This is a genomic window from Pseudoalteromonas sp. MB41 (assembly GCF_020966275.1).
Classification (GTDB): domain Bacteria; phylum Pseudomonadota; class Gammaproteobacteria; order Enterobacterales; family Alteromonadaceae; genus Pseudoalteromonas; species Pseudoalteromonas lipolytica.
The window spans coordinates 1-114,477 of the sequence record NZ_JAJJZF010000006.1 but is presented as its reverse complement, the minus strand read 5'-3'; the positions used below and the strand labels follow the sequence as shown (position 1 = coordinate 114,477).

General features: G+C 42.6%; 118 protein-coding genes, 1 rRNA gene and 1 riboswitch (1 of these 120 only partly in view). Of the genes, 75 read left to right on the top strand and 44 right to left on the bottom strand.

The annotated features are described in order from the left end of the window. Positions 1-1,208: the 5' portion of an EAL domain-containing protein gene (locus tag LPA49_RS08905; RefSeq protein WP_230236397.1), read on the bottom strand. 13 nt of this gene lie to the left of the window's left edge; 1,208 of the gene's 1,221 nt are visible here — the first part of the coding sequence; it begins with the start codon at positions 1,206-1,208; the stop codon falls past the left edge of the window. A 176-nt stretch (positions 1,209-1,384) separates the two neighbouring features. Between LPA49_RS08905 and LPA49_RS08900 the strand changes: the two genes are divergently transcribed. After that, complete coding sequence (locus tag LPA49_RS08900) at positions 1,385-2,401, top strand: metalloprotease (protein WP_036974236.1); 1,017 nt, start codon at positions 1,385-1,387, stop codon at positions 2,399-2,401. A gap of 78 nt (positions 2,402-2,479) precedes the next feature. On the opposite strand, the gene LPA49_RS08895 is transcribed toward LPA49_RS08900, so the two are convergent. Continuing rightward, positions 2,480-3,793, bottom strand: coding sequence for a short-chain fatty acid transporter (locus tag LPA49_RS08895; RefSeq protein WP_036974234.1), 1,314 nt, complete (start codon positions 3,791-3,793; stop codon positions 2,480-2,482). Between the two features lie 107 nt (positions 3,794-3,900). Beyond that, positions 3,901-4,851: a chemotaxis protein CheV gene (locus LPA49_RS08890; RefSeq protein WP_036974232.1), complete on the bottom strand. Its 951-nt coding sequence runs from the start codon at positions 4,849-4,851 to the stop codon at positions 3,901-3,903. Between the two features lie 146 nt (positions 4,852-4,997). Between LPA49_RS08890 and LPA49_RS08885 the strand changes: the two genes are divergently transcribed. Together LPA49_RS08885 and LPA49_RS08880 are read left to right on the top strand one after the other, a co-directional pair. Beyond that, entirely contained in the window at positions 4,998-6,065 is a 1,068-nt protein-coding gene (locus LPA49_RS08885) for a potassium channel family protein (RefSeq protein WP_036974230.1), read from the top strand. Continuing rightward, positions 6,065-6,271, top strand: a complete 207-nt coding sequence (locus LPA49_RS08880; protein WP_036974228.1) for a PLDc N-terminal domain-containing protein — start codon at positions 6,065-6,067, stop codon at positions 6,269-6,271. Before LPA49_RS08885 ends, LPA49_RS08880 begins: the two co-directional genes overlap by 1 nt. A 1-nt stretch (position 6,272) precedes the next feature. Here the strand turns inward: LPA49_RS08880 and LPA49_RS08875 are convergent, their stop codons facing one another. Together LPA49_RS08875 and LPA49_RS08870 are read right to left on the bottom strand one after the other, a co-directional pair. Beyond that, positions 6,273-7,304, bottom strand: coding sequence for a cytosolic protein (locus LPA49_RS08875; RefSeq protein WP_180311292.1), 1,032 nt, complete (start codon positions 7,302-7,304; stop codon positions 6,273-6,275). A gap of 85 nt (positions 7,305-7,389) precedes the next feature. Beyond that, on the bottom strand, positions 7,390-7,851 hold the full coding sequence (locus tag LPA49_RS08870) for an EVE domain-containing protein (RefSeq protein ID WP_036974223.1): 462 nt from the start codon (positions 7,849-7,851) through the stop codon (positions 7,390-7,392). Positions 7,852-7,930: 79 nt separating this feature from the next. Between LPA49_RS08870 and tesB the strand changes: the two genes are divergently transcribed. Beyond that, complete coding sequence (gene tesB, locus LPA49_RS08865) at positions 7,931-8,788, top strand: acyl-CoA thioesterase II (protein WP_036974222.1); 858 nt, start codon at positions 7,931-7,933, stop codon at positions 8,786-8,788. Here the strand turns inward: tesB and plsB are convergent. After that, positions 8,785-11,235, bottom strand: coding sequence for a glycerol-3-phosphate 1-O-acyltransferase PlsB (gene plsB, locus LPA49_RS08860; RefSeq protein ID WP_230236395.1), 2,451 nt, complete (start codon positions 11,233-11,235; stop codon positions 8,785-8,787). The two genes, tesB and plsB, sit on opposite strands and share 4 nt — an antisense overlap. 418 nt (positions 11,236-11,653) lie before the next feature. Between plsB and rpsJ the strand changes: the two genes are divergently transcribed. The 14 genes from rpsJ to LPA49_RS08790 all read left to right on the top strand — a co-directional run bounded on the left by rpsJ (position 11,654) and on the right by LPA49_RS08790 (position 18,930). Then, positions 11,654-11,965, top strand: a complete 312-nt coding sequence (gene rpsJ / locus LPA49_RS08855; protein ID WP_002957900.1) for a 30S ribosomal protein S10 — start codon at positions 11,654-11,656, stop codon at positions 11,963-11,965. A gap of 27 nt (positions 11,966-11,992) precedes the next feature. Then, positions 11,993-12,628, top strand: coding sequence for a 50S ribosomal protein L3 (rplC, locus tag LPA49_RS08850; protein WP_036974218.1), 636 nt, complete (start codon positions 11,993-11,995; stop codon positions 12,626-12,628). 17 nt (positions 12,629-12,645) lie between these two features. Next, positions 12,646-13,251: a 50S ribosomal protein L4 gene (rplD, locus tag LPA49_RS08845; protein WP_036974217.1), complete on the top strand. Its 606-nt coding sequence runs from the start codon at positions 12,646-12,648 to the stop codon at positions 13,249-13,251. After that, positions 13,248-13,550, top strand: a complete 303-nt coding sequence (gene rplW, locus LPA49_RS08840; protein WP_036974214.1) for a 50S ribosomal protein L23 — start codon at positions 13,248-13,250, stop codon at positions 13,548-13,550. The genes rplD and rplW overlap by 4 nt, the downstream gene beginning before the upstream one ends. Positions 13,551-13,567: 17 nt before the next feature. Continuing rightward, complete coding sequence (rplB, locus tag LPA49_RS08835; protein WP_036974212.1) at positions 13,568-14,392, top strand: 50S ribosomal protein L2; 825 nt, start codon at positions 13,568-13,570, stop codon at positions 14,390-14,392. Positions 14,393-14,408: 16 nt separating this feature from the next. After that, positions 14,409-14,687, top strand: coding sequence for a 30S ribosomal protein S19 (gene rpsS, locus LPA49_RS08830; RefSeq protein WP_010376377.1), 279 nt, complete (start codon positions 14,409-14,411; stop codon positions 14,685-14,687). Between the two features lie 14 nt (positions 14,688-14,701). Next, the gene (gene rplV, locus LPA49_RS08825; RefSeq protein WP_004588690.1) at positions 14,702-15,034 is read left to right on the top strand and encodes a 50S ribosomal protein L22; all 333 of its coding nucleotides are present in this window, start codon (positions 14,702-14,704) and stop codon (positions 15,032-15,034) included. 11 nt (positions 15,035-15,045) lie between these two features. Further along, positions 15,046-15,747, top strand: coding sequence for a 30S ribosomal protein S3 (gene rpsC, locus LPA49_RS08820; RefSeq protein WP_036974210.1), 702 nt, complete (start codon positions 15,046-15,048; stop codon positions 15,745-15,747). 12 nt (positions 15,748-15,759) lie between these two features. Then, a complete protein-coding gene (rplP, locus tag LPA49_RS08815; protein WP_036974208.1) occupies positions 15,760-16,173 on the top strand; it encodes a 50S ribosomal protein L16 in 414 nt (137 codons plus the stop codon). Beyond that, positions 16,173-16,364 carry a 50S ribosomal protein L29 gene (gene rpmC / locus LPA49_RS08810; RefSeq protein WP_004588692.1) on the top strand — a complete coding sequence of 64 codons (192 nt, stop codon included), beginning with the start codon at positions 16,173-16,175 and terminating at the stop codon, positions 16,362-16,364. The genes rplP and rpmC overlap by 1 nt, the downstream gene beginning before the upstream one ends. Continuing rightward, on the top strand, positions 16,364-16,621 hold the full coding sequence (gene rpsQ / locus LPA49_RS08805; protein ID WP_036974206.1) for a 30S ribosomal protein S17: 258 nt from the start codon (positions 16,364-16,366) through the stop codon (positions 16,619-16,621). The genes rpmC and rpsQ overlap by 1 nt, the downstream gene beginning before the upstream one ends. 531 nt (positions 16,622-17,152) lie before the next feature. Next, a complete protein-coding gene (locus tag LPA49_RS08800) occupies positions 17,153-17,908 on the top strand; it encodes a hypothetical protein (protein ID WP_036974204.1) in 756 nt (251 codons plus the stop codon). Positions 17,909-17,972: 64 nt separating this feature from the next. Beyond that, complete coding sequence (locus LPA49_RS08795) at positions 17,973-18,269, top strand: hypothetical protein (protein WP_036974202.1); 297 nt, start codon at positions 17,973-17,975, stop codon at positions 18,267-18,269. A gap of 73 nt (positions 18,270-18,342) precedes the next feature. Continuing rightward, complete coding sequence (locus tag LPA49_RS08790; protein WP_036974200.1) at positions 18,343-18,930, top strand: hypothetical protein; 588 nt, start codon at positions 18,343-18,345, stop codon at positions 18,928-18,930. A 42-nt stretch (positions 18,931-18,972) separates the two neighbouring features. Here the strand turns inward: LPA49_RS08790 and LPA49_RS08785 are convergent, their stop codons facing one another. Then, positions 18,973-20,613: an endonuclease gene (locus tag LPA49_RS08785; RefSeq protein ID WP_036974196.1), complete on the bottom strand. Its 1,641-nt coding sequence runs from the start codon at positions 20,611-20,613 to the stop codon at positions 18,973-18,975. Between the two features lie 340 nt (positions 20,614-20,953). Between LPA49_RS08785 and LPA49_RS08780 the strand changes: the two genes are divergently transcribed. The 5 genes from LPA49_RS08780 (at position 20,954) to LPA49_RS08760 (ending at position 26,648) form a co-directional block, all read left to right on the top strand. Next, positions 20,954-22,768, top strand: a complete 1,815-nt coding sequence (locus LPA49_RS08780; RefSeq protein ID WP_036974194.1) for an assimilatory sulfite reductase (NADPH) flavoprotein subunit — start codon at positions 20,954-20,956, stop codon at positions 22,766-22,768. Between the two features lie 49 nt (positions 22,769-22,817). Continuing rightward, a complete protein-coding gene (gene cysI / locus LPA49_RS08775; protein WP_036974192.1) occupies positions 22,818-24,515 on the top strand; it encodes an assimilatory sulfite reductase (NADPH) hemoprotein subunit in 1,698 nt (565 codons plus the stop codon). Positions 24,516-24,553: 38 nt separating this feature from the next. Beyond that, complete coding sequence (locus tag LPA49_RS08770) at positions 24,554-25,294, top strand: phosphoadenylyl-sulfate reductase (protein ID WP_036974190.1); 741 nt, start codon at positions 24,554-24,556, stop codon at positions 25,292-25,294. A 100-nt stretch (positions 25,295-25,394) separates the two neighbouring features. Further along, the gene (locus LPA49_RS08765) at positions 25,395-26,117 is read left to right on the top strand and encodes an ABC transporter substrate-binding protein (protein ID WP_081759807.1); all 723 of its coding nucleotides are present in this window, start codon (positions 25,395-25,397) and stop codon (positions 26,115-26,117) included. Positions 26,118-26,132: 15 nt separating this feature from the next. Further along, entirely contained in the window at positions 26,133-26,648 is a 516-nt protein-coding gene (locus tag LPA49_RS08760; protein WP_081759806.1) for a DUF4124 domain-containing protein, read from the top strand. Here the strand turns inward: LPA49_RS08760 and LPA49_RS08755 are convergent. From LPA49_RS08755 to LPA49_RS08735, 5 genes are all read right to left on the bottom strand, one after another. Continuing rightward, positions 26,645-26,890 carry a hypothetical protein gene (locus LPA49_RS08755; RefSeq protein ID WP_036974184.1) on the bottom strand — a complete coding sequence of 82 codons (246 nt, stop codon included), beginning with the start codon at positions 26,888-26,890 and terminating at the stop codon, positions 26,645-26,647. The genes LPA49_RS08760 and LPA49_RS08755 overlap by 4 nt on opposite strands. A gap of 84 nt (positions 26,891-26,974) precedes the next feature. Continuing rightward, on the bottom strand, positions 26,975-27,862 hold the full coding sequence (locus LPA49_RS08750) for a DUF4097 domain-containing protein (RefSeq protein ID WP_230236393.1): 888 nt from the start codon (positions 27,860-27,862) through the stop codon (positions 26,975-26,977). Positions 27,863-28,049: 187 nt separating this feature from the next. Then, on the bottom strand, positions 28,050-30,800 hold the full coding sequence (gene acnA, locus LPA49_RS08745) for an aconitate hydratase AcnA (RefSeq protein WP_230236391.1): 2,751 nt from the start codon (positions 30,798-30,800) through the stop codon (positions 28,050-28,052). Positions 30,801-31,008: 208 nt separating this feature from the next. Beyond that, entirely contained in the window at positions 31,009-31,428 is a 420-nt protein-coding gene (locus tag LPA49_RS08740; RefSeq protein WP_230236389.1) for a hypothetical protein, read from the bottom strand. Between the two features lie 63 nt (positions 31,429-31,491). Further along, positions 31,492-31,872 (bottom strand): RNA-binding S4 domain-containing protein, encoded by a 381-nt coding sequence (locus tag LPA49_RS08735; RefSeq protein ID WP_036974175.1) that lies wholly within the window; start codon positions 31,870-31,872, stop codon positions 31,492-31,494. Between the two features lie 236 nt (positions 31,873-32,108). On the opposite strand from LPA49_RS08735, the gene LPA49_RS08730 reads away from it, so the two are divergent. From LPA49_RS08730 to LPA49_RS08720, 3 genes are all read left to right on the top strand, one after another. Next, a complete protein-coding gene (locus LPA49_RS08730; RefSeq protein WP_065978927.1) occupies positions 32,109-32,396 on the top strand; it encodes a hypothetical protein in 288 nt (95 codons plus the stop codon). A gap of 57 nt (positions 32,397-32,453) precedes the next feature. Beyond that, positions 32,454-33,116 (top strand): hypothetical protein, encoded by a 663-nt coding sequence (locus LPA49_RS08725; RefSeq protein ID WP_036974172.1) that lies wholly within the window; start codon positions 32,454-32,456, stop codon positions 33,114-33,116. 67 nt (positions 33,117-33,183) lie between these two features. After that, positions 33,184-33,993, top strand: a complete 810-nt coding sequence (locus LPA49_RS08720; RefSeq protein ID WP_074989651.1) for an arylamine N-acetyltransferase — start codon at positions 33,184-33,186, stop codon at positions 33,991-33,993. Here LPA49_RS08720 and LPA49_RS08715 read toward each other — a convergent pair. From LPA49_RS08715 to glnA, 5 genes are all read right to left on the bottom strand, one after another. Further along, a complete protein-coding gene (locus tag LPA49_RS08715; protein ID WP_036974168.1) occupies positions 33,982-34,440 on the bottom strand; it encodes a cyclic nucleotide-binding domain-containing protein in 459 nt (152 codons plus the stop codon). The two genes, LPA49_RS08720 and LPA49_RS08715, sit on opposite strands and share 12 nt — an antisense overlap. Before the next feature lie 25 nt (positions 34,441-34,465). Continuing rightward, entirely contained in the window at positions 34,466-35,851 is a 1,386-nt protein-coding gene (gene ntrC / locus LPA49_RS08710) for a nitrogen regulation protein NR(I) (RefSeq protein ID WP_036974166.1), read from the bottom strand. Positions 35,852-35,871: 20 nt separating this feature from the next. Beyond that, positions 35,872-36,942 (bottom strand): nitrogen regulation protein NR(II), encoded by a 1,071-nt coding sequence (glnL, locus tag LPA49_RS08705; protein WP_036974163.1) that lies wholly within the window; start codon positions 36,940-36,942, stop codon positions 35,872-35,874. A gap of 78 nt (positions 36,943-37,020) precedes the next feature. After that, positions 37,021-37,557, bottom strand: coding sequence for a DUF4124 domain-containing protein (locus LPA49_RS08700; protein WP_036974161.1), 537 nt, complete (start codon positions 37,555-37,557; stop codon positions 37,021-37,023). A gap of 108 nt (positions 37,558-37,665) precedes the next feature. Then, complete coding sequence (gene glnA / locus LPA49_RS08695) at positions 37,666-39,072, bottom strand: glutamate--ammonia ligase (RefSeq protein ID WP_036974159.1); 1,407 nt, start codon at positions 39,070-39,072, stop codon at positions 37,666-37,668. A gap of 506 nt (positions 39,073-39,578) precedes the next feature. Between glnA and typA the strand changes: the two genes are divergently transcribed. Further along, a complete protein-coding gene (gene typA, locus LPA49_RS08690) occupies positions 39,579-41,402 on the top strand; it encodes a translational GTPase TypA (RefSeq protein ID WP_036974157.1) in 1,824 nt (607 codons plus the stop codon). A gap of 307 nt (positions 41,403-41,709) precedes the next feature. Then, positions 41,710-42,129 carry a BLUF domain-containing protein gene (locus LPA49_RS08685; RefSeq protein ID WP_230236387.1) on the top strand — a complete coding sequence of 140 codons (420 nt, stop codon included), beginning with the start codon at positions 41,710-41,712 and terminating at the stop codon, positions 42,127-42,129. A 69-nt stretch (positions 42,130-42,198) separates the two neighbouring features. Here the strand turns inward: LPA49_RS08685 and LPA49_RS08680 are convergent, their stop codons facing one another. After that, positions 42,199-42,639: an Rrf2 family transcriptional regulator gene (locus tag LPA49_RS08680; RefSeq protein ID WP_180311300.1), complete on the bottom strand. Its 441-nt coding sequence runs from the start codon at positions 42,637-42,639 to the stop codon at positions 42,199-42,201. Positions 42,640-42,745: 106 nt separating this feature from the next. Here LPA49_RS08680 and LPA49_RS08675 point away from each other — a divergent pair, with 106 nt between their 5' ends. Then, complete coding sequence (locus LPA49_RS08675) at positions 42,746-43,408, top strand: DUF542 domain-containing protein (RefSeq protein WP_036974150.1); 663 nt, start codon at positions 42,746-42,748, stop codon at positions 43,406-43,408. A 2-nt stretch (positions 43,409-43,410) separates the two neighbouring features. Next, complete coding sequence (locus LPA49_RS08670) at positions 43,411-45,693, top strand: nitric-oxide reductase large subunit (RefSeq protein ID WP_230236385.1); 2,283 nt, start codon at positions 43,411-43,413, stop codon at positions 45,691-45,693. Positions 45,694-45,739: 46 nt separating this feature from the next. Here LPA49_RS08670 and LPA49_RS08665 read toward each other — a convergent pair whose 3' ends face one another. Together LPA49_RS08665 and LPA49_RS08660 are read right to left on the bottom strand one after the other, a co-directional pair. Then, complete coding sequence (locus LPA49_RS08665; protein ID WP_230236384.1) at positions 45,740-46,828, bottom strand: MBL fold metallo-hydrolase; 1,089 nt, start codon at positions 46,826-46,828, stop codon at positions 45,740-45,742. A 181-nt stretch (positions 46,829-47,009) separates the two neighbouring features. Beyond that, positions 47,010-47,666 carry a DUF2959 domain-containing protein gene (locus LPA49_RS08660; RefSeq protein ID WP_036974143.1) on the bottom strand — a complete coding sequence of 219 codons (657 nt, stop codon included), beginning with the start codon at positions 47,664-47,666 and terminating at the stop codon, positions 47,010-47,012. A gap of 86 nt (positions 47,667-47,752) precedes the next feature. On the opposite strand from LPA49_RS08660, the gene LPA49_RS08655 reads away from it, so the two are divergent. The 3 genes from LPA49_RS08655 to dtd are packed head-to-tail and all read left to right on the top strand — an operon-like array spanning position 47,753 to position 50,029. After that, complete coding sequence (locus LPA49_RS08655; RefSeq protein ID WP_036974141.1) at positions 47,753-48,625, top strand: virulence factor BrkB family protein; 873 nt, start codon at positions 47,753-47,755, stop codon at positions 48,623-48,625. 25 nt (positions 48,626-48,650) lie between these two features. Beyond that, a complete protein-coding gene (locus LPA49_RS08650; protein WP_196857547.1) occupies positions 48,651-49,604 on the top strand; it encodes an alpha/beta fold hydrolase in 954 nt (317 codons plus the stop codon). Further along, positions 49,592-50,029, top strand: a complete 438-nt coding sequence (gene dtd, locus LPA49_RS08645; protein WP_036974137.1) for a D-aminoacyl-tRNA deacylase — start codon at positions 49,592-49,594, stop codon at positions 50,027-50,029. Before LPA49_RS08650 ends, dtd begins: the two co-directional genes overlap by 13 nt. Here the strand turns inward: dtd and LPA49_RS08640 are convergent, their stop codons facing one another. Next, positions 50,030-50,719, bottom strand: a complete 690-nt coding sequence (locus tag LPA49_RS08640; protein WP_036974135.1) for a spermidine synthase — start codon at positions 50,717-50,719, stop codon at positions 50,030-50,032. Between the two features lie 229 nt (positions 50,720-50,948). On the opposite strand from LPA49_RS08640, the gene LPA49_RS08635 reads away from it, so the two are divergent. Further along, positions 50,949-51,842: a bifunctional GNAT family N-acetyltransferase/hotdog fold thioesterase gene (locus LPA49_RS08635; RefSeq protein ID WP_036974132.1), complete on the top strand. Its 894-nt coding sequence runs from the start codon at positions 50,949-50,951 to the stop codon at positions 51,840-51,842. A gap of 64 nt (positions 51,843-51,906) precedes the next feature. Here the strand turns inward: LPA49_RS08635 and LPA49_RS08630 are convergent, their stop codons facing one another. From LPA49_RS08630 to dapA, 5 genes are all read right to left on the bottom strand, one after another. Beyond that, positions 51,907-52,944, bottom strand: coding sequence for a phospholipase A (locus LPA49_RS08630; protein WP_074989655.1), 1,038 nt, complete (start codon positions 52,942-52,944; stop codon positions 51,907-51,909). A 285-nt stretch (positions 52,945-53,229) separates the two neighbouring features. Then, positions 53,230-54,348 carry a succinylglutamate desuccinylase/aspartoacylase family protein gene (locus LPA49_RS08625; protein ID WP_074989656.1) on the bottom strand — a complete coding sequence of 373 codons (1,119 nt, stop codon included), beginning with the start codon at positions 54,346-54,348 and terminating at the stop codon, positions 53,230-53,232. 5 nt (positions 54,349-54,353) lie between these two features. Beyond that, positions 54,354-55,559, bottom strand: a complete 1,206-nt coding sequence (locus LPA49_RS08620) for a PLP-dependent decarboxylase (protein WP_075594173.1) — start codon at positions 55,557-55,559, stop codon at positions 54,354-54,356. Next, the gene (locus LPA49_RS08615) at positions 55,559-56,299 is read right to left on the bottom strand and encodes a 2,3,4,5-tetrahydropyridine-2,6-dicarboxylate N-succinyltransferase (protein WP_036974123.1); all 741 of its coding nucleotides are present in this window, start codon (positions 56,297-56,299) and stop codon (positions 55,559-55,561) included. Before LPA49_RS08615 ends, LPA49_RS08620 begins: the two co-directional genes overlap by 1 nt. Positions 56,300-56,313: 14 nt before the next feature. Further along, positions 56,314-57,198 carry a 4-hydroxy-tetrahydrodipicolinate synthase gene (dapA, locus tag LPA49_RS08610; RefSeq protein ID WP_074989658.1) on the bottom strand — a complete coding sequence of 295 codons (885 nt, stop codon included), beginning with the start codon at positions 57,196-57,198 and terminating at the stop codon, positions 56,314-56,316. 137 nt (positions 57,199-57,335) lie between these two features. Further along, positions 57,336-57,531: riboswitch (Lysine riboswitch) on the bottom strand. Between the two features lie 181 nt (positions 57,532-57,712). Here dapA and LPA49_RS08605 point away from each other — a divergent pair. The 7 genes from LPA49_RS08605 (at position 57,713) to LPA49_RS08575 (ending at position 67,945) form a co-directional block, all read left to right on the top strand. Next, positions 57,713-58,408 carry a DNA-3-methyladenine glycosylase I gene (locus LPA49_RS08605; protein ID WP_074989659.1) on the top strand — a complete coding sequence of 232 codons (696 nt, stop codon included), beginning with the start codon at positions 57,713-57,715 and terminating at the stop codon, positions 58,406-58,408. An 8-nt stretch (positions 58,409-58,416) separates the two neighbouring features. Then, positions 58,417-59,829, top strand: a complete 1,413-nt coding sequence (locus tag LPA49_RS08600) for a YdiU family protein (protein WP_075594172.1) — start codon at positions 58,417-58,419, stop codon at positions 59,827-59,829. 470 nt (positions 59,830-60,299) lie between these two features. Beyond that, positions 60,300-61,370 carry an OmpA family protein gene (locus LPA49_RS08595; protein WP_075594171.1) on the top strand — a complete coding sequence of 357 codons (1,071 nt, stop codon included), beginning with the start codon at positions 60,300-60,302 and terminating at the stop codon, positions 61,368-61,370. 570 nt (positions 61,371-61,940) lie between these two features. Beyond that, positions 61,941-64,538, top strand: coding sequence for a bifunctional aconitate hydratase 2/2-methylisocitrate dehydratase (acnB, locus tag LPA49_RS08590; RefSeq protein WP_065978931.1), 2,598 nt, complete (start codon positions 61,941-61,943; stop codon positions 64,536-64,538). A gap of 217 nt (positions 64,539-64,755) precedes the next feature. Further along, a complete protein-coding gene (locus tag LPA49_RS08585; protein ID WP_075594170.1) occupies positions 64,756-65,697 on the top strand; it encodes a hypothetical protein in 942 nt (313 codons plus the stop codon). A 363-nt stretch (positions 65,698-66,060) separates the two neighbouring features. After that, entirely contained in the window at positions 66,061-66,693 is a 633-nt protein-coding gene (locus LPA49_RS08580; RefSeq protein WP_118843926.1) for a 2OG-Fe dioxygenase family protein, read from the top strand. Positions 66,694-66,703: 10 nt separating this feature from the next. After that, positions 66,704-67,945 (top strand): cysteine desulfurase-like protein, encoded by a 1,242-nt coding sequence (locus LPA49_RS08575; RefSeq protein WP_180311308.1) that lies wholly within the window; start codon positions 66,704-66,706, stop codon positions 67,943-67,945. A gap of 57 nt (positions 67,946-68,002) precedes the next feature. On the opposite strand, the gene LPA49_RS08570 is transcribed toward LPA49_RS08575, so the two are convergent. Beyond that, positions 68,003-70,045, bottom strand: coding sequence for a glycoside hydrolase family 97 protein (locus LPA49_RS08570; protein WP_230236382.1), 2,043 nt, complete (start codon positions 70,043-70,045; stop codon positions 68,003-68,005). Positions 70,046-70,282: 237 nt separating this feature from the next. On the opposite strand from LPA49_RS08570, the gene LPA49_RS08565 reads away from it, so the two are divergent. After that, a complete protein-coding gene (locus LPA49_RS08565; protein ID WP_230236380.1) occupies positions 70,283-71,884 on the top strand; it encodes a methyl-accepting chemotaxis protein in 1,602 nt (533 codons plus the stop codon). Between the two features lie 78 nt (positions 71,885-71,962). On the opposite strand, the gene speE is transcribed toward LPA49_RS08565, so the two are convergent. Beyond that, positions 71,963-72,826, bottom strand: coding sequence for a polyamine aminopropyltransferase (gene speE, locus LPA49_RS08560; RefSeq protein ID WP_065978382.1), 864 nt, complete (start codon positions 72,824-72,826; stop codon positions 71,963-71,965). Positions 72,827-73,023: 197 nt separating this feature from the next. Here speE and speA point away from each other — a divergent pair, with 197 nt between their 5' ends. Genes speA through LPA49_RS08540 form a run of 4 tightly spaced genes read left to right on the top strand, consistent with a single transcriptional unit; the run spans position 73,024 to position 78,007 of the window. Continuing rightward, positions 73,024-74,904, top strand: a complete 1,881-nt coding sequence (speA, locus tag LPA49_RS08555) for a biosynthetic arginine decarboxylase (RefSeq protein ID WP_036974291.1) — start codon at positions 73,024-73,026, stop codon at positions 74,902-74,904. 21 nt (positions 74,905-74,925) lie between these two features. Next, entirely contained in the window at positions 74,926-75,804 is an 879-nt protein-coding gene (locus tag LPA49_RS08550; RefSeq protein WP_036974093.1) for an acyltransferase, read from the top strand. A gap of 29 nt (positions 75,805-75,833) precedes the next feature. Continuing rightward, positions 75,834-76,757: an acyltransferase gene (locus tag LPA49_RS08545; RefSeq protein WP_230236378.1), complete on the top strand. Its 924-nt coding sequence runs from the start codon at positions 75,834-75,836 to the stop codon at positions 76,755-76,757. Beyond that, a complete protein-coding gene (locus LPA49_RS08540; protein ID WP_036974091.1) occupies positions 76,754-78,007 on the top strand; it encodes a mechanosensitive ion channel family protein in 1,254 nt (417 codons plus the stop codon). Before LPA49_RS08545 ends, LPA49_RS08540 begins: the two co-directional genes overlap by 4 nt. On the opposite strand, the gene chrA is transcribed toward LPA49_RS08540, so the two are convergent. After that, positions 78,004-79,143 carry a chromate efflux transporter gene (chrA, locus tag LPA49_RS08535; RefSeq protein WP_196857551.1) on the bottom strand — a complete coding sequence of 380 codons (1,140 nt, stop codon included), beginning with the start codon at positions 79,141-79,143 and terminating at the stop codon, positions 78,004-78,006. The genes LPA49_RS08540 and chrA overlap by 4 nt on opposite strands. Before the next feature lie 98 nt (positions 79,144-79,241). Here chrA and LPA49_RS08530 point away from each other — a divergent pair, with 98 nt between their 5' ends. Then, on the top strand, positions 79,242-80,045 hold the full coding sequence (locus LPA49_RS08530) for an ABC transporter substrate-binding protein (RefSeq protein WP_051501976.1): 804 nt from the start codon (positions 79,242-79,244) through the stop codon (positions 80,043-80,045). Positions 80,046-80,114: 69 nt separating this feature from the next. Next, a complete protein-coding gene (locus tag LPA49_RS08525; protein ID WP_036974089.1) occupies positions 80,115-80,747 on the top strand; it encodes an OmpA family protein in 633 nt (210 codons plus the stop codon). Between the two features lie 69 nt (positions 80,748-80,816). Here LPA49_RS08525 and LPA49_RS08520 read toward each other — a convergent pair whose 3' ends face one another. After that, positions 80,817-82,589 (bottom strand): ABC transporter transmembrane domain-containing protein, encoded by a 1,773-nt coding sequence (locus LPA49_RS08520; protein WP_230236376.1) that lies wholly within the window; start codon positions 82,587-82,589, stop codon positions 80,817-80,819. A gap of 78 nt (positions 82,590-82,667) precedes the next feature. Here LPA49_RS08520 and LPA49_RS08515 point away from each other — a divergent pair, with 78 nt between their 5' ends. The 4 genes from LPA49_RS08515 to LPA49_RS08500 are packed head-to-tail and all read left to right on the top strand — an operon-like array spanning position 82,668 to position 84,421. Then, the gene (locus LPA49_RS08515) at positions 82,668-83,072 is read left to right on the top strand and encodes a DUF3224 domain-containing protein (RefSeq protein ID WP_036974086.1); all 405 of its coding nucleotides are present in this window, start codon (positions 82,668-82,670) and stop codon (positions 83,070-83,072) included. A gap of 1 nt (position 83,073) precedes the next feature. Continuing rightward, complete coding sequence (locus LPA49_RS08510) at positions 83,074-83,256, top strand: hypothetical protein (RefSeq protein WP_036974085.1); 183 nt, start codon at positions 83,074-83,076, stop codon at positions 83,254-83,256. Continuing rightward, entirely contained in the window at positions 83,253-83,870 is a 618-nt protein-coding gene (locus LPA49_RS08505; RefSeq protein ID WP_036974083.1) for a LysE family translocator, read from the top strand. Before LPA49_RS08510 ends, LPA49_RS08505 begins: the two co-directional genes overlap by 4 nt. 11 nt (positions 83,871-83,881) lie before the next feature. Next, the gene (locus LPA49_RS08500) at positions 83,882-84,421 is read left to right on the top strand and encodes a PH domain-containing protein (protein ID WP_036974075.1); all 540 of its coding nucleotides are present in this window, start codon (positions 83,882-83,884) and stop codon (positions 84,419-84,421) included. Here the strand turns inward: LPA49_RS08500 and LPA49_RS08495 are convergent. From LPA49_RS08495 to LPA49_RS08485, 3 genes are all read right to left on the bottom strand, one after another. Then, entirely contained in the window at positions 84,418-86,202 is a 1,785-nt protein-coding gene (locus LPA49_RS08495; protein ID WP_036974073.1) for an alkaline phosphatase, read from the bottom strand. The genes LPA49_RS08500 and LPA49_RS08495 overlap by 4 nt on opposite strands. Positions 86,203-86,264: 62 nt before the next feature. After that, positions 86,265-86,609, bottom strand: a complete 345-nt coding sequence (locus LPA49_RS08490) for a rhodanese-like domain-containing protein (protein WP_036974070.1) — start codon at positions 86,607-86,609, stop codon at positions 86,265-86,267. 1 nt (position 86,610) lies between these two features. Then, on the bottom strand, positions 86,611-86,799 hold the full coding sequence (locus tag LPA49_RS08485; protein WP_036974067.1) for a DUF2892 domain-containing protein: 189 nt from the start codon (positions 86,797-86,799) through the stop codon (positions 86,611-86,613). Between the two features lie 134 nt (positions 86,800-86,933). Here LPA49_RS08485 and LPA49_RS08480 point away from each other — a divergent pair, with 134 nt between their 5' ends. The 3 genes from LPA49_RS08480 to LPA49_RS08470 are packed head-to-tail and all read left to right on the top strand — an operon-like array spanning position 86,934 to position 91,581. After that, positions 86,934-87,239 (top strand): metalloregulator ArsR/SmtB family transcription factor, encoded by a 306-nt coding sequence (locus LPA49_RS08480; protein WP_036974065.1) that lies wholly within the window; start codon positions 86,934-86,936, stop codon positions 87,237-87,239. A gap of 3 nt (positions 87,240-87,242) precedes the next feature. Continuing rightward, positions 87,243-90,530: an efflux RND transporter permease subunit gene (locus LPA49_RS08475; protein ID WP_230236374.1), complete on the top strand. Its 3,288-nt coding sequence runs from the start codon at positions 87,243-87,245 to the stop codon at positions 90,528-90,530. Beyond that, positions 90,520-91,581: an efflux RND transporter periplasmic adaptor subunit gene (locus LPA49_RS08470; protein WP_074989824.1), complete on the top strand. Its 1,062-nt coding sequence runs from the start codon at positions 90,520-90,522 to the stop codon at positions 91,579-91,581. Before LPA49_RS08475 ends, LPA49_RS08470 begins: the two co-directional genes overlap by 11 nt. Here the strand turns inward: LPA49_RS08470 and LPA49_RS08465 are convergent. The 7 genes from LPA49_RS08465 to LPA49_RS08435 all read right to left on the bottom strand — a co-directional run bounded on the left by LPA49_RS08465 (position 91,574) and on the right by LPA49_RS08435 (position 97,485). Then, the gene (locus LPA49_RS08465; RefSeq protein ID WP_074989825.1) at positions 91,574-92,251 is read right to left on the bottom strand and encodes a nitroreductase family protein; all 678 of its coding nucleotides are present in this window, start codon (positions 92,249-92,251) and stop codon (positions 91,574-91,576) included. The genes LPA49_RS08470 and LPA49_RS08465 overlap by 8 nt on opposite strands. Positions 92,252-92,288: 37 nt before the next feature. Then, entirely contained in the window at positions 92,289-92,663 is a 375-nt protein-coding gene (locus tag LPA49_RS08460) for a DUF5329 domain-containing protein (RefSeq protein WP_036974056.1), read from the bottom strand. Further along, the gene (locus LPA49_RS08455) at positions 92,660-93,502 is read right to left on the bottom strand and encodes an endonuclease/exonuclease/phosphatase family protein (protein WP_230236372.1); all 843 of its coding nucleotides are present in this window, start codon (positions 93,500-93,502) and stop codon (positions 92,660-92,662) included. Before LPA49_RS08455 ends, LPA49_RS08460 begins: the two co-directional genes overlap by 4 nt. A 120-nt stretch (positions 93,503-93,622) precedes the next feature. Next, complete coding sequence (locus LPA49_RS08450; protein WP_036974052.1) at positions 93,623-94,861, bottom strand: ABC transporter permease; 1,239 nt, start codon at positions 94,859-94,861, stop codon at positions 93,623-93,625. Beyond that, positions 94,854-95,561: an ABC transporter ATP-binding protein gene (locus LPA49_RS08445; protein WP_036974050.1), complete on the bottom strand. Its 708-nt coding sequence runs from the start codon at positions 95,559-95,561 to the stop codon at positions 94,854-94,856. The genes LPA49_RS08450 and LPA49_RS08445 overlap by 8 nt, the downstream gene beginning before the upstream one ends. After that, positions 95,561-96,727 carry an efflux RND transporter periplasmic adaptor subunit gene (locus LPA49_RS08440; protein ID WP_230236369.1) on the bottom strand — a complete coding sequence of 389 codons (1,167 nt, stop codon included), beginning with the start codon at positions 96,725-96,727 and terminating at the stop codon, positions 95,561-95,563. Before LPA49_RS08440 ends, LPA49_RS08445 begins: the two co-directional genes overlap by 1 nt. A 47-nt stretch (positions 96,728-96,774) precedes the next feature. Further along, complete coding sequence (locus tag LPA49_RS08435) at positions 96,775-97,485, bottom strand: YIP1 family protein (RefSeq protein WP_230236367.1); 711 nt, start codon at positions 97,483-97,485, stop codon at positions 96,775-96,777. 169 nt (positions 97,486-97,654) lie between these two features. Between LPA49_RS08435 and LPA49_RS08430 the strand changes: the two genes are divergently transcribed. After that, a complete protein-coding gene (locus tag LPA49_RS08430) occupies positions 97,655-98,548 on the top strand; it encodes an aldo/keto reductase (protein ID WP_230236365.1) in 894 nt (297 codons plus the stop codon). A gap of 70 nt (positions 98,549-98,618) precedes the next feature. On the opposite strand, the gene LPA49_RS08425 is transcribed toward LPA49_RS08430, so the two are convergent. The 4 genes from LPA49_RS08425 to LPA49_RS08410 all read right to left on the bottom strand — a co-directional run bounded on the left by LPA49_RS08425 (position 98,619) and on the right by LPA49_RS08410 (position 101,528). Continuing rightward, positions 98,619-99,296 (bottom strand): TorF family putative porin, encoded by a 678-nt coding sequence (locus tag LPA49_RS08425; RefSeq protein WP_036974042.1) that lies wholly within the window; start codon positions 99,294-99,296, stop codon positions 98,619-98,621. Positions 99,297-99,583: 287 nt separating this feature from the next. Further along, positions 99,584-100,750, bottom strand: a complete 1,167-nt coding sequence (locus LPA49_RS08420; RefSeq protein WP_199525367.1) for a hypothetical protein — start codon at positions 100,748-100,750, stop codon at positions 99,584-99,586. A gap of 149 nt (positions 100,751-100,899) precedes the next feature. Further along, complete coding sequence (locus LPA49_RS08415; protein WP_036974038.1) at positions 100,900-101,100, bottom strand: helix-turn-helix transcriptional regulator; 201 nt, start codon at positions 101,098-101,100, stop codon at positions 100,900-100,902. A gap of 8 nt (positions 101,101-101,108) precedes the next feature. Next, positions 101,109-101,528, bottom strand: coding sequence for a hypothetical protein (locus tag LPA49_RS08410; RefSeq protein WP_199525368.1), 420 nt, complete (start codon positions 101,526-101,528; stop codon positions 101,109-101,111). A gap of 224 nt (positions 101,529-101,752) precedes the next feature. On the opposite strand from LPA49_RS08410, the gene LPA49_RS08405 reads away from it, so the two are divergent. The 19 genes from LPA49_RS08405 to LPA49_RS08315 form a co-directional block, all read left to right on the top strand. After that, a complete protein-coding gene (locus tag LPA49_RS08405) occupies positions 101,753-103,696 on the top strand; it encodes an AsmA family protein (protein ID WP_074989830.1) in 1,944 nt (647 codons plus the stop codon). Positions 103,697-103,972: 276 nt separating this feature from the next. Beyond that, entirely contained in the window at positions 103,973-104,341 is a 369-nt protein-coding gene (rplN, locus tag LPA49_RS08400; RefSeq protein WP_010378257.1) for a 50S ribosomal protein L14, read from the top strand. Between the two features lie 10 nt (positions 104,342-104,351). Further along, entirely contained in the window at positions 104,352-104,666 is a 315-nt protein-coding gene (rplX, locus tag LPA49_RS08395; RefSeq protein WP_036974032.1) for a 50S ribosomal protein L24, read from the top strand. A 16-nt stretch (positions 104,667-104,682) separates the two neighbouring features. Further along, positions 104,683-105,222, top strand: a complete 540-nt coding sequence (gene rplE, locus LPA49_RS08390; protein ID WP_036974030.1) for a 50S ribosomal protein L5 — start codon at positions 104,683-104,685, stop codon at positions 105,220-105,222. 10 nt (positions 105,223-105,232) lie between these two features. After that, on the top strand, positions 105,233-105,538 hold the full coding sequence (gene rpsN, locus LPA49_RS08385) for a 30S ribosomal protein S14 (RefSeq protein WP_036974028.1): 306 nt from the start codon (positions 105,233-105,235) through the stop codon (positions 105,536-105,538). Positions 105,539-105,559: 21 nt separating this feature from the next. Next, entirely contained in the window at positions 105,560-105,952 is a 393-nt protein-coding gene (gene rpsH, locus LPA49_RS08380) for a 30S ribosomal protein S8 (protein WP_036974026.1), read from the top strand. Positions 105,953-105,965: 13 nt separating this feature from the next. Next, complete coding sequence (gene rplF, locus LPA49_RS08375; protein WP_036974024.1) at positions 105,966-106,499, top strand: 50S ribosomal protein L6; 534 nt, start codon at positions 105,966-105,968, stop codon at positions 106,497-106,499. 9 nt (positions 106,500-106,508) lie between these two features. Continuing rightward, positions 106,509-106,859 carry a 50S ribosomal protein L18 gene (gene rplR / locus LPA49_RS08370; protein ID WP_036974021.1) on the top strand — a complete coding sequence of 117 codons (351 nt, stop codon included), beginning with the start codon at positions 106,509-106,511 and terminating at the stop codon, positions 106,857-106,859. Positions 106,860-106,868: 9 nt separating this feature from the next. Next, positions 106,869-107,375: a 30S ribosomal protein S5 gene (gene rpsE, locus LPA49_RS08365; RefSeq protein WP_036974018.1), complete on the top strand. Its 507-nt coding sequence runs from the start codon at positions 106,869-106,871 to the stop codon at positions 107,373-107,375. A 3-nt stretch (positions 107,376-107,378) separates the two neighbouring features. Beyond that, complete coding sequence (gene rpmD, locus LPA49_RS08360) at positions 107,379-107,561, top strand: 50S ribosomal protein L30 (protein ID WP_016710201.1); 183 nt, start codon at positions 107,379-107,381, stop codon at positions 107,559-107,561. Positions 107,562-107,565: 4 nt separating this feature from the next. Then, positions 107,566-108,000 carry a 50S ribosomal protein L15 gene (gene rplO, locus LPA49_RS08355; protein ID WP_036974015.1) on the top strand — a complete coding sequence of 145 codons (435 nt, stop codon included), beginning with the start codon at positions 107,566-107,568 and terminating at the stop codon, positions 107,998-108,000. Between the two features lie 10 nt (positions 108,001-108,010). After that, on the top strand, positions 108,011-109,339 hold the full coding sequence (gene secY / locus LPA49_RS08350) for a preprotein translocase subunit SecY (RefSeq protein ID WP_036974013.1): 1,329 nt from the start codon (positions 108,011-108,013) through the stop codon (positions 109,337-109,339). Positions 109,340-109,361: 22 nt separating this feature from the next. Next, on the top strand, positions 109,362-109,475 hold the full coding sequence (gene rpmJ / locus LPA49_RS08345) for a 50S ribosomal protein L36 (RefSeq protein ID WP_002959476.1): 114 nt from the start codon (positions 109,362-109,364) through the stop codon (positions 109,473-109,475). Positions 109,476-109,603: 128 nt separating this feature from the next. Continuing rightward, positions 109,604-109,960, top strand: coding sequence for a 30S ribosomal protein S13 (gene rpsM, locus LPA49_RS08340; protein WP_036974011.1), 357 nt, complete (start codon positions 109,604-109,606; stop codon positions 109,958-109,960). Between the two features lie 13 nt (positions 109,961-109,973). Then, positions 109,974-110,360, top strand: a complete 387-nt coding sequence (gene rpsK / locus LPA49_RS08335) for a 30S ribosomal protein S11 (RefSeq protein WP_036974009.1) — start codon at positions 109,974-109,976, stop codon at positions 110,358-110,360. A gap of 21 nt (positions 110,361-110,381) precedes the next feature. After that, positions 110,382-111,002, top strand: coding sequence for a 30S ribosomal protein S4 (gene rpsD, locus LPA49_RS08330; protein ID WP_036974007.1), 621 nt, complete (start codon positions 110,382-110,384; stop codon positions 111,000-111,002). A gap of 24 nt (positions 111,003-111,026) precedes the next feature. After that, positions 111,027-112,013, top strand: coding sequence for a DNA-directed RNA polymerase subunit alpha (rpoA, locus tag LPA49_RS08325; RefSeq protein WP_004589198.1), 987 nt, complete (start codon positions 111,027-111,029; stop codon positions 112,011-112,013). Between the two features lie 39 nt (positions 112,014-112,052). Continuing rightward, positions 112,053-112,454 carry a 50S ribosomal protein L17 gene (gene rplQ, locus LPA49_RS08320; protein WP_004589197.1) on the top strand — a complete coding sequence of 134 codons (402 nt, stop codon included), beginning with the start codon at positions 112,053-112,055 and terminating at the stop codon, positions 112,452-112,454. A gap of 1,806 nt (positions 112,455-114,260) precedes the next feature. Beyond that, positions 114,261-114,477, top strand: a 16S ribosomal RNA gene (locus tag LPA49_RS08315); the annotation flags it as partial.

Genomic DNA, 114,477 nt, shown 5'->3' with positions numbered 1-114,477 from the left:
CCCGCTGCGGTTTTAACCATTTGCCGCCATGAAAATGACCAATTTAAAAAGTCTTCTTTGGCTTTCGGGCGGCAAAGTAAAAAACCCTGCATTAAGATAAATTCTTTATAGCGGTCTAGGTAGTCAAGCTCTTCTACGCGCTCTATCCCCTCAGCCACAATGGCTAAGTCTTCTTGAATCGCAATATTTACTAAGCTACTGACGATAACTTGTGAAAACTGATCAGTTTCAATATTACTGATTAGTGTCCTGTCTATTTTTATCTCTGTAAAAGGCAGGGTTTTGAGTTGTTGCACGTTGGTGAAGCCGGTCCCAAAGTCATCGAGCGAAATACCAAAACCACGCATTCTAAGGCGGTTTAGGGTTTCGAGTTGTGCGGCACTACGAAGTGCATACTGCTCTGTAATTTCTAAAATCACTTCGCTTGGCGATAAATTGTTTAAGTGCAAAATGAGGGCTAGTTTATCTGGGCAGCTTAAGTCTTCAAGCTGTGAAGGCGATAAATTAAAAGCCAGTTTTAAATTTGGTTCAAAGTGCTCTTTAATTTCAGAAAAGTCGCTCGTCGCCTTTTCAAATAATTGAAAAGTAATAAGGTTAATAAGATCTAAATCTTCGGCAATACAGATAAAGCGTTCGGGTAAAACGATATCATCTTCTTTACTGGTGTTAATTCGTGCCAGCACTTCAATACTTTCAACCCGATTGTCATGGCGATTAATTTTTGGTTGATAAAATGGCACGACTTCATTGTGGCTAATAGCATGCAGTAAAAGTGACTCCGAAATCGGGGATTTTGTTCGTTCGACATGAATCGAAAAATGCTCAAGTTTTTGGAGTAGTAAGTAAACTTGATTCAGTTGCACGGGTTTTGAAATATTGCCAATAAGATGCGCGTTGTGTTTACGTGCAAGGTCAGCCGCTAAATCGATGACTTTAGGGTCCATTTCAGAAATGATTGCGATCGCACCATGGTATTTCATTGCGCCTAAATGACGCATAAGCTCCATACCATCCATATCAGGCATATTTAAATCAGTGAAGACGGCATCAAAATAATGCGGGGCTTTTTTTATTTTCTCTAAGGCTTCGCAAGCACTTAAGCAGGTTGTGAAATGAGGAACTTCAAGCTCATTTAAAATGGCCTGCATAACGATAAGAATCGCTTTAGAATCATCGACTACGAGTATATGCCGTGCTGACTTCACCATATTCACTCCATGAACAAGAAATGCTTTAGTTAAAAGTAGTAGAAAAATGCTATTTCGTCATGTTTTTTACTTGTGTATTGATGTAAATAATCACAACAAGGGCCGCAAGAGTTAATTCGTAATTTAGCGCCGCCTCAGTATAATAGCCACACTCCTTATTAGCCGTTAAATAGATTATGATCAGACTTCAGCTGAGCTTAGCAAATGAAACCTTTACATTGCATTTAAAGGGCGCGCAGTTAGTGCAATTATTTCATCAACAACAAGCGATTGCGTTCGAGAACCCAGAACAACAAATGTATGAGTTTGATTTTCAAGGGCAGCGTATCGGGTTAGATACCAGCACCGTGCTCGATAAAAGCTTGGGTGTTTATGTAAATCAACAGTGGGTGAGTCAACTTGCATTACCCGCTATGCAAGAGGCTGAGCCAAAACGTGGCATCATCGGTTTGCTCGCGTTAGGATTTAAACTCTTTAAAAGTGCAAAGGTCGTCAAAGCGGCACTCGCTGGTGCGTCAGTTGCCGGCTATGCATGGCTATTCTCAATCGAGTTTGCGCTAATGCTGATTGCTTGTTTAGTGGTGCATGAATATGGTCATGTTAGAGCCATGAAATACTTTGGTATTAAAACCAAGGGTATTTATCTTATCCCTTTTGTTGGAGGACTGGCTGTATCCGACGATAAAATAACAACGCGCTGGCAAGATGTGGTGATCTCACTCATGGGGCCTGCATTTGGTTTAATTACCTCAGTGCTCGGCGTGGTGCTTTATTACGCCACTGAAATGGAAATATTTGCCGGTGTTGCTGTACTGAGTGCTTTGCTTAATTTATTTAACCTATTACCAATTTTACCGCTAGATGGCGGCCATGTTTTAAAAAGTATTAGCTTTTCAATGCGATCTTGGATTGGTTTAAGCGTGTGTTTATTAGGGGTGTTATTTGGCTTATGGTTAAGTTACACCTTTGGCTTAATGCTGTTGGTGTTTTTCTTATTTGTTGGGGCGCTGGAAATTGTCTTCGAATGGCGCGGCCGTCATTACTCGCATTTAATCCCTCTGGACACCTATGGCCAAGGCTTTTCAGCGGTAATGTATGCACTTGTTGTTGCCGGACATGTGGCTGTTATGATGCACTTTGCCGACTCTGAAAGCGCAATTTTAAGCCTACCAATGAAAATTTTATCGAGTTAAGTTTACAAAAGCAGAGCGAATATTTTTGTGAATCTAATGACTAAGCAGGAAGTGTTTTTACACTTCCTGCTTTGCTTTTTAAGGATAAAAACTCAACATTAATGAAATAAACACACCCGTGATGATCAGTTGCACCAAGCAAAAGCCCATGATGTCTTTGGCTTTTAGGCCTGCAATGGCAAGCACAGGGAGTGCCCAAAAGGGTTGTATCAGGTTAGTCCACGCATCACCCCACGCAACGGCCATCGCTACACGAGGTATGTCGGCACCGAGTGCGTGTGCTGCCGGGATCACGATTGGTGCCTGAACGGCCCATTGACCTCCACCAGATGGCACAAAAATATTTACAAACCCCGCACTTAAAAAGCTCCAAAAGGGCAGTGATTCAGTGGTTGCAATGGCAATAAACCCTTCAGATATTTGCTGGGCAAGTCCTGTTTTGACCATGATGGCCATAATCCCTGCATAAAATGGAAATTGAATCACGATGCCTGCGCCACTCGGGATCGCCTGTTGTAAGCTTTGCAGTAAATTATGAGGTGTTTGATGCAGTAAAATAGCGCTGAACAGGAAAATAGCGATGACACTATTTAAGTTTAAGCCACCGCCACTGAGCACAAAGTAATAAAATAGATAGCCAAGACCAACAAGGCCAATACCGATACCTAATATACGACTATGCTCAATCACTTCGGCTGGGCGAGTGGGTTTTACTGATGCCGTGGGCTCATCGTTAAGTTTTGCTGGGTCAACATACACACTGTCTTTCTCGTTTGGCAACATGTAGCGATTAACCAATGGCATAATAATAAATAAACCCAGCACAATCGCAATATTAAAGCCTGCGAAGACGGTGTTTTCAGTGCCAATTACCCCAATACTTTGTTCCGAAAAGTGCCCGTCGGTGGCGATAGTTAGCGGTACTGAACCCGCTAAACCACCATGCCAGACAATAAAGCCTGAATAAGCGCTGGCAACCAGTAGTCGGTAATCTACCCGGGTTTGTTTGGCAATCGCTTTGGCAAATAAAGCCCCTATAACCAAGCCAAATCCCCAGTTTATCCAACTTGCCAATAAAGAAACTAACGTTACTAGTATGATTGCTTTAGCGGGGGTATTCGCGAGCGTCGCAAGCGTGGTTAACAGGTGTCGCATAACAGGGGTACTTGCCAGCATATAACCTGTTAGCAAGACCAGCAGCATTTGCATGGCAAATTGCAATAAGTTCCAAAAACCACCTCCCCACGCAGCTAATACTTGCACCGGGGACGAGGGGGTAAAAATACTGGCCACAATAAAGCTCAGCAAGGTTAATAAAATGACGAAAATAAATGGATCTGGTAGATAACGTTCAACCAGCTTGGTAAATGGTTTAGCAACGCGATTTAGCATAGTTTTTATTGTTGTCGTTGAATCGATAGTGCCAATTAATCATGAATGAAGCTAATTGGCAAATTGATACCGAGGAGACTGTATTCGGTGTATTAGAAAAAGCAGTGTTACGGTTGCTGTTCGAGTACCGCTTTTAGTCGTGCCTGCACTTCTTCAACCAGTAAAATGGGCTGAAACTTTGATAAAAAGGCATTACAGCCGACTTTTTCGACCATCGCCTGATTAAAGCTACCACTGAGTGAAGTGTTCAATACAATGTGTAAGTTTTTAAGACGATTATCGTTACGAATTTCGTGTGTAAGGCGGTAACCGTCCATCGCGGGCATTTCTGCATCGGTGATCACCATCAGCAGTTCTTTTTCAACATCTTTGCCTTCATCTGCCCACCTCTTCAGCATGTTAAGTGCTTCAAGTCCGTTACGTGCAGGGATAATTTCAATACCAAGTTGAGAGAGCGTGTCACTCACTTGTTTGCGGGCTGTGGGAGAGTCATCAGCATGCAGTATTTTACGACCAGCAAACTCATTAACGATGCTTTGATCTAAAATGTCGTCAGAAATATTGACTTCGTATTCGATGATTTCAGCGAGTACTTTTTCAACATCAATGATCTCCACTAAGTGTTCTTGGCCATCGCGTTTGATTTTAGTGAGTGCGGTTAAGTAGTGATTTTTACCAATCGCCGTTGGCGGTGGCATGATGTCAGACCATGTCATGTTGATGATTTGATCGACCTTCCCAATCAAAAAGCCTTGCACCGTTCGGTTGTATTCAGTAATTACAAGGTTGGTATCTTCGATATGCTGTGCATCAGGCATACAAATCGCCTTGCGTAAATCAATCACGGGGATGGATTCGCCACGAATATCGACCACGCCAGCAACCTTAGGGTGGGCGTGGGGGACTTTGCTTATATGTGGTATTTTTACCACTTCTTTGACTTTAAAAACATTGAGGGCAAATAGATGGCGGCTATGCAGGTAAAAAAGCAATAGCTCTAAACGGTTTTCACCGACCAGTTGCGTGCGTTTGTCGACTGAGGCTAAAACACCAGACATATATCACCCTAAATACTAAATACAGAGAAAGTATAGTCTACTATTAATTTTCATTGTTACGCATTAGTAATTTTCCATCAGTTGCCAAAGGCTAAGCATTAAAGTACCGTATCGGATAAATTCCTCTACGACTATTTGCAAGGATTATGCATCATCTATTTAATCGTTTAGTGGTGATTATTCGCAGCCATATTGACCAAGTGAGTTGGCAAGCTGTGGTAATAACAACCCTATTGCACATGCTACTTATTTGGTGGTTACTTGTGCTTGTTGGCGAGCAGGCCTTAACACCACTTAGCACCTATTTTTATTATTATGTTGTGACAACGTCAACGGTAGGGTATGGCGACTTTAGCGCCAGTACAGAATTGGGACGTTGGATTGTTGCAATATTACAAATACCATTTGGTTTAGCATTATTTGGCGTTCTGTTAGGAAAAACAGGGCAAACAGTAACTTACTTAATTAGGCGCGCTATGACGGGTGATAAAAGCTTCGCACATATTAACAATCACATCATTATTTTTGGCTGGCATGACACGCGGACTAAAAAGATGATTGACTATATTTTAGCAGATCAAAAACGTTTAGATCGTCGTATTCTGCTCGCTGTGACAGAGCAAATGGAGCATCCATTTTTAGCCAACCCGCACGTCGATTTTGCCCGTTTAAGCAGCTTTACCGACATTGACGAGCTAAAACGAGTGGCGATTGAACGCGCAGATAAAATTATTATAGATGGTCAAGATGACGACCAAACGTTTACTACAGCGTTACGTATCAGCAAATTAGTGAATGAACACTGCCATATCAGCGCGCATTTTGATGATGAAACAAAAATCGAAATGTTGCTAGAGCATTGCCATAATGTCGAGTGCAGCAGTGCAAAATCGGCTGAAATACTTGTACGCTCTATGCAAGATCCTGGCTCAAGCCGTGTTCAGGAAGAGCTATTATCAACCTTACATGGTGATACACAGTTCAGTTTGCCAATTCCTAAGGGAGTGCAAGCAATGACATTTGGTAATTTATTTCATCATTTTAAGCAAAGTCATGACGCTATTTTATTGGGCGTTGCCCATAATCTTAGTGCGCAAGATATGGATTTAAATCCGCCGCTTGACTATGTCGTTAGTGAAGGCGATATTTTACATTATATTGCTGTTGAGCGTGTGTTAAGCAACGAAGTTGATTGGCCGGCCTTGGTGAAATAATGAATGAAGTCGCGTTTTTAATTATTGTTCTCAGTGCCTACATTTTACCTGTGGTCATTGTACTCAATAGTAAGCGCACGCAAGGTCACGAAAAGAATGCCTGGTTGATCGGTATCATCTTTTTCTCGTGGCTTGGTTTGATTATGTATCTGACCATTGTGCCCAAGCATGGGCACGTCAAAAAGCACCGTAAAGGTAAAAGCTAGATTACTTGAGTTGCTTTAATTTATGTTCAATCAATGGATCATCTGGCGACAGTTGCTGAGCGACTTCGAGTAACTTTATCGCGTCTTTAGGGTGCGCCTCTTGGTGCTTAATGGCTATATCAATCAGAGGCTGTACATCAACAGCTTCCTTTTGCTCTTGGAGATGCTCAGCCTTTTCATCAATCAAAATATTATGTGCGGTACTGAGCAAGGCTAAACGGTGTGCAGAGCCTTTATTCGCTTTATTTAAGCGTCGGTAGTAATCTTCTTTAAAGCGCAAGGTTTTTGTTTGTTGGCGAAACTGGGCAATATCAACCTGTTGATGGCGAATAAAATCCACCGCCACATCCTTATAAAAACCAAACTTATTTAAATAGGTTGCATGAACACTGTGACCCATGCCAAACACCCGTAAATGGGTTAATTGTGAATACCGTTTAGCGTGAGCGCGGTCAATTCGATTGGTCGGGTCATAAATAATGTAACCTTTAGCCTGCCCTAAATCTACGTCGTGGTAATCACCTGCCCAATCAAATTTTTGTGCGATATCAGTACTTGAACGGTCATCCCATGGCGCTTTTTCTTTATTTTTTGTACTGACAGGGTGAAATAGCAGCACCTTATCGAGCTTCAACAAATTCGCAAATGCACCTACTGCAAAGCCTCCTCGGCTTAAACCATAGCCTAAGCGTTCTTTAAAGCTGCCAATAAGAGGGGCTAACTGCTCAATAAAAAATAATAAATTACGGTGTCTAAACCAGTTACTGATACCTAAATGTTGAAAGGCAATGATATTAACATCTTGCTTTTTTGCGAGCTTGTAGGCCCATGGTGAGAAATCATCAGTAAGGTCATGTTCTTGATAATTTGTCCCCGCAGGAGAAAAGGTAAATAGCAGAGGTTTGCTGGCGTCGATGATATGATATTTCACATACACATCACCGAGTAAGTCGCCGCCTGTGAACGGCACTTGTTTTTGCTGTTCTGCATGGGGGAGCTGGGTCCATTCATCTAGCCAATACAATAATTTCATATATCCCCCACGGTACCTCTAAAATAAAGGGGACACATTATAGCAAAAATAGCCATTTAATAAAAATGGCTGCGACTTTAATATGTTAGCTTTCACTCATGGCGATTATTTGTTGCCAATCATGCTCCGTGACGGGCATGACTGATAAACGCCCGCCTTTTTTTAGGGCTATGTCAGTGATGGCGTCATTTGCTTTTATCGCTTGTAAGCTCACTAGTTTGTTAAGGTGCGCTTTATAAGTAACATCAACGACAAACCAACGTGGGTTTTCTGCTGTGGCCTTCGCATCATAGTAGTCACTGCTTAAATCAAATTGCGTTGGATCGGCATAGGCTTCACGTGTTATTTCGCCAATGCCCGCAACACCTACATGTTTACAGCTTGAGTGATAAATCATCACTAAATCCCCTGCTTTTATACCATCACGCATAAAGTTACGGGCTTGATAATTACGTACACCATCCCACATTGAGGTTTGCTTTGGCGCGTTTTTTAAATCATTGATTGAAAACGCATCAGGTTCGGTTTTAAAAAGCCAATAAGCCATAATTAGGTGCCCTTACAAAGATTTACTTCCAATTAGTCTATAGTATCATTAAACGCTTGTCGGGATTGAGGATAAATAAATGAGCCAAGTATTAGATGATTTACTGTCGTTGCTATCGTTAGAAGAAATTGAGCAAGGCTTGTATCGAGGGCAAAGCCAAGATTTAGGGTTTCGTGCTGTATTCGGTGGTCAAGTTATGGGGCAAGCGTTGTCGGCTGCCAAAGAAACGTTACCAGAAGGGCGTATTGTCCATTCTTTGCATTCCTATTTTTTACGCCCTGGTGATGCCGAAAAACCAATCATTTATGACGTCGAAAATATTCGTGATGGTAAAAGTTTTAGTACGCGTCGCGTGAAAGCGATTCAATATGGCAAACCAATTTTTTATATGACAGCGTCATTTCAAGGGGAAGAAGAGGGGCTGTCGCATCAAGCCCATATGCCAGATGTACCCCAGCCTGAAGAACTTAAGTCATCGCTTGAATTTTACCAAGCGAATGCTGAGCATATACCCGAGGTGATCCGCAATAAATTTATTCGTGAGGTGCCGATTGAAATGCGCCCAGTCACGTTTCATAACCCATTTAAACCTCAGGTAATGGAACCTGTTAAGCACATTTGGTTTAAAGCCAATGGCGAGATGCCAGATGACCAACGCATTCATAATTATTTATTGGCGTATGCATCGGACTTTGAGTTTTTACCTACGGCTTTACAACCGCACGGTGTGTCGTTTATGCAACCTAATATGCAAGTGGCGACAATTGACCATGCGATGTGGTTTCATCGTCCGTTTAGGCTTGATGATTGGATTTTATATTCGATTGATAGCCCAAGTGCGAGCTCGGGAAGGGGTTTGGTGAGAGGGCAGTTCTTTGACCGTCAAGGCAACTTAGTTGCCTCAACGATCCAAGAAGGGGTGATGCGCCAGCGCTAATCCTTTGAGTGTGTAGCTTGGCTTTGCACTATGTCATCAATTGACTGCCAGACACGTGCTGGCAGCAATGCTTTTAGATACATATATACTTCACAAAGTGCATTACTACCGGTAAAACCGTGCTCTGTTTCGGTAATTAACTTTTGCTCACGTAAGCTTGAAATAAACCCGATAAGTACTTTTTTATCAAAAAACTCAGGGGTTTTAATGCCATGCAGCGTGCCTAAACGCTCTGCTAATACTTGGCTTTCGTGCTCAAGCTCTTCTCGCTCAATCCCCTTGCTGGTTTGAATAAAGCCAACCACGATTGCATAACGCTGCAAGGTTAAGCTCAAGGCTCGCCCTAGCATTTCGAGTTTTGCTAAGCAGTCGTTGCTGTTTGTCACTTTGATATTATTGCCATCGATTTCAATTAAGTCTTGATCAACAAAGCTGGCAAGAACGCGAGTAATGTAGTTTTCATCTAACTCATGTAAGAACCACTCTTTGGCAAATAGCGGGTAAAAGCGTGTAATCACGGCTTGGCAATCAGCCAGAGTCGTTTTGTGTGTTTTAAATAAATGCAGTGCCAGTAAGCTGGGAACAGCGAACAAGTGCAACACATTATTACGATAATAGTTAAACAGCGTTTTTTCTTTATCGCTAATTGCAATGATTTCGCCAAATTCGTCGCTGATCACATCAAATTTATTCAGTTTCAATGCATGCTCTAACAGCTGCTCTGCGCTTTCATTGGGGGTGGTCACTTTGTCGCTATAGCTTGCACTACGTTGCAGGTGCAAGTAGAACTCAAGTTGGGCAATCAGTTTGGGTTTACTCAGCGCATGTTTATCGTTAACCAGTAAGATCATCGCTAACAAATTCACCGCATTAAGCGCCGCAGCGCTATTGATATTAACCATCACTTTGTCTGCAAGATTAGCGACTTGTGGGCCCAACCAGTGTGGTTTTTGTACATCTGTTGGGTGAATCGATTCACGCCAATCAGGTTGCTGCTCATTAAGGTATTGGTTTATCGAAATGGGGTCGCCAAAGTTTAAGTAGCCACGGCCATAGTTTTTAAGGTTTTTAATAGCCTTAAAAATCCCTAATACGGATTCGCCTTTTTTGTCGTTACCTGCCAGCTCTTTTAAATACGTATTAATCTCCATTACGTGCTCATAACCAATGTAAACGGGCACAATCGAAATAGGGCGATCGATACCGCGCAGCATCGCTTGCAATGTCATTGCTAACATACCCGTTTTAGGTGGTAATAAACGACCTGTACGACTGCGGCCACCTTCTGTATAAAACTTTACTGAGTAGCCTTTAATGAATAACTGGCTTAGGTACTCTTTAAATACAGAGGAGTACAATTTATTGCCCGCGAATGAGCGACGAATGAAAAATGCACCACTGCGGCGGAATACGCCACCTGCAGGGAAGAAGTTTAAGTTGATGCCCGCTGCAATGTGCGGCGGTACTAAGCCTAAATGGTAAATCGAATAGGTCAGTAATAAGTAATCCATATGCGAGCGGTGACAAGGCATATAGATAATCTCGTGGCCTTTGTCGGTTAGCTCATGGACTTGCTCAGAAAATTTAATATCGATGCCGTTATACAACTTATTCCACAGCCACGTCAAAATACGATCGGCAACACGAATAGTCGCGTCACTGTAGTTAGCAGCGATCTCGTCTAATAATTTAAGCGCATTTTGACGCGCTTCATTTTGGCTAATGTTTTTTTCTTTCGCCTCAACTTGAATTGCTTTTTTGATGGTTGGCGAGGCAAGCAGCGAATTAAACAACTGCTCACGTGAGGGCATTTTTGGCCCGGTAGCTGCCAGTTTCTGACGACGGAAGTGCACGCGAGCAACACGTAGCAATTTATGTGGCAGTTCATCAACATCGGCTTTTTCGTTTACCAAGAGCGATAAGTCGAGTGGTTGGCTAAAGCGAATAAAGTTGTCACGACCTGAAAACAAAATGACAAAGAACTTACGAAACCAGCTTGGCGTAAGTGAGTGTGATACCAATGTACCTAAACCTGGCTTTTCTTTACCTGGGTTACGACCCCATAAAATAGTAACTGGGATAACCTGTACGTTTTTCTCACCTGAGTACATTAGGTGGTCAATAATGTGTTTGCCTTGGTGAAGTGCATTACTGGGTTTACTTTTATTACCAAACAGAGGCGGCGGGTTTTGAATACCAATAAAACGATCAAGTTCTTTATTTCCCAAAAGCTGCTCTTCTGTTGGACTTGGTAAGCCGTATTTTTTACACACGCGCGCGAGTGCCGCTAAATCAGAGCGCGCATTGAGTCTAACAATATAAAAGGTCGGGTTGGCGGGGTTTAGGTTATATTGCTCAATCGGGTTTTCTGGCAAGACCTTACTTTTAACAAATAAGCGGTTCATACCGGCAGAAATGATATTTAAACAACGATTAATGATACGCATTAACTCACCAAAGTAATTAAGAGTAATAATAGAAACAAAAAAGCGCCATAGAATAGCAATTATTAACTGGACTGACCATTGCCATAGTGTGGCTTTTGGGTTTATTCAAATTAACTATAGTAAAGCAAAGACATAGCTTAACTGAATTTAACTGAAATATTATACAAAGCAGACTTTATTCGTTTTAATCCTAAAAAGTTGTTGCATTTATCACCAATCTCACTATAATACGCAGGCTTTCAAAATTCCCTCGGGAACTTGGAAGGAACATTAAGCTTGGATTTCAAGCTAATAAAACAGGAACTCCGATTTGGAGTTCAACGTAGATATAAGAGAACAGCCGACATCTTAGTTAGTAAGATTGTTTCGGTCGTTTTTTTATGCTCTTTTTAAATGCTCTTTATATTGAGGTTTAAGAATGTCAAATCAACGCATTCGTATTCGCCTAAAAGCTTTTGACCACCGTTTGATTGACCAATCAACGGCGGAAATCGTGGAAACTGCGAAACGCACTGGCGCACAAGTACGTGGTCCAATCCCACTACCTACACGCTTTGAACGTTTTACTGTACTAACTTCACCGCACGTTAACAAAGACGCGCGTGATCAGTACGAAATCCGCACCCATAAACGTCTGATCGACATCGTAGAACCAACTGACAAGACTGTTGACGCGCTTATGCGTTTAGATCTTGCTGCTGGTGTTGATGTTCAAATCAGCCTGGGTTAATCGGAAGATTAGAGAGGTTTTAGGAAAATGGCATTAGGTCTAGTCGGTCGTAAAGTGGGTATGACACGTATCTTCACTGAAGATGGTGTATCTATCCCTGTGACAGTTATCGAAGCGACTCCTAACCGTATTGCTCAGATCAAATCTGAAGCAACAGACGGTTATAACGCGCTTCAAGTAACCGCAGGCACTAAAAAAGCAAGCCGTGTAAACAAAGCTGCAGCGGGTCACTTCGCTAAAGCAGGTGTTGAAGCGGGTCGCGGTCTGTGGGAATTCCGCCTAAATGGTGGTGAAGGCGATTTTGAAGTAGGCGCTGAGCTTACTGTTGAATTATTCAACGAAATCAACAAAGTTGACGTAACCGGTACTTCTAAAGGTAAAGGTTTCCAAGGTGGTGTTAAGCGCTGGAATTTCAGCATGCAAGACGCGACTCACGGTAACTCTCTATCTCACCGTGCTCCTGGTTCAATCGGTCAAAACCAATCACCTGGTAAGGTGTTTAAAGGTAAGAAAATGGCCGGTCACATGGGTGCTGAGCGTGTAACGACTCAAAACTTAGAACTAGTTCGCGTTGACGCTGAGCGTAACTTGCTTTTAGTTAAAGGTGCAGTACCTGGCGCTATCGGCGGTGACGTTATCGTTAAACCAGCTGTTAAAGCATAAGTCCTGGAGATTTAGTGATGGAATTAGCAATTAAAGACGCTTCTGGCGCTCTTGAAGTTTCTGAAGCTACTTTTGGACGTGAGTTTAACGAAGCATTAGTACACCAAGTAGTTGTTGCTTACGCAGCAGGTGCTCGTCAAGGTACTCGTGCTCAGAAGACACGTTCTGAAGTAAGCGGTGGTGGTAAAAAACCATGGGCTCAAAAAGGTACTGGCCGTGCACGTGCTGGTACAATCCGTAGCCCAATTTGGCGTTCAGGTGGCGTTAGCTTCGCAGCTAAACCACAAGATCATAGCCAAAAAGTAAACCGTAAAATGTACCGCGGTGCGATCAAAAGCATCTTATCTGAATTAGTTCGTCAAGAGCGTTTAATCGTTGTTGAGCAGTTTGGTCTTGAAGCACCAAAAACTAAAGAACTAGTTGCTAAGCTTAAAGAACTTGAGCTTAAAGATGTTCTTATCGTGACTGAAGAAGTAGATGAGAATCTATTCTTATCGGCACGTAACCTGTACAAGGTTGACACGCGTGATGTAGCTGGTATCGATCCTGTAAGCCTAATCGCTTTCGATAAGGTACTTATTACAGCTGCTGCTGTTAAGCAACTTGAGGAGGCGCTAGCATGATCCGTGAAGAACGTCTTTTAAAAGTGATCCTTGCTCCACATATCTCTGAAAAAAGCACTATCGCTGCTGAAGAAAACAACACGATTGTTTTCAAAGTAGCTAAAGATGCAACTAAAGCTGAAGTTCAAGCTGCAGTTGAGAAGCTTTTTGAAGTAGAAGTAACTGGTGTTCGCACACTAAACGTTAAGGGTAAAACAAAACGTACTGGCATGCGTTTCGGTCGTCGTTCAGACTGGAAGAAAGCTTACGTTACTCTTAAAGAAGGTAGCGAGCTAGACTTTGTCGGCGGCGCCGAGTAATAAGGGGAGTTAGAATTATGGCACTTCAAAAGTGTAAACCAACTTCTGCGGGTCGTCGTCACCTGGTTAAAGTGGTTAACCCTGATCTTCATAAGGGTAAACCTTACGCACCACTACTAGAGAAAAACTCTAAGTCTGGTGGTCGTAATAACAAAGGTCGTATCACGGTTCGTCACATCGGTGGTGGTCATAAGCATCATTACCGTGTAATCGACTTTAAACGCACTAAAGATGGCATTCCAGCTGTTGTTGAGCGTCTAGAGTATGATCCAAACCGTAGCGCAAACATCGCTCTTGTATTATATGCAGACGGTGAGCGTCGTTACATTATTGCACCTAAAGGCTTAAAAGCTGGTGATTCAATCCAGTCTGGTGTTGATGCACCAATCAAAGCTGGTAACACATTACCAATGCGTAACATGCCTGTAGGTTCGACTGTTCACAACGTAGAATTAAAACCAGGTAAAGGTGCTCAAATCGCACGTTCTGCTGGTGCATACGTTCAAATCCTTGCACGTGAAGGTCAATACGTTACTCTACGTCTTCGTTCTGGCGAAGTTCGTAAAGTTCCAGCTGACTGTCGCGCAACACTTGGTGAAGTAGGCAATGCTGAGCATATGCTTCGTTCACTAGGTAAAGCTGGTGCAAATCGCTGGCGTGGTATCCGTCCGACAGTTCGTGGTGTTGCCATGAACCCGGTAGATCACCCGCACGGTGGTGGTGAAGGTCGTACATCTGGTGGTCGTCATCCTGTGTCTCCATGGGGTAAACCGACTAAAGGTGCTAAGACACGTAAGAACAAGCGTACTGATAAATTTATCGTACGTCGTCGTACTAAATAATAGTTGAGGAATAGCCATGCCACGTTCTCTCAAGAAAGGTCCTTTTATTGACCTACACTTGCTGAAGAAGGTAGAGAAAGCGTTGGAAAGCGGTGACAAGAAGCCAATTAAAACTTGGAGCCGTCGTTCAATGATCATACCTAACATGATCGGATTGACCATCGCTGTCCATAATGGTCGTCAGCACGTTCCTGTGTTTATCACAGACGAAATGATCGGTCACAAACTAGGTGAATTTGCACCAACTCGCACTTACCGCGGTCACGCTGCGGATAAGAAAGCGAAGAAACGTTAAGAGGAGAATGATAAATGCAAGCATTAGCTAAACATAAATTCGCCTCTGGTTCGGCGCAAAAAGCACGTCTAGTTGCAGATCAGATCCGCGGACTTCCGGTTGATCGCGCTCTAGAAATCCTGGCGTACAGCCCTAAAAAAGCGGCTGTATTAGTTAAGAAAGTACTTGAGTCTGCTATTGCTAACGCAGAGCATAACGAAGGTGCTGACATTGATGAGCTTCGTGTAACTACGATCTTTGTGGACGATGGTCCAACAATGAAGCGTATTATGCCACGTGCTAAAGGACGCGCAGACCGCATCCTTAAGCGTACAAGCCACATCACTGTTGTGGTTTCAGATAGCTAGGAGTATAAGTAATGGGACAAAAAGTTCATCCTACTGGTATTCGCCTAGGTATCTCTAAACCTTGGGTTTCTACCTGGTACGCGAATTCAAAAGATTTCTCTGATCAGCTTTTTGGCGATCACAAAGTACGTACATTCCTTACTAAGGAATTAAAAGCGGCTTCTGTGTCTAAAATCGTTATTGAGCGTCCAGCAAAATCTATCCGTGTAACAATTCACACAGCTCGTCCTGGTGTTGTTATCGGTAAAAAAGGCGAAGACGTTGAAAAACTACGTCAAGCAGTAACTAAGATTGCAGGTGTTCCGGCTCAGATCAATATTTCTGAAGTTCGTAAGCCTGAACTTGATGCACAACTAGTAGCTGACGGTATTGCGTCACAACTAGAGCGTCGTGTTATGTTCCGTCGCGCTATGAAGCGTTCGGTACAAAACGCAATGCGTATTGGTGCAAAAGGTATCAAAGTTGAAGTTAGCGGTCGTCTTGGCGGTGCTGAGATCGCACGTTCAGAATGGTATCGTGAAGGTCGTGTACCTCTACATACTCTTCGTGCTGATATCGACTACGCAACTTCTGAAGCCTTAACCACTTATGGTATCATTGGTGTTAAAGTTTGGATCTTCAAAGGCGAAGTTATTGGTGGTTTACCACTAGTACAAGAGCAAGAGAAGCCAGCTAAACGCGCGCCAAAGAAAGCCAAAAAAAGTGCTAAGTAGAGGTAGCGAGTAATGTTACAGCCAAAACGTACAAAATTCCGTAAAATGCACAAAGGCCGCAACCGTGGTTTAGCGCAAAACGGTAACAAAGTAAGCTTCGGTACTTTCGGTTTGAAAGCTACTGGTCGTGGCCGTATGACTGCTCGTCAAATCGAAGCAGCTCGTCGTGCTATGACACGTCACGTAAAGCGTCAAGGTAAAATCTGGATTCGTGTATTCCCAGATAAGCCAATTACGAACAAGCCATTAGAAGTTCGTATGGGTAAAGGTAAAGGTTCTGTTGAGTATTGGGTTGCTGAAATTCAACCTGGTAAAGTACTTTACGAAATGGAAGGTGTTTCTGAAGAGCTTGCTCGTGAAGCGTTCAACCTTGCAGCACGTAAATTACCATTCACAACAACTTTCGTAACTCGGACGGTGATGTAATGAAAGCTAGCGAACTAAAAGACAAAAGCGTAGAAGAGCTAAATGCTGAACTTCTAGGACTTCTTCGTGAGCAGTTCAACCTGCGCATGCAAGCAAGCACTGGTCAGTTAGCTCAAACACACACGCTAAGAACAGTACGTCGCGATATCGCGCGTGTAAAAACAATTATTAACCAGAAGGCAGGTCAATAATGAGCGATAAAATCCGTACTCTTCAAGGCCGTGTAATCAGCGACAAGATGGATAAATCTTTCACTGTTGCTATCGCACGTTACGTGAAGCACCCAATCTATGGGAAATTCATCAAACGTACGACTAAGTTACACGTACATGACGAAAACAATACAGCTCAAGCTGGTGACGTAGTTACTATCCGTGAGTGTGCTCCTATTTCTAAGACTAAGTCTTGGACTTTAGTAGACGTTGTTGAGCGTCCAAAGCAAGCTTAATTTTTAATTAAGTTTACTTACTAAAAAACCCCGGCTTTGCTGGGGTTTTTTGTATTTAAAATAACCTTCACTGCTTTGTGACGTGAGTCGTTAGCTCAGTGAGTAGGGGGTATACCCACTTGAAATAACTCTGATACCAACCCGCAATAATACTTACTCATTTTGAGTGATTAAACCTGTTGCTACTTACGTTATAAATGTCTGATTTACGACTGCATGGAGGTAGGGAAATGCAGGAGCAATTGCCGAGAACAACAAAATAACTAAATTTTTGCTTTGTTATCAAGGAATGGTATTACTCATTTAAAACACTAAACCTGACGTTCACAGCGTTATACTTTGTTGATTTCGTACACTTCAATAACCAAATTAGTGCCTTGCCACCGACACGTTTTGCACCTCAACATAGACCACTTAATTAAGCGAATTGCGACCAGTTAAACGGGATTTACTGTGTGCTAACCCCTTACGAGTTAACAATGAACTTATTGGGTTATTAAATACTCTTAGAATAAAAAACAAGGAGTGTTGGTGTTAAAGGGACGTTATAAAGCATGGGTGTTTTCGATTACACTTCATGTTCTCATACTGCTTATATTTGCTAAACATGCTCAGCGTGTCATTGTTGCGCCTTGGCTTGAACCTAAAGGTGTGATGCAAGCCTATGTTACCGTTGATCTCACGACCTTACCTCGTTTAAATATAGATGTAGAAAAAACGCCCGAAGAAAAAGCTAAGAGTAGCCAATTAGGTTCTGCGACAGAACCAAAATCAGAGGACACTGCTTCAGAAGTTGCTGAACAGCCGAGTTACGCAGCTATGAATGAAAGTACTTTAAGTCTGGCTGCTCAAACAAATTCCAGAGGAAGGACAATGACCAATGCGTCAACAGTCGCTACGCCAACAAAAGAGCCTGAAATCGTTGCATCAGAGGTATCACCAAGGCCATTTAAAAAGCTTAATCCTTATGCGCCATTACCTAACATGGATGTTGAGTACAACCAGTCGACCGCGCACGCGACAGGAAATTTACACTCAGCAACAAACAATGCGAGTGGAGTACGAATAACGAGCCCTAAAGAGTACTCAATTTCAAGCGAAGCCACGGTATTATGGGAAAATGGTGATGGTAGTCGACGCATCGAGATGCTGAATGGACAGTGTTATGGCATTGACTTTAATTCAGTGTTCGGTAAATCAGGCGTACCGAGTGGTTCACCCAGACCCTGTGAAGATAAAGAAGCGGCGTTGTTCAAGGAGATTATGAATAAGTGGAGCAAAAAATAAATAAAGTTCTTTACCTTAACTAAAGTTGAGCTTTTAAAGTGGCGTTTTTTAGAAGGACGTTGCTATGAATGCACTCGAAAACTACCTGTTAAGTCTACAAATTAATTGCTACAACACCTCAGTCACACAAATCATCGACGTACAGAACCGTATTTTTCGGTCTCTTTTATCAGGATCTCATTACGCTGAGGCATTGTTAGTTGCACTCGATATTTCTCATTATTCAACACCGCAGCAGCATCAAGCTTTATTAAAACAGGTGTTACATCATCTTGGTTACCGTATCCGTGTTGAGCGGCAACGACATGATGTACTGTTTATTGAACACACACGTTTAGCATATACATTACATTTAGCGTGAGCTGTCATTAACTGGTCATGTTGCTGGCGTGAAATAACACTGTTTTAAGGAATAACATGGAGTGCCTTGGGTTATGCAACAACCAAACATTATTATTTTAGGTAATGGCCCTGTGGGTGCGCATATCGCAGCGAGCGTTAATCGCTGCCCACGCGTGGTTAGGTTTAATCGTTGTGCAGACATGCCAGCCCATTTAGGTAAGCGTTGTACCGATCTATGGCTAGTTGGGCGAGGCTATCAGGCGCATGGCTTACTAGAGAGACCGCTTACAATACCACTCGAAGGGCTTTCACAGGTTATGATCACCGATCCTAACCCTCATCCGTTGTTGCACTGCTTTTTTAAATTAATTCATCGAAAAGGCAAGATAGACTACGCTAATCAGTTATTTAAGATGTATGGTCTGCACTGTAAATGTGAACGTTTAAGCGCTCAGTTTCGACAATCATTACTCGCTCACTTGCTTACTTTAGGACCTGTAATACATCGACCTTATTGCCCAAGCTCTGGCACTCTAGCTATCGCTTTCTATTTATCGCAGTTTGATAAAATACATATTGCTGGATTCGCTTTTCGAGGATGGAAGCGTCATCCGTGGCATTTAGAAAAGCGCTATGTAGACGGGTTAATTGCGGCAAATAAAGTGGTTTTACTTGATTAAAAAAGACACTTAACTGACGTTAAGTGTCTTGCCTTAACGAAGTTACCAAATCATTTCTGCAAATTCAGGGTGATCAACAAATGGGTTACGATTTCCTTGGAATTCAAATGCGGCTTGGTTTCTATCAAGTTCAAGCTGACTAACAGGGTCGTCGTTATGCCATTTTAATAGCATCGCAATGACCCAGTTCTCGAACACCTGACTTGATGAGCCATTAAGCACAGCATTGCTATACGTTGTGTTGTTTTGCCAGTTAGCAATCACATTTTCATAGCGTGTTGCCATGTAAAAATAAGCCCGTGCAAAATCACCTTTAAACTCATCAATCGGTTCGAATACCGTACCTGAATAATTTAATGAGCTAGCGGCACTGCCTAATTTGCTTCCATTACTAGAGGTGTAGCTTGCACTGGCGACTTCGCCGAAAGGGTAGTTACTGCGTTTTGAATTTACATAGCCATCAGTGGCAAAGATATGATGTACATCTGAATTCATGGGCTCAACAGTGCCACCAAACCAGCTTTTTGGGAACGAATGCTCGCGGTTATAGCAATCAGCTTCACTGTTGTAGGTACCGCACTGGTCGCTCACAGCAACATAGTTATAGCTGTCTTGGCCTGCTGGATTCTCTGAATAACGGTCTAAAATTGAGTTATCATTCTCAAAGTATTTATCACGCGATGCGAGGTCGTAAAATCCCCAAATAGCCGAATAACCTTGTGAGTTATGATCCTTAATTATGTTGTACAGTTCCGTTTTTAAAGCATAGCCCGTAAGACCTTGAGTCGTTACATAATAACCTGTCGGTTCTGTTGGTGTGGTACCGCCGCCATTCCCGCCGCCAGTGTTATCACCTAAACTAAACGGTGTAGCCTCTGAGCTTTGGAAGCTTGCGCCACTGGCAAGCACAGTTTGACCTAAAGAAAGACTGTAGCTGCCATTACCGAATGAACAGCACATGCCATCACCGTAACTATCAAAAATAGTGAATGTGTAGTCACCATCAACTAAACAGGCTTGCTCGTTATAGTTCGTATTAGCAGCGTAGCTGCCGCCTGATGCTACTGTGCTGCCTTGAGCATTGGTAATTTGCCAACTGGTCTCTTCACCATAGTTGTCGGTGGTGAGGGTAAGAGCGACTTGGTTATCTGTACAGCCCCCCGCAGGTGGAGGCGGTGTGCCAGTGTTTGGCGCAAAGTTATCGACATAAACAACTTCGCTGCCATCAAAGCCCGTTACGTCGTAAAAACGTAATCCTACATCGATAGAGGTTGTTACTGATGCGGTATATTGATAGCTGATCTGTTGCCATTGATTTGTTAATGCTGAGTTTGAATAACCTTGGTAGCCATCAACGACAAGGCGTGCCTTCACCCCCCCTTCGGTATGATAAACCCACGCCGAAAACTCATAGCTTTCACCCGCAACGACATCAACCATTTGTAATAAATCAGTATTACTTTGCGTACCTGTATTCACTGTAACGCGAGCTGAGTAGTTACCCGAGTAAACCACATTACTGTTGCTGCTGAGATTTATACCACTGTCAATTGTGCTCCAACCTGAGGGGGCACCTGCTGACCAAGTTTCGAAATCAGCATTGTTGATATTCGCCATTGCTGAACTTGCTAAACACAGCAAACTGCTGGCTAGCATTATTTTATTACATGTCCCGTGTGACATTATTGTTTCCTTTTCATTGTTATATTGTCTGTTCTTAAAATGAACACAGCGAGTATAGGCTAAACACGGTATGTTGCAATAATGTTAATTGGTAAAATATTTATTCGACTAAGTAAGCATTTAATCTGTTTTTTATAGTAAATATGAAAATTAATAACTAAATGGAATATCAAAGCAGATTCTATTCTTTTTTAATCGCGCGAGACCTCGTTATTCTTCACGCTCAGATAAACTTTTAAAAAGCATCGTTTGAGCTCTTTTAAAGTCGAAAAAATTGTTAGTGAAATGCCAGTAGCAAGGGGTTTCGCAGTTAACTTTCAGGGTTACGAGGAATAAATTCATGTTGTTGAGTCAACTAAATGCAGCGGCGAGCCCGCTATCGCAAGAGCAAGTACAAAAGCTGCAAGGCTTAGTGGCTGAACTTAATCCAATTCAGCAAGCGTGGGTAAGTGGTTACTTAGCTGCAAGTGCTAATGCGGGTGCATTAACAGGGGGCGTTGCTGCGGCTCCTGCTGCAGGCGATGCTGCACCACTCACTATTTTATACGGCTCACAAACAGGCAACGCCAAAGGTGTTGCAAGCAAATTAAAAGAGCAAGCTGAATCACGTGGATTAGCAGTAAAACTAGTCAATATGGCAGACTACAAGCCTACAGCCCTGAAAAAAGAAAAATTTATCACTGTTGTGGTATCAACATACGGTGAAGGTGAGCCACCTGAAGATGCAGAAAGCTTACATGAATTCTTAACCACCAAAAAAGCACCTAAATTAGATGGTGTAAAGGTAGCAGTAATTGGTTTAGGTGATTCAAGCTACGAATTCTTCTGCCAAACAGCAAAAGATTTTGAAGAGCGCTTCAATAAACTAGGTGCAGAAACTATTTTCCAACGCGCAGACTTAGACGTTGATTACGATGACGAAGCTGCAAAATGGATAGACGGTGCGCTTGATGCATTTGAACCCGACCTAAAAGCACAGCAACAAACAAGCGGTGGTCAAGTGGTGGCAATGCCATTTGGTGCAGCAGCACCAGCAGCAAGTCAATACACCAAACAAAACCCGTTTGCCGCTGAGCTTAGTGTGGTACAAAAGATCACAGGCCGTGATTCAACGAAAGATGTACGTCATGTTGAGATTTCTCTAGAAGGTTCTGATATTACCTATACACCGGGTGATTCGTTGGGTGTGTACTTCTTAAATGACGAAGCGCTTGTTGATGAAGTACTTGCGCTTACACAAATCGATGCATCGAGCACGGTTAAACTAGGCGACGAAACGCTAAGCGTACGTGATGCACTGATTGAAAAGTTAGAATTAACGCAGTCTTACCCTGGCTTTGTTGAAAAATACGCAACAGCAACGGGTAACCCTGAATTATTAAAGCTTGTTGAAGATAAAGCGGCTATGCGTGAGTACATTGAGCCTCGCCAAATCTTCGATATTATTCGTCAAAACCCAGCAAAGCTTGACGCACAAACGTTAGTAGATTGCTTACGCAAACTACAAGCGCGTTTATATTCGATTGCATCGAGCCAAGCCGAAGTTGAAGAAGAAGTGCACTTAACGGTTGGTCTGGTTGAGTTTGACGCATTTGGCAGCGAGCACTTAGGGGGCTGTTCTGGTTATTTAGCGCGTCGAGCTGAAGAAGGCTGTAAGGTAAAAGTATTCAGTGAGCATAACGACAACTTCCGCTTACCAGTAAGCGACGAAACGCCCATTATTATGGTGGGTCCGGGTACCGGTATTGCGCCATTCCGTGCGTTTTTACAAGAACGAGACGCCCGTGAAGCAAGTGGTAAAAACTGGCTATTCTTTGGTAACCCACACTTTACGCAAGACTTCTTGTATCAAGTAGAAATTCAAGGCTACTTAAAGTCAGGCTTACTCACTAAAGTGGATGTGGCATTTAGCCGTGACCAAGCGGAAAAAGTTTATGTTCAAGACAAACTACGTAAAAACAGCAAAGAGGTGTTTGCGTGGTTAGAAGCCGGAGCACACATCTATATTTGTGGTGATGCTAATCGTATGGCGAAAGATGTGCACCACGCACTGGTTGACATCATCAAAGAAAACAGCGGCAAAGATGATGAGCAAGCTGAGCAATACTTAAAAGATTTACGTAGCGCCAATCGCTATCAGAAAGACGTGTATTAAACACGTTTAAAAGCTAACAGCCGTCACCGTAACAAATTTAGGAAATACCATGAGCGAACAAGACAAAAACGTAAAGCTTTCTGATAACGAGCGTTTGAAAAGAGAAAGTAACTTTTTACGTGGCACCATTGCACAAGATTTAAAAGATGAAATCACCGGTGGTTTTACCGCTGATAACTTCCAGTTGATCCGTTTCCACGGCATGTACCAGCAAGATGACCGCGATATTCGCGCTGAACGTGCTAAACAAAAGCTAGAGCCGTTACATAATGTTATGTTACGTGCGCGTATGCCAGGCGGTATCATCAAGCCTGAACAATGGTTAGCGATTGATAAATTCGCCGACGAGAAAACCAGCTACGGCAGTATTCGTTTAACCACGCGTCAAACGTTCCAGTTCCATGGCGTGCTTAAGCCCAATATTAAAGGCATGCACCAAATGCTTGATAGCGTGGGGATTGACTCAATTGCGACCGCGGGCGATGTGAACCGAAATGTACTGTGTACGACGAACCCAGTTGAGTCAGAGCTTCATCAAGAAGCGTACGAGTGGGCCGCGAAGATTTCTGAGCATTTATTACCAAAAACCAAGGCTTATGCTGAGATTTGGTTAGATGGCGAAAAGAGCGAAACCACCGAAGAGCCCATTTTAGGCTCAACGTACTTACCACGTAAGTTTAAAACGACGGTAACGATTCCACCGAATAACGAAGTGGATGTACACGCCAATGATTTAAACTTTGTGGCAATTGCAGAAAACGGCAAATTAGTTGGCTTTAACGTGTTAGTGGGGGGTGGTCTTGCGATGACTCACGGTGATACAGCTACGTATCCACGTAAAGCAGATGACTTTGGTTTTATTCCACTTGAACACACATTGAAAATTGCTGAGCACGTGGTGTCTGTTCAACGTGATTGGGGTAACCGTTCAAACCGTAAAAATGCAAAAACCAAATACACATTAGACCGTGTAGGTTCGGATGTATTTAAAGCGGAAGTTGAAAAGCGTGCTGGTGTTAAATTCGAAGATAGTCGTCCGTACGAGTTTACGCATCGTGGTGACCGTATTGGCTGGGTAGAAGGCATTGATGGTAAGCACCATTTAACGCTGTTTATTCAAAGTGGCCGTATTTTAGATTACCCAGATAAACCACTCAAAACGGGATGCCGTAAAATTGCTGAAATTCACCAAGGTGATTTCCGTATGACGGCAAACCAAAACCTGATCATTGCTGGCGTACCCGCTGATCAAAAAGCCGTTATCGAAGAGATTGCTCGTAATCATGGTTTAATTGATGACAGCCATACTGAGCAACGTAAAAACTCAATGGCGTGTGTGGCATTACCAACGTGTCCGTTAGCGATGGCAGAAGCTGAGCGTTACTTACCAAGCTTAATTGAGAAAACAGAAGCGCTCTTAGCGAAACACGGTATGGGTGATGACAACATTATTATGCGTGTTGTGGGTTGCCCGAATGGCTGTGGCCGCGCGATGTTGGCAGAAGCAGGGCTTGTTGGTAAAGGCCCGGGTAAATACAACGTGTACTTAGGTGGTAACCGTGAAGGCACGCGTATTCCTAAATTGTATTTAGAAAATGTTGGCGAAGATGTCTACCTAGATGCATTCGATAAGCTCATAGGCCAATGGGCGAGTGAGCGTAATGACGGTGAATGTTTTGGTGATTTTGTTATTCGCAAAGGCATTGTTGCTGAAGTCAAAGTTTCAGTAACCGATTTTCACGCATAATTTTAAAAGCGATACCGCTTTAAGGTTTGGAATTAACCATGAGTGAATTTAAAAACATCTTAACGATGAGCAAAGAAGACCAAACAGCCATGCTGGCTGATATTAACGGTCTTCTTGCTGAAAAAAGCGCTGAGGAGCGTGTTGCGTGGGCACTTGAAAACTTACCAAGTACACACTTTTTATCGTCTAGCTTTGGTATACAAGCCGCTGTGATGCTACACCTTGTGACATCGCAGCAGCCAGATATTCCTGTGGTACTGACTGATACTGGTTATTTGTTCCCAGAGACATATCAGTTTATTGAACACATGACAGAACGGTTATCGCTGAATCTTAAAGTGTACAAGTCTGAGCTCAGCCCTGCGTGGCAGGAAGCGAAGTTTGGTAAGCTTTGGGAGCAAGGAGAGGCGGGTATTAAGCAGTACAATCAGCTTAATAAAGTTGAGCCAATGACCCGCGCATTGAATGAGCTTAATGCGGGTACATGGTTCAGTGGCCTTCGTCGAGACCAATCATCGTCGCGTGCTGATAAACAAATAGTTGAAATTAGCCGTGGTACAGTGAAAGTATATCCACTGATAGAGTGGAATAATCGCGATATCTATCAGTACCTAACGAAACATGATTTGCCGTACCATCCGCTTTGGGAGCAAGGCTATGTGTCAATGGGTGATGTGCATACAACACGTAAACTCGAACCCGGTATGACTGAAGAAGAGACTCGTTTCTTTGGGTTAAACCGTGAGTGTGGTTTACACATTGATGGTGACGGTATTTAGTCCTAATTTCCTATCAGAAAATTCATAAAGCGCGACATCGGTTGCGCTTTTTTTATACCAAAAATGTATAGTCCATGGCTCAATCGAGTGAGAGAAAATCATGAGCCGTTTAGTTATATTATTCTTGTTGTTTAGTCCATTGTGTTTAGCCGATACGCTTCGTATAGGATTGCCTGATAGCGATTATCCTCCTTATCATTTTATGGCCGGTAAAGAAGAGGGGATTGTGAGCGATTTACTGAACCGTTTTGCAAAACAATATGGAGTGAGTATTGATTACTTTTATGTGCCAGAGAAACGTTCACAAAAAATGCTTGATGAAGGGTTACTTGATGGTCGAATCGAGTCTGTAGAGTGGTATGTTGGACAGAATCAATACTATTGGAGTGATGCGCTCGCGGTGGTAGAAGATGTATTGGTCATGCCAAGTGGCTGCCATATTCCTATGATTGAACAGCTTGCCGGGTATGTGCTTATGGCGCGTTATGGCTACACCTATCCCCAGTTTGAACACTTATTTCAATCGGGTGATATGCACAGAGAGAATTTTTACTCAGAATTTGAAATGCTACTTGCCTTAATGGATTGGGAGCATAACCAACGCGTCGCAGTGATTTCTCGGGATGCCTTAACGTGGTATGTTGCTCGCAATAATGATTTTAAAAAGTTCACTGTGAGTGATTACTCTGTAGGCAAAGCGCCATTACAGTTACAGTTTGCGTTTGATGAACGTGGTAAAGAGACCAGCAAACAATTTAATGACTTTCTGAAAAATCTCAAATCATCAGGAGAGTTTGCTAAGATAATGAATAACTACCAATAACGGATAAATTGGATCATGAAGCGATTTTGCTATCTTGCAGTAATGCTATTACTGACCAGTATTGTGCTGCTATTTTATATAAAAAAGCCCGATGGTCAGCCTTACTTATCGCTCAGCATGTTGCAACGTTATTCACAACAAGTAAGTCATGATGTCACTCAAAGCGCGTCACAAAATGTTGAGTCGTGGGGTGTTAAAGCCGAGCAGCTTTTAAAGCAATTTAGCGAGCCTGATAATGGTCATGCAGCTGTTGTGGTTTATAAATGGCAAGATGAGCAGGGACAGTGGCATTTTGCAGATACACCTCACCCACAATATGCGAGTACGTTGGTGACGTTAGACTCGCGAGAAATCACGGTGTTACCCGCAGAGAGTTTTCAAGCAGACCCCGAAAGCAAGTTAACTGAGACACAGGTTAAATCAGCTGCAGATTCGAATTTATACGACCCTAAAAAAATACAACAACTCATACAAGATGCTGAGCAAATAAAGCTGCAAATTGAGCAACGTAATAAGCAATTAGAACACTAAACGTGCGTGTTTTTTGTGGTTAATTCGCTTTCAAGCTTCATTAAAAGAATGGTTAAATAAATCTTTGTCGGTAATGAAAATAACACGCCTACCGCGATACAAGCCGCACTGATCATAATGCCGTGTACACCTAGGCTTTCATCTAAATAGTTACTTGCTAACAGCGAGTGGCCTAAAATAATTAAGCAAATACCTAATATAATAAATACCTTAAGGGTTCTTATAATATTTTTTTCTGTCATTTTAAGCACCAACATTTAAAGGCGTAATTAAAGTGTAGGTGCTATCTGACTTAGACGGTTTGTTTTAAATCAAGTAATGATTGGTTACTTATTAAGCTTTACTGGGCCGTTAATATTGTCAATACTTAAGTCGCCAGAACCAGCCTCAATAATAGTGAGTCCAAGGGTATCATTGACATAAATACTGCCAGAGCCATCGGTGATGGTAACGAGCCCTTTTATGTGTCTTACATCTATATCACCAGAGCCGTCTTCGATAGTGAGCGCACCACCTAATGTTTTAACGCTAATACTACCTGATTCATCAATGATACGTGCTGGGCCTTGGCTATTCTCGATGCGAATATCTCCAGAGTCATCTTCAATATCAATACGGCCTTGGCCTTGGTCTATTATAATTGAGCCAGAATCGTCTTCTATGTTGATATTGCCGCTTACATTACTAATGTGAATGTCGCCAGAGTCATCATCAAGACGAATATTGCGACCTCCTTCAATCACAATGGATCCTGAGTCATCATCAATACTGATATCGCTTTGCATAGCACGTATGACGATATCACCTGAATCATCATCAATATCAAGTTTAAGCTGTGCTGGCACAGATACGATTAAATCGATATGAGGTGATGAGCCACTGTAAAACGACACGCTACCATTATTGAGCTTACTGATAAGCTCAACTGTGTCGCCGTGTTTTTCAAGTGTTAGCGTATAGGTTTCATCGCCTTTAGCCGCATAGATATTGGCATTCACTGTGATAGCTGTGGCATTGCTGTCGCCTTTGATGATCAGTGAGCCTGCTTCGGCATCGATTCTTAACTGGTTTACATTTGCAGCCGAAACGCGTAAGTCTTGTTGTTTTTGTTCAGCAAACTGATCCGCAGATACATGAATAACACAGCCGGTTAATAATAAGCTCGATGAGATGGCAGTTGCGCACATCGGGCGTTTGAATGATGCAATAGTCATATGGATTCTAAAATTATTGTGATTTTTATCTGGTTAGCATTTGCAAATTATGATCCAAGTTTAACATGCTGATTTTTATGTGCTTTTCATTTTTTGTAACTAAGTGTGCTGGTCTAAACTGCAATTTATTGGTGTTTTAAACAAAAAAGGGGCTGAAATCTCAGCCCCTTAGTTAACTTAAAAGTGATTACTGCTCAGCCAGCATATTACGAAGTACATACTGTAAAATGCCGCCGTGTTTGTAGTAATCCCACTCTTTGGGTGTATCAATTCGCACATCAACACTAAAGCTAACTTGCTTACCTTCGCTGTTAGTTGCAATTACGCTGACTTCATTGGTTTTGTCGTATAAGCCTTCAAAATCAAAGGATTCTTGACCAGTCAAACCAAGCGATTCATAACTTTCACCCTCTTTAAATTGAAGCGGTAATACGCCCATACCAATCAGGTTAGAGCGGTGAATACGCTCATAGCTTTGCGCTATGACTGCTTTTACACCCAGTAATAAAGAGCCTTTTGCTGCCCAGTCACGTGATGAACCGGTCCCATACTCTGCACCAGCCAAAATAATCAATGGGGTACCGTCTTGTTGATACTGCATGGCCGCATCAAAAATGCTGGCAAGTTCATCTGTTGGTTGTATGCGTGTGACACCCCCTTCAGTGCCAGCAGCAAGTAAGTTTCTTAATCGTACATTGGCGAAGGTGCCGCGCATCATGACTTCATGATTGCCTCGACGAGAGCCATACGAGTTAAATTGTGCTTTTTCTACACCATGTTCTTGTAAGTACAAGCCAGCAGGAGCATCGGCTTTAATCGCCCCCGCAGGTGATATATGGTCGGTGGTGACTGAGTCGCCAAGTTTTGCTAAACAACGTGCTCCACTGATCGTGGGGATACCGGGCGGTTCTATTTCCATGCCATCAAAGAATGGCGCTTTTTTAATGTAGGTTGATGCGTCATCCCAGTCATAAAGCTTACCTTCAGGGATTTGGATTTTTTGCCAGCGATCATCACCTTGATAAACATTACCGTAGCTCGATGCAAACATCTCTTTGGTGACGGTATCACGCACTAACTCACTCACCTCACTCACACTTGGCCAAATGTTCTTTAGATAAATGTCGTTACCATTGGGGTCTTGTGCCAAGGGTTCATTGTATACATCAATGTCGGTGCGTCCCGCGATAGCGTAGGCCACAACAAGCGGAGGTGATGCTAAAAAGTTCATTTTTACATCTTGGTGGATACGGCCTTCAAAGTTTCGATTGCCCGATAAAATAGAGCTTACAACAAGTTTGTGCTTTTGAATTGCTTCACTTATTTCATCAGCGAGCGGGCCTGAATTACCAATGCACGTGGTACAGCCATAACCCACAAGGTTAAACCCAAGCGCGTCTAAATCATCCATTAAATTCGCTTTTTTCAAGTAATCAGTGACCACTTGAGAACCTGGCGCGAGTGATGTTTTAACCCACGGTTTTACTTTCAACCCTAGCTGTTTGGCTTTTTTAGCAACTAAACCCGCCGCCAGAATAACGCTCGGATTTGACGTGTTTGTACAGCTTGTTATTGCTGCAATGACACACGCACCGTCTTTTAACTCAAACTCTTCGCCTTTAAAGTTAACTTTGGCTGCGCCCATATATTGCGCTTCGTTAACAGGATCATCCGGATTTGTTGTCGGACCTTCATCTTCGATACGTGCTTCTTGAGTATCACTTTTATCACGCTGTTGCATGCGCTCATTTTGGAAAGCTCTTAAGTGTTCCCCAATCACCTCGCCTGCTTTATCAAGGGCAATACGGTCTTGCGGACGTTTGGGACCAGCAAGGCTAGGCACTACATCATCTAAAGACAGCTCTAATGTGTCGGTGTAATGTGCTTCGTCGCCTGGGTTTCGCCACAGTCCTTGGTGTTTGGCGTAGTCTTCGATTAGCTTCAGTTGTTTTTCATCGCGATTTGTTAAACGCAGGTAATTAATCGTTTCATCATCAATCGGGAAAATACCGCATGTTGCACCATACTCAGGTGCCATGTTTGCGATGGTAGCGCGGTCTGCAAGTGGTAAGTCAGCAAGGCCATCCCCATAAAACTCAACAAATTTACCCACGACACCATGTTTTCGCAGTATTTCGGTTACTGTGAGCACTAAATCTGTGGCGGTTGTGCCTTCGGGCAAGCGACCATTGAGCTTAAAACCAACCACTTGTGGAATTAGCAAGCTGATGGGCTGACCAAGCATGGCCGCTTCGGCTTCTATGCCACCGACACCCCAACCAAGTACGCCTAAGCCGTTAATCATTGTGGTATGCGAATCTGTGCCGACTAGGGTATCTGGATAAGCGAGGGATTGACCATTTTTTTGATCGTTAAACACCACACGGGCCAAATACTCTAAATTAACTTGGTGTACAATACCGGTTGCGGGTGGCACCACTTTAAGGTTATCAAAGGCTGTTTGTCCCCAACGTAAAAATTCGTAACGTTCTTTATTTCGTTCATATTCGAGCTTGGCGTTTAAGTCGAACGAGCCATCTTCGCCATAACCATCAACTTGTACAGAGTGGTCTATTACGAGTTCCGCAGGTGACAGTGGATTAATTTTAGCGGGGTCTCCGCCAAGTTTTTCCATGGCGTCGCGCATTGCGGCTAAATCAACAATCGCAGGGACACCTGTAAAGTCTTGCATCACCACGCGCGCAGGCGTAAAGGCAACTTCGGCGGAGGGTTTTGCTTGTGGATCCCAGTTTAGAAGTGCGTCTATATCTTGCTTTTTAATGTTTACGCCATCTTCGTTGCGTAATAGATTTTCTAACAATATTTTTAATGAGAAAGGCAGGCGTTTGGCTTTGTCACCAAGACCTTGTAAAGAGTGGATATGATATTGCTCACCATTGATCGTAAGCTGTTTTTGGGTATCAAAACTGTTATTCATTATTTGCCCCTGTGGTTTACGCAAGCAATGCTCGCTTTTTATGTTTCCTTTACGAGATATCTGCAAACTTAATACCAGCTATTAAAATTCACCGTGCTGATGAAAAAATATGCTATCTAATTATAGTTGATGCCGATGCAATTTATTTCAAGGGGAGAGAGCAATAAAAGAGCAGTAATTAGACAGCAGCTCATAACATAGACTGACGTTAAGTTAGCCAATGCTGCTGTTTTGCGTGATGGCTAACAAGCAACAATAATAAGCCAATTACAATCACGCAAAATGGCATTGCCAAAGCACTAAAACCAAAGAGGGCGAGGCTATCGATTACGATAAAGTTGTAATACTGCTGGACTAACACAGCGACAAACGAAATAAGAAACAACTCTCTCGCGAGGGCTTTTTTAGCAAGCAATAAAATGCTTGCTAAGCAGGCTGAAAACACCGCTATCGCAAAGGCAAGCGTTGACCACAGCGGGATATCACGGTATGCGGCTTGTTGATCGAGTGGTAATTGGTCAATCATCTCTGGGGTAATGAGTAGCTGCATAATAAGTGCAATTACCCCGAGTAGATTCCAAACTAATGCGGCCCATGCAAGTGGTTTGAGCCAAGCGGGAGAAGTCATAAATCACCTTTACATTGTTATTATCAAGCACAATTAAAGGGGATAAATATTAACTAAGCAAGGCTAACCAAAAGAAATAGGGCGACGACCTGTTTTTTCGTCTACTTTAGGCTTTTTAGTGCGCTTACGTTTTTTGGCTGTTGATGCGCTGCTCTCTTGCGGGGCGTTCTGTCGTTGTTGCTCAGGTTGTTTTTCTGGGCGAGGGTTCGGTATTGCATCCTCACTTAAGGTTAATTGAAATTGCTCACCATCAAACGAAAGTACGTCGCCACTGTATAATTTTTTCCGTTTTATTGTACAAATTTCATAGTTAACTCCAACATAACCTTCACCGATTAAGGTCTTTGCTTGGCCACCTGTCTCAACTAAATCGAGCACTTTAAGTAAGTTACATAACTCTATTGGCTCTTCTTCAAGCTCAATTTCGATGAAATCTTCGTTCATGTTGGTCTCTCATAATTTAATCGCAGCCATTATAAAGCCTAGCACTGGATTGAACCAAGGTTAAATTTTTAAGCGCTTCACATACTTAAAAAATGAGCACAAAAAATAATGACGTATTTTGCAGAGTCGTAAGAAAACTGCAGTATTTCATAAGTACACTGCGCGCGTCTCGATATGGTGCGCTACTTGCTAAATGCAACGTCGTTTTATTTATTATTCGTTCAGGAGAAGTAGTCATGGGCGTTAGGTCAGTACTGAAAAAAGAACTAATGGGGTTAGACGATACATCGTTACTTGCAGCAGATGATGTGCGTGCATTATTAACCCAAACAATGAAAGCGCAGCCTGATAAATCAGAACAAGGCTTTGCATTAATTTCGCGTTTTAATGATAACCACAGCCAGCTTGCCTATGGAGAGGAGAGTAAAGAAGAGTTACTTGAGTATCAGGTTCACCGCTTATTTAAAGATATTCTTTACACTCGACGCAGTGTTGATAAATGGCTAAGTCACCATTTAAATTAGTTGATTAATCAGTTTTCCTCCAATAGACTACACTTGTAATCTATTGGAGGGAATAGTATGAACAGGATGTATATTTGGTGTGTGCTGCTATTGTTAGTTGGTTGCCAACAGCCAACTGTTTATGTTTATACAGAAAACTTAGACGCACAGCAGCAAGCTCAGCTCGATTTAGCCTTAAGTGCTCAGCGTTTACCTTATAAATACACGCAACTGAGTGTGCCGCGAGAGTTTGGCGACGCGACTTTGATGTTATCCGAAGATAAAATTTTGACTGAACAGACTGAGATCTTAGCTGGCATCATGCAGCGACTGGGTTATCAGCCTGAGATTAAATACACCACCGCCGCAAATCACTTTTACAATCATGGCAATATTGGCTTTTACTTAAAAGCACCGAGTGAGGAGGATGAAATTTCTCTGCCTAATCGTGTTTTCACAACACACTGCGATGAGGATAAGTTTAATGGACTGATGGTGACATTTACCGAGAAGCACGCCGAGTTTGTGCTTCCTGGCGGGACCCCAGTATCACTTAAGTGGGATTATCTGTACGGTTATCTGGTTATTTATTATAAAAACTATTCACAGACCTACAGCCATTCAACACCCTATGTAAGTACACCTTTTGGTGAAAAGCCAACAGATACCTATCGATATACTATTAGGGTTAATCAGCCTAGTTGGTTAAATTGCTCGTTGCAAATAGTCTATATGGACTAAAAAATCTTTACCTCAACTAAACTTGAGGTTTTAGCATGGCTGTCATCATTACTTATAAGGACATGCCATGCAAAACTACATTAAACATTATCTAAATTCTTTGGCTATTGATTACATTAATGAAGACAGAAATCTTGCATTGATTGAGCGTTTACAAGCGGCGCATTTAGCTCGCTATAGTTTCAGCAGTGTCAATGCATTACAGGCTAAATCACTGAGCCTTGATGACGATAAAGTGTTTTCACGTTTAATTAATTTACAAGAAGGAGGTTATTGCTTTGAACATAACAAGATCTTCTTTCTTGCGTTGGTCGCACTCGGTTTTGATGTTGAAATACTCATAGCGCGGGTGATGCTTAACGGCCGTGAAGAAAACCCTCGCTCGCACCGATTAACAAAATTGACACTCGAGGGTAAACACTATTTGCTCGATGTTGGCTTTGGGGTAAGTACACCGGTAATCGCATTGCCAATTGATCAGTCGTCACGAGTCAGTGAAGGTGTGAACTTATATGAAATTAGCCGACGTGACAGGCTAATTGATGTGAGGCAAGTTTTACCAAATGCTCAGCATTTATACCGCGTTGAACTGGCTCAATTCTATGAGAGTGATTGCGAAATCGCTCATTTCTATAGTCATCACCATCCAGACGCTGCATTTGTTAACAACCTTGTTGTATCTCGTATTGAAAAGGGTGAACGCTGGCTTATTCGAAATAATCTACTGCATTATTGGCACGAAACATCAGCAGTTCATACGCAACAGGTTATTCAATCACGTGAGCAATTACATACATTACTTACAGACACATTTCTTTTAAATGTAAGCAAAGCAACGTCTACATGGTTAATGGAGCGCTATGTACTAGCCGCGTGATTCGAGGAAGTTACTCAGTTTAATAATACGCTCACTCATGCCTTCGATGATGCGGTCTTTAATTTTTTCGCGTATCACGTTAGGCAAACGGGTGAGGGCTTCCGGTGTGATTGCCAGTAAAATAGTATCCACTTTAGCGCGGGCGCTAGTACTGCGCTCGCGATTATTGATAAATGCGCCTTCACCAATAAACTCACCCGGTTCAATGGTGCCGAGCTCAAGCAAATGGCTTTGCTTAAAGATGATTAATGAACCACTCAAAACAATATAGAGTCGCTTGTCATTATCAAACTGTTTAAATACAGCTCGACCTTGTTGTACTAAATACAAATGGCTGAAAGATTCTAATAACACCTGTCGTTCACTCAGGGTAAACTCCCGAAAGAACGCCAATCGGTTAATAATTTCCATCTGCTTAATAAGCGGAATATGTTCGATTAACTTCATTACTTACATCGTTTATAACGCAAAATTAGCTAATATTGCGCTCTTTTAACTTGCGGGTCAATGTATTGCGCCCCCAACCAATTTTAACCGCAGCCTCTTGTTTGTGGCCTGCACAATTTGCCAGTGCGGTTTTAATTAAACGAGTTTCCAGTTGAGCTTGAATCGCGGGCCAAATATTTTCTTTCCCTTGTTTAAGCTCGAGGTTTAACCATTGTTGGAAAGCTTCAAGCCAATCACCTTCTTGCTCTACAGGTTCTGCCGCGATAATTTCCGGTGGTAAATCTTGCTCACTGATAAGCTCTCCAGGTGCCATTACGGTTAACCAACGACAGGTATTCTCGAGCTGACGCACGTTACCCGGCCAGTTAAATAATCGCAATTGCTCGGTCGCTTTTGGGCTTAAAATTTTGCTTTCGACTTGCAGCTCTTTGGCGCTTTTATGGAGAAAGTGTTGTGCTAAACGTTCAATATCCTCTGTACGTTCACGAAGAGCTGGTAAGCGAAGACGCACCACATTTAAGCGGTGGAATAGGTCGTCACGAAACTTACCTTGTTTTACCAAGTCTTCTAAGTTCTGGTGGGTGGCGGCAATAATACGAACATCTACTTTAATACTTTGATGCCCGCCAACGCGGTAAAACTCACCATCGGCTAAAACACGTAATAAACGGGTTTGTACATCCAGTGGCATGTCACCAATTTCATCTAAAAATAGCGTGCCGCCATTCGCTTGTTCAAAGCGGCCTTTACGAATACTGTCGGCCCCTGTAAACGCGCCTTTTTCATGGCCGAATAATTCTGACTCAACCAGTTCTTTAGGGATGGCAGCCATATTAAGAGCAATAAACTGGTTTTCTTTTCGTGGGCTATGGTTATGCAACGCACTGGCGACAAGCTCTTTACCAGTGCCTGATTCGCCATTGATTAAAACACTCATGCTTGATGCAGATAATTTACCTATTGCACGAAACACTTCCTGCATAGCAGGGGCTTCACCAATGATATGGGCATTGGTTTGCGGCGCTTGTTTGCGTCTGGTTTTCTTTGTGGAGTTTGCACGGCAAGCACTTTCAACTAAAGAAACGGCTTCTTCTAAATCAAACGGTTTTGCGAGGTATTCAAACGCCCCTTTTTGAAACGCATTAACCGCCGAATCTAAATCCGAGTGGGCAGTCATGATAATGACAGGTAACCCAGGGTTTTGCTCAGCGATTGTTTCTAGTAACGCCATACCATCCATACCTGGCATACGCACATCAGACACCAGCACGGTAGGCTGGCTAAACTTTAAAGCATTCAGCACTTCTTGCGCATTGGCATAGCTTTGAGTTTCAAATCCTGCTCGTGCCAGCGCTTTTTCTAATACAAAGCGTATTGAGGCATCATCATCAACTAACCACACTGTTTTCATGACTACTCCAAAAAAAACCATTAATCCGTAAAAGGCAAATAGATATTAAATTCTGTATGGCCTGGCCAACTGTCACACTCTATGTGTCCATCATGTTGGTCAACCAACGTTTGCGCGATTGATAAGCCAAGACCCGACCCATTTTCTTTATTGGTAATCATCGGGTAAAACAAGGTTTCTTTTAAACTCTTGTCTATGCCTGGACCGTTATCCGAAATTTGGATCAGCAAGGTTTTTTTCGGTGCTTTACCAGGGCGTCTATGTTGATGGTTGATACGGGTTTTTATTCTAATTTCTCCCCCATCAACGAGCGCCTGTTGTGCATTACGAATAATGTTTAATACCACTTGTTGAATTTTACTCTGATCGATATATACGCTGGGTATGCTCGGGTCATAGTCTTTCACTAACGTGATATTTGCATTGTTATCAAGCATGCTTAATTTAACGACAGACTCAAGCGCTTGGTGAATATTGCCATACGACTTATGTGGCAGTTGATTCGGGCCAAGTAAACGGTCGACTAATTCACGTAAGCGGTCTGCTTGTTCAATAATGAGTTCTGCACATTGATCTCGTTCTTGCTGATCAACCTCATACTGCAATAATTGCGCCGCTCCGCGTATACCCCCCAAAGGATTTTTTATTTCGTGGGCTAAACCACGAATTAAATTACGTGCAGCTTGATACTGATGCATTTGATTTGAGGCCTGATCGTGGCGAATTTCATCGTCCATCTGGCGGCATTCAAACAAGATATAATTGTCATCTTTATTGGTAATTCGGCGTGTACTAATTGTGAGTTTGGCATGGCGAGAATCGATGAACACCACGTCAGCTCTATGCTGGTGGCAATCAACACCATCAAAGAGTGAATACTGAGCAATGCGTTTAAGATCGATAGAGTGGTAGTTAAACAGGTTATCAAACGGTTGGTTGAGAATGCGCTTTGGCCCTAAACCAAGTAGCTCACTGGCACTATCATTGGCATAAACAAGTTTAAAATCACGGTTAAGTAAAATAACCGCTGTACTTAAATTTTTCCAAATGCTGTCGAGCAATTCTGAGTTAAATTGTGTATCACTGAGCATGGTTGCACCATTTTAGTGCGTTACGATTAAGTGCAGCTTAGCATAATCCTTTTGCATTGCGAGGCGCGTTTGAAAAAATTAATTCCCACCAAAAACAGACGCTCTGTGCATGTAGAATGTGCTAACTGGACTGACCGAAACGAGTTTATTGTTCGCATTAAATAGTTTGGCTTGTAATGTGTGCTCGCCTCGATTTACGCCTCGTAGTGCAAAAGTAGAACTATTACTTGGTTCGCCATGGGGGGCACCATTTACAAAAAGTTGTACTTTAAAACCCGTTGCAAAGCGAGGAATGACACGGGTTGTAACATAAACAGAACCGGAGTTTTCTCTGACTGTTGCTTTGTCTTCAGGTGAGGAAATAGCGATTTTAAAGTTTACGGGTGTTGCACTGGCTGTGTTATCAAGAATACTGGTGTCGGTAGCAGGCATGGTCAAGTTAGGGGTATTAAGCTTTACTTCGGTAGCACCGGGGCGTGGCGTATCAGAAAATACCAGAACACCATTTTTATCTTTCCACGAATACACTTTTTTTGTTGTTCCATAACTAAAAAAGCTTACTGATAGTAACAAAAATACCAATAAAGTTGTTCTTTTCACCCTGCGACCCTGCATTTTTTTATGTAATTAAAACTGTAGAGGAGAACACGCCTAATTACCATTAAAAAAGCCCGCCAAAGCGGGCTTGAGAACACACATTAATTATTTACTGTCTACGACGTATTAAACGCTGTAGTACATTTCGAACTCAACTGGGTGAGTTGTCATGTTAAGTTTTTCAACTTCTTTGTTCTTAAGTGAGATGTATGCATCAATTAGGTCGTCAGTGAATACACCACCTGCTTTTAAGAACTCACGGTCAGCATCTAAAGCAGCAAGTGCTTCGCTTAGTGAAGAGGCAACTTGTGGGATCTCAGCTGCTTCTTCAGCAGGTAGATCGTATAAGTCTTTATCCATTGCATCGCCAGGGTGGATCTTGTTTTGAATACCGTCAAGGCCAGCCATAAGCATTGCAGAGAATGCTAAGTATGGGTTTGCTGTTGGATCAGGGAAGCGTACTTCGATACGACGTCCTTTTGCAGATGGTACTACAGGGATACGGATTGAAGCAGAGCGGTTACGTGCAGAGTATGCAAGCATTACTGGCGCTTCGAAGCCTGGTACAAGACGTTTGTACGAGTTAGTTGACGCGTTAGCGAATGCGTTGATTGCTTTAGCGTGCTTGATGATACCACCGATGTAGTAAAGCGCTTCTTCAGAAAGACCTGCGTATTTGTCACCAGCGAAGATGTTCACGCCATCTTTACCTAAAGATTGGTGACAGTGCATACCAGAACCGTTATCACCTACAAGCGGCTTAGGCATGAATGTCGCTGTTTTACCATAAAGGTGAGCCATGTTATGGATAACATATTTCATCTCTTGGATTTCGTCAGCTTTTAATACCATTGTATTGAAGCGTGTTGCGATTTCGTTTTGACCCGCAGTTGCTACTTCGTGGTGGTGTGCTTCAACAACTTGGCCTAGCTCTTCAAGAACTAAACACGTTGCTGAACGCCAGTCGTGAGATGAGTCGATTGGTGAACATGGGAAGTAACCACCTTTAACACCTGGACGATGACCTTTGTTGCCACCTTCGTAATCTTTATCTGAGTTCCAAGCCGCTTCGATGTCGTCGATTTTATACATAGAACCAGACATGTCTGATTTGTATTTAACGTCATCAAATAGGAAGAACTCTGGCTCTGGGCCAAATAATACTGTGTCTGCGATACCAGTTGAACGCATGTACTCTTCTGCACGTTTAGCAACAGAGCGAGGGTCACGCTCGTAACCTTGAAGTGTTGAAGGCTCAACAACGTCACAACGTACGATTAAAGTTGCTTCTTCAGAAAATGGGTCCATTTTTGCAGACTCAGGAACAGGCATTAATACCATGTCTGATTCGTTGATACCTTTCCAACCAGCAATTGAAGAACCGTCAAACATTTTGCCGTCTTCAAAGAAGTCTTCATCAACCTGATGATGAGGAATAGAAACATGCTGTTCTTTACCTTTGGTATCAGTAAAGCGTAAATCAATGAACTTAACGTCATTTTCTTTGATAAAATCTAAAACCGATTGTGACATGTGTCCTCCAATTGTTGGGTTTTATTTTTGCTGCATTATTGCTTTTGTTCTATGTAAGCTGGTTTCATGCCAAATTTTTAACGCCTTGTTTAAGCTTATAAAAATAAAATAAAGCGCATTTTGTTAATTATTTTTGCACTGTTTTGGTGCGTAAAATGTTCATTGTGGTGCGTTATGCTTACCGGTTGTATTTGCACAACGATTAGCCACCCTAGATAGCATAAACGAAATGTACTTTAGTGCCAAAATATTGCTAAAAAGGTAATTTTTTACCAGTTTTGATGTTCGATTAAAGATAAAATTAATAAAATTGTCATTTATAAAACAGATACTTATAAAAAGCCTGAAGAAAGTTTATAAAATTGTATTGGATAAACTTTCATCCATGCCATTATTAAGGGATAATATGCGCCCTTTTAAATCCTATGCTTAGACATCTGTTGAAAATGCAGGTGAGTGCGTAGATCTTGCAGGATCAATGAGATTCAATTTCTCTGAGAAAAAATATGAGCATCGAAAAGTTAAGAAATATAGCGATTATCGCCCACGTTGACCACGGTAAAACAACTTTGGTTGATAAACTGCTTGAGCAATCAGGCACATTAGAAACACGCGGCGGTAATGAAGAGCGCGTGATGGACTCAAACGACATTGAGAAAGAACGTGGTATTACCATTTTGGCTAAAAACACAGCCATCTCTTGGAATGATTACCACATCAATATCGTAGACACCCCAGGACACGCCGACTTCGGTGGTGAAGTTGAACGCGTACTTTCGATGGCTGACTCAGTATTGTTACTTGTTGATGCTCAAGAAGGTCCAATGCCACAAACGCGCTTCGTAACGCAAAAAGCGTTCGCGCAAGGTTTGAAGCCAATCGTTGTTATCAATAAAATTGATAAGCCGGGTGCACGCCCTGATTGGGTTATGGATCAAATCTTTGATTTATTCGATAACCTTGGTGCAACTGACGAACAGTTAGACTTTAAAGTTATCTACGCATCAGCTATCAACGGCTGGGCAACATTAGATTTAGACGAACCATCTGACAACATGGAACCTATGTTCAAGATGATCGTTGACGAAGTATCACCACCGGATGCAGATCCTGAAGGTGACTTCCAAATGCAGATTTCTCAACTTGATTACAACTCATACGTAGGTGTAATCGGTATCGGCCGAATCAAGCGTGGTTCTGTAGCGCCTAACCAACAAGTAACTATTATCAGTGCTGATGGCACAAAACGTAATGGTAAAATTGGTGCGGTTCAAAGCTACTTAGGTCTTGAGCGAATTGATACAGACCGTGGTTATGCGGGTAATATCGTAACTGTGACAGGTATCGGCGAATTAAAAATCTCTGATACAGTGTGTGCGCCTTCTAACGTTGAAGCGTTACCTCCGCTATCAGTTGATGAGCCGACAGTAACAATGACGTTCTCTGTAAACACGTCGCCATTTGCGGGTAAAGAAGGTAAGTTCGTAACATCACGTAATATCCTTGAGCGTTTACAAGCTGAGCTTGTTCACAACGTTGCATTACGCGTTGAAGAAACTGACAACCCAGATAGCTTCCGTGTATCAGGCCGTGGTGAACTTCACTTAGGTATCTTAATCGAAAACATGCGTCGTGAAGGCTACGAGCTTGCTGTTTCTCGTCCAGAAGTAATCTTACGCACTGTAGATGGTGTATTAGAAGAACCGTACGAAACAGTAACGATTGACTGTCAAGAAGAGCACCAAGGTTCTATCATGGAACAAATTGGTCTGCGTAAAGGTGAACTAACTGACATGGCGCCAGATGGTAAAGGCCGTATGCGTATGGACTTTATGATGCCGAGCCGTGGTTTAATTGGTTTCCAAACTGATTTCATGACGCTTACATCAGGTTCAGGTCTTATGTACCACACGTTTGATCATTACGGTCCTCATAAAGGCGGTAACATCGGTCTACGTAAAAATGGTGTAATGATCGCTAACGCAACAGGTAAAGCGTTAACTAACGCATTATTCAACCTTCAAGAGCGCGGTAAGCTATTCATCGGTCACGGTGTAGAAGTTTACGAAGGTATGGTTATCGGTATTCATAGCCGTGATAACGACCTAACTGTAAACGCACTTAAAGGTAAGCAGCTAACGAACGTTCGTGCATCAGGTACTGATGAAGCGCAAACATTAACACCACCATTGAACTACACACTTGAGCAAGCGCTTGAGTTTATCGATGATGACGAGTTAGTAGAAGTAACACCTGAAAATATTCGTATTCGTAAGCGTCACTTAACTGAAAGTGATCGTAAACGTGCGAGCCGTGCTTCTAAAGGCTAATTTACGCTTTTAGCTCACGCAAAATAACACGCCGTCGTATTGCAAAATACGGCGGCTTTTTTGTTTAAGGAGACTTGTTTTTTGCTGTCAGCCGTAACACTCACAAATGTTCGTTCTTGTTGTTACTAAGGGGTGGCGTATTTTATTTCTATTGATAAATTAATTACTTGTCTACTAACCTCTAACTTCTAACCTCTAACCTCTAACCTCTAACCTCTAACCTCTAACCTCTAACCTCAAGTTGCCACTTTTTTGCTAAAGCCTCTATCTGTACTATCTTTTTAAATCTACCTTGAAGGAGATCAGGATGTATTTAGTCAGGCTTATTTATACGAGTGAAGTTTGTGAAGGATTTGGGACGAGTGATATTGAGGATATCATTGAAAAAGCACAGAAAAATAATCATGCGTCGAATGTAACAGGGTTGCTGTGTTTTAATAGTTCGCACTTTTTACAGTGCCTAGAGGGATCTCGACAGGCGGTAAATGCAACCTATCATAAGATCTTAAATGATAATCGGCATCGAAATATTATTATGCTGAATTACTGCGAAATTTACGAAAGGGAGTTCGAAAACTGGTCAATGGGTTATATTCCGTATTCAAAAATAACCACACCGCTTAATTTAAAATACTCAGGCACCAGCGAATTCGATCCGTTAGCAATGTCAGGAGGCAGTGCACATAAACTCATGATGGCACTGAGGGATACATTAGTAAATCAATAATCCAAATGGAGTGTCACTGCCATGATACTCCAGGAATACTTACACCTTTGAGTGCGCCAAAATGTGAGTTTAGTTTTCTATTTTTAGCAGTTGAGAGAGCTGATTTGCGTGTTTTGGGGTGATCAGATCTGCGAGTGTATAGTTATCTAAATGAAGGAAAAAAGCCTCCATTGCTTGTGCAAATATTTGTTTAAGTTGACAGGCGGGGGTGATAACACATTGATTGTCATTACCAAAGCATTCCACCAACGTAGACCCTTGCTCTTGTAAGCGCACTAACTCACCAATGTTAATCTCGGCGGGATCTTTGCTTAAACGGATACCGCCATTCTTTCCTCTCGTCGCAATTAAATAGCCTCTATTACTTAGCTCTTGCACTACTTTCATGAGGTGATTTTTTGAGATTTCGTATTTTTCAGCGATCTCTTTAATGGTCACAAGCTCACCATTATGTAAGGCAGTAAAAATCAAAACACGCAGTGAATAATCTGTAAAACGAGTGACATTCATAGTGAGACTCTAAAATTTTAAATATGCATCTATTTTACATCTTTAATAAACGTGTGTAAACTTCTTAAAGATTCATTTCAAATGCATGTTTAAATAGGGGTGTTATATGAATTACTTAAATTGGCCTATCAGTAAAATTGCGACAGAAATTCCCGGTGCAACAGCACTCTTTTTTGCGCACCGAATAAACTTTTGTTGTCAGGGGCATCTGGTGTTGTCAGACGTTATCGAAAAACGAAATATTGATCGCGAAGAAATCATTTCAGACATAGAGGTTTTGCTAAGCAGGCAAACCGCTATTGATTACCACAACCTGAGTAATAAGGAATTGGTTGAGCATATTCTGACTCGCTATCACCGTGTTCACCGAGTACAGCTTGAAGAGTTGATACGTTTAAGTGAGCGTGTTGAAGAGGTGCATTTTGATAAGCCTAATTGTCCTAATGGTTTAGCGAATCATTTGAAGAATATGTATGTAGAGTTAGAAGATCATATGCAAAAAGAAGAGCTTATCCTCTTTCCAATGCTGCAAGCCGATACAATCCCTGCCATGGTCAGTGGACCAATTAGCGTAATGATGGCGGATCATGAAGCCCATATCGCAGAAATAGAGAAAATCTACCAATTAACAAACGATGTCACTTTGCATGCGGGAGCATGTAATACATGGACGGCTTTGTATTTAGGGTTGCAGGCATTTATTAGCGATTTGAATATGCATATTCATATTGAGAACGCTATTTTGTTCGCACGGGTTGAGGGACGATAGAAATGAGAGAATACAAAAAGTTATGGTGGACCTTGTTTGCTGTTCTTGCTGTTACATTTGCTATTTTGGGTTACTTTGGTAAAGAGGTATACCGAGTTGCCCCTCCTATAGCTGCAAAATATGTCACCACATCGGGGGAGCTGTACACAGGTAAAGAGGCGATTTTAGATGGTCAAACTGCATGGCAATCAGTAGGAGGAATGCAATTAGGCTCAATTTGGGGGCATGGTGCTTATCAAGCGCCTGACTGGACTGCTGATTGGCTTCACCGTGAGATTATTAATTGGTTAGATATTGCTGCACAAGCGCAATATGGTGTGATTTTTGATGAGTTAACTGAGCAGCAAAAGCAACCATTGCTGTGGGAAGTAAAGAGAGAGTACCGTACTAATACGTATGATAAACAATCTGATACGGTTACTTTATCGACGCGTCGGATAGCGGCAATTAAGCAAACAGCGCAGTATTACAACGATTTGTTTGGAGGGGCTGAGGCATTACAGCAAACACGTAAAAACTATGCAATGAAAGAGGTGACACTTCCTGATCCTGAGCGTCGTCAGCGTCTAACTGAGTTCTTTTTTTGGACGGCATGGTCCGCATCGACAGAGCGCCCTGATGGGGATGCAACCTACACTAATAACTGGCCGCATGAGCCACTGATTGATAATAAACCGACCGCTGAAAACATTGTCTGGTCAATTGTTAGTGTTGTGATACTGATTGCAGGTGTCGGTGGATTGATTTGGGCATGGTCATTTTTACATAAAGACGAGGCTCCCCCTGAGGCTCCAAAAGACGATCCAATAGCGAGCTTTAATTTAACGCCTTCTCAAAAAGCATTAGGTAAGTATTTATTTTTAATTGTTGCTCTCTTTACGTTCCAGGTCTTATTGGGTGGATTTACTGCGCACTATACTGTTGAAGGGCAGGGATTTTATGGCATCAATACCTCAGAATGGTTCCCCTATAGCCTAGTAAGAACATGGCATATTCAATCGGCATTATTTTGGATTGCGACAGGATTTTTAGCTGCAGGTTTATTTTTAGCGCCGATTATTAACGGCGGTAAAGATCCTAAGTTTCAAAAAATAGGTGTTGATATTCTTTTCTGGGCGCTAATTATCGTCGTGGTTGGGTCATTTATCGGCAACTTTTTAGCCATCGCGCAAATTATGCCTCCCGAGTTAAGCTTTTGGTTGGGACATCAAGGGTACGAGTTTGTTGATTTAGGCCGACTTTGGCAGATTGGTAAATTTACAGGCGTCGCATTTTGGCTGCTGCTAATGTTACGTGCAATTGTTCCGGTATTTAAACAAGAAGGAGATAAAAACCTACTGGCATTATTTACGGCTTCAGTGGTGGCAATCGGGCTGTTTTACGCTGCTGGGTTTTTCTATGGCGAACGAACGCATATTTCGGTAATGGAATACTGGCGTTGGTGGATTGTGCACCTATGGGTAGAAGGTTTCTTTGAGGTTTTTGCAACCGCTGCGCTGGCTTTTATTTTCTATAATATGGGTTTAGTCTCTAAACGTTCGGCAACAATTGCGTCATTGGCGTCTGCATCGCTGTTTTTATTAGGCGGTGTGCCAGGCACATTCCATCACTTATATTTCTCTGGTACAACGACCCCTGTAATGGCAGTGGGAGCAACCTTTAGTGCGCTGGAAGTGGTGCCGTTAATTGTGCTTGGTCATGAAGCGTGGGAGCATTATAAATTAAAAAACCGTACTCCATGGATGCTAAAAATAAAGTGGCCATTAATGTTTTTTGTCGCTGTCGCATTTTGGAATATGTTAGGGGCCGGCGTATTAGGGTTCTCAATTAATCCGCCTATTTCACTTTATTATGTACAAGGTCTTAATACGACGGCTACCCATGCTCATGCCGCATTATTTGGTGTGTATGGCTTTTTAGCTCTTGGCTTTACCTTGTTAGTACTGCGTTATATTCGTCCTCATCTTCAATTTGATGACACTTTAATGAAAACTGCTTTTTGGTGGATGAATATCGGTTTAGCGTTAATGCTATTTACCAGTTTATTACCTATTGGAATCATTCAGTTCTTTGCAAGTGCTTCTAAAGGGTTGTGGTATGCACGCTCTGAAGCGCTACTACAAAGTGACACCTTGGTGATACTAAGATGGGTAAGAACGGTTGGTGATGTGGTGTTTATTGTTGGCGCATTTGCCGTTAGTTGGCAAGTCGTTAAAGGGGTCTTTGCAAAGCAAAGCAAACCTGCACCCAAAGCGCTTGAAGCGCAAGAGACACACTCACTGTAATAAATAAAATGAGGGTGAGGTAATAACTCACCCCCATTTTGGAATGTTATAAACGAACCTGCTCACCTTCATTTAAAATATACAGGGGGACAGGTTCATTCATGTTATGAGACATGTGTAGTAAACGCAGTAATGCTGAGTGACTTGAATGGTCGCCCATTTGCCAACTTGCATTACCATAACCCCATGGGATCATTACTTTACAACTTAATTCACGTGCTGCATTCAAGGCATCTTCGGGTGTGGTATGCACATAGCGATACCATTTACCATTTTCTTCGTGATAGTAAGATGCGATTGGCATTAAGCACACATCTATTTCACCATACTTTTGCTTAATATCGCTAAAATGCTGTGAGTAGCCGGTATCCCCTGCAAAAAATAGTGTGTTCCCATTTTGCTCAAGTAACCAACCATTCCATAAATCTTTGTTGTTATCTTCGTAGATAAATGGCACTAACACACGACTGCTAAAATGGTGCGCTGGCACAGCATGTATTGTTAAATCATTAATTGGGGTGCTGGCATACCACGCTATCTCACTAATATTAAAACCACCTGTTGGAAAGTTATCAGCGACGCCTAGGGGCACTAAATAGCGGGGCTGATTGCCAATTTCTTCGATGTCGGCTTTATTGAAGTGGTCGTAGTGGATGTGTGAATACATGACAGCATCAATCTGATTTAGCTCATTTTTTGTGGGCCAAAATCCGGGGTTGCGATACATGCCGCCAGCCAGCTTAAAGGCTAAATCGACCGGTGAATCAAACTGCTCTTTGACGGGGTCAAATAGCAGGTGCTCGCCGTTAGGTGTCTCAATCATAAAGCTGGCATGCCCAAGCCAACGTACAGTAAAACCGGTGTTAATCGACACTGGATTCTGCTGACCTTGATATAAACAGTGTAAAGGAGTGTCATTACATTGAAGTAACTCGGTCTCGGGATAGCAATCATCAGTACAGGTTGTTGGGTAGTGTTTATCACCGGGATACAGGTTGTGATAGCGACCAGCTCGCTCACCTTCATTGTGCAAAGGTATAACAGACTCTTGCCCTGCTATAACATTAACTGTGTTTGGACTACTGCAGGCACTGAGTAACGCCGCAGCAATTATAACTTTAAGGTGGTTCTGCATAAGGTGACTAACTTTTAAACTTTGCGCACAGTGTAGCAAATTAACATATCGGGTAAATCATCGAAAGGTAACAAGACGTAACAATAAAAAAGCCTACGATATTGTAGGCTTAGTGATTTAATTTATTTAAAAAATGTCGGTGCCGAGAGCATCTAACTGCTCACTGTGTTTACTCAAATTTTTAGCCCGCTTTATTCATTTGTTCAATGAATTTATTTGAATCTTCAATCGACTTGTTCATATCGTCCATTAAGATTTTGATATCGCGTTTTAAATTAGTGAATTCACCTTTTATTGCTGTCACAGCTTGAGCATTCAAGTTATGTTTTAGATATAAAACATTGTCATGCAATGACGACAGGACGGGTTCCATTTTACTTTCGGCGCTGCGCATTGAACGAAGCAATTGGTCAAACTGGCGCTTCGTTGAATTAAGCTTTTTGCTGCTTTCACGCTTGAGAGAAGCGCTTTTGTACTGTTCTAGTTCGTCGGCCCACTCTTCAAAAAGTGCTTCGGCTACATCTTCAACTTTGTTGATATTACTGGTGACATCGTTCGCTGCCGCAAGGCTCGATTCATAATCATTATTAAGTTGAGTATAAGCTTCTTCGAGTTCACCGCCATCAAAGTTAATTAAGGTCGTTAACCTGTCTAGTGCAGATTGAAACTCTTCTTGCGACTCTTGCTGTGATTCTTTCGTTTCTTCAACACGGTCTACTAAAATATCGCGTTTATGCACTCCGACTGATTCCATGGCTGAGTAATAAGCTGACTGACAGCCTGATAATGCCATAGTAACTGCAAAGAGTGGTGCGCTTAAAAGTGTCAGTTTTTTCATTGAGTTCCCTTTTTAGATGCCTGTCGTTTCAAATTATGTGGTGGATTGCTATGATTATCAAAACATTTTAGCAGAAAGTTGGTTCTATGGATGAGAAACTCAGTCGTTATAAGTTGCAAATAAGTATTTTCTTAAAGCAGCAACCGGGTTGGTGGATGCAGTATTTGACCCGCTGTATTGATGATCAGATCACGGTTAATGCGGGTTACCTTGCTTATGTCACCTTATTATCCATTGTACCGTTAGTGGCTGTGGGGGTCGCGATATTCTCTGCATTTCCTGGCTTTGAAAGCACTCTCATTACCATTGAAAACTTTTTGTTCACTAATCTTGTGCCCACTTCCTCTGATGTCATTAAAGAGCATATCAGTGCGTTTGCGGGGAATGCGAATAAAATGACCGCCGTGGGGGTTGGCTTTTTGGCTGCGGTGTCGCTTTTATTGATCCGCAATGTTGATGCCACCCTGAATCGCATTTGGCGAATTAAGAAAAAACGCCCGATGATGATCTCATTTGCAGTGTATTGGATGGTATTAAGTTTGGGGCCGGTCTTGTTAGGAGCAAGTATTGGTGTGACGTCTTATATTGTTTCTTTGGTGTCGTTTGCCGATCAGGGGATACCTGGCTTCAGTGGATTTTTGTTAAAGCTTTTACCTTACATTATTTCCATGGTGGGCTTTATTATGCTCTATACTTTAGTTCCTAACACACGAGTTCCATTTAGAGCGGCAATTCCAGGGGCGCTGTTTGCAGCTATGTTATTTGAGCTGACAAAAAAAGGCTTTGCGCTGTATATCAGCCATTTCCCATCTTATGAAGTGATTTATGGGGCCCTTGCGACAATTCCTATTTTATTTGTATGGGTTTATTTGTCGTGGATTGTCGTATTACTCGGTGCAGAATTTACGGTCTGTATCAGCCCTGAGAAAATAGAAGACACTCCTGATATAGACATTTAAATACACTGCACCTAAGGAGAGCGAGGTGCAGTTATATCCACAGTACAATGCAAGTCGTGACTATCACTTAAGCGTGGGTGATGGGCATCAAATACATGTTCAAGAATACGGTGATCCTCAAGGCATGGTGGTTGTGTTATGTCATGGGGGGCCGGGGGCGGGTCTTCGGCCTGAAAATTGCCGATTTTTCGATCCCGCTCGTTATCGGGTGATCATGTTTAGCCAACGCGGCTGTGGTCACTCAACGCCGCACGCAACTAAGGCAAATACCACCTTGGACTTAGTCGCCGATCTGGAGTTTTTGCGTTCCCAATTAGGTATTAACAAATGGCTTGTGTGTGGCGAATCGTGGGGGGCGACGCTTGCCTTAGTGTACGCGATTCATCACCGTGAACACGTGGCAGGACTCATCTTGCGTGCCAGCTTTTTAGCCTGTGACAGTGACTTTGAGTGGCTTTACACGACGCGTGGAGCTGGTGCTCACTTTTATCCCGAATGTTTTAAAGCGTTTGCTCATCAGTATTCTAACTGGCATGAATTACTTGATTTTTACCATGCGCAGTTAACCTGTGATGATCAAATCAAGGCCAGTAAGTATGCTAAGCGTTGGTGTCAATGGGAGCAGGTACTTTGTCATGGTGAACCATTAATAAACTGGAGTTTACATGAACCTCATGTTGGCCTAAACCAAGCTACGCTCATGGTGCATTATTTTCGACATCATTGCTTTATCGAAGAAAAATTTATAGCAGAAAACTGCAAAGAACTTGCTCATTTACCTATTTGGTTTATTCATGGCCGTGCTGATTTAGTGTGCAGGTACAGTGCGGTACAACAGTTAGCAGAGCAGCTTAATGCGCAATTACTTATTTTAGATGGGGTTGGGCACAGCAATGATAATCAGGTATATTTGGCGGCCATGCGACGTGCCGCAGATTTAATGTATATCAAGTTATCGAGGGATCAATGCAAGGCTTAATTCAAAGAGTAACCCAGGCTAAAGTTGAGGTAGATGGGGAAGTTGTTGGTGAAATATCAAAAGGTATTCTGTTGTTATTAGGGGTTGAAAAACATGACACGGAGCAATCGGCAGAAAAGCTTTTGCACAAGGTGAGTAATTACCGTATTTTTACTGATCAGCAAGGAAAAATGAATTTAAGCTTGCAAGACATCCAAGGTGAGCTATTAGTTGTGTCGCAGTTTACGTTGGCTGCTGATACCAAAAAGGGGATGCGGCCAAGCTTTTCAAGTGCAGCTACCCCAGCGCAAGCCAATGCGTTGTACGAATATTTTGTAGAAAAAGCCAAAGCGGTCGATTTACGAGTTGCCACAGGGCAGTTTGCTGCTGATATGCAGGTAAGCTTATGTAATGATGGGCCCGTTACTTTTAACTTATCTGTGTGATTACTTTCTGATCATAACGATATGATTAACGTAGTTGGGTATTTTTTCAATACTTGGGCGTTTACCAAATTCGGTGATCAGTAAATGCTCAAGTTGTTTTAATTGTGATGGATGATTCGATAAAAAATTAATAAACAAGTGGCCATTTTTAGCCATTGCAGCCCGAAGTTTTGCGTAAAATGCGTGTTTGTATAAAAACAGTGGCGCTTCTACCTCACTAAATAAATCTAAGATAATCCAATTGTATTCATTGCCTTGTTCTAACACCTGTTGGGCATCAAAACAGCGCAGGTTATTGGCATGGTTTCCGCCAAAATAGCGTTTATAGCAATGAATAATATCAGGGTTTTTGTCTACCGAAGTGAGTTGGCTTTGAGGGTAAGTGTGTTGTAGATAATTACGAATTGCACCACCCCCTAAGCCAAGTTCCAGCACTTTTTTAGGTGCTTCGAGTTCTTGCCAACGTTTTGCAAGGTATTGTAAATGTGGGAAAAATAATCGAGCTGGCCGGCGTTTTTCAATAACAGATTGCAAGGTTTCATTAATTAATAACCAACGTAGCTGATTTAGTTGCCTTACTTGAATACAGTCATTACCTTGTTTATGCCAGTAGATAAGCTGCCCGAGTCGGTGGCATTCCTCAATAAAACTGTGTTTCACTGCGCCACTGGGTTCTAAAAAATGTTCCATATTTCGGGCCTTTAGCGGTTGAATTACAAAAATAATACAATTATTTCAGCATAGACCAGCACACTTAAAGTGCCAATTGTGCAGTAGTTTTTACAGCCTTAAATAATAATTTAGGTTGGGTCACCAAAGTATTATTCCAACTTGAGTGAAGATCGCGTATCGTAATTTGCATTCGTCAGGCCACGTTAAAATAACAACAGACAGTGGCTTAACTATCACAGGAGTATTTATGTTTAAAGTGACCACCCCACAAAGTAGCGAAGATTGGCAAGCGTATTATTCATTGCGTTGGCAAGTTTTAAGAGCACCTTGGGGCGAGCCGCGTGGATCTGAGCAAGATGACTTAGAGCAAGACGCAGAGCACCGCTTTATCAAAAATAATGATGGCGAGGTATTGGGGGTAGCGCGTCTGCACTTCAATAATCATCAACAAGCACAAGTGCGTTATATGGCTGTGGCTGAGGGTAATCGTAATCAGCATATTGGTAGTCGTTTGTTGCATGAACTCGAAAAAATAGCATGGACACAAGATGCCGATGAATTAGTCTTGTTTGCGCGTGAACGGGCGCTCGACTTCTATAAACGCCACGGTTATGAAGTTAAAGAAAAAGCACATTTGGCTTACAATGATGTACAGCATTGGAAAATGGTGAAACAAAAGCCGTCTGAGCCAGGCTGGTTCCGTCACCCTAATTGGACACAAGTGCTACAAAATACGTGGCGTGAATCAATTCCAATCAGTGATGCAATGGGTATTAAAGTTGAAAGTTATACTGACTGGCAGTTTACGACCCGTGCTGATTTAGATGCCAATTTAAACTTACATAACACGATGTTTGCCGGTTCCATATACAGTTTAGCGACATTAACAGGGTGGGGAGCAACCTATCTTGCATTAAAAGAAGCCGGTCTTGAGGGAAATATTGTGTTAGCTGATGCGAACATTAAATACCTAAAACCTCTCAATAACGATCCCCGAGGCCGTGTTGAGTTGCAAGGCTGCAAAGGGAAGTTAGCTGATTTAGAATCAAATGGTAAAGCAAGTTACCATGTCCCAGTGAATGTGTACGATGGCGATGTGTTAGTTGCTGAGTTTGAAGGGCACTTTATCGTAAAAAAATAGCATAGTTTTAGCCTTTAACAGCGGGCGCTAAGTTGCTCGCTGTTAAAGGCTCATAATGCGTTGCTTACAGTAAGTCTGTTAAAAGAATACCCACACCAAAACGCTCTATATCGGCATTGTAGTCAATTAGGCTCTCACCATAACCGTTGAAATATTGTGCGTAACCACGTAACCGTCCCCACAGCGGGAAAGACCAATCAAGTTGGATTGCACCGCGATTATCAGAATTTAAGTTATTACGCGACATAAAGCTAAATTCATGTTCGTTGTAGCGATACGCCCCAGAGAATTCAAAGTAGCCCATGTATTTGTAGATATCGGGGTTATCATCGCCGCGAGCTTTTAACTCGTTATCTTTTTTGTCTTCAGGAATGCGGTACCAAGGTTTAAAGCTAAATACAAAGCCGTTTTTTTCCCATAAAAAGTCAGCGTATATGCGATTCCATGAACGTGAGTTTGGCTGGCTGCGGCCATTAGACTGATGCGATGCACCAATGGCTATCGCCATTTCATCACCCCAAAGTACATGCTCAGGATCAAGGTAGTTTATCCAGAATATTTCAGGCTCGTAGTTGGTCTCGCGAAAGGGTGATGAAATATCTTTGTTATAAAACTGCCAAAATGATTGCATGGTAAAAGCAAAAAATACGCCTTGGTCTTTATCAGAAAAGCCCTCAAAAATAGGCACTTTTATTGATAATTGATATTTAACTTCTAGGTTATCAAGTGGCTCGCCATCGGCGTCATCAGCCAACTCTTTTAAACCATCAAACGGGCGAACATTCGGATCAGACACATAAGAAAGTGGTAAAATGTAATTACGTTTATGGGGGGTGATTACATTGCGGTTCTTTTTACTCACTTCTTCACGCGCTTTACGCTTATCCAGAGCGGTCAGCTTTTTGCTTTCGTCTAGATCGGAGCATTTCTTGCGCAGCTGTTCGAGAGTTTGCTGACCATCTCCGCCAATCGCTTCATTTAATATACATTGCTTAACTAATTCGAGCGCATCATCTTGCTCATTCGTATTTTGCTCTTCGGTTTGGGCTAAAACAGGTACAGAAAATAAACTCGCGGCAACTAGCCAAATACGCCATCCCATTGCGATTCCTTTAAATAGATGTAGAAGTGTGATCAGTATAGTGATTTTTACATAACTCGCCGTGAACTTGTACTGAATTGTGGACAAATGTTATCTCTACCGCTTAATCGGCGAGTTTAAACACGGTTTAGGTAAGGTGGAATTGACAGAGGCGAGGACTTGTTAAACGCTATTGTAAATAGAGAGCCCCAAGCTAGGCTTGGGGCTCTAATATAACGGCCTTTGGATAGAATCCTGTTGGCCGTTGACTCTCACGCAATGAGAAGGAATGAGCTCTGGGTTTAATCACAGCTCAAAGACATTGGTAAAGAACTTATAAAGCTCAGTACCTTGGTTTACGCTCGCTGATGCGAAATGCAATATTGCAATCGCGTCTTTATCAAAACTGAGTGTTTGCAGTGGTTGTTCACATAAGTAGCGCTCCATACGTAAAATATGGGCTATCGGCTCACCTGCTTTGATATGACCGCCTAACGGTGCTAAGTACTCGACCATACCGCCCATCGGGGCGTAGTAAGCAATGTAGTCATCGAGCATACAACCGTAACGAGTCATCGCTTTAGGCTGATACGCTGCATCAACAAATACACCTTTATGAGTCAAGTAGCTTAAAATACTGTGTGCATCTTCAAGGGCGGCACTCAAATCAATTTTTTCTTGGCTGCCAAGCTCAACAGTAAAAGCCTCGACCTGTACTGAAAGTTCGCGTCCGTATTTAGTAAGCTCTTCAGATAAAGACCACCACGGGCAAAAGCTTGCTTCATCCATCGCACCCCCAAAGTCATTAGGTATGAGCAATACATGTTCAATATTGAAGTATTGTGCGCTGTTTTTGGCATACTCTGGACAATATAGGTGCTGGCTTGAGATTGGGCCTGTGTGAAGGTCTAATACGATGTCGGCTTGATGTGCCAACTTTTGTAAGTTTAGCGCGATACGTTTACCCGTTGTTAAGCTGTAATCTGGGCCGTTTAGTTGTGCATTGATATCTGCGACTAACGCGTCTTTAAGAGCACTTCTGATCGTGTCTTCATTGCTTGATGCATGCTGCTCTGCAATCTGGGCAGGTAACGCGTTGTTAAAGCGATACATACGGTTCCAGTTGGTCCCTGTGATGGGATCAAAACGACCTAATGTAAATTCCCCCGACTTTTGGTTACAGCCAATCGGGTTTGCATAAGGGACAAGTGTGATATCACCGCGCAGTTTAAGCGTTTTTAATTGTTCAAGTAGCTGGTAAATAACGGCATTACCTTGTACTTCTGCACCATGCATGTTGGCCTGAATGTAAACGCTTGGGCCACTTCCATCGCCTTTTAAGCGATAGACTGGGATGGTCAATGGTAAGCCATTCGCAATTTCGCCGACGACAATGTTTTCTTGGCTAATTAAATCTTTACTCATGGTGATTACCTTAAATAATAGCTGGCATCTTCAGCGCTGCGGATACATTCAATGTTGCCTTGCTCAATGACGTATTCGGCAGCAAGTTCATGGCATAAAAAGTACGGCATACTCTCTGTGAAACCATAAGCACCACATTGACTGAATATGAGCCAGTCATGTTCATCTACGTCATTCGCTAATGTATGTTCACCTAAACAATCAAGCGCGGTACAAAGTGGGCCATAGAGTGTCATTGTTGTCAGTGAAGCCTGTGATTCACGCAATACTGTAACTGGGAAGTCTTGGTTTGTTACCGCAGGACGAAGCAGGTGATTAATCCCGCCTGATAAAATCACTTGCTGTTGGCCATAGTTTTCTTTTCGCTCAACCACAGGTGTTGCGTAATGACCACATTCACCTACGGCATAACGACCTAACTCCATCCAAAGTTCTGCTACACCGGCTTGAGCTTTAATGCTGGCAAGGGTCTCGATAAGTGCTGACCAGTCTAATCGGCTGGCATCTTGAGTATAAGGGATGCCTAAGCCGCCCCCTAAATCGAGTATGTTAAGTTCAATGCGTAATGCACGTGCTAGTTGCTGTAATGGCTGGATCATAGCGCGCCAAAGCGCTGCCAGTTTGTCAGTGCTGAGCATGTTGCCCCACTGAAAAATATGCAAACCATCAACCTTAAGTGCTGGGTAGTCATTGACATTAAGCGCGTGCCACTCTTCACAACCAAGGCCAAAAGGAGTGAGGCTATCGCCACCAAGCGGGTTCTTTTCGCTGTCTGGCCAGCGAAGTTGTACACGCAATAATACTTGCAGTTGGCAGTTAGCTTTTGTGGCTTGCTCGTTTAGCCAACGGACTTGGTTAATGCTCTCGGCGACGAAAATACGCACACCTCGCGCAATAAAATGACTAATTTGTGCAGGGCTCTTTGCTGGCCCTGTGTTGAGCACGCGCTCGCTATTGATGCCTTGAGCAAGTACTTGCTCAAGTTCACCTTTACTCGCCACATCAAAATTAAACCCCGCACTGTCTAAACACTGAATAATGCGAGACAGGGGATTAGCCTTAACGGCATACCACAGTTTCACATCGGTTTGGGCTGTGAGTTGTTTTAAATGTGTCGTTAATTTATCAAGGTCATAGATAAAAAATGGTGTATCAAGGTGCGCTGAAACTTGTTCAACTGCTTGCTTGATGGGCGTGCTCAAAAAGCTCATTAACGTAAAACCTCTTCTAATAACAATGACGCGTCACTTTGTTCGTCACGGTATTTTACGATGAGCGCACATGACATGCTGAGGCCTTGCTCGCGAGCCCATGCATTGGAAGCAGGGCGAGAACCTGGGATCACAATAGCGTACTCAGGGATTGGTTCGCCTTTTTCTAATTGACGCTCGTTCACGCAATCATAGACTGGAATGGTCGCAGACAAGCGGACTCCCGGTGCAAGCACTGCGCCTTTTTTAACGACAACGCCCTCTACAATCACACAACCTGCGCCGATAAATGCATCATCTTCAATAACCACAGGACTGGCACCAATTGGTTCAAGTACGCCACCTAACTGAACCGCTGCGCTCAGGTGAACATTTTTACCCACTTGTGCACATGACCCTACTAAAGCGTGGCTATCGACCATAGTCCCTTCATCAATAAATGCTCCGATGTTTACATACGCGGGTGGCATAATGATCGTGCCTTTAGCAACGTGCGCACCTCGGCGAACACTGCTACCGCCAGGGACCATACGTACACCTGCATCTGCGGCAAAGCCTTGAGGGGCTAAATTGTGCTTATCAACAAATCCACCAGGAAACTCCGTGTTTGTGCCATTTTTAAAGGCCTCTAAAATGCCTTGTTTTACTTCAATATTGGCATGCCAGTTGCCATTCTCGTCTTGTGTTGCGGCACGTACTGTGCCCGATTCTAAGTTATTTAATAATGCTAACCAGCTCATGATAAAACCTGTTTTTAGTTCCAAGATAAAATTGTGTTGTTTGCGTGGGTGATGCTGTCTGTATGCTCAAGCTCTAAATGAGTCAGCGGTGGACGTAATTGCGGGGTGTTTATTCTACCTTGCAGGTGCATCAGTACTTTTACGGGAATTGGGTTTGCGACAGCAAATAAGCTTTGAATTGCGCTAGACCAATCGGTGAATAAATTGGGATGTTGACCGCTTAAACTTCGTTTAACAAACTCATGAGTTTGACTTGGCCATGCATTCGCCGCCACTGACACTAAGCCTTTAGCACCCGCTTGCGCAAAATATGGCATCAGTGCATCGTCACCACTAAAAATGGCGAGCTTAGGTGAGGCCGTTCTAAAGCCTTCAAATTTGCCGATGTCACCACTGGCTTCTTTAAGTGCCCACAGGTTTTTATGATCGGCGAGGTTTTTAATGACGGTAGGTGAAATCTCAACAGCACTGCGTCCAGGTACGTTGTATAGCATACATGGGTGTTTACTCGCATTTAGTAAGCTTTCAAACCAATGAGTTTGGCCAATAACGCCAGGCTTTGCATACAGTGGCGAACCTAACAAGTAGCCATGAATAGGCAGTTGATTGCAGTACTCGACCCACGCAACTTGCTGCTTAAGGTTCATACCACCAACGGCAACCATAAGCGGTACGCTAGGGGTTAGCTGGCATACGTGCTCAACAATGGCTTGTTGTTCTTTGAGTGAAAGAGCAAGCCCTTCACCGGTACTGCCCAGCAATAAAATACCATTGTTGGCAGCTTGTTGTTCAGCCACAAGCTGTTCAAGGGCGATGTAGTCTACCTCGCCAGATTCAGAAAATGGCGTGATTAGCGCTGTCCATAATGGATAGTCGTTTAAATCAAAATTGTTGATCATCTCTCACGAACTTATAAGGTATTCGAAGAGTCAGTGCGGAAACAATTGAATGGAGCCGCATGTCGTCATTCGAACAAGGTATAATTCGAAGAGCGAATGGGCTTAAAATAATAAAGACGCGACGGCCTTATTATACTAAGACCAGAAGCTCTCCACCAAACTTATCAATAGCATTGCTATTGTTGGTGACAGTCGCTGGGATTCAGCCCAGTCGCCCGAAATAAGCACCTCACAAACGGTGTTACTTCTCGGCGTTAATTTCCCCTCACGTATGATCAACAGAGTCTGTGCTCTTCCCATACGCTACCTGAATAACGCACCTCTTCCAGCCCTTTATGCTCGCTTTAACGTTAAAGCCAACATAATGAAATAGGGTATTGGCGCTGATTAAAGCATTTTAGCCTTCTAGGTGTCAAGGCGGTGGATTTGTTTTTATTGACCAATTAAGCAATCGGGTTACGTATAACTTCGTTTTTACGTACACTTAGAACGAAGCAGACGAATTGGAAGAATGATGGAAAAGTTTACCGACATTTATCAACGAGCCGTTAAAAGAAAAGGCAGTGAAGAAATGCTGCATGCACTGTTATCAAACCCGCTCGATGATGCTGATATTGCTAACATAGCGGATGATTTATGGTTGGAGGAGTTCACTCGTAAGGTATTTCAAAGTGGATTCTATTGGTCTGTAATCAATAATAAATGGGCGGGGTTTCGTGAAGTATTTTGGGACTTTAGCGTCGAAAAACTATTGATGATGCCACCTGATATGCTCGAACAAAAAGCGATGGATGAGCGAATTATTCGCAATTTCAAAAAAGTGCAAACAATCCCTGAAAATGCTTACATGATCCATGAAGTCGCTGAAAAAAATGCAAGCTTTAGCCAATTTATTGCACAGTGGCCCAGCGACAACATTATTGGTTTATGGGCTTACTTGAAGAAGCATGGCGCACGCTTGGGCGGGAACACCGGCCCTTATGCGTTGCGCGCGATGGGAAAAGATACCTTTTTGCTCTCGCGAGATGTGGAAAGTTATCTACGTGCTCATCAGCTCATTGATGGGGGATTGCAGACCAAAAAATCACAGCAAGCGGCGCAGAACTTTTTCAATGAACTACAGCAGCAAAGTGGTTATAGCCTGCAAGCACTGAGTCAATTAGTTGCTTATGGAGTGGGTGATAACCGAGTAGGCATTGCAACACCCTAAGGAATAATATGAAACTGCACACCCGATATACAGACATTAGTGATCTGTTAGCAATTGAAGACACCCCAACAGCGGTTTCTGACCCGAACTTATTGTTATTTAATGCTAATTTAGCTCGCGAGTTTGACATTAGCACTGACCCTGAGTTTTTAGCAAAACGTTTAAGTGGCTCAGAGGTAGATAACGCTGTAAAGCCTGTGGCGCTTGGCTATTCGGGTCATCAATTCGGTCATTTTTCGCCGCGTTTGGGGGATGGTCGTGCGCACTTGCTTGGTGCCATTGAAGATAAACATGGCGCATTATGGGATTTGCAATTAAAAGGTGCAGGTGCAACGGTTTTTTCGCGTGGGGGAGATGGTCGTTGTGCACTAGGTCCTGCCATACGTGAATATATCATGAGTGAAGCCTTGGCGGCCTTAGGTATTGCAACTACCCGTTGCCTTGCTGTTGTAACGACTGGAGAAACTGTTTACCGACAACCCCCACGACCCGGTGCCGTTGTAACGCGTGTGGCGAATAGCCATATCCGTGTTGGTTCATTTCAATATTTAGCAACTCAAGGTGATATTGAAGGACTTGAGAAGTTAGTTGAATACGCAATTAGTTGTCATTTTCCTGATATCAAAAGTGAAGGTGAGCAGCGTATTACAGACTTTTTAGCGGCGGTAATCGATAAGCAGATTGAGCTTGTTGTGAGCTGGATGCGAATTGGGTTTATTCATGGTGTAATGAACACAGATAACACATTAATTAGTGGTGAAACCATTGATTATGGCCCGTGTGCAATGATGAATCAGTTTGATTTAGAAACAGTTTTTAGCTCTATTGACCACCAAGGACGTTATGCTTTTGGTAATCAACCAACTATTGCAAATTGGAATTGCGCGCGTCTTGCAGAAAGCTTATTACCGCTTTTTAAAGATGAGGAACGTGCGCTCAGCGAATTATCAGCGGTTATAAATGGCTTCGCTGCTAAGTTTAACACGGCATTTGATACCATGTGGCGACTAAAGTTAGGTTTAGATGGCGAGCAAGCAGGCGATCAAGCATTAGTTTCAGAGTTACTCACTTTGATGAAACAACATAAACTTGATTACACGAACACATTTAATGCGCTGACAGAGTCATTACGCACAGATTTTTCGCTCCCGGGTAGTTTAAAAGAATGGCTTTGTAAATGGCAGTTAAGAACTTCGGGTGAAAGTTACGGGGTGATGCGCGCTGTTAATCCTGCAGTCATTCCACGTAATCATAATATTGAAATGATCTTGACTGAATATGAGCAAACGGGCACGAGTTCATCGATAGGTGAGTTGTTGAAAGTCTTAGAAAACCCGTATAGCTATGAAGAGCGATTAGCAGCTTGGTACCAGCCCCCTCATGATGGGGATAGTCATTACCAGACTTTTTGTGGTACTTAAGGGCGATGTTGAACAATATATTGCAGCTGTAAATGCTCATTTTTTAAAATCTAAGTGTTCGCCGATTGAGCAAGGTAGCTGCCAGTGATATGATTTATATCAATAAAATAGCACTAAAGTTTTGCTTTTTAACGAATATTTACAAATAAAGTTGCTTTCAACTTGTTGATTTAAAAATAACCAATATAATAGTGTAATTGGGAATGGACTTTAATCGGTTTTGAGGTCAGTAAATTAGGCGGAAAAAGCAGCTTTTGTCTGATTTTAACAAAGCGATCTAAAGGCATTGTTATGCAAAGTTATTTAGATAACCTATTATTATGGGTAATTGACTGAAATTACTCGGCAAGATATTTGTTCTGTACCGAGTGTGTTAAGTTTTGATTAACTATTAGTCGACTACTCTGTTTAAACTGATTGAGCTGGGATGACTTAGCTACAATTTTAATTGTGAAAATGGGAAGGAAACAATGAAATTAAAATCACTTACTATTGCTTTAGCATTAGCTGCAACTAGTGCATCAAGCTTCGCAGCCGAAAAACAAGGTTTTTATATCGGTGCATTTGGCGACTACTATGATGCGTCTTGGGAAAATGTTCGCGATTTCGCGCCAGGTGGCCTAGATGTTGATGACTCTACAGGTTGGGGTTTAGAGCTAGGTTATCGCTTCAGCGATTACTGGAGCGCTCGTCTTGAGTATGCTGATATGGATTTTGATTACAGCGTAGCTCTGAACGACGGCACGACTATGAGCGGTTCAGAAAGCGGTAAGCGTTACGGTATCGATGGTTTATATCACTTCGGTGGTGGCCCATTCTACGGTATCTTCGGTTTGAAAAACCTTGATGCAGTTGACGAAGACCTAATGTTCGCTAACCTAGGTGCTGGTTACCAACATTACTTCACTGACAATTTCGCATTTAACGCTGAAACGTCTCTATACCAAGGTCTTGACCGTGGTTATACAGATGTAGGCGCTAAATTAGGCTTAAGCTATATTTTTGGTGCTCAAGAATCTTCAGCTGAGCCAGTTGAGCCAGCTCCAACAGTTGTTCCTGTTGCTGTTGAGCCTGTAGACAGCGATGGTGATAACATCCCTGATGCTGACGACCAATGTGCTAACACACCGATGACTGATGCAGTTGACGGCACGGGTTGTACATTATATGAAGACCGTGAAGTAACGAAGAGCTTACTAATCACGTTCCCTAACAACACATCTAAAGTGTCTCAACAGTACTTAGATGACATCGCTAAAGCTGCTGCTTTCTTAAAAGAGCACCCAGGCACTAAAGTACTACTTGAAGGTCACACTTCATCTGTAGGTAAAGCTGACTACAACAAGTGGTTATCTAAGAAACGTGCTGATGCCGTTGCTAAGAAACTTATTGAAGATGGTATCGATGCAGAGCGTCTAACGACTGTTGGTTTAGGTGAAGAGCGCCTTAAAAACCCAGCTAATACAGCTGAAGCACATGCTGAAAACCGTCGTGTAGAAGCACACGTAAGCGTTATTGAGCGTGTAAAAGTAGAGCGTTAATAATTAACCTTTGCGACTAATTTTAAAAACCCAGTCAAGTGCTGGGTTTTTTTTATGGTTAAAATAGTGTGCTCATAAGGATAAGTCGTTAAGCCAATCTGCAAAAATACCTACCCCAGTTCACAATAACGCTTAACTATTGTGAGGTGCTAAATTTGTCGCTAGCTGCGTTAAAAATGTCTGATTTACGACTGCATTGATTGAGCTGGTAGAGCGATGCAAAAGCAATTGCTAAAAGCAGCTAAAAGACAAAATTTTGTCTTGTTATTATCGAGATTTTCTTGCCTTTAAATAATGCGCTTAATAAAGCGAATAGGGTTAAACGCACTGTTAATGACCGCTAAAGCAGATAGGAATGATTCTTAGTTAATAAATATTCATTTGAATAGCTTTTTTTTCTACCACTATTCATGTTATTTATAGTGAATATAAAGTGCCTAACCGCAGCATGGATTTTCATCTATACTTAAAAGCTTTATAATTAACCGTCAGAATACTATAAGTACTGGGTAATGATTGTATTTAGTTTAATACTACCGAGTACTCTCACGTCACCAAGAGGGCAATATTGTGCTACAAGAATATCGTAAACACGTAGAAGAACGTGCCGCGTTAGGTATCGTACCAGCGCCACTAGATGCTCAGCAAACGGCTGATCTTATTGAACTAATTAAAAACCCACCTGCAGGTGAAGAAGAGTTTATCGTTGATCTTCTTGTTAATCGTGTACCACCAGGCGTAGACGATGCTGCATACATCAAAGCTGGCTTTTTAGCGGCAGTAGCAAAAGGTGAAACAAGCTCACCATTAGTATCAAAAGAAAAAGCGGCAGAGCTATTAGGTACTATGTTAGGTGGTTACAACATCGCACCTATGATTGAACTTTTAGACGACGAAGCGTTAGCGCCAATTATCGTTAAAGGTTTATCAAACACATTATTAATGTTCGATGCTTTCTACGACGTAGAAGAAAAAGCGAAGGCTGGTAACGAATTCGCGAAACAAGTTATCGAGTCTTGGGCAAATGCAGAATGGTTTGTAAATAAACCAGCCGTTGCTGAAAAAATTTCTGTTACTGTTTTCAAAGTAACGGGTGAGACAAACACTGATGATCTTTCACCTGCACCTGATGCATGGTCTCGTCCAGATATCCCACTGCACGCTTTAGCTATGCTTAAAAACGAGCGTGACGGTATCAACCCAGACAAGCCTGGTGAAGTTGGTCCAATTTCACAACTAGAAGAGCTTAAAACGAAAGGGTTACCGCTCGCGTATGTTGGTGATGTAGTTGGTACGGGTTCATCGCGTAAATCTGCAACTAACTCAGTGCTTTGGTTCATGGGTGATGATATCCCTCACGTACCTAACAAGCGTGTTGGTGGTGTATGTCTAGGCGGTAAAATCGCGCCTATTTTCTTCAACACGATGGAAGATTCTGGTGCATTACCAATCGAATTACCTGTTGATGAACTAAACATGGGTGACCAAATCGATATCTTCCCTTACGAAGGTGTGGTTAAGCGTCACGGCACTGATGAAGTTATCTCAACGTTCTCTTTAAAATCAGACGTAATTCTTGACGAAGTGCGTGCTGGTGGCCGTATTCCACTTATTATCGGTCGTGGTCTAACAGACAAAGCGCGTGCATCTCTAGGCCTGGAAGCAGAAGATATCTTCCGCAAACCTGCTCTTGTTACTGACTCTGGCAAAGGCTTTACGCTTGCACAGAAAATGGTTGGTAAAGCATGTAACATGCCTGGCGTACGTCCTGGTCAATACTGTGAGCCGAAAATGACTACCGTTGGTTCGCAAGATACAACAGGTCCTATGACACGTGACGAACTTAAAGATTTAGCATGTTTAGGTTTCTCTGCAGACTTAACAATGCAGTCTTTCTGTCATACATCAGCATATCCTAAGCCAATCGATGTAAACACTCATCATACGCTTCCTGATTTCATCATGAACCGTGGCGGTGTATCACTTCGTCCAGGCGACGGTGTAATCCACTCATGGTTAAACCGTATGTTATTACCAGACACCGTAGGTACGGGTGGTGACTCGCATACGCGTTTCCCTCTAGGTATTTCATTCCCAGCAGGCTCGGGTGCGGTAGCATTCGCAGCTGCAACAGGTGTAATGCCACTTGATATGCCTGAGTCAATCTTAGTACGTTTCAAAGGTGAAATGCAGCCAGGTATCACGTTACGTGACCTAGTACATGCTATCCCTTACTACGGTATTAAAGAAGGTCTTCTAACTGTTGAGAAGAAAGGTAAAATCAACGAATTCTCTGGTCGTGTACTAGAAATCGAAGGTGTTGAGCACTTAACAGTTGAGCAAGCATTTGAGCTTTCTGATGCGTCAGCTGAGCGTTCAGCGGCAGGTTGTACCGTTAAACTTTCTAAAGAATCTATCGCTGAATACCTTGAGTCAAACATTGTCATGCTTAAGTGGATGATCTCTGAAGGTTACGGTGATGTTCGTACTATCGAACGTCGTATTAATGCAATGCAAGAGTGGTTAGCGAACCCAGAGCTTATGGAAGCGGATGCCGATGCAGAGTACAAACACGTACTTGAAATCGACCTAGCTGAAATCAAAGAACCTATTCTTTGTGCGCCAAATGACCCAGATGACGCACGTTTACTATCTGACGTTACAGGCGAGAAAATCGACGAAGTATTCATCGGTTCTTGTATGACTAACATTGGTCACTTCCGTGCTGCGGGTAAACTTCTTGATGGCTTCAGCGGTCGTATTCCAACTCAGTTATGGGTTGCTCCTCCAACGAAGATGGATAAAGATCAGCTTACTGACGAAGGTTACTACGGTATCTTTGGTCGTGTAGGTGCGCGTATTGAAACTCCAGGGTGTTCATTATGTATGGGTAACCAAGCACGCGTTGCTGATAAGGCGACAGTTGTGTCTACGTCTACTCGTAACTTCCCTAACCGTCTTGGTACTGGCGCAAACGTATTCTTAGCATCAGCAGAGCTTGCAGCGGTTGCTGCAATTCTAGGTAAGCTGCCTACACCGGCTGAATATCAAGAGTACGCAGATAAGATCAACGCAACAGCAGCTGATACTTATCGCTACCTGAACTTCCACCGTATGCCTCAATACACTAAAAAGGCAGATCAAGTAATTGTTCAGCAAGCTGTGTAATAAGTAACTAATTGAGTTTTACTGTAAAAGGCCCGCATTATATATGCGGGCTTTTTTATTAACTTTTTGTTCAGTTTTATTTGAAATACTAATACGTTTGTCTACACTGATTAATGTAAAGAGTTAATTAGTGTAACTTAATGTTTAAAAGTGTAACCAAGGAAGGGCTGCATCTATTTCTTGGCGACGCAGACTCTGTATTTCAAGGAACTGAATAATGAAAGCACTCCTTTTTCTACTCCCATTTAGTAGTTCTGTATTGGCAGTTAACCCCTCTTTTAGTGAAGTTAGAGTAGGTTTCGAAACAATTAGCTACAGCGAAACTTTAAATGATGTTGCAGGCTTTGGGAAACTTAATCAATCTATTGATGTAACAAACCCTGCCGTACGGCAAATTTCATACACAGGTATCGATGATAACTGGGGCTTTTATATTGAAAGTGCTGCAACAATATCCACAGAAATTGAAACTGAGACGTGGTACATGGATGACTTTGGTGCTATTCAAGAAAATGCATTTAAAACGAAAGCGAATGAAATTGGTTTTAAGGGGGCGTATAATTTTTCTCAAACAGTGCAATTTACACTAGGGACAAAGTTTTTTACTTCTAGTTTCACGCGTTCGAATTTTGCATTTGTACAACCCGGTGCAACAGCATTCGACGAAGCATTAATCGCATTATCAGATGATCCAAATAATCCCGCGCGATTTACATTACCCGGTATGAATTCAGGTAATAATACAGGAGAGCAGCAGGATTATGCTTCGCAGTTACGTCCGGTTATTTCGGTTTCTGAAGATCAAATGGGGATCTTGCTGACCATAGGAGCGCGTTACGATAGTCGCTTGCAAAAGAGTTTTAATAAATATAGTTGGTATATTGAAACTGAACTAAGTACACCTATGTATTCTGAGATTCAGAATACGCAATTTGAAACCTCGACACTCACCGATAGCTTTAATGGTTGGGGTGTTATGGGGCGAGTAGGAATGCGATATCAAGTACTGTCTCATATCGCATTGATTGGTGGAATCGATGCTCAGTATAAGTCACGTGATATTGTGACCAAGAATCTAGAAAACGGTCAACGCCTTCGTGTACCTGAAGTTGAATACAGTAATGTATCGTTTGCATTAGGCTTACAATGGAGCTATTAATATTCGGTGATTCACTCTTTTAATGAGACTGTACATTCCGATAAGCAGATTACGCGAGTGAATTTGTAAGTGTCTCAGATACGACGACCATAACTTATTGAGTAAACTAAAAGCCACGGTTCGCTGTGGCTTTTTATCAACTTCACATTGTCTTGTTATTTAGCGGTTTGAAATAGGTACCCTAAGCTTAAACGGTGTATTTCAGCACTTTTTATTTTTTTAGATTAAACTTCTAAAATAAGAATAAAAACGATCTTAAAATTAAACAATAGACCGGTTGTGTTTACATAAAAACGCAAAATTTCCTCATCAATTGCATTAAAATCCTCGTCAATATTCTCAACGTATTAAGGCGAGATCTTTATGACTACATTAAACAACCAGAATCTTTTACAACTTCGTTTTGTAAGCCAATCACATATTGACGCAGTAAAGCCTTCTTTTGCTAATTTACCCGCTAACCCATACGCAGATGGCGCATTTCGTAAACGTCGCTATTCGGTAATTAAAGTGGTTGATGGCGAATTAAAATTACAACCAACAAAAGCATTTGTTCAAGATGATTCAATCAATACGTTTCAAGGTAATGTAGAGCGTACCTATGAGAATCTTGAAGACAGCTTATTAGCCAGTGATGGCATGAAGCAAATTGTTCATCAATTCCGTGAAATGACCGGCATCAGTGCTGACCGTGATATTGAAATTCATCAATTTAGAATGCTTGCGATCGACAGTGACACACCTGCTGCACCTGAAGGGGTTCATCAAGATGGTTTCGACCATGTATGTGTCTGTGGTGTATCACATGAAAATCTCGAAGGCGGTGAGCTACTTGTTTACGAGAATCAACAAGCTGATCCTTGCTTTAAAATGGAAATTAAAGACGGCATGTTCGCACTCATTAATGACCGTGAAGTGTGGCACAACGCAACACCAATGAATAAATTAGATGCAAGCAAAGAGGGTTACCTTGATTGCTTCGTGCTAACTGCGTAAGGAAAATACGATGAACTTAACGCAATTACGTCGTCAATTTCCGGCATTAATGCAAAATGTGGCTGGTACATCGCCAGTTTTCTTAGATGGTCCCGGTGGCTCACAAGTACCGCAGTCTGTTTTAAGTGCCATGAGTGCGTATTTAGGTTATTTCAACTCAAACCTAGGCGGTGCTTTTTTCTCAAGTGATAAAACTGTTGAGCTAATGGCCGATGCTCGCCAAGCAGCGGCAGACTTACTGAATGCGCCTTCTAAAGAGCAAATCGTGTTTGGTGCTAACATGACAAGCCTCACGTTTAGCTTTAGCCGTGCGATTTCTCGAGATTGGACTGCTGATGATGAAATTATTGTCACTAACGCAGATCACTACTCAAATGTATCCTCTTGGCAGCAAGCAGCTGAAGATAAAGGCACATTAGTTAAAACGGCTTTAATTAACGAAGCCGATTGTAGCTTAGATATGGCTCATTTTGAGAGTTTATTATCAAGTAAGACAAAACTCGTTGCCGTGACATATGCATCAAACACCACTGGTTCAATTAACGATATTAAACGTGTTGTCGAGCTTGCCCATGCTGTTGGTGCCCTTGTATACGTGGATGCAGTTCACTTTGCACCGCATGAGCTGATTGATGTTCAAGCACTTGATTGTGACTTTTTAGCATGCTCTGCCTACAAGTTTTTTGGTCCTCATTTGGGTCTTGTATACGGTAAGCGTGAGCATTTAGAAGGTTTCACCCCGTATAAAGTAGAACCCGCGAAAGACGTCATCCCAGGCCGTTGGGAGACGGGGACACAAAGCTTTGAAGCTTTAGCTGGCTTAATTGCTGCCGTTGATTACATTGCTGCTATTAGCGAGTTGGATGATAGTCATTCGCGCCGAGAAAAATTAGCGGCTGCTTTTGCTATTACTAAACAACATGAAATGACGCTCAGTAAGCATTTCTTAACTCGCTTAGCCGATTACTCACGTATTAAATTGTTTGGTATTAATGACGTTGCGCGCTTATCAATGCGTACTCCAACCTTTGCATTAATCTTTGAAGGCATTGAACCGCGTGTTGTATCTGAATTTTTAGGTAAACATCACATTTGTGTATGGGATGGCAACTTTTATGCACAAGGTTTATGCAAGCAATTAGGTGTATTAGACACGGGGGGTGTAGTGCGTATTGGTTGTATGCATTACAACACAATTGAAGAGCTTGATCAGGTGTTCGATTTGTTTGATCAGTTATTAAAAATAAATTAATACCTTTAAACATGATGCTACAACGTGGTTGTAGCATCATTTTCTTGTGACTTTCTTTTACAGCGCTTTAAAACGAATCGCGACACCACCACTTGTGGCAAGTTTTAAAGTGAGTTTATCGCTTGCAGACACAATGCGTTTCTCTACTTTTAAGTCGTAGGGATTGTTAACCCATTCAGCTTTATCGCCATCACGGTAAATTTGCGCCTCAAAGCGTTTACCTTTCTCTAAAAAGTCGAGTTTAACTTGCAGTGTACGTGCATTTTCATCAGTGACTGCACCTAGGTACCAGTCATTGCCTGAATAGTGATCGCGTTTACGCTCTTTGCGTGCAAAGACAACGTAATCACCTACTTCACCTTGCAGCGCAATACTGTGTTGCCAATCTGTAGGCACATCTTGAATAAATTGGAACGCATCCGGTTTTGCTAAGTAATTGCGTGGTAAGTCAGCAGCCATTTGAATAGGGCTGTACAGTACTACGTATAACGCCAGTTGCTTTGCAAGTGTTGTTTGTGGACGATTACTATCAGCACCCAACCCATTGAACCCCATATCAAAAATACCTGGGGTGAAATCCATAGGTCCCGCTAACATACGTGTGAAGGCAAGCATTGGAATATGCTCTGGTGGATTGGGCGGTGTGCCCCAAGCATTAAACTCTTGGCCTCGCGCGCCTTCACGTGCAATCCAGTTTGGATAAGTGCGGCGTAAGCCAGTATCTTTAATGGGTTCGTGAGTGTTGATGCTGATTTTGTGCTTTGCTGCAAGTTTCACGTTATAAAGGTATTCATTCACCATGAATTGACCATCGTGCCACTCTTTACGCACTATGCCATTTTCATCAACACGTTTAATATTGCCACCATCTGCAACATAGCCCGTTTTTACTTGGCTTACGTTTGATTTTTCATACAGGGCAAAGGCATCTTCCATTTGGTTACGATAATTAGTGACATTCCCCGAGGTTTCGTGATGACCAATTAGCTGTACACCTTTCTCTTTGGAGTAGCGAGTAAGCTCTGCAATATCAAAGTCGTCATAGGGTTTGGTAAAACTGAATACATCACCGTTATAGAACCAGTCGCCATCCCAACCAATGTTCCATCCCTCGACAAGTACACCATCAAAACCATATTGTGCGGCAAAGTCCATATAGTATTTGGTGTTTGCGGTCGTTGCGCCGTGAATTTTTCCACTTCCCCACGTATTTTCATTAATATGCATACCCCACCAAATACCCACATATTTACCGGGCTTAACCCAAGATACATCACCGAGTTTATTTGGTTCATTAAGGTTGAGAATGATGTCAGAGTTAATTAAATCAACTGCTTCACCCCCAATTTGAATAGTACGCCACGGCGTGTTGAATGCGCCATGTTTCTTAACGGCAACCCCATCGGACCACGGTGTTAAGTCAGCTTGGAAAGTACCATCACGGCGTTGGTTTAATACCATACCCGCGTAATCGACCAGCGCAGCTTCGTGGATGCTGATATGAACACCTTCTTTGTTTTTAATAGTAAACGGAGTGTGTACTAAAGGGGCTTTGTGAACAGGCGTGGTGTTATAAACATATTCGTACCGATTCCAACCGCGAGCAGGTATCCACCATGCAGTTGCATTGGCTGAATCGGTGATTGCAAATTCAGTGAGCTCTTTGGTGATCTCTACATCTTCAAAACCTGATTGATTCGGTAGTTCGTAGCGAAAACCGACCCCATCATTAAAGGCACGAAAACGCACGGTAAAGGTGCCACTTTGGGGTTGTGGCTTTTTAAAGGTGACAGCAACTTCGTTGTGGTTATCAACTACCGTTTGGCGTTCACCCCAAGGTTGTTCCCAGCTGCTTTTTACAGAATTAGTCGTTTGGCTGCTAATTTTATAGCCTTCACTCATTGCAGGTTGTTGTTTAAAAACAAGTCCTAAAGCAGAGTGTGCAATAACTTGCTTTCCCGCAAAGCTGATTTCATAGCTAGGGGTGTGTTGTTCATCAGAAATCGTGACTTTAATTTGCCCATCAGGCGAACTGACCGTGGTAGTGTGTGCTAAACACGTCCCTGAGAAGGCAGCGAGTAGTAAGGCTGTATATTTCATTATTATTCCTTGGCGATGCAGAATATGGATTGTTGTCGGATATGTTCCTATAAGCTTTAAGCATAAATTGACTTGCCTGCTAATACGAGTGATCTGCATACGTATTCAATTTTCAGGTTGTAATAGCCGCCTTAATTAAATCGCCTCATTTTGTATTTTTAATTTCGCACACTTTTACTATTTTTCTACTAAGATCTTAAGGAATGAGCTGGTTTCGAATTTGATTTAGGAAAACGTATGAAGTTACAGAGTATTCGTGTCAAAAGTTCACTGCCCATTGTGTTGCTTGGGGTCGCTATTATTATATTAATAGCTGGCTACAGTTATTTAATTAACTTACAAAAAGAAGCCATAGATACGCAATCGGAGCGATTTTTAAATGCGGTGTCAGTTATCGTGAATGCAGATCGAGATTTGTATCAAGCGAAAGTGGCAGAGCTGCATTTAGTGACAATGGATAAAGGTGATCAGTCTTTTCTAGCGGAACATCAAGAAAATGCTGACCAAGTGCAAGAGCGCTTTGAACAATATTTATCTTACATGTCACCTTATCCAGAAGTGTTAGCACAGTTTCGTAATTTTAATAGTGCTTTTGATGCATGGTATTCGGCATCGACAGCCTATATTAATAGCGCAACCAGTGCGTCTCAAAATCAAATGGCAGAACAGTCCTTTTCGGCGCTTCGTAACATTTTAGATAAAGCGGGTGAGGTGGCAGAACAAACCTCGCAGTCCGAAACTGAAAAGCTAATGGATAAAATCACAGGTTTTAAAGCATTACTAATGATAATGATTGCCGTGGTATTAGTAGTTGCGGGTTGGTTTAGTTATGTCATTCCACGACAGTTAACGACCCAAATGAATTATGTTACTGAACGAATAAACGAAATTGCGTCTGGTGATGGTGATTTAACTGGGCGTATTAATGTTAAAACCCAAGATGAGTTTGCAGATTTAGCAACCGCGTTTAATCGCTTCTTGGATAATTTACAGCAATTGATAAAAGACATACTTGAACAAGCCAAAGAATTACAAAGTCTCGGGCATGATCTAGATTCGTTTTCAAATCAGAACCATCAGGTTAATCAAAAGCTTAGTCAGGCATCCGAGTCAATTGTGAGTGCAGTACACGAAATGAGTGTTGCAAGTCGTGAAGTCGCAAATGTGGCGCAACAGTCTTCTCATGAAGCAGATAATTCTCAGCAATTGGCTAAGAAGGGGTTATCAGCGGTTGATAACTCCAGTAAGAAAATCGTTGCTTTGTCTGAGAATATGGATCACGCAACGCAGCGCTCTACCGAGTTACAACAAAGCTCAGATAATATAGCGAAGGTACTGGAAGTGATCCGTGCAATCGCAGAGCAAACTAACTTACTGGCACTGAATGCGGCAATCGAAGCTGCGCGTGCTGGTGAGCAAGGTCGGGGCTTTGCAGTGGTTGCCGATGAAGTAAGAACATTGGCAACGCGTACTCAAGAAAGCACGAACGATATTCAAACCATGGTTGAACAATTTGCTTCAAGCGTTGAGCAATCTTTGCAGGCTATAAACAGTGGTAAGCGTTTTGCCGATGAAGCTGTTGAATCATTCACACAAACGAATGACGTGCTTAATGCGATGCAAGCCTCATCGGTAAAAGTGAATGATATGGCAATGCAAACAGCACAAGCCACTGAAGAGCAAACGGCTGTTGCGGATGAAATTAGCCAGAATTTATCTGATTTAAATGATCAAACCCAACAAGGAGGCGGCTTGGCAAGTTCAACACAAGAAGTGGCAAACCGAATGAATCAGCTCACCAATGAGCTAAATCATTTAGTGAACCGTTTTAAGGTGTAATGCCCCTCTGCGTAAACTATTCTAAAGGAATTAAAAAAGGGCTCAGCGAGCCCTTTTTAATCAATAAACAACCTTACCTTACTTTTTCTCAAAAGCGCGCTTCATGTAGTTAGGTGTTGCTAGTGCGCCGTAGTGAATACCAGCGTTGTAGTATTCAGTTCCTTCAGATAGTGTATTCGCGTCGTCTTCACGAAAGCCATCAAATGCCTGTGATTTACGTGCAAGAGTAACTGACCATAAACCGCTTGGGTAAATTGGTTGTGGAAATGGCAGCGTTTGTAGGTCATTAAAGCCCACGTCTTTCATCGCGTCACGCATCTCAACTAATAAAGGCATGTGCATAAGCGGTGATTCACTTTGTTGAATGAGTATGCCGCCAGGACGAAGTGCTGTTAGACAACTTGTATAAAAAGCATGGTTGAATAACCCTTCACCTGGGCCCACCGGATCGGTGCCATCAACAATAACCACGTCAATTGATTCTGGTGCAGCTTCACGCATGTATTTAATGCCATCATCAAACATCACTGTGGCACGCGGGTCTTGGTTTGACTCACATAATTCAGGGAAGTATTTAAGCGACATTTGCGTTACAACTTCATCAATATCGATTTGCGTGACGCTTTCAACACCAGGGTGCTTTAATACTTCACGCAATGTGCCACAGTCACCGCCACCGATAATCACTACATTTTTAGGATTAGGGTGCGCAAGAAGAGCAGGATGGCTGATCATTTCGTGATAAAAGAAGTTCTCACGGCTACTTACCATTGTACAACCGTCAATAATCATAAGATTACCGAAGTCAGTTGTTTCATACATCTCTACTTTTTGAAACGGCGATTGCTGTTCATCAAGCTTTTTGTTTATACGCAGTGAAAAGGCGCTACCATCACGGTCACTAATTTCAGTGAACCAGTTGTTTTGATCTAAATTAGCCATCTTGCTTATACACTTTTAGTTAATGGTAAAAAAGGGGGCAATTCTGCCAGTGCTTGGCCAATTGCTCAATCAAATTTTAATCAGTATAGCGAATATTTTTTATCACTTTGGCATATAGGGCAATTTTTGTTAGCGTGGTAGGCGCGAGCGTATTAAAATGCGCGTTTATATTTAACGAATTTACAGAAGACATGGCCATGACTTGGGGTTTAGACAAAGCACGCGAAACGTATAATGTTGCTCATTGGAGTGACGGTTATTTTGATATTAACGCACAAGGTGAGCTGGTCGCTTACCCTGACGGTGATCAAACTAAATCTGCAATTTCTTTATCTGAACTCACCGAGCAATTTAAGAAGCAAGGTCTTACCTTACCTGTTTTAGTTCGCTTTACTGATATCTTGCAAAATCGGGTTGATACGCTGACAAGCGCTTTTACTAAAGCTCGTCAAGCTCGCGACTATCAAGGCACTTATACGTGTGTTTACCCAATTAAAGTGAACCAGCAACGTTCGGTCGTAACAAAGCTACTTGCTCACCCAAGTGGTTTAGTGGGTCTTGAAGCGGGTTCTAAACCTGAATTAATGGCAATTTTAGGTGTTGCCAAAGAACCGATTACCATTGTTTGTAATGGCTACAAAGACAGTGAATTTTTACGTTTAGCGTGCATCGGTCAAGGTTTAGGTCACAAAGTGCATATTGTGGTAGAAAAACTGTCAGAACTTAGCACCTTATTAGCTGAAATTGATGACTTGGGCATTGAACCATCGATTGGTATTCGTATTCGTTTAAACTCTGTGGGCAAAGGCAAGTGGCAGAACACAGGGGGTGAAAAAGGTAAGTTTGGTTTAACTGCTGGGCAGGTGCTGTCTGCGGTTGAATTACTTCAGTCGCGAAACAAATTACATTTAATGCAGTTGGTGCATTTTCATATCGGTTCTCAAATTGCCAATATTCGTGACATTCATCGCGCACTTCGTGAATGTGCACGTCATTTTGCCGAACTAACCCAGTTAGGTGTACCACTTAATACCGTTGATGTAGGTGGGGGTCTAGGCGTTGACTACGAAGGGTCTGGTTCACGTAGTGCGTGTTCTATGAACTACAGTGTTGATGAGTATGCGCGTAATGTTGTGAATGCATTTGCAGAAGTGTGCCAACAACATGACTTAAAGCAGCCTGCAATAATCACCGAATCAGGGCGTGCGCTAACGGCGCATCACGCGGTATTGATTACCGATGTGATTGATGTCGAGCGTGCGCCAAATCATGTAAATCCAACTCCGCCAGAGTCAAACAATGTTTTAGTGCTAGATGAAATGTGGCAATGCTTACAGCGCTTAACACCTCGCATGGCGCTGGAGATTTATCATGATGCAATGCATTTATTTAGCGAAGCACATGATCAATATGTCCATGGTCTTCTGACGATGCTGGAATGGGCGAAGCTTGAGCAACTTTATTTTACTATTTTACATCGCGTTCGCGCTTCACTGAGCGACAATGCGCGTGCACACCGTGAAGTGCTCGACGATTTAAATGAGAAGCTTGCCGATAAGTTGTTTGTTAACTTTTCACTGTTTCAGTCGTTGCCAGATGTGTGGGGGATCCAGCAATTATTCCCTGTAATGCCTGTTGAAAATTTACATAAACCACTCACTCAACGCGCGATCATTCAAGATATTACCTGCGATTCAGACGGTCAAATTCGCAATTATGTTGAGGGAACCGGTATTGAAAGTAGCTTACCTATCCCTGAGTATAAATCAGGTCAGCAGTACCACATTGCCATGTTTTTAGTCGGGGCTTATCAAGAAATCTTAGGCGACTTACATAATTTATTTGGTGATACCGATTCAGTGCACGTAGAGCTGACAGAGGCTGGCTACCAATTAACCAATGCGATTAAAGGCGACAGTGTTAAGGACGTATTAAAGTTCGTTGATTATGATAGCGATATTCTGGCTGCCAACTTCGCAAAACGTGTGGATGAGCTGGAAATTGATGCGCAATCTAAGGCACAATATTTGTCTGAATTAAATGCGGGCCTTGCTGGCTATACGTATTTTGAAGATTAAAGGTTAAAGGAATAAGTAGTAATGTCCGTTATTCGTTGTGTATTGAGTATTTTATTTTACACCCTAAATACGCTGTTTTGGTTCGTGCCTATTTTTTTGTGTGGTTTGGTTAAACTCATTCCAATTAAACCATTACAAAAGTTGATGAGTTGGATTGCTAAGCAATGTGCCACAGTGTGGGTTACGTGCAATGGTATAAACCAAAATGTATTTGCTTCTTATCAACTGAATGTAACGGGCCTTGAGCAACTTCGTTCAAAAGACTGGTACTTAGTGATTGCTAATCATCAAAGCTGGGTTGATATTTTAGTCATGCAGCGTATTTTTAATCGCCGTATCCCGTTTTTAAACTTTTTCTTGAAAAAGGAATTGATATACGTTCCTTTTCTAGGGCTTGCATGGTGGGCGTTAGACTTTCCGTTTATGACGCGTACTAGCAAGTCACAGCTTAAGAAAAATCCAAAGTTGCGCGGAAAAGATTTAGAAACAACGCGTAAAGCCTGTGAAAAATTTAAAGAAATGCCAGTAAGCATCGTAAATTTTGTGGAAGGCACGCGCTTCACCGCTGAAAAACATGCGCGTCAAAAGAGCCCTTTTCAGTACTTATTAAAACCGAAAGCGGGTGGTGTGGCGTTTGTTATGCAAGCTATGGGTGAGCAGATCTCAAAAGTTGTAAATGTCACCATTCACTACCCGGGTGGTATTCCAAGTTTTGTGGATTTTGCCAGTGGCCGAGTGAAGCAAATCGATGTTCGCGTTGAAGTGATGGATGTCAGTCCTAATTTAATAGGTGATTACACTGGTGATGCAGACTTTAGAGTGAATTTTCAAGCGGAGTTAAATCGTATTTGGGAAGAGAAAAACCAGCAGCTTGCCCAGTTTGAATCGCAAGCTGAGTAGATGCTGCTGGCACAGCTGAGAGCACACATATGTTAAAGAAATTTTTACCTAATTGGTTAACCGGATTGTTGGTCAGTATTGTGCTGTTTGCCAATGTCATTCTTTGGGGAACCCTTGTGTTGCTGTTTGGTGTGTTGAAACTTATTTTACCATTCAACATCATTAGTCACATTTTGCATGGTGCTTATCGGGGATGGTGCAAAGGGAATCGTTTTGCTCTGTGGCTAGGTTGCCCGAATATTGAAATTAATATTAAAGGCAATGTTAATCGCGATAGCTGGTACTTACTTATTTCTAACCATATGAGTTGGTTAGATATTGTGGTGCTTAGTGCGATTGATGTATTACCGGCGCCAAAGTTTTTTCTAAAAGATGAGCTAAAGTACGTGCCTTTTATTGGCACGGGTGCGTGGGCGATGGGAATGCCTTTTATGAAGCGTGTCAGTAAGTCGCAGCTGGCTAAAAACCCAAAGCTTAAAGGCCTTGATGTTGAACGGACCAAGCGAAGCTGTCGTGATTTTCGTAATCACCCAACCACCATTATTAATTTTGTTGAGGGGACACGTTTTACCCCGCAAAAGCATACAAAACAGAACAGTCCATTTGGTTATTTACTCAAGCCGAAAGCGGGAGGGATTGCGTTTGCGCTGGAAGTGCTGGGTGAACAGTTTGATGCGTTACTTAATACTTCTATTATTTACCAAAGTGAGGGCAGTCATATTTGTCGCAACTTAATGCGTGGCCGATTAACGCTCATTAAAGTAGATATACATGTGCAGGCTATCAGTGCTGAGATGATTGGTGATTATCAACATGACCGTGAATTTAGAACCGCTTTTCAGCAACGAATCAATGAAATTTGGCTTCAAAAAGACGCGCAATTATTTAATTATTATCAGGCCAAACAAGGTAGTCTGGTAGCAAATATCAGTAAGGAAGTTGAAGCACCATGAAGCAAACTCACCTGCAACAATTGGTTATGCCTTGGTTTGAAGCAATGCCAGATGCGGAGCTTTTCAGTGCGCTGACAGCCACCGCAATTGGTGTGATTGCTTTATTGCTGGTGTATGTCTTTACTCGGCGCTTAATGCTTCCTGGAATACAAAGTGTTGTAACGCGCCTTTCGCCAGAACGCATTGGTGCATTAGCACCCATGCTAACTAAACTTAATAGACGTTTTGCAGGAACCTTATGTTGCGTGTTGTATTTAGCAACATTCGACAATGTTTACCCTGTCACAGAGGTGGCAGCGTTAGTTTTAAAAACCATTGGTCAAATTGTTCTGATTATTTATGGCGGTTTTATCATCAGCAGCATTGTCAGTATTGCTGGGGGCATTTATAACCAGCTGGAGTTTGCCCGAGAAGTCCCCATACAAGGTTTGATTCAAGTTGTCAAACTGATCACCTTCATGATCTGCGCTATTTTGATCGTCAGTATATTACTTGAAAAGTCGCCCACCTATATTTTATCTGGTTTTGGTGCCATTGCAGCGGTGACCTTGTTAGTGTTTAAGGACACTATTTTGGGGTTTGTTGCCAGTATTCAAATTGCTGCTAATCGCTTAGTTACTTATGGTGATTGGATTCAAGTTGATAGCTATGGCGCTGATGGTGAGGTTATCGACCTTGGTTTGAACACGGTAAAAGTGCGTAACTGGGATAACACGATTACCACCATTCCTACCTACATGTTGGTGGCCGGTTCATTTAAAAATTGGCGGGGTATGCAGGAGTCGGGTGGTCGTCGAATTAAACGCTCTTTAAATATAGATATGAACAGCATTCGTTTAGTTGATGAGGCTTTCCATACGCAAATAAATAGCGCGATACCTCTGCACGACTACATTCGTGTGACAACGTTACCTGATCCTGTTACGAATTTAGGTTTATTTCGTCGTTATGCTGAAGGATACTTGAAACAGCATGAAAGAATTAACCGTGATTTGACCCTCATGGTGCGAGAACTTCAGCCATTTAATCATGGCTTACCAATTGAGTTTTATTGCTTTAGCGAAGACAAACGTTGGATATCGTACGAACATCTACAAGCAGAGATCATGGATCACCTGCTTGCAGTATTGCCTATTTTTGGATTGCGCCCATATCAGAGTGTGACGGGGCAATTTTCGGCTAATGAGCAGCATGTCGTAGATAAACCAAGTATTAAAGTGGTTAACGCGGCGCCTAAAAGTAAAGACTAGAGCGACTGCACTGCCAAAGCGATACCAATAAAGCCAAGTAATAACCACCAAATAGGGGGCTTAGCGACCCTTAACCATGTGAAGGCTGTAACCACTAATACAATCTGCCATATGTTGTTGATTGTGCTGAGCCAAATCGGCGAGTAGAGTGCTGCCGCTAAAAACCCGACTACCGCAGCATTGAGAGCGGCAATACTGCCAGCAAAGCGTGGTTTATCAGCCAATTGTAGCCAGCTTTTTAAAAATGCAAGCATCAATAAAAAGCCCGGTAAAAAAATCAATAGCGTCGCAATAAGTGCTCCCAATAGGGGAGAATGAGGTGTCAGTTCAGCCCCTAAGTAGGTCGCTATTGTAAACAGAGGGCCAGGAATTGCTTGAGCACTGGCATAGGCTGACAAAAACTGCTCGGTTTCAAGGCTTGGTATGCTCGCTTGCAAAATAGGTAGCACAACGTGCCCCCCACCAAACACCATCGCCCCTGTTTGATAAAATGGAGCAAATAGTGAGGACCACTCGCCAAAGGGTAAAAAGCTCGCGATAAGCAATACTGCAAAAATGATAAAAGGTAACCACGATACTTTAACGGGTTTACTTACATTCTCATGCTGAGGGAGTTTATGTTGTGGATAAAGCCAGCCAATAATCGCAGCTATAATTAACACAAAAATTTGGCTGGAAAACTGTGAAAAAATAATCAACGATAACGTGCTTAATACCGCGATAAGTTTAAGTAAATGTGTTTTACAAAAGCTCACCGCCATACTGTAAGTTGCATCAGCGACAATAACGATGGCAAATAATTTAAGTCCCGCAATAACAGCAAAATAAATGTTACCAAATTGGTGGGCACTCAGTGCCAAAAAAAACATAATTAAAAAAGACGGTAGAGTAAACCCAATAAAGGCACACAAACCGCCCAATAGACCGCCTTTCTCAACCCCAATCGCAAAGCTTACTTGGCTTGAACCCGGACCTGGTAATGCTTGGCTTAAGCTTATTAGTTGTGCGTAGCGCTCGCTATTTAACCATTTTAAGTTATCGACAAAGTGACGTTTAAAATAGCCTAAGTGCGCTGCGGGGCCACCGAAACTCATGCAGCCTAATAAAAAAAATTGCTTAAATATAACTAGTAACATTGTTTTCGCCATCGAATCTAATCACCTAATTATGACAAATTTCTATGACATTTTTGTGGTTTTTATGACATACACATCGCTAGGATATATAGTAAGGTATGAACGTAGTAACGAGTAACCCTATGAGACTGAGTATCGTAAGCCTATTATTAGTACTTATATCAAGCTCCTTGTATGCAGAACCTGTGCAGAGGGTTATTGTTGCGGTTGATCATTCTCCTCCCTACGGCGTTGTGTCTGAAAAAGGGCATGTGAGTGGCGCGGTGGTCGATATTATGCGTGAGCTGCAACGTACCATACCGATGAAATTAGAATTTGTCGCTTGCCCATTTTCTCGCTGTTTAAAAATGCTCGAACAAAATGAAGTGGATGTGATGGGCGGGTTAATTCGTACCAGCGAGCGTGAGCAAAAAATGCAGTTTATGTCTCCTCCGTACATGATGTTGTCTTCTTCTTTTGGGTTCTATGCAAGAGCAGACCGTGACATCGTTATAAATCGTTACCAAGACTTGCTAGGAAAGCGCATCGCGGTCATGCGAGGAGCCGCTTATTTTTCGCGTTTTGATAATGACAGCTCACTCACTAAAGTGGAGGCTTTGAGTGAAGGTAATGCGTTTGAAATGCTGCTTAAAGATCGCGTCGAACTCGTTATTTCAGTTGAAGATACCGCGGATCATGCCTCGGGTTATTTACAACTCCCTTCACAGCAGATCGTCAAAATGCCTTATCGCTATAAAGACATTATTTACGGCCATATGGCTGTTAGTAAACAGTTTGCCGACACCTCGTTAGCAAAGGAAATTCAATCTCAGTTACACGCTCTTGTACGTAATGGACGTTTAACAGAATTAGTTAAAGCGTATAACCTACCAGCTGTTACACTTATTAAAGAGAACTATTAACCTAATGTTCATGATTTAGTGTTCATAATTGTTAATAGATCAAAATTACTAAATGCCATGGAGAGACACATGAGTTTCAGCAAGTCGATTTTAACAGTGGGTGTTTTAGCCGTTTTATTAACGGGGTGTGAAACAACTAACACAGGTAAAGGTGCTGCAATCGGTGCCGCAACAGGTGCGGTATTAGGTAAAGCAACAGGCGATCATGATGATAAGCGTATCTTTATTGGTGCGGCCATTGGTGCGTTAGCGGGTGCTGCTGTCGGTGACTACATGGATAAGCAAGAAGAAGCATTCCGTGACGAGCTAGCAGGCTCGGGTGTTGAAGTGGTACGTGAAGGCGATAATATTCGCTTAGTTATGCCATCAAACATCACTTTTGCGACAGATCAATCTTATATCTCATCAGGCTTTCACAGCACCCTTGATGCCATTGCACAAGTGATGAACAAATACGAAAAAACCTACTTAAGTGTTGAAGGTCACACTGATAGCACAGGTAAAGACAGCTATAACATGACACTGTCGCAGCAACGTGCGCAAAGTGTTAAAGATTATTTAGTTAATCATCAAATTATGTCGGCACGTATTAGCACACGTGGCTATGGCGAAACACGCCCTGTAGCGAGTAATGATACAGCCAATGGTCGTGCTTTAAACCGCCGTGTAGAGATTCAAATCGTACCAAACACACAAGGTTAGGCTTAATGTAGTCTAGATTTGTGGTCAGGTTTGATATGCCCTTTCAAACCTGACATCCCTCCTTGGATATTAATCCCGATTAAATTGCAATTCGCAAAGCTGCTTATACAGTGGGTTACTAGTCAATAGCTGCTGGTGTGTACCTGTCGCTATAATTTCACCCTTGTCCATTACCACGATGACGTCTGCATGTTTTACGGTGGCTAAGCGGTGGGCAATAATAAGTGTTGTTCTGTCTTTCATTAAGTGCTCGAGTGCCGCTTGCACATGAGACTCGCTTTGTGCATCAAGTGCGCTGGTTGCTTCATCGAGTAATAAAATAGCTGGATCCTTTAAAATAGCGCGAGCAAGCACAATCCGCTGCTTTTGCCCACCAGAAAGACGTACCCCTTGTTCACCTAAAAAGCTGTGATAGCCCTGCGGTAGCTGCGTGATAAATTCATCGGCGTGTGCATATTTGGCTGCCGTGTATACCTGCTCGTCACTCGCATGGGGATTGCCATAGCGAATGTTATGCATTACATCGCAGCTAAACAAAATGGGGTTTTGTGCCACCATACCCATTTGTTGGCGTAAACAGTGAAGGGATAATTCTTTAATATTAATGCCAGCTAATGAAATACTCCCTGCGCTCGGATCGTAAAATCGTTGCAATAATTCAAATAATGTTGTTTTGCCTGCACCAGAGGGACCAACAATGGCGACTGTTTGACCCTGTTTTACTTCTAAATTAAGTGTACTAAGTGCTGCTTTATCGGGTCTAGATGGATAGTTAAATGATACATTGTCAAAACGAATAGCAGGATGGTCAGCTTTATTTAATTCGAGCTGATCATCTTTATTGTGTGCGGGGTTTTGAATCATACTTTCAACAGCGAGCAGCTCTAACAGTCTCGCCGCCGCACCTGCTGCGCGTTGTAACTCACCGTACACTTCGGCAACTGTTGCAACCGACATAGCCACCATAATGGCATAGAATACAAAGGCACCTAGCTCGCCGCCCGTCATGGTACCCGCGAGCACATCACTGCCGCCTACCCAAAGCATCACGCTGATGGCACTAAAGGTTAGAAAGATCACTGCAGCAATTAAAAGTGAGCGTTGTTTAATACGACTTTTTGCGACTAAAAATGCTTTATTCGTTTCTTCAGCAAAAGCCGCTTTTTCGCGTGCTTCATGACTAAAACTTTGTACGACCTTAATATTTTGAATAATTTCGCCTGCATAAGTACTGATATCGGCAATGGCATCTTGGCTCGAACTTGCTAGTTTACGCACTTTACGACCAAAAATTAGCATAGGAACTAACACCATAGGTACACAGGCAACGACCACTAAGGTTAGTTTTAAATTAGTAATTAGCAGCATAGCAAGGCCACCCACTAACATTAAGCTGCTACGAAGCGCCATAGAAAATGATGAGCCAATAATCGATTGCAGCAATGTGGTGTCGGTGGTGAGTCGTGACATCAGCTCGCCGCTACGGTTTTCTTCAAAGTAGCTTGGGTGTAACGTTACAATTCGCTCGAAAATCGCGTTACGAATATCATTACTGACTCGTTCACCTATCCACGACATTAAATAAAAACGACAAAATGTGCCGATTGCTAATAGGCTGATAAGGCCAATAAGAACCATCACTGCTTGTTGAAGTTGTTCTTGAGAGCCTGCAATAAAGCCATGATCAATAACAAACTTCACTCCTTGGCCGAGTGACAAGTTAACGCCTGCGGTGAGTAATAATGCCCCAAGGGCTGCAAATACCACCCATTTGTAGGGCTTAATAAACGCTAAAACGGGTAACAGGCTACTGAACGCGGCCTTTTCTTTGTTAATTGTCATGCTAGATTCTTATTTGTGAATAGGGTATAGATATGGTTATCATCGCTTTAAAAATCAACAGTAAAATAAGGGATTAGTATGGAATCAACAGTGATAAGCGGTCAATTTAACGTGAAATTAAACCCAATTGGAGGGTATGCGACAGGTCAAGATGGCGTGAATCTTGGCCGTATGTCGATAGATAAAACGTTTACAGGCGCTCTGGAGGCAACTAGCCAAGGAGAGATGCTGAGCGCAATGACGGCAACCCAAGGCAGTGCAGGATATGTTGCTATTGAACAAGTGGTTGGTAGTCTGAATGGCAAACAAGGTAGCTTTGTATTACAACATTTTGGCACCATGGATAAAGGCACGGACAGGTTAATTTTAGAAGTCGTGCCAGATTCAGGCGCTGGTGAACTGGTGGGGCTTACGGGTAAAATGGCAATCCGCATTGAGGCGGGAATTCATTACTATGATTTTGAGTATGAGTTAACAAGCTAATATGCAAAAAATTATTGAATTTAAAAAGAAACGTTTTCTGGGTGGACTTGATATCACTGCGTTAAATCAGAAAGTGTACGAGTTAGGCCAATCTGGCTGGCAGGTTAAAACAATCACCACAGCCACCGGTTTTTATGGTCAAATAACGGCCGTTTTATTGTTAGTAGAGAATAATGAATTATGACACTCACTGAGTGGTTGAGTTTAGTGTTAATTTGTATCATGGGTGCTATGTCGCCAGGGCCAAGTTTAGCGGTTGTGTTAAAGCATAGCCTTCACGGTGGTATGAAAAACGGCATGCTGGCGGCCGTGAGTCATGGTGTGGGAGTGGGGTTTTATGCGAGCGCCTCTTTGCTTGGATTAGGCGCACTGATGACCAAGTTACCTACACTTTATAATGTACTCGTGTATGGTGGTGCCGCCTACCTTGCTTATTTAGGTATACGTATATTACTGGCAAAACCCAGTTCGCAAGCCGTGAAAGTTGAACAAGCCATACCTAGTCAACGCGCTGCGTTACAAGATGGTTTTGCTATTGCGTTTTTGAACCCCAAACTTGCGGTGTTCTTTTTAGCGCTCTTCTCACAGTTTATTGACCCAGAAAATCTCACGTTACAGGTTGGCTTGATCATGTGCTTAACCGTATTTGTACTGGATACTGGCTGGTATTTGTTGGTTGCCTTACTTACAGAAATATCAAAAAAGCGCTTTGGTTTTACTAAAGCGAATCCACTTTTTGAAAAACTACTCGGCATGATCTTTATCGCACTTGCAGTGCGTGTCGTGATAACACTTTAAAGGAGCCTGTGATGTCAGAGACAAGTATATTGAGCGCCCGCTTTAATCCTAAAGTAAAACAGTATTGGTTATTACTGGGTATGTTTACCTGTGTGATTAGTATGATAGGTATTCCTTTTATCCCTATTGTTGCTCTTATTATTTGGCTGGTGGCAGGGCGTATTCTAGCTGCTATGTCGGCACAGCTATTAACGCGAAAACTGGTCGTTAAACGGGGTGTGTTCTTCAAAGAAGAAAAATCAATACCGCTTGAAAAAATCACTGATGTGGCATTAAGCCAAGGGCCTTTAATGCGCCAGTTTGGTTTGTACCGACTCAGCTTCGAAACGGCTGGGCAATCTGGTCAGGGGGCTTTGGTGTCTTTACTCGGCGTGATTGATGCTGCTGAATTTCGTGAAGCCATCCTAAAGCAAAAGGATGAAATAAGCCAAACAAGCGCTAAGGCTGAGCCACAATCTGAGGATAGCCAGTTAGCGCTTTTGCGTTCACTGACCTATAGCGTAAAAAACATTGAGCAAATGTTAGTTACGCTATTAGATGAAAAGCGTTAAACAGATTGCAACGTTGTGCTGCCAGCTTTTAGCGTAAAGGCTTTTTTGCGATCATTGAGCATGGTGTAACTGGCCGTTTTAATACTGCTTACAAATTGCCATTCTGCATGCGCTTGCTGTTCGGTGAAAGTGACTGTTAAATAACCGCGTTCAACTAGGTTATTATAGGCCAAGTCATTAACCAGTAATGCGATCACTTGTTCCATCTGTGCAACTGTTTCGGCTGATTGGCTGTTGAGTGCCAAATAGTTTTCAAGGCCAGGTGATGATACAGAAGACGTTGCAAACTCAACGCCGGCAGTGAGTGACGCTGCAAACGGATTACTCGCATCGGTAACGAGTTGGCCTGCCCATGCATTGTGAGTGTCGCCAGCGAGGACCACGAGGTTTTTCTCTGCAGTGATTGCCGTGCCAAGTATCACTTCTCTCTCGTAAGCATAACCATCCCATGCATCTAGGTTATAAGGTGCTGTTGTTTCTACCCGTGCTCGTTCTTGTGCTGTCACACTTGGATCCCCCGCTAAAATGCGTCCTTTAATTTGCGCAAGTTCGCTGAATAATACATTGGCTTTTGCAAGTAACTCACTGGGATCATTGCCTCCGGCTTGTGCTATTTGAATTGACATTAACAGTTGCAGTATTTCAAAAGGTAAGTGCATTTTAGTCATTAATACTTGCTGACCCAGTACTTGCCATTGTGTTGTTGCCGTACTTAACCCGTCGGTAAGCCAAGTGAGTTGCTCGTTTCCTAATAGGGCTCTCGATGGTGAACTGATTGCAGCGGCAAAATCGCTTTGTCCTTGTGCACTTGTTAAATCAAAGTCGGCATAGTTTAGTTGTTCATCACGGGCTAAAACACGCGTATCGAGCATGTGCAATGACACTAAATTACCAAATTCAAAACGGCGATAAATTCGTTCTTTATCGGCGACATTGCGTATTGGCATCCATTCAAAATAGGCTTGTAAGGCGTGCAGCTTACGTTCGGTAAAATCGCCTTCTCCTTCGTTATGGTTTTCAGCACCATTTTTCCACGTGTCGTTGGTAATTTCGTGGTCGTCCCACACCGTTATAAATGCGCAATTACCGTGTGCGGCTTGTAAGTCTTTATCTGTACGGTAATGGGCATAGCGTTTGCGGTAATCAGTAAGCGAAATAATTTCTTCACTGTTATCATTGGGCAGTAAGCGTCCAAGTAAGGCTGCATCCTCTGTGGCATAGCCGTTATTACCGTATTCGTAAATGTAATCACCCAAATGCAGTACCGCATCTAAATCGGTTTGCTTAGCTATTTCACCATACACATGGAAAAAGCCTGCGGGGTAGTTGGCACATGACACAACTGCAAATTTTACTTGCTCAATGGTGCCCGTAGGGAGTGTTTTACCTTTCCCAATAGGTGATGTTTTGCCATTACTTATAAAGCGGAAATAATAGGTGGTGTTTGCAGTTAATCCTTGTAGATCAACTTTTAAGGTGAAATCAGTTGCCGCTGTTACGTCGGTCTCGCCATCGTGGCTAATCGTGTCAAAATTAGCATCGGTAGATGCTTGCCACTTGACTTTAATACTGGAGGTTGCGGTATCAAGAGGCGTAACGCGGGTCCAAATTATAAGGCTATCGGCCAGTGGGTCACCACTTGCAACGCCATGGTCAAAACTGACATGGGTGCTGACATCTTCATCGTCGTCTAAAGTGCAGCCCGTTAAGCCTAAAGATAAAACGGCGACCCCAAATCCGGCCGCCGATGCTTTTAAAAAATGTCTTCGTGTAAATGTCATTGCTCTGTACCTGTTAATAGAAAAGTAAGAGCTTATCCGACCAGTGTTACTGTTCTGTGAAGCTAAAAAACGTGGCAGATTTGTTCAGCATTACACGTAATTACTGTGACATTTTCGTAACCTACGCGGGTTAGTGCTTCAGCACTGAGTGTGGCCCGGGCGCTACTTGCACAGTGCAAATAGATTGGCCGAGCAGGGTCTTTTTCAATTTCCATTAGTTTCATTTCAAGCACACCGCGCGGGATATTAATCGCACCTGTTGCGGCTTTTGTGGCATGCTCGGCGGGCTCACGTACATCAATCAATAAACCATGATTTTCGCTTAATTCTTGTTTTGCTTGCTCTGCACTAATGCGGCGCTGATTAGGGGCAACAATTTTCATTAGGTCAGGAATTGGGGTTAGCATACTAATCCTCCATGCCAAGTTTGCGTAATAGGGTGATCATAGGACACCACTTAGTGAATGCCGATTGAATTAAGTTTAGAGCAATAAATACCGTAAACCAAATCCACATAGGATTGTGAAACTGTTGGAGCAACAATGAAATACAGATCATTACACCAGCAATAAGGCGGAGCGCGTCATTTAGTTTCATAATTAAATCTCAATAACAAAGGGTGATGTAATTAATATATTAGAAAAATCTACATTAGTAAATTCTAATATTAGACTTTTCTAATATATCTATCTATACTTTACGGGTATTTAAGAATATAGAGTGGTGTGATTATGAACATCGATTTTGCGGCAATGGCCGACAATGTTGAACAAGCAGAGCAAATATTAAAGATCTTAGCGAATAAAAATCGCTTGATGATTCTATGCTCATTGCAAGAGGGAGAACTGAGTGTCAGTGAGCTTAATGAAGCGGTTCCTCTGGCACAGTCTGCTTTGTCTCAGCATTTAGCTGCACTCAGAAAAGCTGAAATTGTGGCGACTCGTCGTGAAAGCCAAACAATTTACTATCGCGTCGTTGATAAAAGTGTGATGGCTATTTTAGAAACACTTCATGGTTTATTTTGTAAAGGTAGTTAAGGGATGAATGCTATCGATAATGCCGTAAAAAATAGCTTAAGTGGGCGAATTCCAGTCATTATTTTTATAATGGCGATACTGCTTGGTCTCATGGCGCTAAAGCAAACACCACGCGAAGAGGAACCACAAATAGTGGTGCCCATGCTCGATATTTATGTTGCTGCCCCGAATGTTGAAGCCCCAGAAGTCACTCGGTTAGTGACAGAACCATTAGAAAAGCTATTAGCGCAATTAACCGGTGTTGAACACATCTACTCGACGACACACAGTAATAATGCCGTGGTTACATTGCGCTTTGAAGTGGGCCATGATCGCGAAAAAGCGATACTCGATACGTATGCCAAGCTTTACAGTTACCAGCACACTATGGCGTCAGTGATTACATCGTGGCAAATTCGCCCCGTTGAGGTGAATGATGTGCCAATTGTGATGCTTGGGTTGTTCAGCAAAGACCCAAAACTCTATGATGACTACCAGTTAACGCGTTTTGCGAATGAAATTGCCACAAGCTTACAGCGCATTGAAAATACCAGCGAAGTCAAAGTGATAGTAGGTCGAACTCGGCAGCTCACTATCGACCTTGATGCCAGCGCATTAGCGGCACACCAAACCACTTTAAACGACGTATATTATGCCCTCAAGGTGTCTAACCAGCTGGTTAATGTTGGCAGTGTTGTAGATGGTAAACAGCACATTGCTTTGCAAGTGGGGGATGTATTACGTACTCAGTCGGCAATTGAACACCTCGTTGTTAACGTAGTAAATGGTAAAAGTGTATATTTGAATGATGTGGCGACTGTCGCCGATGGCCCCAGCGAAGCCCAAAGTTATCAATGGCTTGCTCAATCAGATACTGAGCAGCAACTGCCATTAGTGACGATTAGTGTTGCCAAGCAAGCAGGCACAAATGCGGTGGCTGTTGCGAATCAAGTGCATGATGTGATGAACCAGCTATCGGTGACATTATTGCCTGATGAAGTTGGCTACACGGTACTGCGTGACTATGGCCGAACTGCCAATGAAAAAGTGAATAACCTCACTTCTAGTTTGGTGTTTGCAGTATTTACAGTGGTTATTTTTGTTGGCGTGTTTTTAGGCTGGCGACCCGCTATTGTGGTCGGTCTTGCGGTGCCTATTTGCTACGGTATTACTTTAACGCTCGACTTCGCATTTGGGTATACCATTAACCGAGTAACCCTGTTTGCACTGATTTTATCTCTGGGCTTACTTGTTGATGATCCTATTACAGGAATCGACAATATCAGTCGTTTTATAACTAAAAAAGGTGATAAAAAACAAAATATTGTTGATGCCATGAGTGAAATTAGAGTGGCTCTATTTATGTCGACTCTAACCATTATGGTGGCATTCTTTCCGCTTGCGTTTATTACTGGCATGATGGGCCCTTACATGGCACCTATGGCATTCAATGTGCCTGTTAGTGTAATGGTTTCAACTATGGTGGCGTTTTTTGTGACGCCATGGCTGGCCATGAAATTACTCAAAGCCCCCGTTGATGACAACATGCAATTAGAGGCCAACCCTCATAGTTTATATGAGCGTATTTTGTCGCCATTACTTGAATCTAAAGGCCGTGCAAAACTAGTACTATGGACCACCTTAGGGTTGTTTATCGCCAGTGCCATGCTGCCAGTAATGCGCGCTGTCCCATTAAAGTTGCTACCGTTTGATAATAAAAACGAACTCCAAGTCTTAGTCGATATGCCAGAAGGCACTAGCCTTGAGCAAACAGCGGCTTTTACTCGAAAAGTACAATCGGTCACTTGGCAATTAAATGAAGTGAGCGAAGCCGCAGCGTATGTCGGTCAGCCATCAAGTATGGACTTTAATGGTATGGTCCGTGGGTATTACCGAAGAGAAGCCGCAAACCTTGCTGAGCTTAGAGTATTACTAGTTGATAAAACCGAGCGCGACCATCAATCTCATGGTGTGGTTATGCGCTTACGTGCTGCATTAGCCCCTCTGGCAACCGAGGGTATTGTGCTAAAAGTGGTTGAAGTACCGCCAGGGCCTCCTGTCCTAAGCACCTTGGTGGCCGAAGTATACAGTGATCCATTTGTTGATACACACACGCACCATCAGGCTGCAGCTGCTGTTGCAAATAGACTTAAACAAGAACCGCATGTAGTCGAAGTTGATACCAGTATGGCTGCTAATGCGCCATTACAACGCTTCATAACAGATAAAACCAAAGCGTCGTTATCGGCTGTTTCAACCCAAGATATCGCACACGCTTTAGCGATTGCCTCGCACGGTGAAAATGTCGGTGTGCTCTATGTTAGTGGAGAAACTAACCCTGTCGCTATTAAATTGCAGCTACCATATCAAGATCGTAACCAATTTGCTCAGTTACTCGCACTGCAAGTTCGTGGCGACAGAGAGCTTGCAAAAACCAGCGATGAGTTTGGGCTGCAAAGTGCGCCACGTCCGCTGGTGGCATTATCTGAGTTAGGGGCATTTAAATATCACGATGTTGCAAAACCGATTATGCGTAAAGATCAGCGAAATGTGGTTTACGTCATGGCTGAACTCAATGGCCGGACACCCGCTGAGGTAATTGCCGATGTTAATGCAGATTTAGCTGTTAGCAGTAATGCGTTCAAGCAAAGTGATTGGCAAAGCAGGCATTTTTTTAGTAATGGTGGCACCGCGTCATGGCAATTACCTGCGGGGACAGAGGTCACTTTCAGTGGTGAAGGTGAATGGCGCATAACCATTGATGTATTCCGTGACATGGGGATTGCGTTTGCGTTTGCATTAACGGCCATTTTTATCATTCTGCGTATTCAAACACACTCTGCCAGTTTGTCACTGATTATTATGTCGGCTATTCCCTTGACAGTCATTGGTATCATGCCGGGTTTTTGGTTATTGAATCAATTTGGTGAGCGCAGTATTGCTGGCGCCCCTGAGCCTGTGCTGTTCACTGCAACGGCCATGATAGGCATGATTGCGCTTGCGGGGATAGTTGTGCGTAACTCACTTATTTTAGTTGAGTTTATTAATCAAGCGCGCGGGCAAGGTATGGCTATTAAAGAAGCACTTATTGCAGCGGGTACTGTGCGTATGCGACCTGTTTTACTGACCGCAGGCACCACTTTATTAGGTAACTTGGTAATCACTTTAGACCCTGTGTTCAGTGGCCTAGCGATTGCGATTATTTTTGGTATTGTGGCATCAACACTGTTCTCATTGTTTGTTGTGCCATTGGTTTATTATTTAGTGTTTGCAAAGGATGCAGCCAAAGAGGAACACGCTCATGCAGGGTAAATCGAAACTTATTGGTTCAATTATCGCGTTAATGGTCATTATTGTTGCGGTACTTTACATGGCTGGCAGCTTTTCTGATAAACAAGCCCCAGGCATAAAAAATCCCGCGGCGAGTGAGTACACAGGTCAGTTACTTACTGTGACATTGGCTGATATTGCACGTGATGAAATTGTGCCAGGGACCGTTATTGCTAAGCAAAATACCCAAATATCATCGCGCGTTATGGCGCAAGTTGAACGTTTAAATGCGCGTGCTGGTGACACTGTGCGCCAAGGTGATGTATTAATTACCTTGCAACAAGACGATTTTAAAGCACAGCTTGCTCAAAGTGACGCACAAATTAATGCTATTAATGCCTCGCTTACCCAAGCTGAAAAGCAGCTCAAGCGAGTTAATGACCTTTTCAAACAAGGTTTAGTGTCAGTCAGTGATTATGATGATGCGAAAGCAAGGTTTGATAATTTAAGCGCAAATCTAGCCATTGCTAAGCAGCAGCAAACTCAAGCGCAAGTGGCATTGAGTTTTACAAAAATTAAAGCGCCTATTTCAGGCGTGGTCGTAGAGCGATTTGCTGAACCGGGTGATACCGCCACTCCGGGCAAACCGTTACTTGCGCTTTATAACCCACAACAATTGCAATTGGCGTTTAATGTCAGAGAACAGCAAGCTATTAAGTTGGCTGTTGGGCAAACATTAACAGTAACGCTTCCAGCATTATCGACATCTATGAGCGCAACGGTAACCGAAATTGTTCCCGTAGCTGATAGCGCAGCCCGCAGTATGGAAATCCGCTTAGAAACGCAGGCTCAAATAGGGTTAATGCCGGGATTGTATGCGCAATTACGTTTACCATTGGTCACTGCCAAAGGCGTATTGATTGACCCAAGCTGGGTGCATCAATATGGTCAATTAAGTATGGTGTATGTGAAAGAAGGCGGTCATATTGTGCGTCGCTACGTACGCTTAGGCGAAATGGTGGGTAATAAGCAGCACATCGTTGCAGGCTTAACCCCTGGTGATGTGCTGGCTGTCGATTTTGAGCTTAAATAAAGGTTGCTATCTCGTCCAGTGGCTTTTTCACTAAGGCATGCTCAGGCAGGGTTGCATCAGCACTCGGGTAGCCTGCGATAAGGAGCATATAAGGGCGTTCGTTATCTTTATCTCGACCACAAACCTCGGTTAAAAAGCTCATTGGTTTTGGCGTATGCGTTAGTGTGGCAAGTCCTGCTCTGTGCAGGGCTTGAATCAAAAAGCCTGTGGCAAGGCCGACAGATTCATGCACATAATAGTTGGTGTTTTTATCATCGGATGTAATACCGCCTTTCTTTTGACTGAATACAGCAATAAGCCAAGGGGCATGCTCAAGGTAGGGTTTACTGGCATCGGTGCCAAGTGGCTTTAGAGCGTTCAGCCATTCTTCGCCAGCACGGCCTTCGTAAAAGGAGCGTTCCAGTTTTTCTGCCGCATCACGAATTTGTTTTTTAACGTCATGACTGTGTATCGCAACAAAGTGCCAAGGTTGATGGTTTGCGCCACTCGGTGCAGTACCTGCGGCTTTAATACAGGTTGCAATTATTTCTTTTGGGACTGGGCGGTCACTAAAACTGCGAATACTGTGTCGTCGCTGACTCACGGCTAAAAATTCTTCTGCACGCTTGAGCATTTCGTCGTGAGGGTATTCAATAAAATCATTGAGTGGCTTATTTTTGTGTTCTTGCATGGCTTTTCGCTTCTTATCTGTTAATGATGTCATCACATTATAGTTGTGTATGCAGGTTTCGGCGGTAGTCTTCTAACTCATTACTTAACCAGTCTTTTGATGTAAGTAACGTGCCATTGCTAAGTCTGACTTTATAGGGCTTACCGCTCCATGAACTTTTACTGGCGAGATTCTCTATAAACTTTTCGGCGGTTTTAGCGTAACGAGTTGCTTTACTGTATTTCATCGCCAAGTGCTCGGCGGCATCTTTACTTGAATGTTCGGTCCCGTTGCGAATAAAAATAGCATCGCTCTGCGCCACAAAGTCTATTAAATGATTAATCTCTTGCTCTGCAGTGTTGGCATAACTTAATTGACTAACAGATAGTAACATCAGGCTCAGTAGCCAATATCCTTTGATCATTACTTTCATCGTGCTTCTTGCTCTATCGTGAGGGTTGCAATTATGGGATTGTGATCTGAACTTTCAAGCTCAGGCACAACCGTTGTTTCTATTTTGACACCACGTACCCACACTTGGTCAAGTGCTAATCCAAATGCTTTGGTGCGTTTATCGTCTAAATAGATGGCTTCATGTAAACCAAGGTTTTTGAGTGTTTGTGTGACGAGTTGTTGTCTTTCATCACTCCAGGTGTTGAGGTCGCCAGCAAATATAATGGGGCCGGTGTGATGGCGCATAATGTCTGCGGCATCATCGAGTTGTTGTTTTAAGTCGCTAATGCCAAAGGTAAAGTTTATAGCGTGTAGGTTAACACTGAGTAATAACTGTTGATTTGGTAAGGCATATTCAACGATATTGGTCGCTTTTGGGCTGCGCAGCCACGGTTCTACATGCGTTAATGTACAGTGTACTGTAGCTGGCCAGCGGCTTAAGGTCATGACACCAGATTGCACGTTACCACTTTTATAGCCTTTGGCAAAACGCCAATAAGGCTTTAGATTGGTAAGGGTTGAGTCTTTAATGGCTTCTTGTAATAAGACAATATCTGCACTTTCATTGAGTGTGTTTAAGTCGTTGAGTAAGCCGTCAATTTGGGCTTTATAAATATTCCAACTGAGCAGTTCAAATTGATATGGCAATATATAGTGTCCCGCATAAGTTTGCAGACGGCTTTGTGCTAATTGTTGCTGGCAGCCAGCTAAATTAGCCGCCGTTTTTGTGATCCCTTGTTGTTCATCAGAAAGTGGCTCACTTGAAAGACTGTGCCAAGATAATAAACTCAAAAACAATAAGTGCAGATACGATGCCATAATGCCCCTAAATTGCTGACCTAACCCTTAGTTGAAGACAACTTAAGTTTAGTTCAAAGTAAGCATGCTAAAAAAGAGATGCTTTTCTGGTACTCAATCACATATAAACACTGCGATGTTTTACTCATAACGCAGCGCATCAATTGGGTTTAAACGCGCAGCCTTAATAGCGGGCGCTAAACCAAACACAATACCAATCAATGAAGTAAAGCCAAACGACAGCATAATCGCCCAACCCGGTATGTAGGCTTCTGGCATGCTCGGCACTAATATTGAAATCAGTGCGGCAGCGCCATAACCAATCGCTAAACCAATTAAGCCGCCAAACAGCGATAGCACGACAGCTTCAACTAGAAATTGCAGCATGATAAAACCAGGTGTTGCCCCTAAGGCTTTTAAGGTGCCGATAACGCGGGTACGTTCCGTTACCGAAACCAGCATGATATTCATCACACCAATTCCACCGACGACTAGGCTTATACCTACAATTCCAGCGGTAATGGCAGTTGCGCTACCTGTAAATTTATCAACATTAGCACGGACTTTTTCCGCGGTCTCAAATTCAAAGTCGTCTTCATCACCGTCTTTTAATTTATGAAGCTGTCTGAGAATTCGACGAATTTTAGCCAACACTTGTGCTTCGTTAGCGTCGTCTTTTAAGCGGAACATCATTTGTACATTCGTATCAACGCTACCTCCTTCGAGGGCACTCATGGTGCTGATCGGAATATTAATATAATCGTCTTGATCAAAGCCAAGTAAGCTCCCTTGCTTTTCAGCAACACCAATAATGCGAAACCACTCACCGCCCAGTTTAATGTACTCGCCAACGGGGTTGTCGGGTAAGTTAAGCTTTTCAATTATCGATGGACCAATAAAAGCAACGCGACGGCGCTTTTCGTCATCTTCTGCGCGAATAAATCGGCCTAATTCAGGGTAGGTACGGTAGGCTCTTTGATAATCTTGTTCGGTGCCCATCACTCGTGACGAGTGGCTTTTGTTGCCATACTCAGCAGCGCCAGAAAATCGCCATGTAAACATTAATGCAGTGAAGGTTTCAGCTTCTTTTATTCGCGCCTTTAAGGTTAAGAAGTCGCTATAAGTTAGCTTGGCTTGCTGTCCCACCATTTCTTTTTCAACACTGGTATAGGGCTTTATATTGGTTACATCTGGAGACATATCAGCGAGTTGGTCATTAATTTGTTTGGTAAAACCCTGCATAACGGCCACCACAGTGACAACCGCAGCGACCCCGATGATGATCCCTAAACAGGTGAGGGCACTGCGCATGGCATTGGCTTTAATTGCCATGAGTGCCGCTTTACTTCCTTCCATTATTGCAATAGCAGATCTAAACATGCAGCCTTGCTCCTTCACCTTTACGAGTGTCGCTCACCACTTTCCCATCGACGAGTCGAATAACGCGTTGACAATGGTCGGCAATATCTTGCTCGTGAGTCACTAAAATAATGGTGTGGCCTTCGTTATGTAATTCATCAAATAGGGCCATGATCTCGGTGGTCGTTTTGCTATCTAAGTTACCGGTTGGCTCATCACCAAGTAGAATGTGTGGCTTGGTTACGAGCGCGCGGGCAATGGCTACACGTTGTCGTTGACCGCCAGATAGCTGGCTAGATAAATGGTTTACTTTATCGCCAAGGCCAACACGCTGTAATGATTCAAGCGCTTTTTTTTTGCGTTCTTTCGCGGAGATAAAACGATAAACGAGCGGCTGCATAACATTTTCCAGTGCGGAAGCGCGGGGTAATAAGTTAAAACTTTGAAATATGAAACCCACGCTTTCATTGCGTTGATGAGCAAGCTCAGTTTCACTCATTTGTTTAACTAACTTATCTTTTAAATAGTAATCACCACTGGTTGGTGTATCTAAACAGCCAAGCAAATTCATTAAGGTTGATTTACCTGAACCCGATGGGCCAATGATGGCAACATACTCATTTTGTGCAATTTCGATATTGATGTCATCCAGGGCTTTGAAAACTTGCTCGCCCATTTTGTACTGTTTATTAATATTAGTCAGTTTGATTACCACAGACATCAGGATGCCCCTTTTACAAGGCTGTCTTTAATTGCCACGGTATCGCCATCTTTTAATGAACTAAGCGGTCTTGCAGGACCAATCACAATGCGCTCACCCACCGTTACACCCTGTGTTATCGCTTGCTCTATATCTGATGAAATTCCCACCTTAACAGGCGATTTAGTGACGGTGTTATCGGCGTTTAGCTTCCATACAAAGTAGGTATCATCTTCTTTTTGAATTGCTTCAATGGGGAGTTTTAAACCATTTTCGGTAATGCTTGTGGCAATTTCAGCTCGGCAACTCATACCAGCATAAAGTTGACGCTCAGTGGCATCAAGCAGCACTTTGACTTTAAACGATAGCCCTTGCGAACCTGGTTGGTTTTTTGCTGAAGTGCCAATGTTTATGACTTTTCCTGTAAAGGGTTGATTAGGGTAGGCTGCGGCATAAATGTCGGCATGTTGATTTAACTTTATGCCAGCAATATCAGTTTCATCAACCCGTAACTCCGCTAAAATTGCACTGGGGTCGGCGACTAGCATTAGGTCTGAACCAATAATGTTTGTCGTACCGGCTATCACGGTTTCACCTTCTTTAATGTTGACCGAAGCGAGTAGCCCACTCATGGGTGCGCGAAACACACTTTTATTTAAACGGTCTTCGGCAATCAGTAACGACGCTTGTGCTTGATGATAGGTTTCACGTTTCGCTTCAATATCAATTTCGGCTAAATCACGCGCGTTTTGTAGGTTTTCATACACTTCTTGGCCTGCAAGCCCGACTTCATAGAGCTCTTTTTGTCGACTTAATTGTCGCTCAATATTTTTCAGGCGTGTTTCGCTGTGTTTAATATCAATCTCGGTTGCACGCAACACCGCTTTGTTTCGCGCCACCTCAGATTCAAATGCAGTGGTATCAAGGCGCATTAAAATATCGCCTTCGGTGACACTTTCACCTTCTTCAACAAATACCTTCGCAACCCGCCCAGTGACTTCTGAGCGTAACTGTACTTGGGTGTTAAATACCAGATTACCAGAGGCCAAAATTGAATCAGCAATACTACCTTGTTCAACGCTTGCTACATGCATTTCAGGCACTTTTTTGCTGTTTGTTATTTGCTTAGATATGAGTAATGCTGCAAATGCCGTGATAGCAAGGCCAATAATGATGGCTTTTTTCATGTTACTTCCTTGTGGGAGTAAGAGCGGCAATGCCGCTCATTTGATAGCTAGATGATTGCAATAACTGTCCAAATACCGTAGATCGCGATACTGGGTAGGGCAGCAAACAGGAGTGCTTTATTAAAGTTGAAGTTAGTCCAACACTTTAAACCGACTGCCGCTATTACAATGCCCCAGATAGAGAAAATGTTTAGGCTTTCAAGCATGGTATAAAAAGGATGACCGACCTCAAGGCCGATGAGCAATTGATTGATTGAGGCATAATTAAAGAGGGTTGGTGAAAGCTGGTTGTTGCTGGCAGTTAAAACGAGGATCAATATCCCCAAGCTTGAAATAACCATTGGCATCATGGTCCACACGCCAAACCCATACCACGCACCGTAGCTATAGTTAGCCTCTGGATCTTGCTTTGATACAAATAGGTAGTAACCCGCCATCAATGCATTAATAACAGCTAAGCCAATAATACCACCAAAGAGCGCAAACCATACCTGCATATCAAGCGTTTGCTCCATGCTTTGACGGATCATTTTTTGCTCAGCAATTGTGGCATCAACACTGGCTGCAGCGACTTGTTGATCGATTAAAAACTGAGGATCTGCTTTGTTATAAAAAGCGAGCATACTTGCCGCGAGCATGCCTGCAAGTAATATGAAAGCAACAAAAGACCAGCCTTTTGCCTCCTTCACTCCATTAAACGCTTTGCTTGGGCTGATAAAAATATCAACTAGTGCTGTCACTGCATTCGACGATTTCATTATTATTCCTTGTTAAGTAACATTTATTTTTAGGTACTAAAATACTCTGATTTATTATTAATTAGAAGTCTGATTTGTAACTATATGTTAACAGTTGTGAATAGGGAAATTGTGTTATTCTTTAAAGAGTAAGATAGGTGTAATAATCAAGATTAAGTAGGTATATATAGTGAATAACAATGTGCGTTGTATTGATGAATTAGTACTGGGATTTTGGCGCTTGCTAGATTGGCAAATATCACCACAGCAATGCTTAAGCTTTTTAGAGCAAGCCATTGAAGTAGGGGTTACACACACTGACCATGCTGATATTTATGGTGAATACGGCTGCGAAGCTGAATTTGGTAAAGCGTTACAATTAAAGCCGAGTATTCGTGATGAAATAAAAATAATCACTAAATGTGGAATTAAACCCGCATTTCCCCGTTTAGGCTTGCAAGGCAAAGCGAATCATTATGACTCGAGTGCAGCCCATATCATCGCATCCGCTCAGCAATCGCTTAAACACTTTAATACCGACCGATTAGATGTGTTATTGATCCATCGCCCTGATTATTTAATGAATGCAGAAGAAGTAGCTGAAGCATTCAATACTTTAAAAGCAAATGGTGATGTTATTGACTTTGGTGTTTCAAACTTCACGCCGTCACAACTCAGCTTACTGCAGTCCCGTTTAGACTTTGATTTAGTCACGAATCAAATAGAGTTTTCGCCTTATGAGATGAAAGCGCTTGATGATGGCAGCTTAGACCAATGCCAATTGCTTGATATCAAACCTATGCTTTGGTCCCCACTAGCGGGCGGGCGTTTATTTTCAAATGACGATGAAAAAGCAGTGCGTTTGCGTGCGGTGTTGGAGCAAGTTGGCAACGAAATTGGAGCCAGCTCTATCGATCAAGTTGTGTATACTTGGTTACTCATGCACCCAAGTTTGCCATCAGTAGTATTGGGTACAGGCAACATTGCCCGGGTTAAATCAGCCGTTGCAGCGAAAGAATTCACAATGAATCGTGAGCAATGGTATCGTATTTGGCAAGGCTCTACAGGCCACAGTGTGCCATAATTTTAAAGTGCGCTTTAACGAGAAAAGGGCCTTTCGGCCCTTCGTGTTGCAGCAAGTAACACATTCTTTTTTAAAGCGTAAAGTCAACTGCGTAAGCGACATACACTTTTACATCAGAGCCATCAATGTCTGTGTCAGACACGCCAAATGTAAAGCCGTCTTTTGACACAGAAACACCGTAGTCAATGATATTATCATCACCAATGAAATCGCCTGAGTAATGACCCAGATGAAGAGCCATTTCTGCACCGGTACTGCCAACTGGGAAGCTATAGTCAGCATTTAAGTATAAAGAATCTCCAAAATCTGTACCGTCACCGCTGGCTGCTGATGTAGCAAGGATTGCAGCACCAAAAGTGAAACTACCCATGCTGATGCTACCGTAGATCTCTGAAAAGTCAGCGTCAGTATAAGATGCTGCATCAGGGTAAGCATAATAAATGTAGCCAACATCGTAGCTAAATGTTTCATTGATATCACCGCCAAAACCTGCATAAAGGTCTAGCTCGTAAGTCATGTCGTCAGCCCAGCTGGCATTCGATACCCAAGTACCTGCGTAAAAGCCAGATTCACTTGCGTAATCAATACCGCCCTGAATTGCAGCATCTCCCCCAGTTTGCTCTTGACCACGCCATAAATAGTTTGAAGTAGCCGCAGCGTTTGCTGTTACTTCTGCATAACTATATGTTGAGCTCAAAGTTAATAGCGCAATGGCGCTTGCTACGACCGTTTTTTTTAGTTTTAGCATGTTTCTCGTATCCTGTTGTTATGTTGATTTGCCCCATTTCAGATTGCAGTCTGGTTATTATTTGAGGACAGTTTTTATGTGTTGTCTGGATACGATGTAGCACTGGTTGTGCCAAGTTAATTCTGAAAGGGATATTTTATGTTTAACTGCTTTAAAAACAGCCTTTTAAGCGTGTTATTTTTTAAAGTTTAGATTTATTTGAATTGTTCATGCGCACACCTGTGGTGCAAAAAATAACCCGGTTGCACAATCGCGAAGCAACCAGGTTTTTCTTGTTTGATAGAGACTTAGCCAAAAATGGCACGCATTAGGCTGATTGTTTCTTCAACGCTACGGCCTTTTTCAACTTCGCTGATGATAGAGTCTCGTTTTGCTTTTATATGCTCGGGGATATCGTCACTTGCAAGCGCGCGGTCTACTAAAATCTCAGCAGACTCTTTGCCGCGACGCACGGTTTTTTTGCCTGCAGAACTGCCCGTGCTCTTCGGTTTGCTAAGCAGTTTAATGTAGTTAGAGTTATCAGCCGTGGTGTTATCGGCATAATAGAAGAAGCACGGTAGTAACGCTTTTATCTCAATAAGTGATTGTTCATGATCATTTGCTGCAGCAGCCATTTTAAACCAAGGCATGCTATGAATTGCAGTAACCACGTCTTGCCAATAACGTTCAAAATCACGGTTGTTTAATTTAGGAACTCCCAACGAAGCACAAAGCGCATCAAGCTTACTATTTGTAATAGGCGTAAATACATCTGGGCGGCGCATTGCTAATAAGCGTGTTGCAGGCGCAAGCGTTGGTTTCTCTTCGCTGCCTGTAAAGGCCATAAAGTAAGCAACCATAAAATGTTGATAGTGTTCTTGTGTCACATCGCCTTCTAGGGGAATGTGCGCTAGGGCTTCGTCAAAAGCCGCAGGCAGGTCGCTCAACATTTGATGGAACCCTTTGGCGCTTTTGGTTGAAGCAAACCATTCAACATCAAAGTTATAGCTACTTGGGTCAAGAGAAGCCGTGTGTTTGCCTGCAAAAGCCAAGCGGTCTTCTGGAATCATTTCTTTTAAAGTTTGTGATTTAATTGTGCCAATGTAGTTTGCTAAACGTAATTGCTCATCAAGCGCAATGAGCTCTTTATGTTGCTCAATAAAGCCAGTAACAACAGGCCAAGGTGCAACGCGCAGCGTTTTCAATTGCAAGAAGCTAATGGCAGAGATCAGTAAGTCGTGAAGTTTTTTTAATGTCGGTAACTGCTTATCTTCTAATAAATCATAGTTAATACGATCGCGGCTTGCACTGAGTAGCTCATAGCACCAACCTAAGAAGTCTTCTGGGTGGTTGTCTACTTTCACGGCCATTAGGTTGAGGCTAAGCTCTGAAGATTGCTTGAGAATATTTTGATAAATTTGACTTTCTTGCTCGCTAAGCGCCATTTTTGACGGTGAAATAAGCAGTTTCTTCATGCCTTGTAGACTCTCCAGTTTGATATATTTTTTAGTCACTTTATTTTAGCTTAAATAAGCTAACAGCAACAGGGGCGTGCATCATACCGAAGAATACAGGGGATGCAATCTTGATAAGTTAAATCTGCACAAGATTGCATTTAAAGGCGTTAATCTGCTTCGTCTAGTGAAAATAATTGCTCGACAGTTGTATTAAACTGCCGGGCTATCTTTAATGCAATGATCACTGAAGGCGTAAAGCGAGACGTTTCGACCGTACTAATTGTTTTACGTGAAACAGCGATAGCATCGGCTAGCTCTTGTTGCGAAAGCCCTGCGGCTTTGCGATATTTTGCAATATGATTTTGCACTATTGCTCCTAGTCTCTACTTTGCCAAAGAATTGAGATGCCATATATTAAACTCATTTCAGCCAGGTAAAAGGTAGCCATCATGCTATGAGAAACATCTAAAGCTAACTCATCAGACAATAAATACACCGCACCCATACTAAAGAGTAAACCAAGTACAACATGTTTATAGGCAATGGTGTCAATCGTATTTAAAAACTCATCTTTATAAGTAAGGCGATATTTCATTTTCCATGTAAATCCACCTCTTATCACAAACATACAGAATGATCCCAGAAAAGCAGCACTGCCTAAAAACAACAAGGGGGCCGATGTTTGATTAAGCGCAGGGTAAACACTGATAATGAGTAGAGTGATCCCCATAAACATTGAAAACCATGCATTTTGGCTCATAAATTTCTCTTCCGTTTGGATATCTTGCTTTGACATAAATCTTCCTTTTAATTTTAGTTGTAACCTCTAGGTATCAATGTAACCTTTGGGTATCATCTAGTCAACTATTTAATGTAACCTAAAGGTTTCAAAATATTTCAGCGACGATTCATATTTGTCTACCTAAGCTTGCTGAATAGCCTTTTTATTTGTTTAGCAATGATTTTCGGCTTAACACCCGCTATGATATGAACAATGTTTGCCCATTTTTAAGGATGATTATGAAAACCTTACTAAAGATTATTGGTGTCATATTCGTATTACTAATTGCCTTAGTAATCGCCGCACCGTTTCTTATTCCAACTGATGCAATCTTTAACAAAGTCTCGCAGCAAGTTGAACAAACGACGGGTCGAAGCCTCACCATTAACGGTGATAAAAAACTGTCGGTTTTCCCTTCGTTGAAGCTTGAACTGAATGATGTGCATTTTGCTAATATGCAAACGGGTTCACAAAAAGACATGGCAAGCATGCAACAGTTGGCCATTCATATTCCCTGGATGTCGCTTTTCGGTGGTGAGTTTAAACTTGATAAGTTCGTTATCAACGAGCCAACAATTTTGTTAGAAACTGATAAAAATGGCAAAGCTAACTGGCAGCTGTTTGATGGCGTAGCCGAACAACCAGAGACTGAGCAACAAAAGAGCTCAGGAGCTGTAAATTTGCCTGATAACTTTGATATTCAGTTAGGTGAAGTGGCAATTTATGGTGGAACCTTCACGTATCTAGATGGTAAAACAGGCGCAAAACAGCAGATCAGTGACTTAGAGCTAGCTATTTTACTCCCATCACTGCGTAAAACATTAGAGCTCAAAGGCGGGATTACCTATATGGGTGAGCGCTTTGAACTTGATGTAACCCTTGATACACCCGTGAAAGTGATTGAAGGAGCGACTTTTAATGTCAGTACAGAGGTTGATTCACGTTTGGTAGATATGACTTTTAAAGGTGCGATTGCTGAAATGGGTCAAGATGTACAAGGTCAATTGTCTATCAGTGGTGATTCGGTTAAAAATATTGCTAATTGGCAAGGTGTGGACTTAAATGCCAAAGACAATGCTTTTAATGCCTTTAATGTTAAAGGGGCCATGCATCTACAAGGTGACAAATTCAAACTAACAGAGCTTTTGGCAACATTAGATGAATTACAAATCAAAGGTAAAAGCGACATTAACCTTGGTAATCGCTTAGCGGTCAATGCGGATATTGATTTAGGCATGCTCGACTTAAATCCGTACCTTCCAGAAGGCGTTGCAAAAGAGGCACAACCTTTACCTGCAGAAGATGCACCCGCTCAGCCTATCGTATGGGATGATACTAAAATTGATTTAAGTGGTTTAAATGCCTTGGATGCGAGTGTAGTTGTTCGCTCAAGTGGTCTAAAAGCCAAGAAGATCACACTCGGTGAGAACCAATTCACTGTAAACCTTAAAAATGCTGTAGCGAAAGTAAGCCTAGACAAATTTGTTGCTTATGAGGGCAATGGTAAAGGTGTTATTACACTCAATGCAAAGCAAGCTCCTTATGCAATCTCAACTAACTTCGCTTTAGATAAAATCGATGCGCAGCCATTATTAACTGACGCAGCAGGTTTTGATAAGTTAATGGGTAAAGGTTCATTAAACTGGAATTTAACGACAACGGGTCAAAGCCAGAAAAGCTTTATTAATGCGTTGAATGGTAAATTAGCATTTGAATTTGCAGATGGGGCAGTTAAAGGCGCAAACATTGCTGAAATGGTCCGTAAAGCAAAAGAGCTAATCAAAGGTAACTTGGGGGCCGTATCAGAAGGTCTCGATACAGGCTTCGATAACTCTGAGCAAACAGATTTCTCAGCGTTAACAGGCAGCTTTAATTTCACTAATGGGGTGGGTGAAAACCGTGACTTGTCATTATTAAGCCCGCTTATTCGTATTTCGGGGGCTGGTAAGGTGGATTTACCGATGACCAACGTTGATTATCGTCTCGTGACAGGCATCGTTGATTCAATTGAAGGGCAAGGTACCACAGATGACAGCACAGGCTTTAAAATTCCACTGCGTATTAAAGGCCCATTCCATGATGTGGGTTATAGCCTCGATGTGAGTGATGCGGCCAAAGAAGAAGTGAAAGAAAAAGCGAAAGATAAAATAAAAGATAAGCTTAAAGGCTTATTTGGAAATTAATAAAAATTTAATTTAATCCTTAAAGCAGGGCGCATCGGCGCCCTGTTTGTTTTATAATCAATAACAAACCAGTAAACGGTTGTAAGCCCACCTTGATATAGCGACCCTTTATTATAAATTAATTAAAAAATAACCTACCACTTCATTGCTATTGCTGATACAATTGCCCGCCCTTAAGAGACAACTCGTGTGTTTTTTGAGTGGAATTTAACCGAAATGTCTTGATTTTAAACAAAATTAAGACGTGTTGTAATATCTACACCGGAGGTCATTAACATGATCCAAATGCAAACTCAGCTGGACGTTGCTGATAACAGCGGCGCTCGCAAAGTGCAGTGTATTAAAGTCCTTGGCGGTTCGCACCGTCGCTATGCAGCGGTTGGCGATATCATCAAAGTTTCTGTAAAAGAAGCGATTCCTCGCGGTAAAGTGAAGAAAGGTGATGTTAAAAACGCAGTAGTTGTGCGTACTAAAAAAGGCGTTCGTCGTCCGGACGGTTCTTTGATCCGTTTCGATAGCAATGCGGCTGTTATCTTAAATGATAACTTACAGCCAATTGGTACTCGTATCTTCGGCCCTGTGACTCGTGAACTTCGTACTGAAAAGTTCATGAAAATCGTTTCACTAGCACCAGAAGTACTATAAGGAGTCTATCATGGCAGCAAAAATCCGTCGTGATGACGAAGTAATCGTACTAGCCGGTAAAGACAAAGGTAAGCGCGGTAAAGTGCTTTCAGTTGTTACTGAGTCTGGTCGAGTATTTGTCGAAGGCATCAACTTAATCAAGAAGCACCAAAAGCCTGTTCCTCAGTTGAACCAAGCTGGCGGTATTGTTGAGAAAGAAGCGTCTATCGACGTATCAAACGTTGCGATCTACAACTCGGAAACGGGTAAAGCAGATCGTGTAGGTTTCAAGATTGAAGATGGTAAGAAATTACGTATCTTTAAATCTACTGGTAAAACTATCTAATAGTTGGAGTAGAATGATGGCGAAACTGCATGAAGTATATAAAGACAAAGTAGTGGCTGAACTTCAAGAGAAGTTTGGTTTCAGCTCTGTCATGCAAGTCCCTCAGATCGAAAAGATCACATTAAACATGGGTGTGGGCGAAGCTCTAGCTGACAAGAAGATCCTAGATAATGCTGTTGCAGATCTAGAAGCAATCTCTGGTCAGAAACCTCTAATCACTAAAGCACGCAAATCTGTTGCTGGCTTCAAAGTGCGTGAAGGTTACCCAATTGGTTGTAAAGTAACCCTACGTGGCGAGCGTATGTGGGACTTTTTTGAGCGTTTGGTTTCAATCGCTATCCCACGTATCCGTGACTTCCGTGGTGTAAGTGCTAAGTCTTTTGATGGACGTGGTAACTACAGCATGGGCGTACGTGAGCAAATCATCTTCCCAGAAATTGATTATGATAAAGTAGACCGTGTACGCGGTATGGATATCACTATCACTACTTCTGCGAAAACAGATGAGGAAGGCCGTGCGTTGTTAGAAGCGTTTAACTTCCCATTTAAGAAATAAGGGTAGGGTTATGGCAAAGAATTCTATGAAAGCGCGCGAAGCAAAGCGCACTAAATTAGTTGCTCAGTATGCTGAAAAGCGTGCTGCACTAAAAGCTATCATCAGTGATGTGAAAACATCTGACGATGATCGTTGGGACGCGGTATTAAAGCTACAAGCTTTACCACGTGATTCTAGCTCTTCACGTCAACGTAATCGTTGTAACGTTACGGGCCGCCCACATGGTTACCTTCGCAAATTCGGCATGAGCCGTATTAAAGTTCGCGAAGCAGCTATGCGCGGTGAAATTCCTGGCCTTAAAAAGGCTAGCTGGTAATAGTATCACGGGAGTAAGACTATGAGCTTGCAAGATCCTATTGCGGATTTGTTTACACGTATCCGTAACGGTCAGTCAGCGAAGAAAGTATCAGTAACGATGCCAACTTCAAAACTGAAAGTAGCAGTAGCTAAAGTATTAAAAGATGAAGGTTATATCGCAGATTACGCTGTAAGCGGTGAAGCGAAGCCTGAGCTAGCAATCGAATTAAAATATTTCGAAGGCAAAGCTGTTATTGAAAATATCCAGCGTGTTAGCCGCCCTGGTCTACGTATCTATAAGAAACGTGACGAATTACCTAAGGTAATGGGTGGTCTTGGTATCGCTATCGTATCAACTTCTAAAGGCCTAATGACAGACCGCGCAGCACGTAGTGCCGGCGTTGGTGGTGAGATCATTGGCTTTGTAGCTTAATCGGAGGGGAACTATGTCTCGCATAGCAAAGGCACCAATCAATGTTCCTGCCGGTGTAGAAGTTACATTAAAAGGCCAGGACATCACAGTTAAAGGCAAAAACGGTGAATTAACTCGCACTATCAACGATGCTGTTGAAGTACAAGTTAACGACAACGTTATTACAACTTTACCTCGTGAAGGCGTAGTCAATGCATGGGCTCAAGCAGGTACTGCTCGCGCTCTAATCAACAATATGATTGTTGGTACGCATGAAGGTTACGAGAAGAAGCTTCAGTTAGTAGGTGTTGGTTACCGTGCAGCGGCTAAGGGCAAAGTTTTAGACTTAACTCTTGGTTTCTCACACCCAGTGAATTTCGAAGTACCTGAAGGTATTACGATTGAAACACCAAGCCAAACAGAAGTTCTAGTTAAGGGCGTAGACAAGCAGTTAGTTGGTCAAACAGCTGCTAACATCCGTGCATACCGTAAACCTGAGCCTTATAAAGGTAAAGGTGTTCGTTACGCGGACGAGAATGTACGCCGTAAAGAGGCTAAGAAGAAGTAAGGTAAGACGATGGATAAAAAAACAGCTCGTCTACGTCGTGCTAAGCGCACTCGTAGAAATTACATTGAACAAGGCACAACGCGTCTTGTTATCCACCGCACGCCACGTCACATTTACGCTCAAGTAGTTACTGCTGAGGGTACTGTACTGGCTGCTGCTTCTACTGTTGAAAAAGCAATTAGCGAAACAGTTAAAGGCACAGGTAACGTAGCAGCTGCTCAAGCAGTTGGTAAAGCGGTTGCTGAACGTGCAGCTGACAAAGGCATCGAAAAGATTGCTTTTGATCGCAGTGGCTTTAAATATCACGGCCGTGTGAAGGCGCTTGCTGATGCAGCGCGTGAAGCCGGTTTGCAATTCTAGGAGTAGACAATGGCTAACGTAGAAGCAAAGCAACAACAGCCTGATTTGGCTGAAAAGCTAATCGCGGTAAACCGTGTGTCTAAAGTGGTTAAAGGTGGTCGTATCTTTAGCTTCACTGCACTAACTGTAGTTGGTGACGGCGCAGGTAAAGTAGGTTTCGGTTATGGTAAAGCACGTGAAGTTCCAGCTGCTATTCAAAAAGCAATGGAAAAAGCACGTCGTAACATGATCAGTGTAGACCTAAACGGTAACACGCTACAGCACCCAATCAAGGGTCGCCACGCGGGTTCTAAAGTATACATGCAGCCTGCTTCAGAAGGTACAGGTATCATCGCCGGTGGTGCGATGCGTGCAGTACTAGAAGTAACTGGTGTACAGAACGTATTGTCAAAAGCATACGGTTCAACTAACCCGATCAATATCGTTCGTGCAACGATTGCAGCTCTAGAGAACATGAACTCTCCAGAGTCAATCGCTGCTAAACGTGGTCTTAGCGTAGACGAAATCACGGGGTAAACCATGGCTAATAAAACTGTTAAAGTAACACAAGTAAAGAGCTCTATCGGTCGTTTACCGAAGCATAAAGCTACATTACGCGGTCTTGGTTTACGTCGTATCAATCACACTGTTGAGTTAGAAGACACAGCATGTGTGCGTGGTATGATTAACCAAGTTTCTTACATGGTAAAGGTTGAGGGTTAATTCGATGCGTTTGAATACACTTTCACCTGCTGCTGGTGCAAAAACTGAAAAGAAACGTCTAGGTCGTGGTATTGGTTCTGGTCTTGGTAAGACTGGTGGCCGTGGTCATAAAGGCCAAAAATCACGTTCTGGCGGTAAAGTACGCGTTGGTTTCGAAGGCGGTCAAATGCCTATGCAACGTCGTCTACCTAAATTTGGTTTCACTTCACGTAAATCATTAGTATCTACTGAAGTAAACCTTTTTGAAATCGCTAAAGTTGAAGGCGATGTAGTAGACGTAAACGCGTTACAAGCAGCTGGTCTAGTTAAAAAGAACATCCAGTTCGTTAAAGTAGTAAAATCTGGCGAAGTTTCACGCGCAGTTACCGTTAAAGGTCTTAAAGTGACCAAAGGTGCTCGCGAAGCTATCGAAGCTGCCGGAGGCAAGGTAGAAGACTAAGGAAGTACTAATGGCTAAACCAGGTCAAGATATGAAAAGTGCACAAAGTGGGCTTTCGGAATTGAAGCGTCGATTACTATTTGTATTGGGTGCTATCATTATTTACCGTCTAGGTTCATTCGTGCCGATCCCTGGGATTGACGCCGCTGTACTTGCCGATTTCTTCGAGCAACAAAAGGGCACCATTGTTGAAATGTTTAACATGTTCAGCGGTGGTGCGCTTGAGCGCGCTTCAGTGTTGGCACTGGGTATTATGCCGTATATCTCGGCTTCGATTATTACGCAACTATTAACGCATATGTATCCGCCGTTTATAGAGCTTAAGAAAGAAGGCGAGCAAGGGCGTAAGAAAATCAGCCAGTATACACGCTATGGCACGCTTGTGCTTGCTACTATCCAATCAATCGGTATTGCCACAAGCTTACCGGGTATGATGGACGGGTTAGTTGTTAACCCTGGTATTGGTTTCTACTTCACTGCTGTAGTGAGTTTAGTTACCGGTACTATGTTCCTTATGTGGTTGGGCGAGCAAATTACAGAACGCGGTATCGGTAACGGTATTTCAGTTCTGATTTTTGTTGGTATCGTAGCAAACCTGCCGTCTGCTATTGGTTCGACAGCCGAAATGGCGCGCCAAGGTGATCTGAATGTACTTGTACTGTTATTGATTGCTGTAATCGTATTCGCTGTTACTTACCTCGTTGTATTCTTCGAGCGTGGTCAACGTCGTATCGTCGTTAACTATGCTAAGCGTCAACAAGGTCGTCAGGTATTTGCTGCTCAAAGCACGCACTTACCGCTGAAAGTAAACATGGCGGGTGTTATTCCACCAATCTTTGCTAGCAGTATAATTCTGTTCCCTGGTACAATTGCAAGCTGGTTCGGCCAGGGTGAAGGTCCGGTCGCTGATGTGCTACAAGCAATCGCTACAACATTGACTCCAGGTCAACCGTTATATGCGATGGTTTTAGCTGCGGCTATTATCTTCTTCTGCTTTTTCTACACCGCGTTGGTATTTAACCCGCGTGAAACAGCAGATAACCTGAAAAAATCTGGCGCATTTATCCCAGGTATTCGTCCAGGTGAGCAGACATCTAAATACATTGATAAAGTGATGACACGCCTGACATTGGCAGGTGCTTTGTATATAACCTTTATCTGTCTGGTGCCCGAATTCATGACTATGGCATGGCAAACGCCATTCTATTTCGGCGGTACATCAATTTTGATTATCGTTGTTGTAATCATGGACTTTATGGCACAAGTACAGACGCATCTGATGTCACATCAGTATGATTCTGTGCTGAAAAAAGCAAACCTTAAAGGCTACGGCCGATAAGGTCAGTTTACGGAGTTGAGCAATGAAAGTACGTGCTTCCGTTAAGAAAATATGCCGTAACTGTAAAGTTATTAAACGTGCTGGTGTAGTACGCGTAATTTGCAGTGAGCCTAAGCATAAGCAAAGGCAAGGCTAATTAAACAGTCGTGCAGGCTGAGTTATTTACTCGGCCTGTGTTTTTAGTTGTGATTTGGTCTTCGTTTGAGTATCCTTACGGGCTTTTCAAACAGATGATAACCAAATTCAAATATAGGAGATGTGTTAGTGGCCCGTATCGCTGGCATTAACGTCCCTGATCATAAACATGCAGTTATCGGTTTAACTGCTATTTATGGCATAGGTAAGACTCGCTCTAAGGCTATCTTAGCAGCGACTGGTATCGCCGAGACCACAAAAATCGGTGAGCTTTCAGACGAAACACTTGACGTATTGCGTGAAGCAGTTGGCAAGTACACTGTAGAAGGTGACCTTCGTCGTGAAGTTACATTAAATATCAAGCGCCTTATGGACCTTGGTTGTTTCCGTGGCCTACGTCACCGTCGTTCGTTACCACTACGTGGTCAACGTACTAAGACTAACGCGCGTACTCGTAAGGGTCCTCGCAAGCCTATCAAGAAATAAGGTGGGGTAGATTATGGCTAAAGCACCAATTCGTCGTAAGAAGGTTAAAAAGCAAGTTGCTGATGGTATGGCTCATGTTCATGCTTCTTTCAACAACACTATTGTAACAATTACCGACCGTCAAGGTAATGCACTATCATGGGCTACTGCCGGTGGTTCAGGTTTCCGTGGTTCACGTAAATCTACTCCATTTGCTGCTCAGGTTGCTGCAGAGCGTGCAGGTACTGCTGCTCAAGAATACGGTTTAAAAAATCTAGAAGTGTTCATTAAAGGTCCAGGTCCAGGTCGTGAATCTGCTGTACGTGCTTTGAATGCTGCTGGTTACCGTATCACCAACATCACTGACGTGACGCCAATCCCTCATAATGGTTGTCGTCCACCGAAGAAACGTCGCGTTTAACAATAGGTTAGGAGAAATAACATGGCAAGATATTTGGGCCCTAAGCTCAAGCTGAGTCGTCGTGAAGGTACTGACCTGTTCCTTAAGAGCGGCGTAAGAGCTATCGACTCTAAGTGTAAACTTGAGACTGCACCTGGTCAGCACGGCGCTCGTAAAGGTCGCTTATCTGATTACGGTTTACAGTTACGTGAAAAGCAAAAAGTACGTCGTATCTACGGTGTATTAGAAAAGCAATTCCGTAACTACTACAAAGAAGCTGCTCGCCTTAAAGGTAATACAGGTGAAAACTTGTTACAGCTTTTAGAGCAACGTTTAGACAATGTTGTATATCGCATGGGTTTTGCTAGCACACGTGCAGAAGCACGTCAGTTAGTTAGCCACAAAGCGATCTTAGTTAATGGTCGTGTTGTGAATATTCCTTCATACGTAATTACACCAGAAGATACTGTTGTAATTCGTGAGAAGTCTAAAACACAAGCACGTATCATCGCTGCTCTAGAGTTGGCTGAGCAACGTGAAAAGCCGACTTGGGTTGAAGTTGACGGTAAGAAAATGGAAGGTAGCTTCAAGCGCCTACCTGAGCGTTCAGATCTGTCTGCGGACATTAACGAACAACTAATCGTCGAACTTTACTCTAAGTAAAGTTAAGAGTTAAGAGAGGATAAAATGCAGGGTTCTGTTACCGAATTCCTAAAACCAAGGTTAGTCGATATCGACGCTATCAACCCAACGCGTTCTAAAGTAGTTTTAGAACCATTAGAGCGTGGCTTCGGTCATACTCTGGGTAATGCCTTACGCCGTATACTGTTATCATCTATGCCTGGATGTGCAGTAACTGAAGTAGAAATCGACGGTGTATTGCATGAGTACAGCGCGAAAGAGGGCGTACAAGAAGACATCATTGAAATTCTGTTAAACCTTAAAGGTCTAGCAGTAACTTTAGAAGGCAAAGATGAAGTTTTTCTGACCCTGACTAAATCTGGTGTAGGCCCTGTGACTGCGGCTGATATTCAGCACGATGGTGATGTAACTATCGCCAACCCAGATCACGTTATCTGTCACCTAACGACAGATAGCAGCGAGATCAGCATGCGTATTCGTGTTGAGCGCGGTCGCGGTTATGTGCCGGCATCTAGTCGTTTATCCTCTGATGACGATGAGCGTCCAATTGGTCGATTGCTGCTTGATGCATCATTCAGCCCAGTTGAACGTATTGCGTACTCGGTTGAATCAGCCCGTGTTGAGCAACGTACAGACTTAGACAAGTTAATCATTGATATGGAAACGAACGGCACTTTAGATCCTGAAGAAGCGATCCGCCGTGCGTCTACTATCTTAGCTGAGCAATTAGATGCATTCGTAGATTTACGTGATGTAACTGAGCCAGAAGAGAAAGAAGAGAAGCCAGAATTCGATCCTATTCTACTTCGTCCAGTTGATGATCTTGAACTAACAGTACGTTCAGCAAACTGTTTGAAAGCCGAGCAAATTCAATATATCGGTGATTTAGTTCAGCGCACTGAAGTTGAGCTTCTTAAAACACCTAACTTAGGTAAGAAGTCTCTAACTGAAATTAAAGACGTGCTAGCTTCACGTGGTCTATCTCTAGGTATGCGCCTAGAAAATTGGCCGCCTGCAAGCCTAGCTGAATAATCTAAATCACTATATTAGTTTAGTTAGAAGGATAGGGTCATGCGCCATCGTAAGAGTGGTCGTCAATTAAACCGTAACAGCAGCCATCGCAAAGCGATGTTCAGCAACATGGCTGGTTCTTTGGTGAAACATGAAATCATCAAAACAACTTTGCCTAAAGCGAAAGAGTTGCGCCGTGTAATTGAACCTTTAATCACACTGGCTAAGACTGACAGTGTAGCAAACCGCCGTTTAGCGTTTGCTCGCACGCGTGATAATGAAGTAGTTGGCAAATTGTTCAGCGAAATCGGTCCTCGTAATACAGACCGTCCAGGTGGTTACACTCGTATTCTTAAGTGTGGCTTCCGTGCTGGTGACAATGCACCAATGGCTTATATTGAACTAGTTGGTCGCCCAGCGACAAACGAAGAAGTTCAAGAAGACGCACAGTCTGCAGAGTAAGTCGTAAAGACACCAAAAAGCCGAGCTTATGCTCGGCTTTTTACTTTCTTGGTATGCGATCTATTGCCATCTAATTTCTCAGTAAATTGTGGTCAGGTATCTTATAAACAGCAGCCCTCTTTTTTAGGCACGTTTCGTCCAGTCTATTCTTTTCACCAGCAGATTCTTTTCGACAGTTAGCTCTTTTAGACATTCGATAACGCTTACCATTTATTATTAATAGCCACATTTCTGCTTGGTACTTATATTAATCCGCAATAATACTTAATCATTTTGAGTTATTAAACCAGTCGCTAGCTGCGTTAAAAATGTCTGATTTACGACTGCATAGATGCAGGAGGTAGAGCAATTGCCGAGAACACCTCAATAACGACATTTTTGCCTTGTTATTAACGCGGTTTTATTGCCTCAAAATAGACCACTTAATTAAGCACAATGGTATAAAAATGAGATCAAGGTGAGTAATGAATCTTTACCATTAGAACAATCATCGGCTTTAAAGTTTAGTCTGTTTAATGGTCTTATTTATAGAGCGTTGAGCTCGCTAAGTCGTATTACAACGATCAGTAAATAGCAGAAGCTCATGGTAGTGAATAGATTAGTTTTGATGAACTTATAATTGTCGATACTTATAACGATATAGAACGTGTAACTACATCGAACATGTAACTAAATCGAACATACGCAAGAATGGCCTATTACCAGAATACTGTATCAGCGAGAGCTGATGATATACATTTTCATGATTTGAATTTTAGTTGAGCCTTTATTACAAACTTAATGATGCAGTTTTATTTGGTTTGGGGGGAAGACATGCAAGTATAGAATGATTTCGCTGAGTCAAAGAGTGTTAAACCAACTAGTGTGTTGGTACGTTCGGTCAAAAAACACATACCCTCAATTAAATAGTGCGAGGAGTTTGCAAGTAGTGTGGTTGAACTAAGGTACCTTTCGCCTGAACATAACATTCCATTAAGCAGAATATAAATCGACACAATATGAAGTGTATAGTGTTGGGAGCAGCTAGCATTCATGAGAACAATAAAACTGATGGAAGCTACTTCGGCACTTTCTATCATGAGCCCTTTTAGTGTCTTTAGCTCGTGAGCGCTACTAATATAAAGTGTTAATGTTCTAAACAGTGTTTAAGCTTGGGTTATTTTGCGTACTTTGTCGGTTATTTAGATCTGCAGCGACAGCTATAAAACCTCAATCTGTGTGTTTATCTTTTATCGGTTTCTACATATCTCTGTTCAAATTACACTTCTTAACGAGGTTTTAGTATTGTTTTTACCCGTTTCGTTCGTATTTTGCACGAACAGTCATTTTTTTAATAAAAACGTAAAAAAACAGTTGATCTGAATTCGGATCTCCCTATAATGCGACCCCACTGAGACGGCAGGCGCGACGCGCAGCGGAGCAACGCTTAGCGAGGCAAGAGCAACTCAGAGTGTTAAGTAAAACTTAGTTTCGAAAAATTAAATTTTCTCAAAATTAAGTGTTGACAAAAAAATAGGAAAGCGTAATATACGCAGCCCTAGCGAGTTAAAGTGAAACGCTTTAATCGCAACGTTCTTTAACAATATAAAGCAATCATCTGTGTGGGCACTCGTACAGATTGAGTTCTAACAGTCGAGCTACTTAGGTAGTAAGACAAACAAATTTAGAGTCTCAATTGAACTGAGTGACCAACGGAAATAAGTTTACTTATTTCAGCACAGTCAATTCAACATCTAAAGATGTTAAATAAATTCAGAATTCATTGAGCATGTCCGCTCCCTTAATGGGAAGGACAGAAAAAACTTTTAATTGAAGAGTTTGATCATGGCTCAGATTGAACGCTGGCGGCAGGCCTAACACATGCAAGTCGAGCGGTAACAGAGAGTAGCTTGCTACTCTGCTGACGAGCGGCGGACGGGTGAGTAATGCTTGGGAATGTACCTTATGGTGGGGGACAACAGTTGGAAACGACTGCTAATACCGCATAATGTCTTCGGACCAAAGCGGGGGACCTTCGGGCCTC

Excerpts from the sequence above, each read along its gene's own strand:
- rpoA (WP_004589198.1), top strand. The coding sequence starts at position 111,027 with ATGCAGGGTTCTGTTACCGAATTCCTAAAACCAAGGTTAGTCGATATC.
- LPA49_RS08715 (WP_036974168.1), bottom strand. The coding sequence starts at position 34,440 with ATGAAGTTAATCGAACATATTCCGCTTATTAAGCAGATGGAAATTATT.
- speE (WP_065978382.1), bottom strand. The coding sequence starts at position 72,826 with ATGGCTAATTTAGATCAAAACAACTGGTTCACTGAAATTAGTGACCGT.
- LPA49_RS08505 (WP_036974083.1), top strand. The coding sequence starts at position 83,253 with ATGACACTCACTGAGTGGTTGAGTTTAGTGTTAATTTGTATCATGGGT.
- rplW (WP_036974214.1), top strand. The coding sequence starts at position 13,248 with ATGATCCGTGAAGAACGTCTTTTAAAAGTGATCCTTGCTCCACATATC.
- LPA49_RS08600 (WP_075594172.1), top strand. The coding sequence starts at position 58,417 with ATGAAACTGCACACCCGATATACAGACATTAGTGATCTGTTAGCAATT.
- LPA49_RS08635 (WP_036974132.1), top strand. The coding sequence starts at position 50,949 with ATGTTTAAAGTGACCACCCCACAAAGTAGCGAAGATTGGCAAGCGTAT.
- LPA49_RS08880 (WP_036974228.1), top strand. The coding sequence starts at position 6,065 with ATGAATGAAGTCGCGTTTTTAATTATTGTTCTCAGTGCCTACATTTTA.
- LPA49_RS08495 (WP_036974073.1), bottom strand. The coding sequence starts at position 86,202 with ATGACATTTACACGAAGACATTTTTTAAAAGCATCGGCGGCCGGATTT.
- LPA49_RS08670 (WP_230236385.1), top strand. The coding sequence starts at position 43,411 with ATGAGAGAATACAAAAAGTTATGGTGGACCTTGTTTGCTGTTCTTGCT.
- LPA49_RS08595 (WP_075594171.1), top strand. The coding sequence starts at position 60,300 with ATGAAATTAAAATCACTTACTATTGCTTTAGCATTAGCTGCAACTAGT.
- LPA49_RS08565 (WP_230236380.1), top strand. The coding sequence starts at position 70,283 with ATGAAGTTACAGAGTATTCGTGTCAAAAGTTCACTGCCCATTGTGTTG.
- ntrC (WP_036974166.1), bottom strand. The coding sequence starts at position 35,851 with ATGAAAACAGTGTGGTTAGTTGATGATGATGCCTCAATACGCTTTGTA.
- LPA49_RS08730 (WP_065978927.1), top strand. The coding sequence starts at position 32,109 with ATGGGCGTTAGGTCAGTACTGAAAAAAGAACTAATGGGGTTAGACGAT.
- LPA49_RS08580 (WP_118843926.1), top strand. The coding sequence starts at position 66,061 with ATGACTACATTAAACAACCAGAATCTTTTACAACTTCGTTTTGTAAGC.
- LPA49_RS08655 (WP_036974141.1), top strand. The coding sequence starts at position 47,753 with ATGGATGAGAAACTCAGTCGTTATAAGTTGCAAATAAGTATTTTCTTA.
- speA (WP_036974291.1), top strand. The coding sequence starts at position 73,024 with ATGACTTGGGGTTTAGACAAAGCACGCGAAACGTATAATGTTGCTCAT.
- glnL (WP_036974163.1), bottom strand. The coding sequence starts at position 36,942 with ATGCTCAGTGATACACAATTTAACTCAGAATTGCTCGACAGCATTTGG.
- LPA49_RS08510 (WP_036974085.1), top strand. The coding sequence starts at position 83,074 with ATGCAAAAAATTATTGAATTTAAAAAGAAACGTTTTCTGGGTGGACTT.
- tesB (WP_036974222.1), top strand. The coding sequence starts at position 7,931 with ATGAGCCAAGTATTAGATGATTTACTGTCGTTGCTATCGTTAGAAGAA.
- LPA49_RS08755 (WP_036974184.1), bottom strand. The coding sequence starts at position 26,890 with ATGACAGAAAAAAATATTATAAGAACCCTTAAGGTATTTATTATATTA.
- rpsJ (WP_002957900.1), top strand. The coding sequence starts at position 11,654 with ATGTCAAATCAACGCATTCGTATTCGCCTAAAAGCTTTTGACCACCGT.
- LPA49_RS08890 (WP_036974232.1), bottom strand. The coding sequence starts at position 4,851 with ATGTCTGGTGTTTTAGCCTCAGTCGACAAACGCACGCAACTGGTCGGT.
- LPA49_RS08725 (WP_036974172.1), top strand. The coding sequence starts at position 32,454 with ATGAACAGGATGTATATTTGGTGTGTGCTGCTATTGTTAGTTGGTTGC.
- LPA49_RS08500 (WP_036974075.1), top strand. The coding sequence starts at position 83,882 with ATGTCAGAGACAAGTATATTGAGCGCCCGCTTTAATCCTAAAGTAAAA.
- rplF (WP_036974024.1), top strand. The coding sequence starts at position 105,966 with ATGTCTCGCATAGCAAAGGCACCAATCAATGTTCCTGCCGGTGTAGAA.
- rpsN (WP_036974028.1), top strand. The coding sequence starts at position 105,233 with ATGGCAAAGAATTCTATGAAAGCGCGCGAAGCAAAGCGCACTAAATTA.
- LPA49_RS08615 (WP_036974123.1), bottom strand. The coding sequence starts at position 56,299 with ATGAGCTGGTTAGCATTATTAAATAACTTAGAATCGGGCACAGTACGT.
- LPA49_RS08620 (WP_075594173.1), bottom strand. The coding sequence starts at position 55,559 with ATGAGCTTTTTGAGCACGCCCATCAAGCAAGCAGTTGAACAAGTTTCA.
- LPA49_RS08475 (WP_230236374.1), top strand. The coding sequence starts at position 87,243 with ATGAATGCTATCGATAATGCCGTAAAAAATAGCTTAAGTGGGCGAATT.
- cysI (WP_036974192.1), top strand. The coding sequence starts at position 22,818 with ATGAGCGAACAAGACAAAAACGTAAAGCTTTCTGATAACGAGCGTTTG.
- LPA49_RS08445 (WP_036974050.1), bottom strand. The coding sequence starts at position 95,561 with ATGTCTGTGGTAATCAAACTGACTAATATTAATAAACAGTACAAAATG.
- LPA49_RS08765 (WP_081759807.1), top strand. The coding sequence starts at position 25,395 with ATGAGCCGTTTAGTTATATTATTCTTGTTGTTTAGTCCATTGTGTTTA.
- LPA49_RS08790 (WP_036974200.1), top strand. The coding sequence starts at position 18,343 with ATGCAACAACCAAACATTATTATTTTAGGTAATGGCCCTGTGGGTGCG.
- LPA49_RS08665 (WP_230236384.1), bottom strand. The coding sequence starts at position 46,828 with ATGCAGAACCACCTTAAAGTTATAATTGCTGCGGCGTTACTCAGTGCC.
- LPA49_RS08625 (WP_074989656.1), bottom strand. The coding sequence starts at position 54,348 with ATGAGTAAAGATTTAATTAGCCAAGAAAACATTGTCGTCGGCGAAATT.
- LPA49_RS08900 (WP_036974236.1), top strand. The coding sequence starts at position 1,385 with ATGATCAGACTTCAGCTGAGCTTAGCAAATGAAACCTTTACATTGCAT.
- LPA49_RS08570 (WP_230236382.1), bottom strand. The coding sequence starts at position 70,045 with ATGAAATATACAGCCTTACTACTCGCTGCCTTCTCAGGGACGTGTTTA.
- LPA49_RS08605 (WP_074989659.1), top strand. The coding sequence starts at position 57,713 with ATGGAAAAGTTTACCGACATTTATCAACGAGCCGTTAAAAGAAAAGGC.
- rpsS (WP_010376377.1), top strand. The coding sequence starts at position 14,409 with ATGCCACGTTCTCTCAAGAAAGGTCCTTTTATTGACCTACACTTGCTG.
- LPA49_RS08440 (WP_230236369.1), bottom strand. The coding sequence starts at position 96,727 with ATGAAAAAAGCCATCATTATTGGCCTTGCTATCACGGCATTTGCAGCA.
- LPA49_RS08530 (WP_051501976.1), top strand. The coding sequence starts at position 79,242 with ATGAACGTAGTAACGAGTAACCCTATGAGACTGAGTATCGTAAGCCTA.
- LPA49_RS08660 (WP_036974143.1), bottom strand. The coding sequence starts at position 47,666 with ATGAAAAAACTGACACTTTTAAGCGCACCACTCTTTGCAGTTACTATG.
- rplC (WP_036974218.1), top strand. The coding sequence starts at position 11,993 with ATGGCATTAGGTCTAGTCGGTCGTAAAGTGGGTATGACACGTATCTTC.
- rpmD (WP_016710201.1), top strand. The coding sequence starts at position 107,379 with ATGGCTAATAAAACTGTTAAAGTAACACAAGTAAAGAGCTCTATCGGT.
- LPA49_RS08515 (WP_036974086.1), top strand. The coding sequence starts at position 82,668 with ATGGAATCAACAGTGATAAGCGGTCAATTTAACGTGAAATTAAACCCA.
- rplE (WP_036974030.1), top strand. The coding sequence starts at position 104,683 with ATGGCGAAACTGCATGAAGTATATAAAGACAAAGTAGTGGCTGAACTT.
- LPA49_RS08750 (WP_230236393.1), bottom strand. The coding sequence starts at position 27,862 with ATGACTATTGCATCATTCAAACGCCCGATGTGCGCAACTGCCATCTCA.
- LPA49_RS08455 (WP_230236372.1), bottom strand. The coding sequence starts at position 93,502 with ATGGCATCGTATCTGCACTTATTGTTTTTGAGTTTATTATCTTGGCAC.
- rplB (WP_036974212.1), top strand. The coding sequence starts at position 13,568 with ATGGCACTTCAAAAGTGTAAACCAACTTCTGCGGGTCGTCGTCACCTG.
- LPA49_RS08640 (WP_036974135.1), bottom strand. The coding sequence starts at position 50,719 with ATGGAACATTTTTTAGAACCCAGTGGCGCAGTGAAACACAGTTTTATT.
- rpsH (WP_036974026.1), top strand. The coding sequence starts at position 105,560 with ATGAGCTTGCAAGATCCTATTGCGGATTTGTTTACACGTATCCGTAAC.
- LPA49_RS08460 (WP_036974056.1), bottom strand. The coding sequence starts at position 92,663 with ATGAAAGTAATGATCAAAGGATATTGGCTACTGAGCCTGATGTTACTA.
- LPA49_RS08545 (WP_230236378.1), top strand. The coding sequence starts at position 75,834 with ATGTTAAAGAAATTTTTACCTAATTGGTTAACCGGATTGTTGGTCAGT.
- rplQ (WP_004589197.1), top strand. The coding sequence starts at position 112,053 with ATGCGCCATCGTAAGAGTGGTCGTCAATTAAACCGTAACAGCAGCCAT.
- LPA49_RS08885 (WP_036974230.1), top strand. The coding sequence starts at position 4,998 with ATGCATCATCTATTTAATCGTTTAGTGGTGATTATTCGCAGCCATATT.
- chrA (WP_196857551.1), bottom strand. The coding sequence starts at position 79,143 with ATGTTACTAGTTATATTTAAGCAATTTTTTTTATTAGGCTGCATGAGT.
- rplN (WP_010378257.1), top strand. The coding sequence starts at position 103,973 with ATGATCCAAATGCAAACTCAGCTGGACGTTGCTGATAACAGCGGCGCT.
- rplP (WP_036974208.1), top strand. The coding sequence starts at position 15,760 with ATGTTACAGCCAAAACGTACAAAATTCCGTAAAATGCACAAAGGCCGC.
- rplR (WP_036974021.1), top strand. The coding sequence starts at position 106,509 with ATGGATAAAAAAACAGCTCGTCTACGTCGTGCTAAGCGCACTCGTAGA.
- rplX (WP_036974032.1), top strand. The coding sequence starts at position 104,352 with ATGGCAGCAAAAATCCGTCGTGATGACGAAGTAATCGTACTAGCCGGT.
- LPA49_RS08630 (WP_074989655.1), bottom strand. The coding sequence starts at position 52,944 with ATGGGATGGCGTATTTGGCTAGTTGCCGCGAGTTTATTTTCTGTACCT.
- LPA49_RS08540 (WP_036974091.1), top strand. The coding sequence starts at position 76,754 with ATGAAGCAAACTCACCTGCAACAATTGGTTATGCCTTGGTTTGAAGCA.
- LPA49_RS08450 (WP_036974052.1), bottom strand. The coding sequence starts at position 94,861 with ATGTTTAGATCTGCTATTGCAATAATGGAAGGAAGTAAAGCGGCACTC.
- rplO (WP_036974015.1), top strand. The coding sequence starts at position 107,566 with ATGCGTTTGAATACACTTTCACCTGCTGCTGGTGCAAAAACTGAAAAG.
- LPA49_RS08875 (WP_180311292.1), bottom strand. The coding sequence starts at position 7,304 with ATGAAATTATTGTATTGGCTAGATGAATGGACCCAGCTCCCCCATGCA.
- LPA49_RS08720 (WP_074989651.1), top strand. The coding sequence starts at position 33,184 with ATGCAAAACTACATTAAACATTATCTAAATTCTTTGGCTATTGATTAC.
- dtd (WP_036974137.1), top strand. The coding sequence starts at position 49,592 with ATGCAAGGCTTAATTCAAAGAGTAACCCAGGCTAAAGTTGAGGTAGAT.
- LPA49_RS08485 (WP_036974067.1), bottom strand. The coding sequence starts at position 86,799 with ATGAAACTAAATGACGCGCTCCGCCTTATTGCTGGTGTAATGATCTGT.
- LPA49_RS08685 (WP_230236387.1), top strand. The coding sequence starts at position 41,710 with ATGTATTTAGTCAGGCTTATTTATACGAGTGAAGTTTGTGAAGGATTT.
- LPA49_RS08760 (WP_081759806.1), top strand. The coding sequence starts at position 26,133 with ATGAAGCGATTTTGCTATCTTGCAGTAATGCTATTACTGACCAGTATT.
- LPA49_RS08795 (WP_036974202.1), top strand. The coding sequence starts at position 17,973 with ATGAATGCACTCGAAAACTACCTGTTAAGTCTACAAATTAATTGCTAC.
- LPA49_RS08575 (WP_180311308.1), top strand. The coding sequence starts at position 66,704 with ATGAACTTAACGCAATTACGTCGTCAATTTCCGGCATTAATGCAAAAT.
- rpmJ (WP_002959476.1), top strand. The coding sequence starts at position 109,362 with ATGAAAGTACGTGCTTCCGTTAAGAAAATATGCCGTAACTGTAAAGTT.
- rpsC (WP_036974210.1), top strand. The coding sequence starts at position 15,046 with ATGGGACAAAAAGTTCATCCTACTGGTATTCGCCTAGGTATCTCTAAA.
- plsB (WP_230236395.1), bottom strand. The coding sequence starts at position 11,235 with ATGCGTATCATTAATCGTTGTTTAAATATCATTTCTGCCGGTATGAAC.
- rpsK (WP_036974009.1), top strand. The coding sequence starts at position 109,974 with ATGGCTAAAGCACCAATTCGTCGTAAGAAGGTTAAAAAGCAAGTTGCT.
- LPA49_RS08520 (WP_230236376.1), bottom strand. The coding sequence starts at position 82,589 with ATGACAATTAACAAAGAAAAGGCCGCGTTCAGTAGCCTGTTACCCGTT.
- LPA49_RS08585 (WP_075594170.1), top strand. The coding sequence starts at position 64,756 with ATGAAAGCACTCCTTTTTCTACTCCCATTTAGTAGTTCTGTATTGGCA.
- typA (WP_036974157.1), top strand. The coding sequence starts at position 39,579 with ATGAGCATCGAAAAGTTAAGAAATATAGCGATTATCGCCCACGTTGAC.
- glnA (WP_036974159.1), bottom strand. The coding sequence starts at position 39,072 with ATGTCACAATCGGTTTTAGATTTTATCAAAGAAAATGACGTTAAGTTC.
- rplV (WP_004588690.1), top strand. The coding sequence starts at position 14,702 with ATGCAAGCATTAGCTAAACATAAATTCGCCTCTGGTTCGGCGCAAAAA.
- LPA49_RS08700 (WP_036974161.1), bottom strand. The coding sequence starts at position 37,557 with ATGCAGGGTCGCAGGGTGAAAAGAACAACTTTATTGGTATTTTTGTTA.
- LPA49_RS08480 (WP_036974065.1), top strand. The coding sequence starts at position 86,934 with ATGAACATCGATTTTGCGGCAATGGCCGACAATGTTGAACAAGCAGAG.
- LPA49_RS08410 (WP_199525368.1), bottom strand. The coding sequence starts at position 101,528 with ATGTCAAAGCAAGATATCCAAACGGAAGAGAAATTTATGAGCCAAAAT.
- LPA49_RS08425 (WP_036974042.1), bottom strand. The coding sequence starts at position 99,296 with ATGCTAAAACTAAAAAAAACGGTCGTAGCAAGCGCCATTGCGCTATTA.
- LPA49_RS08470 (WP_074989824.1), top strand. The coding sequence starts at position 90,520 with ATGCAGGGTAAATCGAAACTTATTGGTTCAATTATCGCGTTAATGGTC.
- LPA49_RS08870 (WP_036974223.1), bottom strand. The coding sequence starts at position 7,851 with ATGGCTTATTGGCTTTTTAAAACCGAACCTGATGCGTTTTCAATCAAT.
- rpsD (WP_036974007.1), top strand. The coding sequence starts at position 110,382 with ATGGCAAGATATTTGGGCCCTAAGCTCAAGCTGAGTCGTCGTGAAGGT.
- LPA49_RS08740 (WP_230236389.1), bottom strand. The coding sequence starts at position 31,428 with ATGACTTCTCCCGCTTGGCTCAAACCACTTGCATGGGCCGCATTAGTT.
- LPA49_RS08405 (WP_074989830.1), top strand. The coding sequence starts at position 101,753 with ATGAAAACCTTACTAAAGATTATTGGTGTCATATTCGTATTACTAATT.
- rplD (WP_036974217.1), top strand. The coding sequence starts at position 12,646 with ATGGAATTAGCAATTAAAGACGCTTCTGGCGCTCTTGAAGTTTCTGAA.
- secY (WP_036974013.1), top strand. The coding sequence starts at position 108,011 with ATGGCTAAACCAGGTCAAGATATGAAAAGTGCACAAAGTGGGCTTTCG.
- LPA49_RS08420 (WP_199525367.1), bottom strand. The coding sequence starts at position 100,750 with ATGAAGAAACTGCTTATTTCACCGTCAAAAATGGCGCTTAGCGAGCAA.
- rpsE (WP_036974018.1), top strand. The coding sequence starts at position 106,869 with ATGGCTAACGTAGAAGCAAAGCAACAACAGCCTGATTTGGCTGAAAAG.
- acnA (WP_230236391.1), bottom strand. The coding sequence starts at position 30,800 with ATGAATAACAGTTTTGATACCCAAAAACAGCTTACGATCAATGGTGAG.
- LPA49_RS08490 (WP_036974070.1), bottom strand. The coding sequence starts at position 86,609 with ATGCTAACCCCAATTCCTGACCTAATGAAAATTGTTGCCCCTAATCAG.
- LPA49_RS08550 (WP_036974093.1), top strand. The coding sequence starts at position 74,926 with ATGTCCGTTATTCGTTGTGTATTGAGTATTTTATTTTACACCCTAAAT.
- dapA (WP_074989658.1), bottom strand. The coding sequence starts at position 57,198 with ATGATCAACAATTTTGATTTAAACGACTATCCATTATGGACAGCGCTA.
- LPA49_RS08675 (WP_036974150.1), top strand. The coding sequence starts at position 42,746 with ATGAATTACTTAAATTGGCCTATCAGTAAAATTGCGACAGAAATTCCC.
- LPA49_RS08785 (WP_036974196.1), bottom strand. The coding sequence starts at position 20,613 with ATGTCACACGGGACATGTAATAAAATAATGCTAGCCAGCAGTTTGCTG.
- LPA49_RS08780 (WP_036974194.1), top strand. The coding sequence starts at position 20,954 with ATGTTGTTGAGTCAACTAAATGCAGCGGCGAGCCCGCTATCGCAAGAG.
- rpmC (WP_004588692.1), top strand. The coding sequence starts at position 16,173 with ATGAAAGCTAGCGAACTAAAAGACAAAAGCGTAGAAGAGCTAAATGCT.
- LPA49_RS08680 (WP_180311300.1), bottom strand. The coding sequence starts at position 42,639 with ATGAATGTCACTCGTTTTACAGATTATTCACTGCGTGTTTTGATTTTT.
- LPA49_RS08435 (WP_230236367.1), bottom strand. The coding sequence starts at position 97,485 with ATGAAATCGTCGAATGCAGTGACAGCACTAGTTGATATTTTTATCAGC.
- rpsQ (WP_036974206.1), top strand. The coding sequence starts at position 16,364 with ATGAGCGATAAAATCCGTACTCTTCAAGGCCGTGTAATCAGCGACAAG.
- LPA49_RS08770 (WP_036974190.1), top strand. The coding sequence starts at position 24,554 with ATGAGTGAATTTAAAAACATCTTAACGATGAGCAAAGAAGACCAAACA.
- LPA49_RS08525 (WP_036974089.1), top strand. The coding sequence starts at position 80,115 with ATGAGTTTCAGCAAGTCGATTTTAACAGTGGGTGTTTTAGCCGTTTTA.
- LPA49_RS08735 (WP_036974175.1), bottom strand. The coding sequence starts at position 31,872 with ATGAACGAAGATTTCATCGAAATTGAGCTTGAAGAAGAGCCAATAGAG.
- LPA49_RS08895 (WP_036974234.1), bottom strand. The coding sequence starts at position 3,793 with ATGCTAAATCGCGTTGCTAAACCATTTACCAAGCTGGTTGAACGTTAT.
- LPA49_RS08465 (WP_074989825.1), bottom strand. The coding sequence starts at position 92,251 with ATGCAAGAACACAAAAATAAGCCACTCAATGATTTTATTGAATACCCT.